The 115,343-nt window shown below is 59.1% G+C and carries 105 protein-coding genes and 1 tRNA gene (1 of these 106 running past the window's edge); 70 read left to right on the top strand and 36 right to left on the bottom strand.

Going from position 1 to position 115,343, the window contains the following annotated elements; genetic code table 11:
- The 18 genes from QP965_RS04375 to QP965_RS04290 all read left to right on the top strand — a co-directional run.
- Window positions 1–3,865, top strand: the 3' portion of a protein-coding gene (locus QP965_RS04375) for a DUF5979 domain-containing protein (protein ID WP_284844212.1). Its footprint begins 2,048 nt before the window's first position; 3,865 of the gene's 5,913 nt are visible here — the last part of the coding sequence; the start codon falls outside the window, past its left edge; its stop codon occupies window positions 3,863–3,865.
- A 444-nt stretch (window positions 3,866–4,309) separates the two neighbouring features.
- Window positions 4,310–5,806: a SpaH/EbpB family LPXTG-anchored major pilin gene (locus QP965_RS04370; protein ID WP_284844213.1), complete on the top strand. Its 1,497-nt coding sequence runs from the start codon at window positions 4,310–4,312 to the stop codon at window positions 5,804–5,806.
- 117 nt (window positions 5,807–5,923) lie between these two features.
- The gene (locus QP965_RS04365) at window positions 5,924–7,372 is read left to right on the top strand and encodes a hypothetical protein (RefSeq protein ID WP_284844214.1); all 1,449 of its coding nucleotides are present in this window, start codon (window positions 5,924–5,926) and stop codon (window positions 7,370–7,372) included.
- 2 nt (window positions 7,373–7,374) lie between these two features.
- Window positions 7,375–8,319 (top strand): class C sortase, encoded by a 945-nt coding sequence (locus tag QP965_RS04360; protein ID WP_284844215.1) that lies wholly within the window; start codon window positions 7,375–7,377, stop codon window positions 8,317–8,319.
- Window positions 8,320–8,403: 84 nt separating this feature from the next.
- Window positions 8,404–9,936: a GTPase ObgE gene (gene obgE, locus QP965_RS04355; RefSeq protein WP_284768942.1), complete on the top strand. Its 1,533-nt coding sequence runs from the start codon at window positions 8,404–8,406 to the stop codon at window positions 9,934–9,936.
- A gap of 60 nt (window positions 9,937–9,996) precedes the next feature.
- On the top strand, window positions 9,997–11,229 hold the full coding sequence (gene proB, locus QP965_RS04350) for a glutamate 5-kinase (RefSeq protein WP_284768941.1): 1,233 nt from the start codon (window positions 9,997–9,999) through the stop codon (window positions 11,227–11,229).
- Between the two features lie 33 nt (window positions 11,230–11,262).
- On the top strand, window positions 11,263–12,192 hold the full coding sequence (locus tag QP965_RS04345; RefSeq protein WP_284844216.1) for a D-isomer specific 2-hydroxyacid dehydrogenase family protein: 930 nt from the start codon (window positions 11,263–11,265) through the stop codon (window positions 12,190–12,192).
- A complete protein-coding gene (locus QP965_RS04340) occupies window positions 12,192–13,097 on the top strand; it encodes a D-isomer specific 2-hydroxyacid dehydrogenase family protein (RefSeq protein ID WP_284844217.1) in 906 nt (301 codons plus the stop codon). The genes QP965_RS04345 and QP965_RS04340 overlap by 1 nt, the downstream gene beginning before the upstream one ends.
- Window positions 13,098–13,195: 98 nt before the next feature.
- Window positions 13,196–14,464: a glutamate-5-semialdehyde dehydrogenase gene (locus QP965_RS04335; protein ID WP_284844218.1), complete on the top strand. Its 1,269-nt coding sequence runs from the start codon at window positions 13,196–13,198 to the stop codon at window positions 14,462–14,464.
- Between the two features lie 23 nt (window positions 14,465–14,487).
- Window positions 14,488–15,105 carry a nicotinate-nucleotide adenylyltransferase gene (nadD, locus tag QP965_RS04330; RefSeq protein WP_269953599.1) on the top strand — a complete coding sequence of 206 codons (618 nt, stop codon included), beginning with the start codon at window positions 14,488–14,490 and terminating at the stop codon, window positions 15,103–15,105.
- 146 nt (window positions 15,106–15,251) lie between these two features.
- A complete protein-coding gene (gene rsfS, locus QP965_RS04325) occupies window positions 15,252–15,695 on the top strand; it encodes a ribosome silencing factor (protein WP_198493287.1) in 444 nt (147 codons plus the stop codon).
- 6 nt (window positions 15,696–15,701) lie between these two features.
- Window positions 15,702–16,400 carry a histidine phosphatase family protein gene (locus tag QP965_RS04320; protein ID WP_284844219.1) on the top strand — a complete coding sequence of 233 codons (699 nt, stop codon included), beginning with the start codon at window positions 15,702–15,704 and terminating at the stop codon, window positions 16,398–16,400.
- Window positions 16,400–17,275, top strand: a complete 876-nt coding sequence (locus tag QP965_RS04315; protein WP_284844220.1) for a DegV family protein — start codon at window positions 16,400–16,402, stop codon at window positions 17,273–17,275. Before QP965_RS04320 ends, QP965_RS04315 begins: the two co-directional genes overlap by 1 nt.
- Window positions 17,276–17,374: 99 nt before the next feature.
- Window positions 17,375–18,067: a ComEA family DNA-binding protein gene (locus QP965_RS04310; RefSeq protein ID WP_284844221.1), complete on the top strand. Its 693-nt coding sequence runs from the start codon at window positions 17,375–17,377 to the stop codon at window positions 18,065–18,067.
- Window positions 18,068–18,085: 18 nt separating this feature from the next.
- Window positions 18,086–19,498: a ComEC/Rec2 family competence protein gene (locus QP965_RS04305; RefSeq protein ID WP_284844222.1), complete on the top strand. Its 1,413-nt coding sequence runs from the start codon at window positions 18,086–18,088 to the stop codon at window positions 19,496–19,498.
- 1 nt (window position 19,499) lies between these two features.
- A complete protein-coding gene (gene holA, locus QP965_RS04300) occupies window positions 19,500–20,477 on the top strand; it encodes a DNA polymerase III subunit delta (RefSeq protein WP_239273947.1) in 978 nt (325 codons plus the stop codon).
- 10 nt (window positions 20,478–20,487) lie between these two features.
- A complete protein-coding gene (locus QP965_RS04295) occupies window positions 20,488–20,877 on the top strand; it encodes an ankyrin repeat domain-containing protein (RefSeq protein WP_284844223.1) in 390 nt (129 codons plus the stop codon).
- Complete coding sequence (locus tag QP965_RS04290) at window positions 20,874–21,521, top strand: LysE family translocator (RefSeq protein ID WP_239273945.1); 648 nt, start codon at window positions 20,874–20,876, stop codon at window positions 21,519–21,521. The genes QP965_RS04295 and QP965_RS04290 overlap by 4 nt, the downstream gene beginning before the upstream one ends.
- On the opposite strand, the gene QP965_RS04285 is transcribed toward QP965_RS04290, so the two are convergent.
- Complete coding sequence (locus QP965_RS04285) at window positions 21,518–22,849, bottom strand: type II restriction enzyme (protein WP_239278302.1); 1,332 nt, start codon at window positions 22,847–22,849, stop codon at window positions 21,518–21,520. The genes QP965_RS04290 and QP965_RS04285 overlap by 4 nt on opposite strands.
- On the bottom strand, window positions 22,842–23,684 hold the full coding sequence (locus QP965_RS04280; protein ID WP_239278301.1) for a DNA adenine methylase: 843 nt from the start codon (window positions 23,682–23,684) through the stop codon (window positions 22,842–22,844). Before QP965_RS04280 ends, QP965_RS04285 begins: the two co-directional genes overlap by 8 nt.
- 333 nt (window positions 23,685–24,017) lie before the next feature.
- Between QP965_RS04280 and QP965_RS04275 the strand changes: the two genes are divergently transcribed.
- The gene (locus QP965_RS04275; RefSeq protein ID WP_225746569.1) at window positions 24,018–24,596 is read left to right on the top strand and encodes a TetR/AcrR family transcriptional regulator; all 579 of its coding nucleotides are present in this window, start codon (window positions 24,018–24,020) and stop codon (window positions 24,594–24,596) included.
- Between the two features lie 118 nt (window positions 24,597–24,714).
- Here QP965_RS04275 and rpsT read toward each other — a convergent pair whose 3' ends face one another.
- Both rpsT and QP965_RS04265 read right to left on the bottom strand, forming a co-directional pair.
- A complete protein-coding gene (gene rpsT, locus QP965_RS04270) occupies window positions 24,715–24,978 on the bottom strand; it encodes a 30S ribosomal protein S20 (protein ID WP_005324114.1) in 264 nt (87 codons plus the stop codon).
- A gap of 226 nt (window positions 24,979–25,204) precedes the next feature.
- Window positions 25,205–25,741 carry a type II toxin-antitoxin system PemK/MazF family toxin gene (locus tag QP965_RS04265; RefSeq protein WP_049378502.1) on the bottom strand — a complete coding sequence of 179 codons (537 nt, stop codon included), beginning with the start codon at window positions 25,739–25,741 and terminating at the stop codon, window positions 25,205–25,207.
- Window positions 25,742–25,759: 18 nt separating this feature from the next.
- On the opposite strand from QP965_RS04265, the gene lepA reads away from it, so the two are divergent.
- Window positions 25,760–27,610, top strand: coding sequence for a translation elongation factor 4 (lepA, locus tag QP965_RS04260; RefSeq protein WP_005329262.1), 1,851 nt, complete (start codon window positions 25,760–25,762; stop codon window positions 27,608–27,610).
- Window positions 27,611–27,742: 132 nt separating this feature from the next.
- On the opposite strand, the gene QP965_RS04255 is transcribed toward lepA, so the two are convergent.
- Window positions 27,743–28,732 carry an HNH endonuclease signature motif containing protein gene (locus QP965_RS04255; RefSeq protein WP_284844224.1) on the bottom strand — a complete coding sequence of 330 codons (990 nt, stop codon included), beginning with the start codon at window positions 28,730–28,732 and terminating at the stop codon, window positions 27,743–27,745.
- Between the two features lie 156 nt (window positions 28,733–28,888).
- Between QP965_RS04255 and QP965_RS04250 the strand changes: the two genes are divergently transcribed.
- The 6 genes from QP965_RS04250 to QP965_RS04225 all read left to right on the top strand — a co-directional run bounded on the left by QP965_RS04250 (window position 28,889) and on the right by QP965_RS04225 (window position 34,754).
- On the top strand, window positions 28,889–30,265 hold the full coding sequence (locus QP965_RS04250) for a M20 metallopeptidase family protein (RefSeq protein WP_005326385.1): 1,377 nt from the start codon (window positions 28,889–28,891) through the stop codon (window positions 30,263–30,265).
- 42 nt (window positions 30,266–30,307) lie between these two features.
- On the top strand, window positions 30,308–31,555 hold the full coding sequence (locus QP965_RS04245; protein WP_284844225.1) for a sensor histidine kinase: 1,248 nt from the start codon (window positions 30,308–30,310) through the stop codon (window positions 31,553–31,555).
- Window positions 31,552–32,163 (top strand): hypothetical protein, encoded by a 612-nt coding sequence (locus tag QP965_RS04240; protein ID WP_284844226.1) that lies wholly within the window; start codon window positions 31,552–31,554, stop codon window positions 32,161–32,163. Before QP965_RS04245 ends, QP965_RS04240 begins: the two co-directional genes overlap by 4 nt.
- On the top strand, window positions 32,160–32,825 hold the full coding sequence (locus tag QP965_RS04235; RefSeq protein WP_284844227.1) for a response regulator: 666 nt from the start codon (window positions 32,160–32,162) through the stop codon (window positions 32,823–32,825). Before QP965_RS04240 ends, QP965_RS04235 begins: the two co-directional genes overlap by 4 nt.
- Before the next feature lie 67 nt (window positions 32,826–32,892).
- Window positions 32,893–34,104, top strand: coding sequence for a sensor histidine kinase (locus QP965_RS04230; protein WP_284844228.1), 1,212 nt, complete (start codon window positions 32,893–32,895; stop codon window positions 34,102–34,104).
- On the top strand, window positions 34,101–34,754 hold the full coding sequence (locus QP965_RS04225; RefSeq protein WP_284844229.1) for a response regulator: 654 nt from the start codon (window positions 34,101–34,103) through the stop codon (window positions 34,752–34,754). Before QP965_RS04230 ends, QP965_RS04225 begins: the two co-directional genes overlap by 4 nt.
- A 19-nt stretch (window positions 34,755–34,773) precedes the next feature.
- On the opposite strand, the gene QP965_RS04220 is transcribed toward QP965_RS04225, so the two are convergent.
- On the bottom strand, window positions 34,774–35,154 hold the full coding sequence (locus QP965_RS04220; RefSeq protein WP_284844230.1) for a hypothetical protein: 381 nt from the start codon (window positions 35,152–35,154) through the stop codon (window positions 34,774–34,776).
- A complete protein-coding gene (locus tag QP965_RS04215) occupies window positions 35,154–36,986 on the bottom strand; it encodes a BCCT family transporter (protein WP_284844286.1) in 1,833 nt (610 codons plus the stop codon). Before QP965_RS04215 ends, QP965_RS04220 begins: the two co-directional genes overlap by 1 nt.
- Window positions 36,987–37,261: 275 nt before the next feature.
- On the opposite strand from QP965_RS04215, the gene QP965_RS04210 reads away from it, so the two are divergent.
- The 3 genes from QP965_RS04210 to thpR all read left to right on the top strand — a co-directional run bounded on the left by QP965_RS04210 (window position 37,262) and on the right by thpR (window position 39,398).
- Window positions 37,262–38,644 (top strand): YeeE/YedE thiosulfate transporter family protein, encoded by a 1,383-nt coding sequence (locus QP965_RS04210; protein WP_284844231.1) that lies wholly within the window; start codon window positions 37,262–37,264, stop codon window positions 38,642–38,644.
- Between the two features lie 85 nt (window positions 38,645–38,729).
- Window positions 38,730–38,852 (top strand): hypothetical protein, encoded by a 123-nt coding sequence (locus QP965_RS04205; protein ID WP_255342548.1) that lies wholly within the window; start codon window positions 38,730–38,732, stop codon window positions 38,850–38,852.
- A gap of 3 nt (window positions 38,853–38,855) precedes the next feature.
- Entirely contained in the window at window positions 38,856–39,398 is a 543-nt protein-coding gene (gene thpR, locus QP965_RS04200; RefSeq protein ID WP_239192453.1) for an RNA 2',3'-cyclic phosphodiesterase, read from the top strand.
- Here thpR and QP965_RS04195 read toward each other — a convergent pair.
- The 6 genes from QP965_RS04195 to QP965_RS04170 form a co-directional block, all read right to left on the bottom strand.
- The gene (locus tag QP965_RS04195; RefSeq protein WP_284844232.1) at window positions 39,395–41,086 is read right to left on the bottom strand and encodes an FUSC family protein; all 1,692 of its coding nucleotides are present in this window, start codon (window positions 41,084–41,086) and stop codon (window positions 39,395–39,397) included. The two genes, thpR and QP965_RS04195, sit on opposite strands and share 4 nt — an antisense overlap.
- A gap of 67 nt (window positions 41,087–41,153) precedes the next feature.
- Window positions 41,154–42,611, bottom strand: coding sequence for an ATP-binding cassette domain-containing protein (locus tag QP965_RS04190; RefSeq protein ID WP_284844233.1), 1,458 nt, complete (start codon window positions 42,609–42,611; stop codon window positions 41,154–41,156).
- Window positions 42,608–43,429: an ABC transporter permease gene (locus tag QP965_RS04185; protein WP_284844234.1), complete on the bottom strand. Its 822-nt coding sequence runs from the start codon at window positions 43,427–43,429 to the stop codon at window positions 42,608–42,610. Before QP965_RS04185 ends, QP965_RS04190 begins: the two co-directional genes overlap by 4 nt.
- Window positions 43,429–44,397 (bottom strand): ABC transporter permease, encoded by a 969-nt coding sequence (locus tag QP965_RS04180; protein ID WP_284844235.1) that lies wholly within the window; start codon window positions 44,395–44,397, stop codon window positions 43,429–43,431. The genes QP965_RS04185 and QP965_RS04180 overlap by 1 nt, the downstream gene beginning before the upstream one ends.
- Window positions 44,394–45,974, bottom strand: coding sequence for an ABC transporter substrate-binding protein (locus QP965_RS04175; protein WP_284844236.1), 1,581 nt, complete (start codon window positions 45,972–45,974; stop codon window positions 44,394–44,396). Before QP965_RS04175 ends, QP965_RS04180 begins: the two co-directional genes overlap by 4 nt.
- A gap of 39 nt (window positions 45,975–46,013) precedes the next feature.
- Window positions 46,014–46,778, bottom strand: coding sequence for a GntR family transcriptional regulator (locus tag QP965_RS04170; RefSeq protein ID WP_284844237.1), 765 nt, complete (start codon window positions 46,776–46,778; stop codon window positions 46,014–46,016).
- A 203-nt stretch (window positions 46,779–46,981) separates the two neighbouring features.
- Here QP965_RS04170 and QP965_RS04165 point away from each other — a divergent pair, with 203 nt between their 5' ends.
- Window positions 46,982–47,518: a hypothetical protein gene (locus QP965_RS04165; protein WP_284844238.1), complete on the top strand. Its 537-nt coding sequence runs from the start codon at window positions 46,982–46,984 to the stop codon at window positions 47,516–47,518.
- Here QP965_RS04165 and QP965_RS04160 read toward each other — a convergent pair.
- From QP965_RS04160 to QP965_RS04145, 4 genes are all read right to left on the bottom strand, one after another.
- Window positions 47,515–48,534: an LLM class flavin-dependent oxidoreductase gene (locus tag QP965_RS04160; protein WP_284844239.1), complete on the bottom strand. Its 1,020-nt coding sequence runs from the start codon at window positions 48,532–48,534 to the stop codon at window positions 47,515–47,517. The genes QP965_RS04165 and QP965_RS04160 overlap by 4 nt on opposite strands.
- Before the next feature lie 198 nt (window positions 48,535–48,732).
- Window positions 48,733–50,133, bottom strand: coding sequence for a branched-chain amino acid transport system II carrier protein (gene brnQ / locus QP965_RS04155; RefSeq protein ID WP_284844240.1), 1,401 nt, complete (start codon window positions 50,131–50,133; stop codon window positions 48,733–48,735).
- A gap of 202 nt (window positions 50,134–50,335) precedes the next feature.
- Window positions 50,336–51,466 (bottom strand): MalY/PatB family protein, encoded by a 1,131-nt coding sequence (locus tag QP965_RS04150; RefSeq protein WP_284844241.1) that lies wholly within the window; start codon window positions 51,464–51,466, stop codon window positions 50,336–50,338.
- Between the two features lie 52 nt (window positions 51,467–51,518).
- Window positions 51,519–53,432, bottom strand: a complete 1,914-nt coding sequence (locus QP965_RS04145) for an ABC transporter ATP-binding protein (RefSeq protein ID WP_284844242.1) — start codon at window positions 53,430–53,432, stop codon at window positions 51,519–51,521.
- 190 nt (window positions 53,433–53,622) lie between these two features.
- Between QP965_RS04145 and QP965_RS04140 the strand changes: the two genes are divergently transcribed.
- Together QP965_RS04140 and idi are read left to right on the top strand one after the other, a co-directional pair.
- Window positions 53,623–54,171, top strand: coding sequence for a hypothetical protein (locus QP965_RS04140; protein WP_284768905.1), 549 nt, complete (start codon window positions 53,623–53,625; stop codon window positions 54,169–54,171).
- Window positions 54,168–54,704, top strand: a complete 537-nt coding sequence (gene idi, locus QP965_RS04135) for an isopentenyl-diphosphate Delta-isomerase (RefSeq protein WP_284844243.1) — start codon at window positions 54,168–54,170, stop codon at window positions 54,702–54,704. Before QP965_RS04140 ends, idi begins: the two co-directional genes overlap by 4 nt.
- Before the next feature lie 12 nt (window positions 54,705–54,716).
- Here idi and QP965_RS04130 read toward each other — a convergent pair whose 3' ends face one another.
- Window positions 54,717–56,021, bottom strand: a complete 1,305-nt coding sequence (locus tag QP965_RS04130) for a carboxylesterase family protein (protein WP_284844244.1) — start codon at window positions 56,019–56,021, stop codon at window positions 54,717–54,719.
- Between the two features lie 38 nt (window positions 56,022–56,059).
- On the opposite strand from QP965_RS04130, the gene QP965_RS04125 reads away from it, so the two are divergent.
- Window positions 56,060–56,275: a hypothetical protein gene (locus tag QP965_RS04125; protein ID WP_284844245.1), complete on the top strand. Its 216-nt coding sequence runs from the start codon at window positions 56,060–56,062 to the stop codon at window positions 56,273–56,275.
- Entirely contained in the window at window positions 56,268–56,507 is a 240-nt protein-coding gene (locus tag QP965_RS04120) for a hypothetical protein (protein ID WP_284844246.1), read from the top strand. The genes QP965_RS04125 and QP965_RS04120 overlap by 8 nt, the downstream gene beginning before the upstream one ends.
- A 34-nt stretch (window positions 56,508–56,541) precedes the next feature.
- On the opposite strand, the gene malQ is transcribed toward QP965_RS04120, so the two are convergent.
- Window positions 56,542–58,665: a 4-alpha-glucanotransferase gene (gene malQ, locus QP965_RS04115; RefSeq protein ID WP_284844247.1), complete on the bottom strand. Its 2,124-nt coding sequence runs from the start codon at window positions 58,663–58,665 to the stop codon at window positions 56,542–56,544.
- Between the two features lie 94 nt (window positions 58,666–58,759).
- Here malQ and QP965_RS04110 point away from each other — a divergent pair, with 94 nt between their 5' ends.
- Together QP965_RS04110 and QP965_RS04105 are read left to right on the top strand one after the other, a co-directional pair.
- A complete protein-coding gene (locus QP965_RS04110; protein ID WP_284844248.1) occupies window positions 58,760–60,592 on the top strand; it encodes an AMP-dependent synthetase/ligase in 1,833 nt (610 codons plus the stop codon).
- Between the two features lie 252 nt (window positions 60,593–60,844).
- A complete protein-coding gene (locus tag QP965_RS04105; protein WP_005324183.1) occupies window positions 60,845–61,525 on the top strand; it encodes a hypothetical protein in 681 nt (226 codons plus the stop codon).
- 85 nt (window positions 61,526–61,610) lie between these two features.
- On the opposite strand, the gene QP965_RS04100 is transcribed toward QP965_RS04105, so the two are convergent.
- Genes QP965_RS04100 through QP965_RS11525 form a run of 3 tightly spaced genes read right to left on the bottom strand, consistent with a single transcriptional unit; the run spans window position 61,611 to window position 63,850 of the window.
- The gene (locus QP965_RS04100) at window positions 61,611–62,600 is read right to left on the bottom strand and encodes an IS481-like element IS5564 family transposase (RefSeq protein ID WP_011113072.1); all 990 of its coding nucleotides are present in this window, start codon (window positions 62,598–62,600) and stop codon (window positions 61,611–61,613) included.
- A complete protein-coding gene (gene cmx, locus QP965_RS04095; protein ID WP_284844249.1) occupies window positions 62,600–63,775 on the bottom strand; it encodes a chloramphenicol efflux MFS transporter Cmx in 1,176 nt (391 codons plus the stop codon). Before cmx ends, QP965_RS04100 begins: the two co-directional genes overlap by 1 nt.
- A gap of 21 nt (window positions 63,776–63,796) precedes the next feature.
- Window positions 63,797–63,850: a chloramphenicol resistance leader peptide gene (locus QP965_RS11525; protein ID WP_011113070.1), complete on the bottom strand. Its 54-nt coding sequence runs from the start codon at window positions 63,848–63,850 to the stop codon at window positions 63,797–63,799.
- Window positions 63,851–64,319: 469 nt separating this feature from the next.
- Between QP965_RS11525 and QP965_RS04090 the strand changes: the two genes are divergently transcribed.
- Window positions 64,320–66,074, top strand: a complete 1,755-nt coding sequence (locus QP965_RS04090) for an ICP22 family protein (protein WP_284844250.1) — start codon at window positions 64,320–64,322, stop codon at window positions 66,072–66,074.
- Between the two features lie 225 nt (window positions 66,075–66,299).
- On the opposite strand, the gene QP965_RS04085 is transcribed toward QP965_RS04090, so the two are convergent.
- The 3 genes from QP965_RS04085 to QP965_RS04075 form a co-directional block, all read right to left on the bottom strand.
- Window positions 66,300–67,172: a hypothetical protein gene (locus tag QP965_RS04085; RefSeq protein ID WP_284844251.1), complete on the bottom strand. Its 873-nt coding sequence runs from the start codon at window positions 67,170–67,172 to the stop codon at window positions 66,300–66,302.
- Window positions 67,173–67,399: 227 nt separating this feature from the next.
- Window positions 67,400–68,458 (bottom strand): CNNM domain-containing protein, encoded by a 1,059-nt coding sequence (locus QP965_RS04080; protein WP_284844252.1) that lies wholly within the window; start codon window positions 68,456–68,458, stop codon window positions 67,400–67,402.
- Window positions 68,458–69,855, bottom strand: a complete 1,398-nt coding sequence (locus tag QP965_RS04075; RefSeq protein ID WP_284844253.1) for a hemolysin family protein — start codon at window positions 69,853–69,855, stop codon at window positions 68,458–68,460. The genes QP965_RS04080 and QP965_RS04075 overlap by 1 nt, the downstream gene beginning before the upstream one ends.
- Window positions 69,856–70,002: 147 nt before the next feature.
- Between QP965_RS04075 and hemW the strand changes: the two genes are divergently transcribed.
- From hemW to pdxY, 8 genes are all read left to right on the top strand, one after another.
- The gene (gene hemW, locus QP965_RS04070; protein WP_284844254.1) at window positions 70,003–71,142 is read left to right on the top strand and encodes a radical SAM family heme chaperone HemW; all 1,140 of its coding nucleotides are present in this window, start codon (window positions 70,003–70,005) and stop codon (window positions 71,140–71,142) included.
- Window positions 71,143–71,251: 109 nt separating this feature from the next.
- A complete protein-coding gene (locus QP965_RS04065; protein ID WP_086589206.1) occupies window positions 71,252–72,424 on the top strand; it encodes an ATP-binding protein in 1,173 nt (390 codons plus the stop codon).
- Window positions 72,425–72,434: 10 nt separating this feature from the next.
- Window positions 72,435–73,484, top strand: a complete 1,050-nt coding sequence (gene hrcA / locus QP965_RS04060; protein ID WP_005324198.1) for a heat-inducible transcriptional repressor HrcA — start codon at window positions 72,435–72,437, stop codon at window positions 73,482–73,484.
- A gap of 69 nt (window positions 73,485–73,553) precedes the next feature.
- Window positions 73,554–74,705, top strand: a complete 1,152-nt coding sequence (gene dnaJ / locus QP965_RS04055) for a molecular chaperone DnaJ (RefSeq protein WP_284844255.1) — start codon at window positions 73,554–73,556, stop codon at window positions 74,703–74,705.
- A complete protein-coding gene (locus QP965_RS04050; RefSeq protein ID WP_284844256.1) occupies window positions 74,705–75,463 on the top strand; it encodes a 16S rRNA (uracil(1498)-N(3))-methyltransferase in 759 nt (252 codons plus the stop codon). The genes dnaJ and QP965_RS04050 overlap by 1 nt, the downstream gene beginning before the upstream one ends.
- 23 nt (window positions 75,464–75,486) lie before the next feature.
- Window positions 75,487–76,467, top strand: a complete 981-nt coding sequence (locus QP965_RS04045; RefSeq protein ID WP_269953559.1) for a PhoH family protein — start codon at window positions 75,487–75,489, stop codon at window positions 76,465–76,467.
- Window positions 76,464–77,081: an rRNA maturation RNase YbeY gene (gene ybeY / locus QP965_RS04040; protein WP_005326445.1), complete on the top strand. Its 618-nt coding sequence runs from the start codon at window positions 76,464–76,466 to the stop codon at window positions 77,079–77,081. Before QP965_RS04045 ends, ybeY begins: the two co-directional genes overlap by 4 nt.
- Before the next feature lie 52 nt (window positions 77,082–77,133).
- Window positions 77,134–77,982 carry a pyridoxal kinase PdxY gene (pdxY, locus tag QP965_RS04035; RefSeq protein WP_005324206.1) on the top strand — a complete coding sequence of 283 codons (849 nt, stop codon included), beginning with the start codon at window positions 77,134–77,136 and terminating at the stop codon, window positions 77,980–77,982.
- Window positions 77,983–78,210: 228 nt separating this feature from the next.
- Here the strand turns inward: pdxY and QP965_RS04030 are convergent, their stop codons facing one another.
- Window positions 78,211–80,031: a zinc-ribbon domain-containing protein gene (locus tag QP965_RS04030; RefSeq protein ID WP_284844257.1), complete on the bottom strand. Its 1,821-nt coding sequence runs from the start codon at window positions 80,029–80,031 to the stop codon at window positions 78,211–78,213.
- A 509-nt stretch (window positions 80,032–80,540) separates the two neighbouring features.
- On the opposite strand from QP965_RS04030, the gene era reads away from it, so the two are divergent.
- The 3 genes from era to QP965_RS04015 are packed head-to-tail and all read left to right on the top strand — an operon-like array spanning window position 80,541 to window position 83,067.
- On the top strand, window positions 80,541–81,578 hold the full coding sequence (gene era, locus QP965_RS04025) for a GTPase Era (protein WP_284844258.1): 1,038 nt from the start codon (window positions 80,541–80,543) through the stop codon (window positions 81,576–81,578).
- Window positions 81,579–81,584: 6 nt separating this feature from the next.
- On the top strand, window positions 81,585–82,301 hold the full coding sequence (gene recO, locus QP965_RS04020) for a DNA repair protein RecO (RefSeq protein WP_248099611.1): 717 nt from the start codon (window positions 81,585–81,587) through the stop codon (window positions 82,299–82,301).
- Window positions 82,302–82,311: 10 nt separating this feature from the next.
- Window positions 82,312–83,067, top strand: coding sequence for an isoprenyl transferase (locus tag QP965_RS04015; RefSeq protein ID WP_200288787.1), 756 nt, complete (start codon window positions 82,312–82,314; stop codon window positions 83,065–83,067).
- Between the two features lie 74 nt (window positions 83,068–83,141).
- On the opposite strand, the gene QP965_RS04010 is transcribed toward QP965_RS04015, so the two are convergent.
- Both QP965_RS04010 and QP965_RS04005 read right to left on the bottom strand, forming a co-directional pair.
- Window positions 83,142–83,561, bottom strand: coding sequence for a Fur family transcriptional regulator (locus QP965_RS04010; RefSeq protein ID WP_284844259.1), 420 nt, complete (start codon window positions 83,559–83,561; stop codon window positions 83,142–83,144).
- A gap of 70 nt (window positions 83,562–83,631) precedes the next feature.
- On the bottom strand, window positions 83,632–83,922 hold the full coding sequence (locus QP965_RS04005) for an ArsR/SmtB family transcription factor (RefSeq protein ID WP_005324221.1): 291 nt from the start codon (window positions 83,920–83,922) through the stop codon (window positions 83,632–83,634).
- 184 nt (window positions 83,923–84,106) lie between these two features.
- Here QP965_RS04005 and QP965_RS04000 point away from each other — a divergent pair, with 184 nt between their 5' ends.
- The 3 genes from QP965_RS04000 to QP965_RS03990 are packed head-to-tail and all read left to right on the top strand — an operon-like array spanning window position 84,107 to window position 86,438.
- Entirely contained in the window at window positions 84,107–85,486 is a 1,380-nt protein-coding gene (locus QP965_RS04000; protein ID WP_239278674.1) for a glycine--tRNA ligase, read from the top strand.
- 2 nt (window positions 85,487–85,488) lie between these two features.
- A complete protein-coding gene (locus tag QP965_RS03995; RefSeq protein ID WP_284844260.1) occupies window positions 85,489–85,998 on the top strand; it encodes a hypothetical protein in 510 nt (169 codons plus the stop codon).
- Window positions 85,998–86,438 carry a hypothetical protein gene (locus tag QP965_RS03990; RefSeq protein WP_284844261.1) on the top strand — a complete coding sequence of 147 codons (441 nt, stop codon included), beginning with the start codon at window positions 85,998–86,000 and terminating at the stop codon, window positions 86,436–86,438. Before QP965_RS03995 ends, QP965_RS03990 begins: the two co-directional genes overlap by 1 nt.
- A gap of 91 nt (window positions 86,439–86,529) precedes the next feature.
- Here the strand turns inward: QP965_RS03990 and QP965_RS03985 are convergent, their stop codons facing one another.
- The gene (locus QP965_RS03985) at window positions 86,530–88,536 is read right to left on the bottom strand and encodes a TPM domain-containing protein (RefSeq protein WP_284844262.1); all 2,007 of its coding nucleotides are present in this window, start codon (window positions 88,534–88,536) and stop codon (window positions 86,530–86,532) included.
- Between the two features lie 54 nt (window positions 88,537–88,590).
- Here QP965_RS03985 and QP965_RS03980 point away from each other — a divergent pair, with 54 nt between their 5' ends.
- From QP965_RS03980 to QP965_RS03965, 4 genes are all read left to right on the top strand, one after another.
- Window positions 88,591–89,166: a YdcF family protein gene (locus QP965_RS03980; protein WP_284844263.1), complete on the top strand. Its 576-nt coding sequence runs from the start codon at window positions 88,591–88,593 to the stop codon at window positions 89,164–89,166.
- Between the two features lie 48 nt (window positions 89,167–89,214).
- On the top strand, window positions 89,215–90,507 hold the full coding sequence (locus QP965_RS03975) for a deoxyguanosinetriphosphate triphosphohydrolase (protein ID WP_284844264.1): 1,293 nt from the start codon (window positions 89,215–89,217) through the stop codon (window positions 90,505–90,507).
- A 107-nt stretch (window positions 90,508–90,614) separates the two neighbouring features.
- Window positions 90,615–90,851, top strand: a complete 237-nt coding sequence (locus tag QP965_RS03970; protein ID WP_284844265.1) for a hypothetical protein — start codon at window positions 90,615–90,617, stop codon at window positions 90,849–90,851.
- A 62-nt stretch (window positions 90,852–90,913) separates the two neighbouring features.
- Window positions 90,914–91,249, top strand: a complete 336-nt coding sequence (locus QP965_RS03965; protein ID WP_284844266.1) for a hypothetical protein — start codon at window positions 90,914–90,916, stop codon at window positions 91,247–91,249.
- On the opposite strand, the gene QP965_RS03960 is transcribed toward QP965_RS03965, so the two are convergent.
- Window positions 91,246–91,479 carry a barstar family protein gene (locus QP965_RS03960; RefSeq protein WP_284844267.1) on the bottom strand — a complete coding sequence of 78 codons (234 nt, stop codon included), beginning with the start codon at window positions 91,477–91,479 and terminating at the stop codon, window positions 91,246–91,248. The two genes, QP965_RS03965 and QP965_RS03960, sit on opposite strands and share 4 nt — an antisense overlap.
- A gap of 2 nt (window positions 91,480–91,481) precedes the next feature.
- The gene (locus QP965_RS03955; protein ID WP_284844268.1) at window positions 91,482–91,943 is read right to left on the bottom strand and encodes a guanyl-specific ribonuclease; all 462 of its coding nucleotides are present in this window, start codon (window positions 91,941–91,943) and stop codon (window positions 91,482–91,484) included.
- Between the two features lie 211 nt (window positions 91,944–92,154).
- Here QP965_RS03955 and dnaG point away from each other — a divergent pair, with 211 nt between their 5' ends.
- On the top strand, window positions 92,155–94,077 hold the full coding sequence (gene dnaG, locus QP965_RS03950; protein ID WP_284844269.1) for a DNA primase: 1,923 nt from the start codon (window positions 92,155–92,157) through the stop codon (window positions 94,075–94,077).
- A gap of 80 nt (window positions 94,078–94,157) precedes the next feature.
- Here the strand turns inward: dnaG and QP965_RS03945 are convergent, their stop codons facing one another.
- A complete protein-coding gene (locus QP965_RS03945; RefSeq protein WP_005324241.1) occupies window positions 94,158–94,439 on the bottom strand; it encodes a hypothetical protein in 282 nt (93 codons plus the stop codon).
- A 156-nt stretch (window positions 94,440–94,595) separates the two neighbouring features.
- Here QP965_RS03945 and QP965_RS03940 point away from each other — a divergent pair, with 156 nt between their 5' ends.
- The 4 genes from QP965_RS03940 to QP965_RS03925 all read left to right on the top strand — a co-directional run bounded on the left by QP965_RS03940 (window position 94,596) and on the right by QP965_RS03925 (window position 98,123).
- The gene (locus tag QP965_RS03940; RefSeq protein WP_284815474.1) at window positions 94,596–94,745 is read left to right on the top strand and encodes a hypothetical protein; all 150 of its coding nucleotides are present in this window, start codon (window positions 94,596–94,598) and stop codon (window positions 94,743–94,745) included.
- A 163-nt stretch (window positions 94,746–94,908) separates the two neighbouring features.
- A complete protein-coding gene (locus tag QP965_RS03935) occupies window positions 94,909–96,150 on the top strand; it encodes an acid phosphatase (protein ID WP_502869243.1) in 1,242 nt (413 codons plus the stop codon).
- An 87-nt stretch (window positions 96,151–96,237) separates the two neighbouring features.
- Window positions 96,238–97,419, top strand: a complete 1,182-nt coding sequence (wecB, locus tag QP965_RS03930; RefSeq protein ID WP_284844271.1) for a non-hydrolyzing UDP-N-acetylglucosamine 2-epimerase — start codon at window positions 96,238–96,240, stop codon at window positions 97,417–97,419.
- 38 nt (window positions 97,420–97,457) lie between these two features.
- Window positions 97,458–98,123 (top strand): DUF1707 SHOCT-like domain-containing protein, encoded by a 666-nt coding sequence (locus QP965_RS03925; RefSeq protein ID WP_284844272.1) that lies wholly within the window; start codon window positions 97,458–97,460, stop codon window positions 98,121–98,123.
- 458 nt (window positions 98,124–98,581) lie between these two features.
- Here QP965_RS03925 and QP965_RS03920 read toward each other — a convergent pair.
- A tRNA-Asn gene (locus QP965_RS03920) sits at window positions 98,582–98,654 on the bottom strand.
- Between the two features lie 217 nt (window positions 98,655–98,871).
- On the opposite strand from QP965_RS03920, the gene wecC reads away from it, so the two are divergent.
- The 4 genes from wecC to QP965_RS03900 all read left to right on the top strand — a co-directional run bounded on the left by wecC (window position 98,872) and on the right by QP965_RS03900 (window position 104,950).
- Window positions 98,872–100,137: a UDP-N-acetyl-D-mannosamine dehydrogenase gene (gene wecC, locus QP965_RS03915; RefSeq protein WP_284844273.1), complete on the top strand. Its 1,266-nt coding sequence runs from the start codon at window positions 98,872–98,874 to the stop codon at window positions 100,135–100,137.
- A gap of 192 nt (window positions 100,138–100,329) precedes the next feature.
- On the top strand, window positions 100,330–101,625 hold the full coding sequence (locus tag QP965_RS03910) for a glycosyltransferase family 4 protein (RefSeq protein ID WP_284844274.1): 1,296 nt from the start codon (window positions 100,330–100,332) through the stop codon (window positions 101,623–101,625).
- 1 nt (window position 101,626) lies between these two features.
- Window positions 101,627–103,054 (top strand): glycosyltransferase family 4 protein, encoded by a 1,428-nt coding sequence (locus QP965_RS03905; protein WP_284844275.1) that lies wholly within the window; start codon window positions 101,627–101,629, stop codon window positions 103,052–103,054.
- Between the two features lie 216 nt (window positions 103,055–103,270).
- On the top strand, window positions 103,271–104,950 hold the full coding sequence (locus tag QP965_RS03900; protein ID WP_284844276.1) for a glycosyltransferase family protein: 1,680 nt from the start codon (window positions 103,271–103,273) through the stop codon (window positions 104,948–104,950).
- On the opposite strand, the gene QP965_RS03895 is transcribed toward QP965_RS03900, so the two are convergent.
- A complete protein-coding gene (locus QP965_RS03895) occupies window positions 104,935–105,783 on the bottom strand; it encodes an ABC transporter ATP-binding protein (protein WP_284844277.1) in 849 nt (282 codons plus the stop codon). The two genes, QP965_RS03900 and QP965_RS03895, sit on opposite strands and share 16 nt — an antisense overlap.
- A complete protein-coding gene (locus QP965_RS03890; protein WP_284844278.1) occupies window positions 105,773–106,720 on the bottom strand; it encodes an ABC transporter permease in 948 nt (315 codons plus the stop codon). Before QP965_RS03890 ends, QP965_RS03895 begins: the two co-directional genes overlap by 11 nt.
- A gap of 515 nt (window positions 106,721–107,235) precedes the next feature.
- On the opposite strand from QP965_RS03890, the gene QP965_RS11520 reads away from it, so the two are divergent.
- The 5 genes from QP965_RS11520 to QP965_RS03875 all read left to right on the top strand — a co-directional run bounded on the left by QP965_RS11520 (window position 107,236) and on the right by QP965_RS03875 (window position 113,044).
- Window positions 107,236–107,487 carry a helix-turn-helix domain-containing protein gene (locus QP965_RS11520; protein ID WP_350309475.1) on the top strand — a complete coding sequence of 84 codons (252 nt, stop codon included), beginning with the start codon at window positions 107,236–107,238 and terminating at the stop codon, window positions 107,485–107,487.
- 2 nt (window positions 107,488–107,489) lie between these two features.
- Complete coding sequence (locus QP965_RS11515; RefSeq protein ID WP_350309233.1) at window positions 107,490–108,083, top strand: IS3 family transposase; 594 nt, start codon at window positions 107,490–107,492, stop codon at window positions 108,081–108,083.
- A gap of 151 nt (window positions 108,084–108,234) precedes the next feature.
- Entirely contained in the window at window positions 108,235–109,005 is a 771-nt protein-coding gene (locus QP965_RS03885; RefSeq protein WP_284844279.1) for a DUF6270 domain-containing protein, read from the top strand.
- 267 nt (window positions 109,006–109,272) lie between these two features.
- Window positions 109,273–111,474, top strand: coding sequence for a glycosyltransferase family protein (locus tag QP965_RS03880; protein ID WP_284844280.1), 2,202 nt, complete (start codon window positions 109,273–109,275; stop codon window positions 111,472–111,474).
- A gap of 67 nt (window positions 111,475–111,541) precedes the next feature.
- Window positions 111,542–113,044 carry a hypothetical protein gene (locus tag QP965_RS03875; RefSeq protein ID WP_284852684.1) on the top strand — a complete coding sequence of 501 codons (1,503 nt, stop codon included), beginning with the start codon at window positions 111,542–111,544 and terminating at the stop codon, window positions 113,042–113,044.
- A gap of 347 nt (window positions 113,045–113,391) precedes the next feature.
- Here the strand turns inward: QP965_RS03875 and QP965_RS03870 are convergent, their stop codons facing one another.
- Window positions 113,392–113,550, bottom strand: coding sequence for a hypothetical protein (locus tag QP965_RS03870; RefSeq protein WP_284844282.1), 159 nt, complete (start codon window positions 113,548–113,550; stop codon window positions 113,392–113,394).
- A gap of 337 nt (window positions 113,551–113,887) precedes the next feature.
- Between QP965_RS03870 and QP965_RS03865 the strand changes: the two genes are divergently transcribed.
- A complete protein-coding gene (locus QP965_RS03865) occupies window positions 113,888–114,313 on the top strand; it encodes a hypothetical protein (RefSeq protein WP_284844283.1) in 426 nt (141 codons plus the stop codon).
- Window positions 114,314–115,343: the final 1,030 nt, after the last annotated feature.

Genomic DNA, 115,343 nt, shown 5'->3' with positions numbered 1-115,343 from the left:
CTATTCCTATTTAACTTCGCCTCTAGTTATCCGCAAAGAGATAACAGGTTTGGCCGCGGGTAACGACGAGCTAAAGGCATTAAATTTTGATATTAATTATCGTTGCTCTTCTGAGGGACAAACCGTAAGTGAGGGTAGAACTACAATCACCGCGGCGGACGGCGAAAAGAGCGTCGGCGAAGTACGAATCGGTGCAGATTGTTTAGTCTGGGAAAATGAACCAGGAGATACCACCACTACGCACTTTCAAGGTGCTAAGGTTCGCGCCTCGGATGCTAGCGACAAGGTAACGGAACTGGATAATTCCGACGCAAAATCTCAAAAAATAACCACTATTCGCAAGGCTTCTGGCACAGACCGCAACCTTGTGACGGTTTCAAACATCTACGATCCAAAACTGGGAACCGTCGACCTGCATAAGGTTGTAGATTCACAAGTCGAGGGTGTGCTACCCGATTCCTATATTTTCACGTATCGATGTGGAACCCGAAACATTGCGGGAGATAACGGTAAGGTTCTGCCTGTTGAGCTAAGCGGTAAAGTAGTCGTGCCAGGTGATGGAACGATGCGGTTGGTATCTGATGATCCCGACCTTGCCTCGAAGCTAAATAGCCAAGATGGAAAGTTGGGTGTTCCCTATGGCAATGACTGCACCTTCACTGAAGAGACACCAAATGTTGCTGGTGGAATTATTTTCAGCACAGATGTTGATAGCGCAAAGACAACGGTCAACGCCGAGAACAATACCGCAACGGTAACCAATACATTCACTCCTGCCGGAAAAGGCCTTACGGTTTCCTTGCGTACAGGCGGGCGGAGTACTCTTGCACCTGAATCGTTGTCGTATTCATTGCGGTGTGACAATGGCTATACCACCAATTTTGACCTTAAATCCGGCGATCAGGTAGTTATTCCTGCCCAGAAAATCCCGAAGGGTACTAATTGCTCCCTAAAAGAGTCTGGAGACTCAAAGAAGCGGACCTCTGAAAGCGGCAACGAATATCCAATTCGCAATGATTCAGAATACTTGTACGCTGCGGACGATACTGAAGGCAACGATATTGGCGATGGGGCACAGTTCACTATTGGTGACCAATCAACCATGGACGTGCATCATCACTATGACTTCATTCAATCTTCGGTTGAGGACTCCAAGCAGGTGGAGTTTAATGACCCTGATTCCTTGATTTCTGATGCACGCCGCAAGATTAAGTCGGAGCGTATCTTCCCTGTCGAACTGAAATGTACTAACCCAGATGGTTCCGCAGGCATTGACGTGACAACGACCGTTCAACAAGGACGGCCAAGCGAACCTATCCAGGTCAACGTGGGCTCTGACTGTACTGCCTCCGAGGGAGACACAACCACAGCGGTGGGCATCACCCTGAACAAGTCGATTAATGTCAACGGAACCCCTACCGAGGGAGGAAGGGCGAAGTTTACCGTAGGCAATTCCGACAGTGTCAACGTAACTTTCGTAAATACCTATTCCCGTCGAACCACGTATATTGAGCTCAGCAAACAGGCAGTTTTGCCGAGCGAAAGCATTCGTGATCAGTACAAGAATGCCAATAAGGATCTGCAGGATGCGCTTTATGATCACCATTTTGATCTAGTCTGCCGTGATCCGGAAACGGGAGACGAGGCAGTACTACAGAGCCAAAGCGGATCCATTAAGGGCGAAGGCAAGACTACCTTTACCGGTGTCCCGGTGGGTGCGGATTGCCAGATTACTGGTGACCACTTTGGCTCCCTAAAACTGACCATGAACGATGGCAGCGATGACCTAAATGCGTACTTACGGCCCGCGTATGTTGACTGGGTGGTGGATAGGCAAGGTGGAAACGCTTACCCAGATCAGAAGCTGGATAATGAAAAGACAACCTCGCCAGAGTTCCTTACCGTGGATGAACCGAATGACAATAAGATTCGTCTCGACAACCACTATGAGTACGAAACCTCAAAGGTAAAGATCCGTAAGGATCTAGTGGGTAAAGATGGCAACCTAAAGGAAATTCCGGGGAATTATCCTTTCAATTTCACTATGCAGTGCAAGGCCATTGGCTACCAGACAAATAATGTTGGCGAGACCTCTTTTATTCCAGAGAAGCTGCGTCCGCAGTCGAGCTATATCTTGCCGTCGACGTTGAAGAAATCGGAATTTAACGCCACAAGTTCAAACGGTGATGAGTCCATCTTGTCCTTAGCTTCGGACGAAGCTATCGTCCCTGCTGGTTCTTACTGCAGGTTCGCTGAAGAAGAGAGCTCTAGCACTCCGCAGACTTTGCGGATTACACCAGACGAGCGAACCGTGACTGCGTATGCGCCAGCCCCAGACGCAAGTGACGCTCAGGACCTGCATTTTGTAAATCGCGTTGAGCGACGGACTGCTCCTGTGAAACTAGTCTTGAGTAACTTTGGTTACCTGGTGGGCGCTGATTCCCAAGGATATGAAGCTAAAGTCGTGTGCAAGGCCCCCGCTGACTCGGCGGCCTCTCTACAATTCCCACTAGCTTCTGTTGCTGCTACAGAGCTTTCCCAATCGGACCAAGCCCCAGCAAATGGCCAAACTATGGATCTGCCAGTGGGTGTTGACTGTGAACTGGAGCTCAGCGGTCCAGCACTACAGCCCCGCGGCGAACTTGAGGTGACGAACGGCCAACGAACCCCGTTGACTCAGTACACCAAATGGTCACAAGGCGAGCGTGATGGTGCACGAGGATTGCTTTCGGATATTCCTACCGAAGACGTATCTGCCGAAAAAAAGAACCTCAAGTACTCTTTCGCTACGGCTGGAAATCTTCCTTCGGATAGGACGGAGCTAGTAATCGGTGCGGATATTTACCACCCTAGGGCTCATTATGATGCCACCTTTGCCAAGACTGCAGATGGGGCAGTTGGCAAGGATGCTACTTTCGGGTTCGAGCACTCGTGTAGCGATCCAGCGTTGAGCGATTCTTCGCAGAGCAATGCGTTCACGCTTAAGGCAGGACAAAGTTATACGATTAAAAACATTCCGGTGAACAGTCCTTGCACCGTTAATGAAGTAGATGACGGTGTGAAGAACAATGACTCGATTTTCCGTATTTCTCAGCATGGCGATTTGGTAGAAGCAGATACTGAACACTCTGCGGCTATCCCTAGCACCCCCAAGGAAAATGGTTCTGAGCCGATTCGACCGGTATCGTTCACGGTTCGGCCGGTGACAGACGGGAAAGATACCTCCCGTTCTGGTGACCGTTGGACGCTGACCGCCGATAACAAATTCGCGGGTATAAGCGTCACGAAGTCGATTGAGGGCACGCCTTTGGGTAACCTAACCGGCGATCTCTTTGGAACCACCTTGTTGCCTGCAAAAGCCGAGAAGATGCGTATGTCTTATGAGGTAGCCAATGATGGCGCGTATGATCTGTCCGACTTCCGGATCGAAGATGCTTCTCTTGCCGGACTAACCTTGGTTAAGGACGGCACATCGGTACAAGTAGGTGAAGATGGAGTCGTTCCGTCGAGCGTATGTGCACCGCCACAGTCCCTGGCTAAGGGAGAATCTTTCGCTTGCTCCTTCGACGTTGTAATCCCAGGAGATAAGGACGAGACCTATCGCTATCCGGATTCAGGCCAGCCTGAAGTAAAGGTGACCGCGCAGGCCTCTGAGGGCGGGCACCAGTTCACTACCTCCGCTAGTGATTCTCACGGAGCGCTTCGACCTTCTGGGCTCATCGGAGGTCTATTGCCAGAAACCGGAATGCAGACCTTGGTGTGGGTACTGGTACTTGGGTTGATCCTCTTAGGCTTCGGCTTGTGGCGCTATCTGCGTCGTCCAGATGAAGATGACGAAGAAGATTGTCCAACCGGTCAAGATTAAAGCGCCGCGCACTGTTTCTGCTCCTTGAAATAAAGGGGCGGGAACAGTGGGGCAGTGTCCTCAAAGAATGCGCAGCGCTTTCAGGTCTATGAACGGCTGGAGCGCGTGTTTTATGGCCGCGAGATTTCGCGGCGATTAGGGCCGAATTTCGGTTAAAGCAGTCCTATTAAAGGAGGACTAGTTTGCAAGAAAACTAAAATATGACCCAAAACTTTGCCTGCGGAAGGAGCTTCGCAATAAGTATCTCCATGGGTGAAAACGCCCGTGCGAGGATCTGGAATCAGTATTCGTTAGATACTATTTTGCGATGCTTAGATTTAATGGTTCTTCCGCTTGTGCTGGGGTTATGTAGTCACATATACTCTGTTCAGAATTTCCTTCACTCAACTCTGTCGGCTCATTTGGAAAAGTCGAAATGGGTATTAACGAGAGGACAACCCTTATATGTCTCGTATTGTTTCCAAGACTTTCGCTATTGCACTCGCCGCCGGATTGGCCGCTGCTAGCCCTGCGGCATTTGCTGCGCCTGGCGACACCACAACCGCTGCCGCTCCTTCTGCTTCGGCCCGCCAAACCATTGATGCCAAAGCAACGGGTTCCCTTACGATTGACAAGCGTAGTGGTGAAGTAGGCTCCGAGAACAAACTCGAGGGCATGAAGTTCAAGATCGAGAAAGTTCAAATGGACAATACTCTCGACACCGCTGCAGGCTGGAAGGAAGCCGGAGATAAAGTCGCTGCAGGTCCCGACGCCGCAACGATTGACTCTGGTTTTGAGGCTAAAGAGCTGACCACCGATGCAAGCGGCACTGCCAAGTTTGATGGTCTTCCAGTAGGCCTGTACAAGGTTACTGAGCTTCCAGTGCAAGGCTCCAAGTACACTGTTGGTTCGCCGTTCCTGGTCACTATTCCTATGACCCAAGAAGACGGGTCTATTAACTACAATCCGACTGTATCGCCAAAGAACCAGCTCATTCAGCCAAAGAAGACTTCCACTAATAACAATGCCAACGTCGGAGATAATATTGGCTACACCATCACCGCACCGGTTCCCGCTGGCGACGTCGATAAGAGTGGTGCGCGTACCCTGCCAAAGCTGCAGGTGACGGATGATCTGTCCGAATACCTTGATTATGCAAGCACTCCAGACCAAGTTTCCGTTGCAGCCAAGGGCGTCGATCTTGTTCGTGGCGAAGACTACACCGTACAGATTTCTGGTAAGAACCTGACCGTCGATTTCACGGATTCGGGACTTCAAAAACTGGCGCAGGCGCGAGCTGATCACCCAGATTTGGCAGTGGAAATTAAGTTCGATGCAAAAGTTGTGAAGATTCCGGCCAACGGTCAGATCACCAACACCGCTGTTGAACATATCAACGGAAATGACATCAACACCTCGCCGACAGATAAAACAGACGGTCCGACGGTCACCCACTACAACGATGTTTCCATTACTAAGAACCTGAATGGTAATCCCACCGAGGACGATAAAAATGGTGAGGGTGCTGAATTCCAGGTCTTTGAATGTACCGAACAAAGTGGAAAGTGGACGGTAGCTGATGGTGCTGCCCCGATTAAGGGTGCCAACGCTGAAGGTACAGCTGCTGCGGACGCCACCCTTAAGGCTGTAGGTGCCGATAAGACCAAGGCAGCGGTAGCAGACGGCTACTTCCTGCAATTTGATCCGGAGAAGGATTACTGTGCGGTTGAGACTAAGGCACCGGCAGGCTATTTGGTAAACCCAGACCCACAGCACCTGACGGCTTCGCAGGACAAACGTGATGAGCGTGTCATCTTTACCGCCACTGTGGATGACGTGAAGGATAATATCTGGGGCAAGCTCCCGGCCACCGGTATGCGCACTATGTTGATTATCTTGGGCCTTGGCGCCCTGCTGTTCATCGGTGGTGCTGCTTATCAGCTGAAGCGTCGTAACGCTTAGCCTGCGATTATTGCCTATTCCGGCGCGGCCTAGAGTCGGCGTCGGAATAGTTTTTGAGCAGCAAGGGCTCGTGGCTAGGCGTGCCCTTGGACGCCCTGTCGAAGGAAGGTCTTGAAGGTGGGTGAAGGACAACGACGGCCGCGCATGTTTCGCGCGGGAGTTGTTGCGGCTAGCCTCTTAACGGGCTTGGCGGCACAACCATTGGTAGTGCCATCTTTCGGTACAGGAGAAACCGCGGTAGCAGCTGCTCAAACGTTGAACGGTCGGGCCAGCGACGTGCACGTCGATCTCACTGAGTCAGTGGGGGCCGAGTGGTTTGGGAAAATTGGAGATAGAAAACTGGTGCTCTCGCGCATCAACGGCGTGGGCACTAAGGATCTTCCGGCCCTTGATGTTCCCCGGCTGCTCAAAGACAGCCCAGAGGACTTCGTCCGCATAGATGAGGCTTTGACTGCCGATGGCAAAGCCACCTTCCGCGGTGTTAAGCCTGGGATCTATTTGATTGACATCGCAGACAACCCAGGTTCCCAAGATCCGAGCGTGTCTTATGCTCCCTTTGTCATAGCTATTACTGGTGATGGTGAAGAACATCGGGTGGAGTTGAAAGCACAAGTCCTCAACGTCAGTATTGTTCCGCGGACGTCGTGCTTAGTTCCTAGTGAGCATTATGCGGTCGCCCCTGGCGGTGTGGTGAAATACGAGATTTCTGCTGCTACCCCGAATACGAGCACGGATGGGTCGATTGGCCATTATCGGCTCACCACAGAGTTATCGGACATGCATGAAGCACAGGATGGTGGCACGGACTCGGTTCAGTCAGAGTCAGCTACCTACGTTGAAGTCGAGTCCGTACGTCTTGTTGGTGCAGGGGAAGTTCTCGAGCTAGATGCGAAGAGCTACACCGTGGAAAAGAAAAAAGGCAGCGTCACTATTGAACTTAAAAAGGAAGCTCTAGATAAGCTGGCGCAGCTTCGTGAATTAGACCCCAATACCGCAGTTAAGGTCACGCTTCGTTCACGGGCTAGGCAAGATGCTACGGGAGAGCTGCGTGCAACAACTACATTAGCCACGGATGGCATGGATGCACAGCGCAGTGAGGTGGAGGCGTCGGCAAGCACCAACGTTCCTATCTATAAATTTGAATCGTGTTTTCCGCCCTCTGAGTCAAGAACCACCACTTCAAAACCCACTCCGGCGGTAACGCAGCATACGGAGCCGGAGCCTTCCGCCTCGGCACCTTCCACATCGCGACCCTCCGCTGAACCTGAGGAGCCAGGCTCCTCTCAGCCGCGCCCGGATAGGCCAAGTGATATTCCAGGTTTTCCCACGCCCCCAGATGAAGATGGGCACACAGGGCCGTTGACGCCCCAAGAAGGCGATCCCGAAACTAGCGATGAACCTCGAGAACACGGCGGTATTGTAGGCAGCCTCGCTTCCACGGGTGCTTCCGTTATTGGCGTGACAGTTTTAGCGGTGCTGTTGATCCTCGTAGGTATCATTTTGTTGATCCGGCGCCGAGATGACGAGGAAGATTCAGCCACAGCAGCCGAAAAGGACGAGGGTTAATTGTGACAACAAGCGCGAAAGATAGGCCGGCCTCGACGCAAAAGAAGCGCAAGAAGGGCAATGCAGTGTCTATCATCGCGCTGCTTCTGGGGGCTTTGCTGTTGCTGTACCCAGTGGTATCAACACTGGCAAACCATAATAAGCTGATGCGACAAACAGAAGCCTATAGTGGAAAGGTCGCTGATTTAAGCCAAGACGAAAAGGAGCGGCAGCTACAACGGGCCCACGAATACAATGACCGCCTTTTGGCAGAGGGTCCACACGCGCGGCCACCGGTGAACACGGATCCCGGGATGGAAGACTATATGTCGCAGTTGAATGTGGATGGGCCCCAGGGAATGATTGCCCGCATTCGTATTCCGTCGATTGATGTGGATTTGCCGGTGTTCCATACCACCGCGCCAAAGGTGTTGTATCAGGGGGCTGGTCACATGTTTGGGTCAACCTTGCCGGTGGGTGGGGATGGTACCAATGCGGTGCTGTCGGCGCATACCGGCATGGTCAATGCATCTATGTTTGACCGTTTGCCTACCCTTAAAGAAGGCGACGATATCTTCATCGACGTAATGGGGGAGCGTTTGCGGTACAAAATGACCAGCCGGGAAGTAGTTAAACCCGATGATTATGAAGCCGTTACCTATGAACCAGGGCACGATAAAATTACGCTCATTACGTGTACCCCATATGGGCTTAATACCGATAGGTTATTGGTTCATGCGGAGCGCTATCCGTTGGATCCCGGGAATCCGGAGCCATCGCCCGCTGGGTTCGGTTGGTCATGGTGGATGATTGCCGTCGTCCTCATCGTTTTGCTTACTGTGTTGCTCATTTTGTGGAAAAACCGACGCCGACGAAAGAAGCGAAAAGAGCGGGAAGAACAAGAAGCCGCACAGGAGCACCAGTCTGCGGTTGGAGATGCTGAAGGTGGATCGGGGGCTGGGCGCTAAACCTCGCTGGCCGTTGGTTTAGTTTGAATTCAGAAGGTAACTGATAGACTTCAGATCCCACGATAATTCGAGGAGAAGGCGAACATGGCACGTTTTATTGACCGCGTCGTCCTGCACCTGCAAGCAGGCGACGGTGGACACGGCTGTGTGTCTGTCCACCGCGAGAAGTTTAAGCCTTTGGGCGGACCTGATGGCGGCAATGGCGGCCACGGCGGTGACATCATCCTCGAGGTCTCTGAACAAATCCATACTCTTATGGATTTCCACTACCGCCCGCATATTAAGGCGCAACGCGGCGGCAACGGTGCCGGCGATATGCGCAATGGTGCTCGCGGTGAAGACCTGATTTTGGAGGTCCCGGCGGGCACGGTGGTCCGCACTGAAAAGGGCGAAACCCTTGCGGACCTTACCGTTCCGGGAACGCGGTTCGTGGCCGCAGAAGGCGGCTTTGGCGGTTTGGGTAATGCCGCATTGGCCTCAAAGAACCGCAAGGCACCGGGGTTTGCTCTACAAGGTGAGCCGGGCCAGGCCCATGATCTGATCCTCGAGCTGAAGTCCATGGCGGATGTAGGGCTGGTGGGGTTTCCATCGGCAGGTAAGTCCTCGCTCATTTCGGTGTTGTCGGCCGCGAAGCCAAAGATCGGTGATTATCCCTTTACCACGCTGCAGCCGAACCTGGGCGTGGTGGATATGGGAGATAGCTCCTTTACTATCGCGGACGTGCCGGGGCTTATCCCGGGCGCGGCCGATGGCAAGGGGCTCGGCCTAGACTTTTTGCGCCATATTGAACGCACGGCGGTGCTTGCCCATGTGGTGGATACCGCCACTATTGAGCCCGGCCGTGATCCGGTCTCTGATATTGAGGCGATGGAAAATGAGTTGGCAAAGTACCAGGAGGCTTTGCAGGAAGATACTGGTTTGGGGGATCTGCGTGAGCGCCCCCGCGTCATCATCTTGAATAAGGCAGATGTGCCTGAGGCCGAAGAGCTGGCGGAATTTGTCAAGGATGATCTGGAAGAGAAGTTTGGCTGGCCTGTCTTTATTATTTCGGCAGTAGCTCGCAAGGGTCTGGACCCGCTGAAGTTCCGGCTCATGGATATGGTGACCGAGCACCGCAAGGCCCAGCCGTTGCCGAAAAAGGATAAGAACCACACCGTTATCCATCCCAAGGCGCAGGGGCATAAGAAACATACCGGCGCGTTTGCTGATTTCACCGTGAAGCCTGATCCTGAGGTCGAGGGTGGCTTCATTGTTGAGGGCAAGAAGATTGATCGCTGGATTACCCAGACTGACTTTGAAAATGATGAGGCAGTGGGCTTCTTGGCTGACCGCTTGGCCAAGGCTGGTGTGGAAGATGAGCTGCGCGAGCAGGGCGCAGTGGAGGGCTGCCCGGTAACCATCGGTGGCATCACCTTCGAGTGGGAGCCGATGACTGGTGGCGATCCAACGATGGCAAGCCGTGGCGAGGACGCCCGCCTGAAGGGCACCGGCCGCGTTTCCGCCGCCGAACGCAAGCGCGCCTCGCAGGCGCGCCGTGGTCTTGTCGATGAATACGATTACGGCACCGATGAAGAGGTCACTCGCGAGGGCGCTAACCGCGATAGGTGGCAGGGCTAGTTTCCAGAACCCCCTATTCTTGGGGTGTGCTGGAGGATGGGCTTTGTAAACTCGGTTGGTATGTCTTCTGATCAACAGAAAGAACCCATCCTTCCGCTTCCGGTAGAGCCATTTGACGGTCCTACCGCTGATACCCCTTTCCCGGAACCGCTCGATGAAAATCCGGTGGCGTCCGGTTTTGAATCGGATCTCCGCCGCGACATCGCGCAGGCAAAGCGCGTAGTGGTCAAGATTGGTTCCTCTTCCCTCACGGATGAAAATTTCCGCGTTTCCCAAGAAAAGATCGATCACATCGTCGATGCTGTCCATGCGCGCATGGGCCGCTCCGATGTCATCATCGTCTCCTCCGGTGCGGTTGCCGCCGGTATGGGCCCGCTCGGCCTGCACCAGCGTCCCACCGATTTGGCTACCAAGCAGGCCTCTGCGTCCGTAGGCCAGGTGCACTTGGCCTCTGTGTGGGGCCAGTCCTTTGCGCGCTATAAGCGCACCATCGGCCAGGTCCTGCTGACCGCCTCCGATACCGGCCACCGCGACCGTGCCCGCAATGCGCAGCGCACCATTGATCGCCTGCGCCAGCTGCGCACCATCCCGATCGTGAACGAGAACGATGCGGTGGCGACGTCCGAGATGCACTTTGGTGATAACGACCGCCTTTCGGCGCTGGTGGCCAACCTGGTGGGCGCGGACGCGCTCTTCCTTTTCTCCGACGTGGATGGCCTCTACGATAAGAATCCGGCCGAGCCGGATGCCAAGTTCATCGATGAGGTGCGCACCGGCAAGGACTTGAAGGGCGTTGTTGCTGGCGATGGCGGCAAGGTCGGCACCGGCGGAATGGCCACCAAGGTCTCCGCGGCACGCCTGGCTACCCGCGGTGGCATTCCAGTGCTGCTGACCTCTACGGACAATATTGGGCCCGCGCTTGCCGACGCCTCCGTGGGCACCGTCTTCCACACCCGCGAGGAACGCCAGCTGTCTGCCTGGAAGTTCTGGGCGCTCTACTGCGCCGATACCGGTGGAGCCGTCCGCCTCGATGAAGGCGCCAAGGAGGCCGTCACCAAGGGCGGCACCTCGCTGCTCGCCGTTGGTATTACCGATGTGCAAGGCGAGTTCAACAAGGGAGAAATCATCGACATCCTGGGCCCGAATGGTGAGGTCATCGGCCGCGGTGAAGTGCGCTTCGATTCCGAGGAGCTGCACGCCATTAAGGGCAAGAAGATGGAAGAGCTTCCTGAGGAGCAGCGCCGTTCCGTCGTCCATGCGGATTACCTCTCCAACTTCGCTTCCCGCATCTAAACCCGAGTCCGAGATTCCCCGTATGGTTGGGGCATGAAGTATTTCATGGGACCGGAAACCTGGCAGCCGATGGTAGAAGACATCGAGGCTGCCGGGCACCAACGCGTAAGCAGCATCGAGGACGCCGAGGTCTATATCAATAATGCGCCCAACCCGCGCCGCATCCCGGAGATGCCGGAGAATATCGGTTGGGTGCAGCACTGTTTTACCGGCGTCAATCAGCTCATTGATGCAGGCATCATTACCTCAGACGGCGTGCCATGGTGCAACTCCGCCGGCGCCTTTGCCCAGCCAGTGGCCGAGTCCGCACTCGGGTTGGCCCTTTCCCAGGCGCACCACCACAAGGCCTTCGCCCAAGCTGCTACGTGGTCGGTGGCCAAGGAGCTGGATGAATCCCAGGCCTGGCTCTATAACCAGCAAGGGCCGAAGAGGGTAGCGATCTTTGGCGCTGGGGGCATCGGCAAGCAGCTCATTAAGCTCCTGCAGCCCTTTGGCGTGCACATTACCGCGATCAATCGCTCCGGCCGCGCGGTGGAAGGCGCCGATGAGGTCGTGCCCATGGACCAAGCCCAGCACGTTTGGGGCGAGGCGGATTTCATCTTCTGCATCCTCCCGGCCACCAAGGACACCGAGGGGCTTATCGATGCCGCCACTTTCCGCGCCATGAAGCCCTCCGCCATCTTCATCAACGTCGGCCGCGGCAGCACCGTAGTAACCGATGACCTCGTGGAAGCCTTGCGCAGCGGCGACATCGCCGGCGCCGGCTTAGAGGTTATGGATCCCGAGCCGCTGCCCGATGGCCATCCCCTTTATGATCTGCCTAATTGCACCATGACGCCCCACATGGCCGCCTCTGCGCACGTAGCTCAATATCACCTAGGCGCCATCTTCAACGCCAATGCTGCGGCGTGGAAGAGGGGAGAGGCCATGCCCACCCGCGTCGATGTGGAGGCCGGATACTAATGAAGTACGCGATGCTGCCCACCCCGTGGGAGGAAACCCTGCAGGCCCTCGATGCCGCCGGGCACGAACGCGCCCCACTGGAGGAGGCCGAGGCCCTCATCTTCAACGGTGGCCCGGATGATTTCCCGCAGCCGCTGCCGCCAAGCGTAGGCCTAGTCCAAGTCCCGTTTGCTGGTGTGGACCACCTGCTCGACGTCATGCGAAATACCTCCGCCCGCTGGTCGAACGCGGCAGGGCTATATGATGCCACCGTGGCCGAGTCCACCATTGCGCTCCTGCTCGCCCAATTGCATGCGCACAAGCGCGTGGGAACGAGCTGGGATAACCGCGATGAGGTCGAGGCCCACACCAGCTTCCTTTTTGAGGATAAGACGGTGGCGGTGGTGGGTGCCGGGGGCATCGGAAAGCGGCTCATCCGCATGCTAGAAGGCTTCGGCCCACGCATTATTGCGGTCAATCGCTCCGGTAACCCGGTTGAAGGCGCCGATGAAACCTATGCCACCTCCGATATCGAGCGCGTGTGGCCGACCGCCGATTATTTCGTGGCGCTCGCTCCGCTCACGGAACAAACCCGCCAGCTTTTCGGTGCCTCTGCTTTCCGCGCCATGCCGAACCACGCCGTGGTCATTAACGTTGGGCGCGGCCCGTTGGTGGATACCGATGCGCTGGTCGAGGCCCTGCGCGCCGGCCAGATCGCCGGCGCCGGCCTGGACGTCACCGACCCCGAGCCGCTGCCCGATGGGCACCCGCTGTGGGACATGCCCAACGTGGTCATTACCCCGCACCTTGCCAATCCGCCGTATTCGGTGCGCCGCCGCATCGGCGCGCATGCAGCAAAGGTCATGGAGCGCTTTGCCGCTGGTGAGGCAATCCCCACGGAAGTAGATACTGAAGCCGGCTACTGATGGATAGGCCCCGGTAACCGCGCTGACGATGGCCAGCTTAACCCCACCGCGGCTGAGGTCGCTGAAAAGCGCGTGGCCTTTCGTTAGGCTGGTATGGCATGAGCAACACTGAACGCGAAGAAGTTCTGTCCAAAGCCCGTGCTGCCAAGGATGTTGCGCCCGTCGTGGCGCAGCTATCCACGCCGCGCAAGAACGAAATCTTGCAGCGCGCAGCCGAAAACCTCATTGCCCACACCGAGGATATCCTCGCCGCTAATAAGCAAGATATCGAAGCTGGCCGCGAGCGCGGCATGTCCGAGTCCCTCATTGACCGCCTATCCCTCGACGCCGCCCGCGTGGAGGGCATCGCTGGCGGCCTGCGCCAGGTTGCCGGCCTCCAGGACCCGGTAGGGGAGATCCTGCAGGGCCGCACCATGGACAACGGCATCCAGATGAAGCAGGTGCGCGTCCCGCTCGGCGTGATGGGCATGGTCTATGAGGCCCGCCCGAACGTCACCGTGGACGCCTTTGGTTTGGCCATCAAGTCCGGCAACGTGCCGCTGCTGCGCGGTTCCAAGTCTGCCCGCAACTCCAATGCCAAGCTGGTAGAAATCCTGCAGGATACCCTCGCCGAGTTCGATCTACCGCGTGAGGCCGTGCAGCTCCTGCCGTGCGAGACCCACGATTCCGTCCAGGACCTCATCACCGCTCGTGGCCTGGTGGACCTGGTCATTCCGCGTGGTGGCGCCAAGCTTATTGAAGCCGTGGTCACCGGCGCCACCGTCCCGGCCATTGAGACCGGCACCGGCAACTGTCACTTCTACGTGGATGTCTCTGCGGACCTGGACAAGGCTATCGACATGGTCATCAACGGCAAGACCCGCCGCACCTCCGTATGCAACTCCACGGAGTGCGTGCTTATCGACGCCGCCTTGGACGACTCCGCCAAGCTGCGCATCATCACCGCGCTGCAGGAGGCGGGCGTGACCATCCACGGCGATGTCGCTGAGCTCGAGGCCTTCGGCGTCAAGGATGCCGTGCAGGCCACCGAGGAGGACTGGCGCGAGGAGTCGCTGTCCATGGATATCTGCGCCAAGGTGGTCGACGGCGTCGACGGTGCCATTGCCCACATCGCCGAATTCACCACTGGCCACACCGAGGCCATCGCCGCGCAAGACGCCGACGTCCTAATGAAGTTCGGCAACGAGGTGGATGCCGCTGCGGTCATGCTCAACGCCTCTACCGCCTTCACTGACGGCGAGGTCTACGGCATGGGTGCGGAAATCGGCATTTCCACCCAGAAGCTGCATGCCCGCGGCCCGATGGCACTTCCGGAGCTGACCTCTACCAAGTGGATCCTGCAGGGTACCGGTCAGACCCGCCCCTAGTAGTGCGACTATAATCATCACCCATGACTAGCCCACAGCGCATCGGCATCATGGGTGGCACTTTTGATCCCATCCACAACGGCCACTTGGTAGCGGCCAGCGAGGCTGCACACCGGTTTGCCCTCGATACCGTCGTCTTTGTTCCCACCGGCCAGCCGTGGCAAAAGTCCCACCGCGACGTCACGGCGGCCGAGCACCGCTACTTGATGACGATGGTGGCCACGGCCTCTAATCCGCGCTTTACCGTATCGCGCGTAGACATTGACCGCGAGGGGCCCACCTATACCATCGATACGCTGCGCGACCTGCGCGAACTCTTCCCGGAGGCGGAGTTTTATTTCATTACCGGTGCCGATTCGCTGGCATCCATCATGAGCTGGCATAACTGGGAAGAGATGCTGGAGATGGCGCACTTTGTGGGCGTTACCCGCCCCGGCTATGAGCTAAGCGCAGATATGCTGCCCGCCGATGCGCAGGAGGATATCGATCTTATCGACATTCCCGCGATGGCTATCTCTTCTACCGCTTGCCGCGAACGCGCCGCTCAAGGCCAGCCCGTGTGGTACCTAGTTCCGGATGGGGTGGTGCAGTACATCACCAAGAACAATCTCTACGGGCCTAACCCAGATAAGCCCCTGTAGAAACTTCCGCAGCCTTCCCCAGATTTTGGGCACGGGCCTGCTAAACGTGCAAGAATAGACTCTCAATAGAGATAGTTCATACCGAATATATTCAGACGCGAAAAGGGAATTTTTACACATTGTCTACTTCTGATCTCGCCCGCCGCATGGCAGAAACCGCGGCCCACGCCGCGCAAGAAAAACTGGCCACCAATATCGCGGCCATTGATGTCTCCGATGTCCTCGCCATTACCGAGGTCTTCGTACTCGCTTCTGCAGACAACGAGCGCCAAGTGGCCTCCATCGTGGATGAAGTCGAAGACGAAATGACTAAGCAAGGCTTCGAGCCGCAGCGCCGCGAAGGCAACCGCGAGAACCGTTGGGTGCTGCTGGACTATGGCAATATCGTCGTCCACGTTCAGCGCAATGACCAGCGCGAGTTCTACGGCCTAGACCGCCTGTACCACGATTGCCCGGCACTGGAGATCGAGGGCATCGAGGCCCCAGAGCGTCCGGGCGAATGGACCAATGGCGTTAACCCGCGTGAAGTTGATTCCATCGACGAGCTCCCCTTGGCCGATAAGGTCCCTGGTGAGGACGAGGAGCTTTAAACCCGCATGAGCCGCCGCCTGATCCTGATCCGCCACGGACAAACTACCTATAACGCCACCGGCCGCATGCAGGGCCACTTGGATACCGAGCTGTCCGAGCTGGGCTATGAGCAGGCCCGCGCCGCCGCGCGCCTGCTGCAGGATCAGTGCGTGTCTAAAATCGTCGCCTCCGATCTCCTCCGCGCGCGCGAAACTGCGCGCGTGGTCGCCGAGGCCCTCGGCATGGATTTCACCACGGATGCCCGCCTGCGCGAGACGCACCTAGGCCAGTGGCAGGGCAGAACTTCCGCCGAGGTAGATACCGAGTTCCCCGGCGCGCGCGCCATCTGGCGCCACGACCCCACTTGGGCCCCGCCGCAGGGCGAATCCCGCGTGGACGTGGCCGAGCGTGCCCGGCCTGTCGTCGATGAGCTCATGGCAGACTTCGCTGGCTGGGACCAAGGCCCCGTCCTCATCGTGGCCCATGGCGGCGCTATCTCGGCGCTGACCTGCCACCTGCTGGGCCTTGACCATGCGCAGTACGGGATCCTTTCCGGATTGAAAAATACCCACTGGTCGCAACTGACCGCCCGCCCGGACTTTAACCCGGACACGCCGCTGTCTTCGCTGGAGTTCACTCCAGATAATGTGGGCAGCGCCCAGTGGTATTTCGACGGCTGGAATATGGGCGGCGAGGTCACCGGGGACGGCGGGGCGGATATCTAGTGACGGTTCGCGTCATTACGGATTCCTCCGCGGGCCTGCCGCCGGAGCTGGCGGAGCAGCTATCCATCACGGTCGTTGACCTCCACCTCATGGAAAGCCACGGCAAAGATGGCCTGGAGCGTTCCACCTCGGGCTTGAGCGCGCTGGAGCTGGCCGCCGCCTACGGCCGCGAAATGGAGCGCGCCCAAGATGAGGGAGTGGTGGCCATTCACCTGTCCAAAGAGCTATCTTCCACTTATTCCGCCGCGGTATCGGCCTCCGGCGTCTTTCCGCACACGGTGCGGGTGATTGACTCCGGTTCGGCCGGCATGGTCATGGGTGCGGCCGCGATGTCCGCGGCTAAGTTGGCCTCCCGTGGCGCCAGTTTGGACGAGTGCTACGCAGCGGCCATCGATACCCTCAAACGCGCGGCTACCTGGGTTTACCTGCATTCCACGGAGGATCTGCGCCGCTCTGGCCGCCTTTCCCCGGCCACGGCCGTGCTTTCTACGGCGCTTTTGGCCACCAAGCCGATTATGTCGATTACCCGCGGCAAGCTGGAGCTGGTGGGTAAGACCCGCACCCAGACCAAGGCTTTTACCAAGCTGGTGGACCTCATCGCCTCCCGCGCGGACGGTGAGCCGGCCTTCGTCGCCATTCAGCACAACCACGCCGAAGATGCGGCTGCCAAGCTGGAGGCGCTCCTTGAAGCGGCGCTGCCGCAAGGTTCGTCCTTTATCTGCACTCCGCTTAACGACGTCCTCGCTGTCCACGCCGGACCCTCCGCCATTGGCGTCTCCGCCGTGTTTAGCTCCGAGCCGCCCGCGGAACCTGTGCAGTCTCACACACGTGGTCGACCTCGCGCCTTCCCGCCGCGCCGATCTGTGGATAACTAGACCCATCGCGCCGGGTTAGTTGACGCCCACAACAAGTTATCCACAGCCCGCCTTCGCCTGGCATACCGCTTAATTGCGCTCGGGCTTAGGCTCAGCGCCATGGCGGCACCCAAGATCAGCGAACGACTCCGCGAATTTACCCAACCCACCGGCGAGGAAGAGCTCCTCGCCGTCGATTACCCGCGCCCGCGACTGCGCATCAGCTCCTGGCAAGCCTGCGCCATGGTTGTCCTCCTTGTCATCGGCGTGGTGGTCTGGCTCGGCATCAATGCACGCTCGGACGAATCCTCCGGCATGCCCGAGCCCGCGGCATTAAGCGATGCCCCTAGCGAGGAGCCCAGCGAAATCATCGTCTCGGTCATCGGCGAAGTTGCAGAGCCCGGGCTGAAAACACTCGAGCCCGGCGCGCGTGTGGCCGATGCCCTCGACGCCGCCCAGCCGCTACCAGGCGCCGAGACTATGGCTCTCAACCATGCGCAGCGGCTTTCCGACGGCCAACAGCTCCACATCCTGCCCTCCGGCGCCGCTCCACCTCCCGCACCCGGCGAACCTGCCCCAGCCAGCGACAACTCCAGCAGCCCCGGCGGCAGCGCTAGCGGCAGCGGCGTGAGTCTCAATAGCGCCACCGCCGAGGAGCTCACCGAACTCAAGGGGGTCGGCGAGGTAACCGCGCAAGCCATCGTGGCCTACCGCGAAGAGCACGGCGGTTTCAAGGACGTGGAAGAACTCCTCGAGGTCTCCGGCATCGGGCCGGCGAAGCTGGCGCAGCTTAAAGACCAGGTCCAGCTCTAACCCGTACTCGAGCGTGCGATGCGAGAACTGCGGCTCGTCCCCGGCGCGGCCACCGCCTGGCTGTCCGTCATCGCCGTGCTGCTCGCCGGCCGCGTCTGGGCTATCGCACTCATCGCAGTCGTTGTCGCGCTGTGCCTCATTGCCCGTCAGTGGGGCCAAGCGCTCTTCTGCGGGGCGGTCGCTGGGGGTGCGGCGTTCGTCGCCGCGGTGCGCCAGGCTCGTGCTGCCGCCTTCGACCTCGGCACCGAAGTCACCGGGCGCCTTGTCACTGCACCGACGCAGACGAGTACGGGTGGCTGGCTGCTCAAGCTCAAGGTTCCGGGATACCCCACCCAGCTGCCGGTCTTTAGCCCGGAACCAGTCCCGGCGGCTGCTGGCGCCGAACTTACGGTCGGGGTGAGGGTAGGGGAGTCGGATAGGCCGGGCGTCGGAAAGCTCAGCGCCAATGCCACCGAGGTGCAGGTGACCGCCGAGCCCGAAGGCCTGGACGGCTGGGCGGCCAGCGTGGCCGAGAATTTCCGCGCGCTGGTCCTTGATACCGTCGGGCCCTCCAGCCAAGGCCTGATTCCCGGCATGGTGCTCGGCGATACCGCGCTGCAAGATACCGCCGAACGCGACTTGTATATTGCCACCGGGCTCTCGCACTTGAGCGCTGTATCTGGCGCCAATGTGGCCATCGTCTGCTCCGCCGCGGCCGTGGTGTGCGCCGCCTTCGCGCTCGGGCCCCGCGCCCGCGTGGCCGCCTCCCTGTGCGCCCTTGCCACCTATGTTCTGCTTGTGGGCTTCGAGCCCTCCGTCCAACGCGCGGCCGTCGCCGGGGTAGTAGGCCTGCTTGCCGTGCTCAATTCCACGCGCATGGAGCCCATCCATGCGCTCAGCCTGGGCATCATCGCGCTGCTCTTTGTGGATTCCGACCTCGCCGTGCACTTTGGTTTTGCCCTATCGTGCGCCGCGACGCTCGGCATCGTGACGCTGAGCCCGCTCATCTATAAGCATTTGGCCGTGACCGGCTGGCCCGCCATCTTTCTGCGCGCGGTCGCCGTGGCCATCGCCGCCGATATCGTCACCCTCCCGCTGGTCGCGCTCATGTCCGGCGAGGTCTCCGTCGTTTCCGTGCTGGCCAATATCCTCGTCGAGCCTGCCACCGTGCCGATTACCATCGTGGGGCTCATCGCCACCATCTTTGCCCAGCTCGGCCCGCTGGACGTGCTGGGCGCCGGCTTGCTCCGCCTGATTGAGCCCTTCTCGTGGTGGATTAATACCATCGCCCACGGCGTGGCCGACCTGCCCGTGGTCACCATCCCCGCCACCCCGCTTTTTACGCTGCTTGCCTACGCCTGGATCATTGCCGGCCTCCTCTATCACCGCCCGTGGCTCACCCTGGTGCTGACGCTGGCGGGCATCGCCTGGCTCGGCCTGGCCGCAGGCTAGAATGGCGGGCATGCCTCCAGTACACCTCATCCTCGGCGACGATGAATTCCTCACCGAACGCGCCCGCCTGCACATCCAGCGCGCCGCGGCCGAGGAGAGCGGACCCACCGGTGCCCGCCCCGAGCTGACGAAGCTAAAAGCCTCCGAGGTCTCTGAGGGCGAAATCCTGGAGGCCACCAGCCCGTCGCTGTTTGGCGATAACCGCGTCATCGTCATCAGCGACTGCGAGCGCGCTGGCAAAGAAGTAGTCGATATCATCCTGCGCGCCTGCGCCAATCCCGCGCCGGGCATGACCATGGTCATCATCTACTCCGTGACGGCCAAGACGCTGAAGAAAAAGAAGAAACAGCCCGAGCTCGTGGCCAAGCTGCGCAAGATTGCGGAGGTCCACGAGGTCTTTTCGCTCTACCCCAATGAGCTGGGCCAATGGGCCACCCGCGAATTTTCCAGCCACGGCGTGCGCCCCACCCCGGACGTTATCCACGCCGTGCTCGAGGGAGTGGGCTCTGACCTGCGCGAGCTGGCCTCGGCCATCTCCCAGCTGGTCTCCGATACCGGCGGCAATGTCACCCGCGAGGCGGTGCAAAACTACTACGTCGGCGTGGCCGAGGTGGCCAACTGGGACATTGCCGACGCCGCCGTCGCCGGCCGCGTCGAAGCCGCCGTATCCACCTGCCGCCGCGCCCTCCAACTGGGCGCGAGCCCCGTAGCGATTGCAGCCGCGCTGGCCAATAAGGTCGGCGCCGTCGCCCGCCTCTACTCCGCGCGCGGGGACCAGTACTCGCTGGCGAGCCAAACCGGCCTAGCACCCTACGTGGTCAAAATGACCCAGCCGGTGGCCCGCCGCTGGTCCGCCGATAATGTCACCAAGGCTGTCATCCTCGTCTCAGAGCTCGATGCCGCCGTCAAAGGCCAAGGCGGTGAGCCCGAATTCGCCATAGAAGCGGCCGTCAAACGCGTCGCGGAACTGGCGCGATAAGCTAGAAACCATGTCTGAGACGCAAGTGCAAGAATTCGCCGGTCGGCTCTTTGACATGGCGCGCGAGGGCAACCTGGACCTCCTCGCCTATATCGACCACGGCGTGAATATCGACCTCGTCAACCACGAAGGCCAGTCCTTTATCATGCTCGCCGCCTATCATGGCCACGCCGAGCTAGTTGCCGCACTTGCCCGCGCCGGCGCGGACGTCAACCTGCTCAATGATCGCGGCCAGTCCCCACTGGCCGGTGCCATCTTTAAGAAGGAGGACGCGGTTATCGGCGCCCTCCTTTCCGCCCACGCCGACCCCACCGCCGGCCAGCCTTCCGCGCTGGATTCCGCCCGCCTGTTCGGCCGCGAGGACCTCATCCCGCGCCTCGAAAGCGAGGCGGGGGAGTGACCTGGACATCCTTTTTCACCCTCTTGTTGATGAACCTGGTGGGCGTCGCCTCGCCGGGACCGGACATCATTTTGGTGACCCGCTACGCCACCCGCTCGCGCCGCCATGCCATTGCGGCGGCCGCCGGCATTCAGATCGGCGTGCTCTTTTGGTGCGCCGCCACCGTTTTCGGCGCCGCCGCGCTGCTGACGGCCTTCCCGGAAATCCTCGGCGCGGTCCAAGCCGTCGGCGGCTGCTTCCTGGTATTTATGGGTTCGCGCGCGCTGCGCAGCGGCATCGCCCAGCGCGCCAACCCGCCCGTGGACTTAGAAGACGCCGCCGCCCAGCTCGGCCGCCTGCGCACCGCCTTCAAGGTGGGGCTAGCCACGAATATGTCCAACCCGAAAATCGTGCTCTTCCTCGCCGCGATGATCGCCCCGCTGCTTCCCGCCAGCCCACCCGCATGGTTGGCCATCGCGCTCACGCTCTCGTTATCGCTGTCGGCCTTCCTCTTCTTCCTCGTCGTCGCCACGGTGATTTCCACCAACGCGGTTCGCCGCAAGCTCATCGCCGCCGGCCCGTGGATCGACATCGGCTCTGGCCTCTTCTTCATCATCGCCGGCATCGTCCTTATCATCTCCGGCGGGCAGAACCTGCTGGCTTAAAACAGGCGCGGCGTGCCCTCGGCCACCGTGTCCAGCACCCACTGGGTCCAGCGGGCGACGGTGGAGGCACGCCGCCGGGACGTCGCCAAGCTCAGCCCCAGCCCCTCCATGGCCGCACAAATCTCCGCGGTGCTGGCCACCGCGCCGCGGGCCAAGCTGAGCTCTAGGACTTCGCGGAAAACCCGCCGCGCCGCCAGCGCCCGTATGAGCGCTGCATTCCGGGCGTCGCGCTGCGGCTGCTCGATAACCCGCCGCCCGTGCTCCGTCGGCTCCCACATGTCCTCCACCGGCTCCGCCAGGCCCAGGTAGCGCGCGGCGTTGGCATAATAATCCGCCTGCCGCGGATCGAAGTCATAGCGGTGGGTAATCTCCGCCTTGCTTAGCGGCTGCAGCGCCATGAGCTCGAGCAGGTTGACCACCCGCTCGAAGCTATTAGCCTGTGGGAAGGGCACGGCCGGCTCGGGTTCGGGCTCTACCGCCCGCACAATGTCGAGCGCCGCCTGGGGGTCCAGATGCGAGGCGGACAGCGCGTAGCGGGCGCTATCCACCAGCGCAATGCTGCGAAAATCCGCCGGGTCCCGAAACTCATAGCGGTACAGGTGGAAAATACCATTGGAATACACCAGGTAGACCGGCACGACATCCTTGGCCAGGCGCTGCTGGAAGCGCCGGTAGGGAAAATATAGCTGCCGGATATTGAAATCATCCGAAAGGTGATTCTTCGCCTCCACCAGCACCAGGTGCTCGAGCGATTCAAAGCCGCCGTCGATTTCCATCTGCGCGCGGTCCACTGCCACATCTACACCCAAGTCCGGCAGCCGCACCTTAAGCCCGCGCGTGGACATACGACCCGCCACCGTCGCCTGCAACGGCCCGCACCCCAGGAAATCCTCTAGCATCCCGCTTGCCGACGCCCCATTTAACGCCACCGCCTCCGAGCTCACCCCCTCCAACGAAAGAGTGTCCAGACCCGCCGGCAGCTCCAGCGTGCGTACCTCGCCGCGCTGCGTTTGTGGAAACTGCTCGTACAGGTTGAATCGCCCCACCAGATATTCGCTGCGGCTGACCGGTAAGATTCCCAGTTGGAGACGCTGAAAAATCCACGGCCGCGACGTAGAAAAATCATGCTTGGCCATCAGCCGCGGCTGCCGGCCCGAGAGCCGTTCTAGCTCCCGCGCGCCGATATAGAAATACCCGCGCCGCTCCAGCTCCGCGTCGTATCCCGCCGCCAGGATGCGCAGCCACCCCCAGTCATTGACGCCGAGCTTCACCGACTCCGGCACACCAAAGCGCGCCCGCAGCTCCGGCGCTTCCGGCCCGCTAGTCACCGCGGACCTCGTAATTGCGCACCAGGACCTCGTCGACTTTGCCGCGTTTCGAACCAACGGAGTTAATCGCCCGCGTTGCCCCCACGATTCCTACTTCATAGTCCGCATAAAGCTCGCGGATGAACTCGGTGGCCGAATTAGACAACAGGAACTTCACCCCGCGCCTATCCAAGTCATCGCAGACCTCTTTGAGGCGCTGTTGTTCCGCACGGTCAAAGCCGCCCTTTTGGTAGCCGGTAAACGAGCTTGTCACGTTCACCGGGTCATAAGGAGGGTCGAAGTACACGAAGTCCCCTTCGCGCGCCTCTACTACCGCCGCGGCGAAATCACCCTGCGAGAAGGCCACATCATTATCCGCAAAATAGCGGTGCACCGCGCGCAGCGTGTCTTCATCGCAGATGGTGGGATTCTTATAACGCCCAAACGGGGCATTAAATTGGCCGGCCGCGTTCACGCGATACAGGCCGTTATAGCAGGTGCGGTTGAGATAAAGCGTCCGCGCGGCGCGCTCAACGGGGGAGAGGGCGGCAAACTCGTGGGCATCCCGGTCCACTGCGCGAAGCGCATAGAAAAACTCTGCCTCATTGGGGTAGCCCGCGAGTTCCTCTATGAGCTCATCGACGCCGCCGCGCACCACCTCATAGAGGTTAATGAGCTCACTATTGAGATCGTTGACCCGTGCGCTGGCCGGTTCGAGAGAGAAAAGCACCGCGCCGCCACCGATGAAGGGTTCATAATAACGCCGCGGGTTCTCCGCCGGCAGGGCGGCGTGGATATGCGGCAAGAGCTGGCGCTTCCCGCCCGCCCATTTCACCAGTGGCTTAACGTTTTTCATCGTTGACTCATCTTAGCCGCCCTACCGGACACAAGCACCATCGGGCTTTCGAACGTGCGAGCGGATAAGTCGGGTGCGCGGCCGGGCGGGGCTTGGCGCCCTGGTTGTCCAACGTCACAGTTTTCCCGAAAAGTGCCATGACGGGCGCAAACGCGCAGCCGTGCCGGCGGGAGATCCTCATGGCGTGTATGGCGGTTTCCCTGACCGAATATAAGGTAATAAAATCGCCCCAAAACCCTTAGTTTGTAGACAAAATAGAATTTCCTCACATTTTCTTAGGGAGAAAGAAAAGTTACTGAAGCTTGAAGAGCGTCGGGACAGAAAGGGGCATTTATGCCGCGTATATCAAAAATCCGAGTCGCTGCGCTCAACCTCGTCATCGAGAACGGTTATGACGGGTTCACCATGGAGGAGCTCGCTCACGAAGTGGGCGTTTCCCGCCGTACGCTTTTTAATTACATAAAAGACAAAGAATCGGCAGTTTTAGGCCCCGAAATGTCGGAGGAAGTGGAGAACCAATTCCAAAATTTCGCCGCAGGATTGCCCACCGGAAGCCTGCGCGAAGATTCCAAAATCATGGCTATGACCGTATTCAATCGTGCCGTAGGCGATGAGTTCTTCCCCGAAATCTCCCAGCTCACGGCCCAGGCGTTGGCTAAGGATACGAAGCTGCGCGCTCTGTACTGCCAGCGCAATAGCCGCATCATTCAGCGCGTCCGCCAGGCGGTGCAGGCCCGCGAAGGTTGGAAGTCCTCCGACCCGCGTCTCACGCCGACCGTCAATATCATCCACACCCAGTTCCTGACCGCCTTCGAGACCTTCGTGGAAACCCGTGGCGGAACTTCGCTTGCCGACGCCTTCCGTAGCGCCGGCGCCATCTTCGAAGACTACTTCAACGACGACCTGGCCTAAGCGCCCCGCCTAAGTCTCACCGGCCCTGCCTGCCGGTTCCGCCGCCCAAAATGAGCTAAGAAAATCCCCCGGTCGCGCTCCGTAGAGCGCGACCGGGGGATGATCTGTGCAATGGCTCTTAGTCCATCTTGTTGAACGCGGAAGCCATGCCGGACTTCTTGTTGGCTGCGGTGTTGCGGTGGAAGACACCCTTGGACACGGACTTGTCCAGGGCACGGGATGCCACGCGCAGCTGCTTCTCAGCAGCAGCCTTGTCGCCAGCGGCAACGGTCTCGCGGAACTTGCGGATCTCGGTACGGACGGCGGAGCGAACGGACTTGTTGCGCTGACGTGCCTTCTCGTTGGTGATAACGCGCTTCTGCTTGGACTTGATATTTGCCATGAAAAATACCTCTTAGTAATCGAAAGTGATTGACGTAGAAACCGACCTACTCGGACTACTCCCGCGGCCAGCAATTACTGGCGCGCTCGGCGCTGGTATTCGAAGAGCGAACCCAAGGTCCTGCCCGCCCCGACCAGCGCGCCCGGCAAGTAAGTAACCAACACACAATAGCAGTACCGAACCCGACCTGCCAAAACCCTCCCCGCGGCCGCGGCCTTCACTCCGGCTAGGCCCAGTGGTAGCGCGCCCGCAACCTATTCGCGATTCGTTCGAACCTGCGTTCCGGAAAAAGCGTGCCTTGCCGGCGCACCTGCTCCTCGGATACCTCGAGCAGGCGGTCGAGGCGCACCCAGCAATCGCAGCCGGACTCGTCCCACTCGCCGGAGCCGATTTCCAGCCAGGCGTCGTCAAGCGCGTGCTTTGGGTTGGGGGAGATAAGCAAACCCAACACCGTGGTGCGGGTGCGGCCGACGACCAAAATGGCGCGCTCGCGCGGTGGCGCCTGCTTGCCTTCGGCCGGTACCCACACCCAGACCACCTCGCCGGAATCGGCCTGGCCGTCCATATCGGGGGTGAAAAATATGGACCGGGGGTGGGAGGCAGTGGCTTCTACCTGGATATCGGCGGCCTTTCGCGGCTCGTGGAACTCATCCGACCTATCCAGCCCCAACCGGGAATTAATGCGGCTCAGGCCGGTGTCTATTGGCTCGCGCTCGCTGATTCCCAGCGCTTGGCGCAGACGGGTGAGCATGCCACTTTTCATGTCGACTATTGTAGACGTATGTCTGAAAACTTTGCGGCCACGACGTTTACGGATCCCGCCCGAATCCGAAACTTCTGCATTATTGCTCACATCGACCACGGCAAGTCGACGCTGGCGGACCGCATCCTGCAGCTATCCAAGGTGGTTGCGGAGCGCGATATGCGTGATCAGTTCCTCGATAATATGGACATCGAGCGCGAGCGCGGCATCACCATTAAGGCGCAGAACGTGCGCCTGCCGTGGGTGCCCCAGTCCGGCACCGCGCAGGGGGAGCAGATTGTCATGCAGATGATCGACACCCCCGGCCACGTGGACTTTACCTACGAGGTCTCCCGCGCGCTCGAGGCATGTGAGGGCGCCATCTTGCTTGTCGACGCCGCCCAGGGCATCGAAGCCCAAACCCTCGCCAACCTCTACCTGGCGATGGAAAACGACCTGGAAATCATCCCGGTCCTCAATAAAATCGACCTGCCAGCCGCCGACCCGGAAAAATACGCGCTGGAAATCGCCAATATCATCGGCTGCGAGCCGGAAGAGGTGCTGCGCGTGTCGGGCAAGACCGGCGAGGGCGTGGTCGAGCTGCTGGACAAGGTCTGCGAGCTAGTTCCGCCGCCGTCTTCTGAATTCGACGCCGATGCACCGGCCCGCGCCATGATTTTTGACTCCGTCTATGACACCTACCGCGGCGTGGTGACCTATATCCGCATGGTGGACGGCAAGCTCACCCCGCGCCAGAAGGTCACCATGATGTCGACCAACGCCAACCACGAGCTGCTGGAAATCGGCATTGTGTCGCCCACGATGCAAAAGTGCGAGGGCTTAGGGCCCGGCGAGGTGGGCTACCTTATTACCGGCGTAAAGGACGTCCGTGAGACCAAGGTGGGCGATACCGTCACCTGGTCCAACGGCGGCGCCGAGACCCCACTCAAGGGCTACAAGGATCCGGACCCGATGGTCTACTCCGGCCTTTTCCCCATTTCCCAGGCCGACTTCCCGGACCTGCGCGATGCTTTGGAAAAGCTGCAGCTTAACGACGCCTCCCTTACCTTCGAGCCCGAAACCTCCGTCGCCCTTGGCTTTGGTTTCCGCTGCGGCTTCTTGGGACTTTTGCACATGGAAATCACCCGCGACCGCTTGGAGCGCGAGTTCGGCCTCGACCTGATTTCCACCGCGCCTTCCGTGACCTACCGAGTGGTGGCTGAAGACGGCGAGGAAAAGTGGGTCCATAACCCGTCTGACTGGCCGGAAGGAAAACTTACCGAGGTCTATGAACCAGTGGTGAAGATGACCGTCATCGTGCCCGAGCAGTTCGTCGGCCCCACCATGGAGCTGTGCCAGTCTAAGCGCGGCCAGATGGGCGGCATGGACTACCTTTCCGAGGACCGCGTTGAGCTGCGCTACACCATGCCGCTCGGCGAAATCATCTTTGACTTCTTCGATATGCTCAAGTCCCGCACCAAGGGCTACGCCTCGCTGAACTATGAGGAGGCCGGCGAGCAGCTCGCGGACCTAGTTAAGGTCGACATCCTGCTCAACGGCGACCCGGTCGACGCCTTTTCCGCCATCGTCCACCGCGATTCCGCCCAGTGGTATGGCAATAAGATGACCAAGAAGCTCAAGGAGCTCATCCCGCGCCAGCAGTTCGAGGTGCCCGTCCAGGCGGCCATCGGCTCGAAGATCATCGCCCGCGAAAACATCCGCGCCATGCGCAAGGACGTGCTGGCGAAGTGCTACGGCGGCGATATCTCCCGTAAGCGCAAGCTGCTGGAGAAGCAGAAGGCCGGTAAGAAGCGCATGAAGACGCTGGGCTCCGTCTCGGTGCCGCAGGAGGCCTTCGTGGCCGCGCTGTCTACCGACGCCGACGATTAATCCACCCCAAGCATGCCGAACTCACCTCGCAGCCACGCCGTGGTTGCGAGGTTGTCAGCTGCCGGATTCCACGGCAGGCTTGAGCGCCCCGGTCCGCGCAGGAGGGTTGGGCCTGGGGCTTCAGGCGAGTAGTTAGGTTGAATCGGCCCAGGGTGGGACCCAGACTATTCGACCCTGGCGCCGCTCGAGGCGGCCGCGCACCGGCGGAGCGTGCGGATCGTCGTCGTTGACGCCGTTGTGATACGGGCACGCCACGCTGAGATTCGCCATATTGGTCTCGCCGCCGTGCTTCCACGCCTGCAGGTGGTGGATCTGGCACTTATCCGCCGGATAGTTGCACTCGGCCCACGGGCAGGTGGGGTTTTCCGCGCCCGCCATGAGGCGCTGCTTATCCGAGGCATGCCGCGAGGTGCGATACAGGTTCACCGCTCCCTCATAAGGATGGACGAGGGTGACAAGCCCGCATTCGGCCAAGCGCTTTTCTACCAGCTTCGCGCCGCTGATTTCAGCGCCATTGGTCAGGCGCAGCGTGATTTCCTCGCCTCCACCGCTTAAGATTTCATCCAATTCATCGAGCTGGATGATGATATTCGTCGTCGCGGCAGGCCGCGCCGCAGCCCCGCCGCGGAAGAAGATATTCTCTACGGAATCGAGCGGCTTCTCCTCGTTGATGCTGGCGTGCAGGTCAGCAATGAAATCGGAATCGCCGGTAATCGATAGCGTCGACGGGCCGCCCTTGCGCCGCGTCATCCGCACGCCTTTCTCCGGCTGCCGCGGCGGATACAGCTCCTTCAACCGCGTGCGCGCGAGCTGCTCCACGTCCTGGTTGGTCGCGCACAATTCAGCGCGCAGCGCCCACGCATCCCGCTTGGATTTCGTGCGTGAGACGTACTTTTCGATAATCTTCAACGTCGCCAAGCAATGCTTGGTTGCCCGGCACGAGCGCTGCCGGCGGGTGAAGGGGGTGGGGCCAAAGTAGACGTCGGCAAGCGCAAGCAGGCTCCGTGCCTCCTGCCGGGGAAGCCCCAGCCGGCGCAGGTCGGCCTCGCGCGCGCCAGAGACCTCGCCGAGAAGCTCCATCGGCGAGGCAAGTTGGCGGGCGTAGTCCTGCAAGCGGGTCATGCCGGCGAGCCTAAGACACCCCGCAAGCCCGCGGTAGCCCACCCGCGCCCGCCTGTGGATAACTCGCCCCACCCGTCACACCAACCCCGAACCCGCCGGGCGCCCTGTGGATAATCTGCGGTACCCTCGAATAGGAAAGCGAGAAAGGAGCTCCCCATGACTGACCCGACCAAGCGGATTCGCCCCACCAACCCCGGACGCCTGGCCGCCCCGCGCCAGGCCCAGCAGCTGCCGCCCCTGCCGGTGACGCGGGCGCGCATTGGTGAGCGGGTGGCCACCGAGGTTTTCCAGGAAATGGGCGAGGGCATGCTCGAGGAGCTGCAGAACTTCCGCCGTGACCTGCACCGCAACCCGGAAATCGGCCTGGACCTGCCGCGCACGCAGAAGAAGGTCCTAGAAGCGCTGGAGGGCCTGCCGCTGGAGATTCACGTGGGCCAGGATCTGAGCTCAGTGGTGGCCGTGCTGCGCGGCGGCCAGCGCGGCGAGCGGCCGGTGTCGGTGCTTTTGCGCGCGGACATGGATGCCCTCGAAGTGCGCGAGCAGACCGGCAGCCCGTTCGCGTCGACGAATGGGTATATGCACGCCTGCGGCCACGATCTGCACACCGCTGGTCTGGTGGGCGCGGCGCGGATTCTGTGCGAGCACCGCGAGGAGCTGCACGGCGATGTCACCTTTATGTTCCAGCCCGGCGAGGAAGGCCCGGGCGGCGCGCTGCCGATGATTGAGGAGGGCGTGCTCGACGCCGCTGGCCGACGCCCCATTGCTGCCTACGGCCTGCACGTCGGCCCTCAAGACCGCGGCACCTTCCACTATGTGCCAGGCCCGATGATGGCCAGCTCCTCCAACCTGACCATTACTGTGCTGGGCAAGGGCGGGCACGGCTCCCGCCCGCACGATGCCATCGACCCGGTGGCGGCGCTGGCGGAGATTCAGATGTCGCTGCAGACCGCGCTGACCCGCCGTTTTGATGCGCTGGAGCCCATCGTGATTACCGTGACCAACCTGTGGGCGGGCGACGGCGCATATAACGCCATCCCGGAGCGCGCGGCTTTGGGCGCGACGGTGCGCGTGCTGCGCGATGAGAAAATCGACGCCGTGCGGCAGATGATTACGGAGGTCTCCAGCTCCGTCGCTGCCTCGCACCGCTGCACCGCGCAGGTGGATTTCGAGATTTTGTACCCCACCACCAAGACCAATGCGCGCGAGAACCAGTTCGCCGCCACCTTGTGGGGCCAGATGTTTGGCGCCGAGAACGTCCAGCCTTTCGACGCCCCGATGATGGCCTCCGAGGACTTCGGCTACGTCCTCTCTCAGGTCCCGGGCACGTTTATGTGGATGGGCACGGCCAATCCGGAAAAGCCCGAAAATCAGCGCGAGTGGAATCACTCGCCGATGATGCGCTTTGATGATTCCGTACTCGGCATGCAGGCCGCCGCGCTGGCGGCCGTGGCGTTTGAGCGCTTGGCTACCGAGAACGAGCATCCGTCCGCGCAGACGAAGGCCATGCGCGATGCGGCCGGGGTGCAGAAATAAATCATCCCTAGGGACTATGGCCGCGGGCTTAAGCTTGGGGCCATGGTCAGAACGAAGTGGAGTACGGCGGGCATTGTTGCCGCCTGCGCGGTGGCGAATTGGCTCGTCGGCGTGGTGCTGATGAACCTCGATATTGAGGAGTATTCGCCGACTTTTGAGGAGTACGGGCCCTACATCTGCACCGGGTTTGCGGTAGGCGTGCTGGGCATTATCGCCCTGCCCTTTGCGTTGGAGCACCAACCGCGCGAGCTTTCCGACGTCGACTATTCCGGCTCCACCCGCAGCTTCATCGCCGGTTGCATCGTACTGCTGGGGTCTAGTTCCTATTTCGGCGCGGTCAGCGGAGTCGTGGCCTTTATCTCTATGGTTTCACGCCGCTCGACTACGCGCTCGGTGGCCGCGGTGGCATGCTTTGTAGTGGCGTTTGCGATAGATGCGAGCTTCAACCCGTACCTAAGCTGGGACGAGATTGGGTGGGTTGGTGCCATCTTCGTCGTGGTTGTGATGGTCGCGGGCTTGCTGGTAGGCCAAAAACGCGGCAATCAGCGCGAAAAGCGGTGGCGGGTGGAGCAGCAAGCCCGGATGAACCGCGAAGAGATGCGCGCCAAGGTGGAACATGCACGGCGAGAGGAGCGCGAGAGCATCGCGCGCGACATGCACGATTCGCTCTCTCATCGGCTGAGCCTTGTGGCTATTCATGCGGGTGCGCTGAGCTACCCGCGCGAGGGCGTGCCGGAGGAGTTTACCGACGCAGCCCGCACCATCCGCGCCGAAGCCCAAAACGCGGTAGAAGATTTGCGCACCGTCTTAAGCGCCTTGCGCGAAGACCTTTCCCAGGACCCGCGCACTGGTCTAGAGGAGCTGGTCGCGAGCGCACGGGAGGCCGGCGCAGAGGTAACGGTGGCCTACGCGGACGGTGCCAGCCCGGACGTTTTTGACGGACTGTCCACGATGGCGCAGCATGCCGTGCATCGTGCAGTACAAGAGGGCCTGACGAACGCCCGCAAGCACGCGCCCAGTCAGCCGGTAAGCATCACGGTGCGCGAGGCGGCCGGCGCGGTGGACATCGAGATGGGCAACCCAGTCCCGCGCGGGAAGGCAGGAGCCGATACGGACGGTGTCGAGGGAGGCGCAGGTGGCTACGGTCTAGTGGGACTGCGCGAGCGCGTGGAGCTTTCCGGCGGGCGCATGAGCATCGCGGCTAACCAGGAAAGCCCAGGAGGAAAGGGAGGCGAGGAATTCGGATGGAGTATCCAGCTACCGCTAGCGCACAAGGAGGCCACACGATGAGCGAGATGAGCTGGCAACTGCGCCATCCCGAATACGGGCTCATGCGCATCGACCTAGAAGAAACCACGGCCCGCGAGGGGTGGACGGGAAAATGCTTAGACTTTAAGCGCAGTCTTTTTACCTCCACCGTTGACGGAACTTCGCGCAAGCTCAGCTATACCGATACCGATGACTCGGCCTATAGCGTGGAATTCCTGCGCGGGCACAGCGACGATAATGCGCCCGAAGACGCCGACCGCATCGAGCTGGTGGAGCGCTGCGGTTACGTCGTGCCGGAGTTTCGCGGGCAAGGCGCGAGGGTGCTGTTTGCGGCGGTGGGGAAGCCGGACATCGATAAGCAGCTGCACCGGATAAGTCTGTGGACGTTGCTCCTGCAGACTGCGCTGACATTCATTGCGGCCACGCTAGTCATCGAATTTTTCCCCAAATTCTTCGAAAAGCTAAACGATATTCTCGTGCCCTCGTTCCTCAACGGCGTAGTGGCGGGCCACGTGGGAATCGTGCCGATAGCGCTCGCGGCAGTGGTGGCGGTTACTGTGGCGTATACGCCCGTCGCATCGCAGTTGTGGCGCGCGCGGTGGAATCAACCAGTAGGAAAGGGAGCATGATGGCCGATGCCCTGCGAGTAGTGCTCGTTGATGACGAGGAACTTGTCCGCAGCGGCCTGCGCCTGCTGCTATCCAACGCGCCCGATATCGAGGTCGTGGCCGAGGCGAGCAATGGCCGGGACGCGGTGGCTACGGTGCTCGACGCGCAGCCCGATGTGGTGCTGATGGATATTCGCATGCCGGTCATGGATGGCATCGCGGCCGTGGAGAAGATTCTGTCCGTCCACGCAGTGCCGATCATTATGCTCACGGCCTTTGATACCGATTCCTTCATCCTGCGGGCTCTGCGCGCCGGGGCGGCTGGGTTCTTGCTGAAGTCGACGCCACCGGAATCGCTCATGGCGGCCGTGCGTGCGGCCGCGGCGGGGCAGCCGCTGTTGAGCCGGCAGGTCGTCGACAAGCTGGTAAGCATGCAGGAGCCCGCGCTTGACGACGCCCATTCGCACCACACCCGCACCGCCCGCAACCGCCTAGGGAGGCTTAGTTCTCGCGAGCGCGAAATCGCCGAGCTAGTAGCCCAGGGCTTGAATAACCAGGAAATTGCCGACCGGCTCGTGGTGTCCATGGCCACGGTAAAGTCCCATATGCAGCACATTTTGAAAAAGATCGGCGGAACGAGCCGCGTGCATATTGCGATCATGGTTTTGGAAGCCCGCGGATAGGGCGCAGAGAATCCTCCCTCCGGGGGATACCGCGCGGGTGGCGGGTCGGCTTAGACTGGTGCGCGTTATGAAGTTATTCCGAAAATCCGACGCGATGCTGCAGCGTCCGCTGTGGCAAAAGCTCGTCATCGCCGCGGTGGCAGTGATAGGTGATTTTTTGGTCCTCTCCGTCCACCTAAGTTCTTCCGAAGCCCTAGAAGATCGGGGAGTGCTCTTTTTCGCGGCGACGATTGGCACCTGGATCCTATTGCCCTTTGCTCTCCGGCATGCTGCGCGGGAGCGCGACCCGCGTAGCACCCAGCCGGGTCCGCGCAGCGCGTTGGTAGCGGCGACGATCATTTCTGCGACGGTCTCGATAGCCGAGTTCCGGCCGTCGGTATTTATGGCGGCATTTTCTGCTGCTTCGCGCCGCAGCCGGCTGTGGATGGCGGCGGTATGCGTGGCCATGCTGGCCTCGGAGTTGGTCACTCTCGATTTATCTCGAAGCGAAGGGGTCAGTGCTCCCGGGAAGCTGGGATTTTTCTCTGCCTTCATCCTCCCAGCAGTAGTGGTTTTAGCCGTCGGGTTGGTTCGCTCGAACCAGAAGGAGCGCACGATTGCGCTTCAAGCGCAGGCGGAGCTCACGCATGAGGAAATGGCCACGCGGGAAAACTTTGCGCGGCAGGAGGAGCGCGACCGGATTGCGCGGGATATGCACGATACGCTCTCGCATCGGCTGAGCATGATTGCGGTCTATGCCGGCGGGCTGGCCTATCGCCAGGACTTGGATCCGGAGGAGACACGGAAATCTGCGCGCACGATTCGCGATGAAGCCGAGGCCGCTGTGGGCGATCTGCGCGAGGCGTTGCACTCGCTGCGCAGCGAGGGGCGCATCGATCCGCGCGAGGGCGTGGAATCGCTGGTGGAGCGCTCCCGCCGGGCAGGCATGTACGTGGAGGTGCGCTACCAGCAGGGAGCGGGGCCGCAGTCGCTGGCGGAGCTTAGCACCATGGCCGGCCACGCGGTCAATCGCGCGGTTCAGGAGGGCTTGACCAACGCCCGCAAGCACGCGCCGGGCGAGCCGGTGACCATCACCATCGCCGCGCTTGCCGACGCCCTTTTAATCACCATGTCCAACCCCGTCGCCCCAGCCGAGAAGAAGAGGAGTGGGAACAGTGGCGGGTACGGGATCGTCGGCATGCGCGAGCGCGCTAGTGTGGTGGGCGGATCGCTGCAGGTAAAGGACGAGGAAGAAAGCTTCTCGTGGACTCTGCGCCTGCCCAGGAAGGAAGTACAGTGAGTGATATTCGTGTGGTGCTCGTCGATGATGAGCCGCTGCTGCGCCACGGCCTGCGCATGATCTTGGAAGGCGCGCCGGGCATCAGCGTCATCGGCGAGGCCGGAAACGGCAAGGAGGGAGTCGAGCTCATCCTGGCCGAGGAGCCGGACGTGGTGCTGATGGATATTCGCATGCCGGTCATGGACGGCATCGAGGCGACGGCGCAGCTGCATTCGCTGGCCGGCGCGCGCGATATCCCGGTGGTGATGCTCACCGCCTTTGATACCGACGAATTCATCCTGCACGCCTTGCGCGCTGGGGCGGTGGGCTTTTTGTTGAAGACGACGGCGCCGGAGGCGCTGGTGGCGTCGGTAAGAGCGGCGTCCCAAGGCCAGCAACAGCTCAGCCCAAAGGTGCTAGAAAACCTGGTGGGGCTGGCGGCCACGCCGCCGCAGCCGGAGCAGGAAATGATTCAGCCTAGCGGGCTGGCCGAGCTGAGCGAGCGCGAAAATGAAATCGCCCAGCTGGTGGCCCAGGGGCTAAGCAACGCCGAGATTGCCGAGCAGCTGTTCATCTCCCTGACCACGGTCAAGACGCACATGAAGCACATCCTGGCCAAAATCGATGGCACCAATCGGGTGCACATCGCGATTGCGGTGCTCGGCGGTTAGGCGTGGCTGGGCGGGGCCGCTAGGGCCGGCGGAAAATGGCGGAGGCTAGGCCTACCAGCGCGATGACACCGACGATGATGGAGGCTACCGGCCAGTACTGCGGGAAGTACTTGAGCGTGTAGCCGAATACTTGGCTGTCATCGAAGTGATGCCACAGCGCGAAGGGCATCCACCACAGCTTGCTCAGCGCCAGGAACGCGCCCACCAGGCCGGCTGCTACCCGCGCGCCCCTGCGCAGGAAGAAGCTCGCCGCAACCAGCAGGACGCCCGCAATAGTCAGGGCGAAGAGGAGGGGAGTTTCGGTGCCCAGCGGAGAGCCGCGCAGCAGGAACTCGTGGTCGATTGCGTGTTGCTCGATGAGCGTATAACCATCGAGGACGACGTCGTCTGGAATGCCCATTACTTCTCCTTCTTTTCACCCTCAAAGTCAGGGTGGTTCTTATCGTGCTTGGGGTCGTAGCCGTCGGACCAGACTCCGGTATCGAAGTCGTAGTCGACGTTCTCGCCTTCCTCATCAGTGCGCTGGTACCACTCGGTATAGCGCTCGGCGGAGGAATCGAAATCGTGGCCGGCGCCGCGGTCGCCCTCGGCGTGCTGAACGGTGAACTCGAAGTCATCGCCATGCTCTTCGATGCCGCGCATGATCGCGTTATCCATCGCCGTGCGGGCGTAGGTGCGGCGGATAAACATCGGGTCCGAGCGCAGGTCGCGAATGAAAGCCACCATCATGGCTAAAAGGACCACACAGAAGGGGAGGGCGGCGAGGATGGTGAGGTTTTGCAGGCCGGTCAATACGTCTTCGCCGCCGGTCAGCAGCATGACAATGGCGATGCCCATCATGCACACGCCCCAGAAGATAACCACGAGTTTATTCGGGGTGGGATCACCCTTGGAAGACATCGTTCCCATCACCACAGAGGCCGAATCCGCCGAGGTGACGAAGAAGACGGCCAGCACCACCAGCAGGATATAGGGCGTGATGGAACCTAAAGGCAGGTCCTGGAACATGGCGAAGAGCACCTGCTCATTAGAGGATTCGCCGTCGAAGCCGGCGATGCCTTCGCGGTTAAAAGAAATCGCGGTGCCGCCAAAGATGGTAAAGGCGAGAATAAGAATGATGGTAGGCGCGAAGACGGTCACGGCTGTGAACTCCCGGATGGTGCGACCGCGGGAGATGCGGGCGACGAAGAGGCCGACGAACGGCGTCCAGGCGATCCACCAGGCCCAGTAGAAGGCGGTCCAGTAGGACTGGAACTCGATGGTCTCATCGCCCCAGGACAATCCCTTGGCCATCATCGGCAGAAGCTGATCGATGTAGGTAACAATGCCGGCCGGGATGAGGTTGAGTAGGAGCAGGGTGGGGCCGACAAGGAAGACGAAGACCACCAGCCCCAGCGTCAGCGAGATATTGATATTGGATAGGTAGCGCACGCCGCGCGCCACGCCGGAGACCGCAGAAAGGATAAACGCGCAGCCGAGCACGGCGATAATGATGATGAGCGCGGTATTGGTCATGGGGCCCGCACCACGGATGATGGTGACGCCTTCGCCGATCTGGATGGCGGATAGGCCCAGGGTGGCGGCGGTGCCGAAGAGGGTGGCGATGAGCGCGAGGACGTCGATAAGCTTGCCCACCGGCCCATCCGTATCGCGGGAGCCGAAAAGCGGCTTGAAGATGGAAGAGACCAAAGGCACGCGCCCGCGGCGATAGGAGGAATAGGCAATCGCCGCGCCGACCAGCGCGTAGGCCGCCCACGGGGATATGCCCCAGTGGTAGTGGGCCTGGGCCATGGCTTGGTGCAGGGCTTCGACGGTATTGCCCTCCACCGTGTGCGGCGGCGGGGTGAGGTAGTGCGATAGCGGCTCGGACGGTCCATAGAAGAAGATGCCCACGCCGATGCCGGCGCCGAACATCATGGCCACCCAGCTGAAGTAGCTGAACTCGGGCTCCTCGTCATCGGTGCCGAGCTTGATGCGACCCAACCGGGAGCAGCCGATATAGGCCATGGTGACAATGGCCAGCATCATGGTGATATTGAGCAGCCAGCCAGCGTTGGTAATAGCCCAGCCAAAGGCGGAGGAGGAGGCGCTGGCCACGCTATCGGGCAGGACAACGCCCCAGATGATGAAGGCAATGATGAGGATGGCGGTGATGAAAAACAGCGGCTTATCCAGGCCAAACTTATTGCGCTGGTCTTCGACGCTGATGCCGGGCACAAGCCCTGGGTGCATGTTATGGGGGTACAGGCCCACGGCGCTGCCCTTGTCACTTGGTTCAAGGGAGCGCTCATACGCGCGGGCGGATCGAGAGGAGTTCACGAGTTCCTTACACGGCAGAGGTTTGTCCCTGCCTTACTAGACGGTTCTCTTATTGTCCTGCACTGCCGCAAAAACCGCAAATGTAGTGCATAAATGACACACTATGAAACAGGGTTGTGCAGTAGAGATAGACAATTCTGTCTTAGGTGTCGTAGGCTGAAGCCCTTAACTCGATACAAGGAGAAATAGTGATTATTACCGGACTTCTCACCGGCATCGTCTTCGGTGCCGTGCTGCAGCGCGGGCGCTTCTGCGTGACCGGCATGCTGCGCGATATTTTCCTCAATAAGACGTGGCGCGGCTTTACCGCCCTGCTTATATTGATTTCGGTGCATGCCTTTGGCCTGACGCTGTTGACTGGCACGGGCGTGCTTTCGCCGGAATTTAGCGATTTCAAGCCGGTAGCCGTCATCGTGGGCGGCTTCATCTTTGGCCTCGGCATCATCTTGTCCGGCGGTTGCGCCTCCGGCACGTGGTACCGCTCGGCCGAGGGCCTAGTCGGCTCATGGATTGCGCTGGTGTTTTATGGGCTTTCGGCCGCGGCCATGAAGTCCGGCCCGCTGTCTGGTGCCAATGACTGGTTCAAGCAGTGGAGCCTCCCGGTCACCACCATCCATGGCGCGCTGCATATCTCGCCGTGGATCTTGGTTGCAGTCCTGTGGGTCGTGACCTTCCTGCTGTGGCGCCACTACCGCGCCAAGGACGCCGGCCGCCCGAAGGTGGATTTGGGCCAGCCGTGGTACGCCAAGCCACTGAACATGAACATCGCGGCCGTTGCTGTGGGCATCATCGGCACGGTGGGCTTTGTGCTTTCGGCCAACGCTGGCCGCAACGGCGGCCTCGGCATCACCACGCCGACCGCGGACATCGTCCGCTGGACCGCCACCGGCGATTCCGCGCGCATGAACTGGGGCACCCTGTTGGTTATTGGCCTGCTAGTGGGCGCTTTTATCGCCGCCAAGTCCGCCGGTGAGTTCCGCGTGCGCGTGCCCGATGCGCAGACTGCGACCCGCGCTATTTGGGGCGGCATCATGATGGGCGTGGGTGCGTCGCTGGCCGGCGGTTGCACCGTGGGCAATGGCATGGTGGAGACCTCCCTGTTTAGCTTCCAGGGCTGGGTAGCGCTGTTCTTTATGGCCCTGGGCGTAGGTGCGGGCGCGCGCCTGTGGCTGAAACCCAAGAGTGAGCCGCAGCAGCCGCAGACCTACTCCACCGAGGAATCCGTGGATAACAAGGTGGTCTCCGCCGAGGATAAGGTGCTGCCGAGCTTTGCCACTGCCACCGGGGCAGTAGTGCTCAAGACTAGGCCGCAGGCCAAGGACAAGGCCCGTGCGCTGGGCGGCGGGCGCTATGCGCTCGATACCCTCGGCGCGGTGTGCCCGTTCCCGTTGATCGAGGCCAAGCAGGTCATGGCGGAGCTGGAGACTGGCGAGGCGCTGGTTATTGACTTTGACTGCACCCAGGCCACCGAATCCATTCCGCAGTGGGCGGCCGATGAGGGCCATGAGATTCGTGATTTCCATCGCTCGGGGGATGCTGGTTGGCAGGCTACGGTGGTCAAGGGCGGCTAATTACATCTTTGTCAGCTACTATGTGGAGGCAGAAGAATCGAGCGTGATTCTTGTGCCTCCTTTGTGGTTTGAAAGAAGTTATCGCATGCCCGAGTTTGATGATAATTCCACCGCTGTTGCGGATATTTTGCATGCCTTCGCCGTCTTTGAGCGCGAGGAAGAACACCTGCTGGACGCGGAACTGCGCCTCAACGTCTATGCCAGCTAGGCCATGATCCGCGTCTTTGCTGCGCTATTGCCCTCGGCAGCCGCGCGTGAGCATTTGGTGCATACGCTGCGGCCCATCCACGCGGCAACTACTAATGAGCTGCGTTGGACGGATCCGGATAATTGGCATGTGACCATGGCGTTTTATGGCGAGCAGCCCAATGATGCCGCGGCGGTGCGCGAGCACCTAGCCCACGCGGTGGCAGGGCGCGCGGCGTTGGATGTGCACTTGAGCGGGGCGGGGAGCTTTGAGCAGCGCACGTTGTGGGTGGGCGTCGGCGGGCAGGCGCGCGGTGTGCGGGAGTTGATGGCGGAGTGCCAGCTTGCCGACGTCCCCTTTAGCCACCACCGCCCCCACCTCACCGTCGCGCGTGCCGGCCGGCGGACCCGCGAGCCGTGGGCGCTGGCGGACTATGTGCGCGCGTTATCGGTGTATCGGGGACCGGATTTTCGCGCCGACCGCCTGTGCTTGATGCAATCCCACCTCGGTGAGGGCCGTGGTGGGGGACCACGCTACGAGGTGATGGAGGAGTATCCGCTGTTTTAGGCGGCGCGGGCCGCACGGACTTCGTGCACCAGGGAATCGAGCTCCGCGCGGGTGGCGGTGCGATCCGGGTGGGTGGTGCAGAAATCTAGCAGGAAGTAACCGGCGTGTTGTAGGGCAATGTGCCGGGCCCAAAATTGGCGCACGGCATCGGGCTTATCCACGGCGAGGGATTGGATGGCGCGGCGCTCCGAGAGTAGCTCGTATTGCAGGTCGCGGCGCGCGGACAGTACGGCATCTGGGGTATTGACAAAGAGCAAGCCGAGCAGGGTGGCCATGGACTCCATCGCGCGGACCTGCAAGCGGGCCTGATTGCGCACGGGGGCGCTGCGCTGCCACAGCCACAGCACCGCGGTGGCGATGAGGATGGATAGGACGATCTCGCCGCAGCGGGCCTGGATGGTCGGCCACAGGGGACGGGTGGCGGAATTGCCCATGAGAAGGGCGAGCGGAGTGGAGAAGATAACGCAGATGGCGTAGTTCTTGGCTACGAAGATTTCGGCGCAGAATTGGCACGCGGCCAGTGCAAGCAGGAGCGTCCAACCACTGATGCCGAAGTAGTGGAGGATAGAAAACAGCAGCACGCCGACGACAGAGCCGAGCATGCGGTGGATGCCGCGGACGGTGCCCGGCACATGATCGGGTCCCCATTGCAGCATGAGGAAGGCAGAGACCACGCCCCAGTCCGGGCGGTCAAAGCCGAGGGTAAGGCCTACGAGCACGGTAATGACCGCGGAAAGGACAACCTTTTGGGTGGTGACCATGGCGTGCGAATCGCGGACCGCGGCGCGGTACAGGCGGTAGCGGCCGGTGGGGCGGGTGTGCGGGATGGCGGTGCGATCCGGATCGACGTCGGTGACATTATCGGTGAGCTGATCCGAATCGGCGCCCAAATCCAAGGCGCGATTATGCGCCACGATGGTGTGCTGCGCCGCGAGGGTACGCTCTACTAGGTGGGCTCCCTGGGAGTCGATGATGCGGCCGCCGCGGATAATGCGGGCGTCGGAAAGCGCCTGCCAGGCAGCAAAGAGTGCGGTCTGCGCCTGGTGGTGGCGCGCCAAGGAATCGTCTCGGTCATCCTGGAATGCGGCCGCGGCCTTTTCCAGTGCGGCGACCGCGCGGCGCTCGGGACCGTGGGCGTCAATAAGGGCTGGCGCCATGCCGAGCACGAGGCTGGCTATCATGCCGGTCAGCGCCCAAAAGAGCAGCTGGCCCACGGTGACGTCGGTGCGCGCGAGCATCACCGAACCGCCGCCGACCATGACCAAGAAGAAGGTGCCCGGCGGCGGTAAGCGCAGGGCATTTTGGGCGAAGCCGCACGCGGCGGCCAGAGTTGTGGTGTACAGGCCTGCTAGCAACAGCCACCAATGGCCGTGGCCAGGCGCAAAAATGAGGTGGCCTACCAGCACGCCCACGGCCGCGACCGTAATGAGTGCGGTGCCGGCGGTGAACATGACGCGCGGGCGGGTGCGATAAGGATGGCCCTCGCCAAAGATGACGGTGAACGCGCCGGTGGAAATGAGCAGGATGGCGTAGTCGTGGCCGGTCAGCAGCGCGATGGCGCCGGGAATGAGAATCGCCAAGCCCGCGCGCAGGGCACCGGGCCAGCGCACCGAGGCGCTATTGAACGCGGTGAGCAACTGGGTGGTGCTGGGGCGCTGCGGGATGGGATAGTCAAGCTGGGTGGCCACGGAGCAGCAGGATCCTTTCTCGGCGGAGTTATCTGACCCGACTACCTTACGCCCGAAGCCACCCGCTTTACATGTCGGCGGCCGCGATGAGCCGGCGCGTGTAGTCCGTGCTGGGCGAGGACCATACGGAGTCGGTCGCTCCGTGCTCGATGAGCCGGCCGCGGTCCAGGACCGCGACGCTATCGCATAGGTGGCGCACCACCGCGAGATCGTGGGTGACAAAGAGCAGGGTCAGCTTGCGCTTGGCGATGACCCCCGCCAATAGCTCCAGCACCTGGGCGCGCACCGACATATCGAGGGCAGAGACAGCTTCATCGGCCAGCAAGATATCCGGCTCGCCGCACAGTGCGCGGGCGATGGAAATGCGTTGGCGCTGGCCACCGGAGAACTCGTGCGGGAAGCGATCGAGGCTCTCGGCCGGCAGGCCGACCTCCTCAAGCGCGGCCGCGGCGCGAGCGCGCTTGTCGGCCTTGCTGGGACTGCCGGGGATGGCCTCTGCGATGGATTTCCAGACTTTCAGCCGCGGGTTAAGCGAGCCCTGCGGGTCTTGGAAGACCATCTGCACGCGGCCGCGGACGTCGATGTCACCGCTCGTGGGCTGGTCGAGCCTAGCGATGAGCTTGAGCAGGCTGGTCTTGCCCGAGCCGGAGCCGCCCACGATGCCGAGGCGCTCGCCGTGGTGCACGCGCAGGTCGATGCCATCCAGTGCGGTATGTGCGGCGTGGACCTTGCTGACCCCGCGTAGCGTCACCAGCGCATCCTCCTCCGCCGTGGCAGGAGAAAGGCTCAGCTCCGGCGGCCGCGAGGAAGCGATGAGCGTGCGGGTATAGGGATGCTCGGGTTGGGCAAGCACGCGCTCGGTGGGGCCGGATTCCACCACCGCGCCCTGGTGCATGACGAGGACATTGGGGCACATGCGGCGAATGACGCCCAGGTCATGGGTGATAAAGATCAGAGCAGTGCCGTGGGCCTTGGTCACCCGCTCGATAACGCGCAGCACGCCGTCCTGGGTGGTGGCATCCAGCGCAGTGGTTGGTTCATCGCAGATGAGGAGGTCGGGGCGCCCGGCCATGGCCATGGCGACGAGCACGCGCTGGCGCTGCCCGCCGGAGAGCTGATGCGGAAAGCGGGAGGCGACATCGGCGGCTAGGTCCACCTCGTCGAGCGCGGCCGCGCAATCGCGCACCCCGGCCTGGGAGAGCTGGGTGCCTATGCGCATGAGCGGATCCAGCGCGCTCATCGGCTCTTGGAAGACCATCGCCATGGTGGACCCGCGCAAGGGGCGAATGCGGGCATCGCGCGCGCCGATCACCTCGGTCCCATCCACGGTCACGGAGCCGCTCGCCCGCACCCCATCGGGCAGAAGGCCCATGATAGATAGCGCCGTGAGGGACTTGCCGGAGCCGGATTCACCAATGATGCCGAGCTTCTCGCCGGCCGCGAGCTCAATATTGATGGGGCCTAGCAGGGCAGTGGTGGACCCGGTGGCGGTAACCGTCAGGTCATCTACGTGGAGCAGGCTCATCGCGCGGATCCTTTCAGGCGGGGATCGAGGAGGTCACGGAGGGCGTCGCCAAGCAGGTTAAAGCCCAGCACTGTGGCAGCAATGGCCAGCCCCGGCCAGAAGGCCTGCAGGGGAGCGGTGCCCAGCAGCGACTGGGAATCTTGCAGCATCCGGCCCCAAGAGGCCGCCGGCGGGGCAGTGCCCAGGCCGAGGTAAGAAAGGCCGGCCTCGGCCAGGATGGCAAGGGCGAAGTAGACGGAGGCCTGCACGATGAGCAGCCCGGTGAGGTTGGGAAGGATATGGCGCAGCGCCACCTTCCAACCCGGCACCGCGGAAATGCGCGCGGAGGAAATAAAGTCCTGCGTGATAACCTGCAGCGTGCCCGAACGCGCCACGCGGGCGAAGGAGGGAATGCCGGCGATGCCGATGGCAACCATGGCAGTCAGCGTCGAAGGGCCCCACACCGCGCCGGCAATAATCGCCAACAACAGCGCGGGGAAGGCCAGCAACAGATCCGCGCCGCGCATCACCAGGGCATCTACCCATGTGCCGCGGCGCATGCCGGCCAGGATGCCCAAGGGCACGCCCACGAGGGCGGCGATGCCCACCGCAATAAGCCCGACAAAGACCGTAATCTGGGCGCCCGCCATGATGCGGGAGGCGGTATCGCGCCCAAAGCGGTCCGTGCCTAGGAGATGCTCGGCGCTGGGACCGGCAAGGCGCACATCCGGGTGCGCGAGCGTCGGGTCATACGGCGTCCACACCAGCGAAACCAGAGCCACCAGCACCGTGGCAACGACGAGGAAGGCACCCAGCCAGCCAGAAAAACGCAGCTTCATTATTTCTCACCTGCCGTGATGCGCGGATCGATGAATCGGTAGGCCACATCCGTTAAGGCATTGACCACCAAGGCGAAGGCAACGAGGAGCATGACCAGGGTTTGCACCGTAGTCAGATCGCGCACCGATACCGCATCCAACAGCATGGAACCAATACCGGGGATGACAAAGACGGATTCGATCACCACCGCACCCACCACCATCGTGGTCAGCTGCACGCCCGCCACGGTGAGCACCGGCAGCGCCGCATTGCGCAGGCCATGGCGCTTGAGCGCCTCCCACGGTGACTGGCCGAGTGCACGGGCGGTGCGGATATAGTCCTGATGCAGCACATCAAGCACCGCCGAGCGCACGTAGCGCGTCAGCATTGCGCCCTGCACCACGGCCAGCGCAATGACCGGCAAAATAAGGTGGCGGATAAACTCGCCCGCCCCCTGGTTCGGCGGCACCCACCCATTGGCCGGCAGCCAGCCCAGATGGACGGCAAAGATGGCCACAAGGATGATGCCGAGGAGGAAGCTTGGCACCGCAATGCCCAGCTGCGTGCCGGCCGACACCACATCCGCGCCGCGGCTACGGTTGCGCAGCGCCAGCCACATGCCCACCGGGATAGCCCCGGCCAGTGCAAGCAGCATCGCCAGGCCAATGAGGATGAGCGTGACCTGGGCGCGGTCCAATACCAGCGGCGTAATATCCTGCTGCGAGGACAAAGACTGCCCAAAATTGCCGGTAAATAGGCCCTTTACCCACTCCCAATACTGCGTAAGCAGCGGGCGGTCCAGCCCCAGATCGGAGCTCAGCTTGCCGACGGCCTCTTCGGTCGCATTCACCCCCAGCGCCACCCGCGCCGGGTTGCCCGGCACCGCGCGCATGAGCGCAAAAATGATGATGGAGGCTATAAAGAGCGTCAACGCGAAGCGCAGCAGCGGGCGCGCGATGGCGCGCCCTGTGGTGTGAAGGGAACTCATCGGGCCTCCTTTTCGGTGTTATCTGCGGCGGTGGTTTTAGCGTCCACGTCCGCAGCGGCAGAGGTCAGGTCGCGCAGGATGAGCGCGTCGGTGACTTGATCTGGGTGAAGCCCGCGCACGCCGGCGCGGGTGAGCACGATATTGGGCATATTCATGAGCGTCAGCGCGCCCGCATCAGCCATGATCTGGTCCACGGCCTGCGCCATGAGCTTGGGATAATCCTTCTCAGGTGCGGAATCGGCCTGGGCCAAAAGCACACGGGTGCGCGGGGAATCGTAGTTGAGGTAATAATCCGGATCGCCGAACAAGGTGGGCACATCGCGCGGCTCCACGTGGGAGATGAGCGACATCTGATAGTCCTTGGCTCCCATCACCTGGCCTAGCCACACGGCCGGGAACTCGGCGGATTCCAGCGTCACCTTAAAACCAACCTCAGTAAGCTGCGAGTACAGCAGCTCGGCGACGGTCTGGGCGTAGGGCAGCGTCGGTGTAGTCAGCGTAATTTCGGCGCCTTCCGCGCCGGCCTCCGCGAGCAGCTGGCGGGCCTTATCTGGGTCGTAGTCGTAGTAGTGCTTGTCCTCGAACCACGGATCCGTAGGCGGGATCGGTGCGCCGCCGGTGTCCTTGGCCATCCCATTCCACAAAATGTCATTGGCCGCCGAGCGGTCTACGGCATAGGCCACCGCTTGGCGCACCCGCGGATCGTCAAAAGGCGCGCGGGCATTATTCATGGACAACAGCACCTCACCATTGGTGGTGCCGACCTTGGTAGCGATGCCGTCTTTGACGTCGTCAAGAAGCTCCGGGTTCTGCACGCCCCAGACCACGTCCACGCCGCCGGCCTGCAGCGCATTGACCGAGGAGATGGTATCCGGGAAATAGCGCACCGTGACATCCTGTGCGGCGGGCTTTCCCCAATAACCGTCGCGAACGTGCAGCTCTACGAATTCCGAGGGGGCAAAGCGGGAAACCTCATAGGGGCCGGTTCCCACCGGCTGGGCGGCGAGGTTATCCATGCCGTGTGGCGTCATCATCGCGCCGGTGGCCGTCCCCATGGACCACAGCCAGCCATTGGACGGCTGCTTGAGGCGCACCTTGAGCGTGTGATCGTCTACTGCCGTGGCCGTGTCTACCGGATCCATGGCGGCGGCGATGCCGTTAGTCCACTTCTCGCGCACGTAGTTAATGGAAAAGGCGGCGGTCTCAGCGTTAAAGGCATCGCCATTGGAAAAGATAACGCCCTTGCGCAGGTGGAAAGTATAGGTGCGGGCATCATCGCTGATATCCCACGAAGTGGCAAGCCCTGGGGTAATGGAGCCGTCCTCATCGATGCGCACGAGGGTCTCGTACACGTTGTCCATAAGCACGGCGGGGATGGCGGCGCCACCGGTGGTGGTGAAATCCAGCGAGGTGGCCGCAGAAGTGGAAGCCACGGTGAGGGCAGAAGGTGCGGCGTCGCTGCCTGCCTGGGTGGTATCGACCACCGCGGTATGGCCCGCGGAACACGCCGAGAGGGTTCCTACAGCGGCCGCCATGGCGAGGCTGCCCAGCGCCCTACTGGCGCGAAAACTTCTCATAGAAAGCAGGGTAGCCGGTGGGTATAGCTGCCGTGAAACTTATGCAAAATTTCCCGGAGTGGGGATAACTTCTAGGGGTGAAACGCCCCCGCGCACGCTATTCATCGCCAGCTTCATGCGGTCCGCGCGGTAGAGGTAGACCGCCAATTCCACCGGCTCGCCGGAGTGGTTGGAAATCTCCATCTGCAGCCGCCACAGCGGGGTACCCGTAGCCACGCCAAGCGCTTCAGCGTCCTCCGCATTGGCTTCTTCCAACGTGAGTTCGCGGCGCACATTATCAAAGTCCACGCCGCAATCGCGCAGGTGCGCATGAATGGATCCGGCATCTGCATCGAAGTCCAGGATGTGCTTTCCCACCACCATGGGGAAATACATGCGCTCGATGGCAATGGGGTGGTCTTCGGTATAGCGTACGCGGTGGACAAAGACGACATTTTGTTCTGGGTCTACGCGCAGAAAGCGGGTGATGTCTCGCGGCGCGCGGCGGCGAGCCAGCCACAGGGTGTGCTGCTGCGGATCCACGTCATATTCGCTCAGCCAGCTGGAAATGGAGTAAATCGATTCAAAAAGCTCTGCCTGGGTGGAGGCCAAAACAGTGGAGCGGCGCCCGCGACCTGAGGACACTAGCCCTTCGGCCCGCAAAGCCGCAACGGCTTGGCGCACGGGGCCGCGGGAGGAAGAAAACTTCTCGCACAAGTCTGCTTCACTAGGCAGGAAATCGCCTGGTTGCAGCACGCCGGAGCTGATCTGTTCTCGCAGGTAATCAGCGATCTTCTTATGCTGCTGTTTATCGCGTGGGCTCATTCAACCTTTGTCCTTAGTTTCTCCGGGGCCTTTCCCAGCGGAGCGAAACACAGTAATGTTATTCCATTTTGCAAAGGCGCGCTAATGCAACAAAGCTACCGAGCATGTGCTCCCCCGCCCGGCCAAGGGGAAGGCAAAGGAAAAGGCCACGCGCCGTCCGACCAGCACCGAGATGCTAAGCGAGCACGCTAGGCTAAGTGTCCGTGGACGAGAGCACCGAAACGATTGAAATACGCGCGGCCAGCGGCAGCGCGCGCCTAGGCAGGGCGGTAGCGGTGGCGGTCCTTATTGCCGTCGCGCTGCTAGTAATCGGTGGGGTGCTTATCTACTCGGCGTTGCAAGAACCGGCCGATTCGCGCCTGCACTCCGTTTATCTCATTGCCGCGCTCATGCCCCTAGGCGGGGCGATGTGCGCCATGCTGGCGGTGGTGGCCTCCGTGCGGCGCCGGGCGCGTCCGGTGCTGCGGATCGGCGAGGAGATTTCCTTGCCCCACCAGCGGACCAGTTTCGCCGCCTCTGAGCTAGAGCGCGTGCAGTTCTATTCGCTCGGGCCGGATCAGAATTTCCTTGCCCTGATTCCAGGCGGGGTGCGCGTTTCTACCTTGGACGAGGCCCAACGGTATTCGGCCCGCCTGCCGGAGCAGGCGAACCTGGGCCCGCGGGAACTTGAGGGGAAGCTCCGGGAACGGTTTCCCGGCGTTCCCATTGACCACCTAGGTCAGGTGCGGGCCGAAGACTAGCTCGGGGTGCCAGCTACGCGTGCCGGATTGAGCTGCCAGCCCTGCGCGAGCAGCTGCATATTCTTGAGTACCTCTTCGTGCGAGCTGGACTGCAGCGACACCATGAGCTCATCAGCCTGGGCGTGCTCTTGGAAGGTCTCGAGGTAGTTGGCCACCTCATCGGCGGTGCCGACAGCGGAGTACTTCAGCATGTCTAGGATCTGCTGGCCCTGGTAGGAGCCGATGATCTGCTCTACCTGCTCATCGGTGAGGTGCTTGCCGCGGCCGGCGAAGGCCTTGACGCGGTTGAAGCACACGCGCTCGTATTCTTCCTGTGCCTCTTGGGTGGTATCGGCGGCGGTGACGTTGACGCCGGCGATGACATAGGGCTTGCTAAAGCGCTCGGAGGGCTGGAAGTGCTCGCGGTAGTAGGTGGTGGCCTGCTCGAGGTGCTGCGGGGCGAAGTGGGAGGCAAAGGCATAAGGCAGGCCGAGCTTGGCGGCCAGCGAGGCGCCGAACATGGACGAGCCCAAAATATAGATAGGCACGTGGGTATTCGCGCCTGGAATGGCACTGACTCCTGGGATATAGGACTTGCCCTCGAGGTAGGAGTTGAGCTCCTTGACGTCCTCGGGGAAGCGCTCGGCAGAGTGGGCGTCACGGCGCAGCGCGCGGCCCAGGGTATTCATGTCCGTACCGGGGGCGCGGCCCACGCCCAAGTCAATGCGCTCGGGGTACATCTCCTCCAAGGTGCCGAATTGCTCGGCGATGACATAAGGGGAGTGGTTGGGCAGCATCACGCCGCCGGAGCCCAAGCGGATGCGCTCGGTCTTCGCACCGATGTGGGCGATGAGCACGGCCGGGGAAGAGGACATGATGGACTTCATATTGTGGTGCTCGGTGTACCACATGCGGGAGTAGCCCAGTTTCTCTGCTTCCTGTGCCAATTGCACGGAGCGGGCGATGGACTGTGCTGGAGTTTCGCCCTCATAGATGGTGCAGAAGTCCAAGACGGAAAGATGCGCGCGTTCGGTCACGGTGGAGGGCCTTCCTTTGCTTCGGTAAATGCTCTATAAGTTCTCTCCTTCCAACGGTACGCGCCACCCGACTATTCCGGTCGGGGGCGATACGGCAGTGTGGAGTGGAGAACGGTAGGCACATAGAAATCTCCCCTCCGCCTCGGCGCTGCGGTGCAGTGCGGAGAGGGAGGGGAGTGTGGAGGAAGCGGAGGGCGACTAGGCCTCTGCGAGGGCCTCTGCCTCGGCCGTTTCTTCCGTCGGTGGGTTGGCGGCGGCGTGCTTCTCGCCGGCCTTGGTGGCGATATCGACAACGAGGCCGATGACTGCCGCGATAGCGGTAGGAACAATCCAGCCCAAGTCCACGGACTGGCCGGGCGCCAGGCTCAAGAGGGGATCGAGTGCGTCGGCGCCCCAACCCTGGGCGGCGATGACGGACAGGGCCGACCACAGCACCGATACCCACAGCGCCAGGCGGTAGGTCCAGTAGAAGACGACGGACTTTTTCACCATCGGCTGGATCAGGGTGAGAGCGATAAGGGAGATGGCCGGTGGGTACAAGAAGGTGATGAACGGAACCGCGATAGACAGCACCGTATCCAGGCCCTGGAAGGCAAAGAGGATGGACAGCGTGGTAAACAGGCACGCCCATACGTGGTACTTGACCTTGGGCATGAGCATCTCGAAGAAGGCCGACGTGGAGGTGATAAGGCCCACCGCGGTGGTCATGCAGGCCAGGATGACGATGGCAGAGAAGACTGCCTGGCCGATGGTGCCCATGGTGAGATTGGCGGCGTCGGCAAGCAGGGGCGCTCCCGACTCATAGGACTGGCCGTTCGGCAGGGTCTGGCCCACCCAGGCCAAGCCCAGGTAGATTGCGCCCAGCAAAAAGCCCGCAATGAGCGCGGCGGTGATAGTGCCGTTAACCAAGGACTTTTTGGTCTTAAACCCCTTGGAGCGCAAAGAGCCAACAATCACGATGGAAAAGGCCAAGCCCGCAATGGCATCCATGGTGTTATAGCCCTCAAAAAGGCCGGTGACCATGGGGGAAGAAGCATAGTCCGTGGTAGGGGCCTGGGGATCGCGGGGATTGTTGAAAGCTGCCAAGGCAATGAGGATAACCAACAGCGCTACCAAAGCCGGGGTGAGGAATTTACCCAAGGTATCGATAATGGAATTCGGCTTCCAGGACAGCGCTAGGGCGATGAGGAAAAAGACCACATTGAAGATGCCATTGGCCATGGTTCCTTCCCAGCCCAGCAGTGGGGTGATGGCGGTTTCCATAGAAACGGCGCCGGTGCGCGGCAGGGCGTAAAAGGCGCCGATGGCAAGGTAGGCCATCACAGAAAAAACGAGGCCGAAAAGTGCGCCGCCGTTGGAGCTCAGGTCGCGCACGGAGCGGCCAGAAATGGAGACGGCGACAATGGCTAGGACCGGAAGGAGCACGCCGGCGGCGAGGAAGCCGAGGACAGCGGGCCAAAAATTGGTGCCGGCCGAAACGCCCACCATGGGTGGGAAGATAAGGTTGCCGGCGCCGAAGAACATCGAAAACAGCATCAACGACGCAATTACGATGGTGGCGCCGGGCTTAGAGGTGCGTGACGCAACTGGGGTAGCCATGGTGGCTCCTTAATTTTCCATGTACAGCTAGTATGCGATGAGGCTCCCGTTCCGCCGAGGGGTGGTGGCGGGGTGGGGATCGTCCTCGCGGTCCGAGGTGGCGGGTCGCGCCTGTTCGTGTAATGAGACATTACTGCCCACATGGTGAGAAATCAAAGTGTGGGGGTGATGCAGGCTACATGGTTGCCCCAGCCGCGCCAGATTAATCGAGAGCCGCGAAGGCACGCTCCATGCGGTCGAGTGCCTCTTCTAAGATCTCGCGTGAGGTAGAGAAATTCAACCGCGCATGGCCCGGGCCGCCGGTGCCAAAGGTATCGCCCTCATTAAGCGCTACCTTCGCATTCTCCCGCAACCACTTGGCCGGCTGCGGGTTGCCGCCGATAGCGGTATCGGCAAAATCCAACCACAGCAGGTAGGTGGCATCCGGTTTGCTGGTCTTGAGGCCGGGGATGCGCTTGGGCAGCTCCTCCACCAACCAATCGCGAGTCTCGCGCAGGTAGGCCACCTCCTCATCGAGGAAGTCGCCGCACTCGCGGTAGGCGGTCTCCGCGGCCAACACGCCCAAGGTGCCCGTGCCATCCTTGGCCACGCCAGAAAGGCAGTTCCAGGTCTGAACATCGGCCGCGTTGGAGAAAATCATCTGCGCGCACTTGAGCCCGGCGGTATTAAAGGCCTTAGACGTCGCGGTTACCGTGATGGTGCGCTCCGCGGCCGCCGCGCCGAGCGAGGCTACCGGGATATGCCGGCCCTCATAAACCAGCGGGGCGTGGATTTCATCGGCCAAGATGCGCGCGTCATACTTTTCAGCCAGTTCGACCAGGCCGGTGAGGTAGTCCTCATCCAACACGCGGCCGAGCGGATTATAAGGATTGGCCAGCAAAATAGAGCCCGCGCCCGCTTGGAAGGCGCGCTCAATATCGTCGAGCTCCAAGCTGGTCTCGATCTTCTCGCGGCCCGCGGTGCGTGGCAGCTCCAAAAGCGGTGGGTAGGAAGGAACCGGCACGATCACAGGGGAGTCCTCGCGGGTGAAGTACTGCACGCCGAGCAAGAGGCCGCGCACTACATCGCCGATCCAGAAAATATGGTCGGAGTTGGGGCGCCAGCCGTAGCGTGTGTCATAGAAATTGGCCACCGCTTCGCGCAGCCCCGAGGCCTTGGGCGATGGGGTATAGCCAAAGGTTTCCTTATCCACCATGTCTTCCAGCGCCTTCTTTACGGCGGGCGCGGTGGGGAAATCGGACTCCGCGATCCACAGCGGCAGGACGTCTTCCTCAAAGACGGTCCACTTGCGGGTTCCGCGGGCTTGCAACTCTTCTAGGCTAGGAAACTCCATGGCCATAACCATAACGCGAAGCCCGCGGCCACCCCAGCGCTTTTATGCGCTTTTATTCATCTGCGTTGTCGGCCCAGCGGGAGTCCTCTTCCGCGTCTTCGGACTCGTCGGAGGCAGAGCCGGAGACAAAGCCATACTTCTTCAACCGGCGGCGGTCTGCGGCCGAGGTGGATTGGGTGAGCTTGAGTAGCTCGGCATAAATGCCACCGGATTGTGCCAGCTCGGCCGGCGAGCCCATCTCATCAATGCGGCCGCGATCCAGGGTGATGATGGTATCGACATCCGCAATGGTGGATAGGCGGTGGGCAATTATCAGCGTGGTGCGGTCTTTCATCAGCTCATCGAGGCCGGCCTGCACGGCGCGCTCGGACTTGGTATCCAGCGCCGAGGTGGCCTCATCCAGGACCAGGATGGGCGCATCCTTGAGCATGGCGCGCGCCACGGAGACGCGCTGCTTCTGCCCGCCGGAAAGCTTCAGACCGCGCTCACCAATGACCGTGTCATAGCCGTCCGGGAAGGCTTGGATGAACTCATGGGCATTGGCCCGCTTGGCGACGTCCACGATTTCCTCCTCCGTGGCACCCGGCTTGCCATAAGCGATGTTCTCGCGAATGGTGCCAGAAAAGAGGTAGGACTCCTGGAAGACCACACCCACCGAGGCGCGCAGGCGCGAGGCGGTGAGATCGTCGACCCGATGGCCCAGTACATCCAGGTGCCCGGCCGAGGGATGGTAAAGGCCTAGCAAGAGGTTGACCAACGTGGACTTACCGCCGCCGGACTCGCCCACGAGCGCCACCTTGTGGCCCTCAGAGGCGGCGAAGGAAATATCTTCCACCACGGGCTTGCCTTCCTCGTAGGCGAAGGAGACGTGATCAAAGGAGAAGACCGGCGCGCCGGGCGTGGGCTCCAGCGGGCTGACCGGGGTGAGGTCGAGCTGCGGAGTATGTGAACCGGTGGTGGCCGCAACCAGCTCGCGCGGTGCGGTGGGCTCCAACTCTTCTTCCATGACCTTGAAGTAGTCCTTGGAACCGGCGATGGCGCGCTGGGCGGTATCGACAATCCAGCTCATCATAAAGACCGGCTGCTTCGCGCTGGAAACCATCTGCAGCAGCATGACCATATCGCCTAAGGAGAAATGTCCCTCGAGCGTGCGCCAGAAAATTACGCCGTAAATTCCCAGGAAGATAACGGCCATGGCTAGGCCACGGAAGGTATCCATCATGTGCCACCAGCGGGACTGCGGCTTGGTGGTATCGACCACGGTGCGGTAACGCTTGGCAAAGTGGGAGAGCTCGCGGGTTTCGCTCACGAAGGACTTGGTCACCTTGACCTGGCCGATGACCTCCGCGAAGCGGCCGTTGGCGACGTCAATATTCTCGTTTTTGACCGCCTCAAACTTCTGCCAGCGCTTCGAAGTCAGCGCGGTAAGCCACATATAGACCGGAAAGAGCAGGGCGAGCAGGATAGCCAGCGGCCAGTAATACCACGCGGTAATGGCCAGCACCGCGAGGGTCTGGATGATCATCGTGAAGAAGTTATTGGCAAAGGACTGCACGAACTGCGTGATATTGGCAATCGAGCGGTCCAGCCGGGCGATGATCGTGCCGGTGACCTGGTTATCGTAATAGCCCTGCGGGAGAGCCAGCAGCTTGGCGAAGTAGCGCGTGGACAAAATCTCGCGCAGGCGCGAGACCATGACATCGCCGATGTAGCCGCCGATATTGCGGAAGAGGGCATTGGCGGCGTCGGCAAGGAAAAGCGCCACTGCCAGTAACAGCACCGTGCGCAGCGCATCGCCCAGTGGGGCGTCGTTCCGCAGGGCGCCCACGATGGTATCGGTGGCCTCGCGCGTCAAAAACGGTGAGACAAGTGCAACGACCGCAGTGATCGTGGCAGCCAGCAGCACGCCTAGGTAAAAGGGCCACAGGGCGGAGGCACTGCGGGTAATGCGCAAAATGGAATTCATAAGTAGACCACACTCACTTCGAAACGGCGGTTAGTGCGCGGAATTAGGGAAGAAGACGGAGAGATTTAAGCGACTGCCCAGTATGCCACATGCGGCGTTTACGAGCGTAAATACTTAAGTTCAGGGAGGTTTAGGCTAAGGTACTTGTGCAGAAATACAACAATCTTCGCGTGCAAAGGATCCATCCACGGTGAAAATTTCCCACACACTCGGCGCGGGCGTAGTCAGCGTACTTGCCGTGACCCTGACCGGATGTAGCGTTCTCCAGCCGGAAGAAACCGGGCTGGGGGACCATATCACCGTCTCCAGCTCCGAAGAGGCCCCGTACGAGGCCAAGGACACTGACGATAAGGAAGTTACCTCCAACCTGGCCGAGCCGGTAGAGGATAAGGGCCTTGGTGTGAGCTGGGAGTTGCAGGGCGTGTATACCGATAGCAACTCCGGTGGCACCGTGGTGACCATCCTGCTCAAGAACGACAATGACGTGCCCCTGCCTGTCGACGCCTTCGATGACCCCACCCTGGAGCGCGCCGATGGCAATGGCGGCTGGGCCAAGATCAATTCCTTGCCCTATGACAAGGAGTCCGCCCCGGGCGTAGAACCCCCGGGACTCGATCATCCGCTGGGCGCGGGCGCTTCGGTCAACCTGCAGTACCGCTATGACGTGACGCCTGGCAACCTGTGGAATGCGCGTTTGCACATTGGCAACGTGACCTGGGTAGGAGACCTTAATCTATGACAGAACTTGTAGTCTTGGCCTCTGCCGCAGGTGAAGCCATCGGCACCGCTCCCAAGGCCGAAGTTCATACCACCGATACTCCGCTGCACTTTGCCTTCTCTGCCTGGCTGACCTGCGGCGGCAAGGTGCTGGTCACCCGCCGTGCGCTGAGCAAGCGCACCTGGCCCGGCGTGTGGACCAATGCCTTTTGTGGCCACCCCGCACCCGGCGAAGAGACCACGGACGCGGTGCTGCGTCGCGCTACCTTTGAGCTCGGCATTGCGCCGACAGATCTATCTGCACCGCGGCTTATCCTGCCGGACTTTTCCTATCGCGCGGTGGATTCCTCGGGCACGGTAGAAAATGAAATCTGCCCGGTATATACCGTCGAGCTTGCTGCCGACGCCGCCTGGGAGCCCAATCCCGACGAGGTCGATTCTTTCCAATGGGTTGAGCCAGAAAACCTCTTTGCCGCCGCCGATGCTATGCCCGGTGTCTTTAGCCCGTGGATGATTGACGAGCTCGCGGACAGCACGCTGCGCGCCGCGTTGTAATTTCGGCGCCCGCTACACCCCAAGCTCGTCGTCGTTATAGAAGGCCGCGGCCACATAGTCCAAGGTGGCATAGGCTAGGCGGCGCTCGCCCGTATCCAGGTCAAATTCCAGCACCTGGTGGTCATCGCCGTAGCGGGGGAATCCGGGCTCACCTGTGGTGGCATAGTGGCGCAACCACTCGTTGAGCTCGCCGGCCGGCGTAGTCTTCGCCTCCTCGTCTCCGCTGCCGCCAAAGAGCGGGTCCAACTCGGCGCAGTGCACCGCGGGCGAATCGGAGCGGGTAAATTCCATCATCCAGGTCGGTCCCGGAGCGTGCTCGGCTACCTGGGCGGTCCAGCGGCGCACTGCGGCATCACCGATGAGGCGGCCCATCGGCCGCTGCGGATCGACGTAGTGCGCCAGTTGCCGCCACTGTTTGAAACGATCGTGCGACATCCCAAACTTGGGCGAGAGGTAGCTGGTAATAAAGCCGGCCAGCGCCATTTTGTCTATGCGCTGGGCCGCGGGCATGGTGTAGAACTCATCGCGGGTGGAGGTCACCACGATGGGAATATCCGCTAGTTCTTCGGCGCGCAGTGGCGCGGGGCCCAAGGCGACGTCGAAGCGGTACTTCTTGCGGAATTTGGCATAGCCCTTGGCCAGCGATTCCGGGTCCATCTTTTCCAGGGCATGACGCGTGACCGGTACGCCTAGGGTCCGGCGCAGGTCGGTGACGCGGTGTTCAAAACGGTCGCGCGGGAATGCCGGCGAGAGTGCCAGCACGCGGCGGAAACCGCCCCGGAAGTGATCGCGGCGCGCCAGCCACAGGCTTATCGCCGCCCCGGCGGATTGGCCCACCAAGGTGATATTGGTCTTATCGCCGCCAAAGGCTTCGATATTGTCCTGGAGCCACTCCAAGGCCAAGAGACAATCATCGATGCCGCGGTAGCGGTCCGCCTCGTCGCCGTCGAAGCGCGCAAAGCCGGCCAAGCCCACCCGGTAACCCACGTTGACCTGGATTACCCCGTGGTGGGCATTCTTCGTTCCCGTTAGCCGTGAATCCTCGTGCGAGCCGTGCTCAAAGCGGCCGCCGTGAATATAGACCACGACGGGGCACTCGGCGGCATCGGCAGGCGCGGTAATGCTCAGCGCAATATCTGCTGGGTGCGGCTCGCGGGCATCCTGGTCGCGGGTGCCTTCGAGCGGCTCGGCAGGCGAGTAGGGGCTGGGGATGGTGCTATAGCGCACCGAGTGGAAATAGTGCAGGCCATCGCGGCGCACGCCGGTGATCCGGCCGGAAGCGGTGGCGACGGTAACGGGAATCTGGGCGCTCGACATGACAGCCAGATTACCGCGAGCAAGTAGGATAAGTGGCCATGGAGTGGTTGACGAGCTTGGGCAGCACACTATCGCAATTGTTGGTGCAGGCGCCCGTGTGGATTCAAATGGTCATCGTGGTGGCCATCGCCGTACCACTCATGGTGGTCATAGCGTGGTGCCTGATGTGGGCAGTTGACCGCGTGGCCAATCGAGCCGCCGGAGTGATTTCCCAGCAGCGCAGCCGCAGCACTAAGATAGACCACCATGGCTGAGGAAAATAACGAGCGCGCGCGGCAGGAGCGCGCCGAGCTGCGCGCCAACCCCCGCGAGGGCCTTTGGGACCCCGAAGCCAAGCGCGCCGGCCAGCCTTCCGCCCTGGCAGCCACACCTGGCGCCCAGCCGGCAAAGCGCAAGCGCGCCCTGCCCAAATCCCGCGTCTCTCTCACACTGTGGACGATGATCGCGCTGGTCATCGTCGTTGCCCTCATCGGCCTGTGGACCTAGGCGCGCCCACCGCCTGCCGAGGCCGGGGCCAGCGCTAGTCCTTCCGGCTGGTGGCTGCTAAGCGCTGGAAGAATTCCACCTCAGCAAGATCCTCGATAAGCAGGGCAGTGCCGTTGGTATCGCACAGCGGCACGCACCAATTGGGATAAAGCTCGTGCGTGGTGCCCGGCTGATTTTGCGCACGCACATCGCCCACCATGTCCACCAAGCTGGTGCAGGCAAGCGCCGAAGGCGTGCCCGCAATATAGCGGTGCAGCGCCACAGAGATGTCTTCCTCCTCGCCGCGGGAGGCGCGCTCGGCCGGATCCACCAGGTAATCGCGCTGCGGCAAGAGGCCTCGGTCCGCCACCGCGCCCAATACGCGGGCCTGCCATTCGATGTCATCGCGCTGCTCATCATCCACCGAGCGGGTCAGCACGCCTAAGCGCGCGCGGAGCGAAATATGATCGCCGCGCAGGTACGCCAAGGTTGGCGGCAGATCGTGCGTATTGACCGAGGACAGCGCCAGCTGGCGGTACTTCTCTTGCGGCAGCGGGGAGTAGTCATCATCGTCGCGTTCAAACCACACGATGGAGGTACCCAGCACCGCCTTCTGCGCGAGCACGTCTTGTACCCACGGCTCGACGGTGCCCAGGTCCTCACCGATGACCACCGCACCGGCGCGCTGCGCCTCCAAGGCCAAGATGCCCACCATGGCCTCAAAGTCATAGGAGACATAGGTGCCCGTCAGCGGGCTGGCCATGCGCGGGATCCAATACAGGCGGAAAAGACCCAAGATGTGGTCCACGCGCACGCCGCCGGCATGGCGCAGCACGGTGGAGAGCATCTCGCGCCACGGGGCATAGCCCGCGGCGGCCAAGCGCTGCGGGTGCCATGGCGGCTGCGACCAATCCTGGCCCTGCTGGTTATAGTCATCCGGCGGGGCACCTACCGAACATTGCGGCGCCAAGTATTCGGTGAGGTTTACAGCATCGGCGCCGCCTGGGTGCACGCCCACTGCCAGGTCGGTGACTAATCCGAGGCGCATGCCGGCATCGAGTGCGCGCTGCTGCGCGGCGGCCAGCTGCTCATCGCACAGGAACTGCAGCCAGGAATAAAAGCGCGTGAGCGTGTCCATGTCCAGGCCTTCGGCATGGCGCTGGCCCGACTGTGCCGCGGCGTCTTGCTGCGCGCACCAATACGCAAAATCGCGCAGGCCACGGCCCTCCTCGCGGGCGTAGCGCACGAAGGCCTCTTCGCGCTCCGGGGAGGGCTGGTAGTTAAAGAGCTCGCGCAGCACCTGCAGCTTGGCCTCAAAAATGGTGTCGCGGTCAATCTCCTCGGCGCTGCGATTGCGCTGGCGAAACTCCTCGGCCAGCTCGCGCACGTCATCCTGCAGGTCCTCCGGCAGGAGCTTGAGCTCCGGGATGGATTCGATGTGCAGGTAGAGCGGGTTGATAAAGCGCCGCGTGGTGGGCAGGTACGGCGAGTCCTCCACCGGCGGAAGCGGCTCGGCCGCATGCAGCGGGTTGACCAGCAAGAAATCCGCGTGCGGGGCCAACGTTTCTGCCAACTGCCCCAAAACCTGGAAATCGCCGATGCCCCAGGAGGATTCCGAGCGCACCGAATACAGCTGCGCCATCACGCCACTGATTGGGCGCTCCACAAACTCATCGGCCGTGGAAAGCCGCGCCGGGGTGATAATCAGCGGGCAGGCATGCTTGCCGATGCCCCCGGACTCCAACACCAGCTCGTGGTACCCCATGGGCAGATCGCCGGGGATGTGGAAGCTCGCCTCGCCCCACAGGGTGCCATCAACGTCAGCATCCGGGGCGTCATTGGGGTCTTGGTAGACCTCGCGGGTGCCTCCTTCCTCCAGCTCAATGTGTACGTTGGCGGCATCGCCCGCGTGCACGTGGACCACGAACCCGCGCTCTTGGCCCTGGGGTGCGACAACGCAGTGGGGTAGGGGCTGGGAGGAGCGGTCCAGGTAGTCGTCGTAAAGCAGCTGCGTGAGCGCCGCATCGTCCGGATTGTCATCGATGGCCACGCCCAAGGCGCGCAGGGTATAGGCAATAGTGTCTTCAGCGACGTGGACGGGGAAACCAGACTGGGAGGTATAGCTGGTGGCCACGCCGTGGCGCTGAGCGAGTTCTTCAAGCAAGTCGCGGGTAGTCACAGGCCACATTGTGCCACGGGGACAACGCACCTGCTGGGGAACAGATTGGTACAGTAGGCGAAGATTAATAATTAGCTGTTCGAAAGGACACCGCGTGACCCTGCAAGAAGTGCATACCCCGGCGCAATTTACTATCGAGCCGGGCGAAACCTGCCTGACCGCCCTCATGGACACCGCGAAGAAGCGCCCTCACGGCGTCATGTTCACCCGCCCGGCTAACTACGAGTGGGTCAACGTCACGGGTAAAGAATTCATCGATGAGGTCTTTGAAGTAGCCCAGGGACTTATCGCCCTAGGCGTGCAGCAGGGGGATCGTGTCGCCCTTATCTCTGCCACCCGCTATGAGTGGTCCCTGTTGGACTTTGCCATTTGGGCCGCCGGTGCCGCCTCCGTACCGGTCTACCCGTCCTCGTCCGCCTCCCAGGTGCGTTGGATCATTGAGGACTCCGGCGCCGTGCTCGCCATCACGGAAACCCGCGAGCACTCCGAGCTGGTAGAAAACCTGGTGCTGCAAGAAGACGGCGAACCCAACCTCAAGGGCTCCCCATCGCAGCTGCGTCGCGTGCTGGAAATTAACTCCTCTGCCATCGATACCTTGAAGTTCGAGGGCCGCGGCGTGGCGGCCGACGAGGTCTACGCCCGCATCAAGGCCACCTCCACCGATGACCTGGCCTCCCTGGTGTATACCTCGGGCACCACCGGTCGCCCCAAGGGCTGCATCCTGACCCACCGTAATTGGCTGGCCCAGACCCGTGGCCTGTGCACCAACCCCATCGGCATCTTCGCTGTGCCGGGCAGCCACACCCTGACCTTCCTGCCGCTGGCCCACGTCTTTGCCCGCGCGGTATCCATTGCGGTGGCCATGCGCGGCGCCTCCCAGAATCACTGGTCGGACTTTTCCACCATCTCTATCGAGTTCGCCCGCTCCCGCCCGAACGTCATCTTGGGCGTGCCGCGCGTCTTTGAAAAGGTGCGCAACTCTGCCGCCGCTAAGGCGGCCGATTCCGATATCAAGTCCCTGCTTTTTGAGCAGTCCGAGAAGGTAGCCATCGAGTACTCCAAGGCCCTGGATAAGCCGGAGGGCCCGGACCGCCTGCTGAAGGCCAAGCACAAGGTCTTTGACAAGCTGGTGTACTCCACCATCCGCAATGGCGTGGGCGGCAACGTGAACTACTGCATTACCGGTGGCTCGGCCATGGGCCATGACCTGCTGCACTGGTACCGCGGCATCGGCATCCCGGTCTATGAGGGCTATGGCCTGACCGAGGTCGCCGCCGCGGCCGCAGTGGACTTTGTGGATCAGTCCATCGGCACCGTTGGACCGCCGATGGGTGGCGTGACCTTCCGCATCAACGAGGAAGGCGAAATCTGCATCAAGGGCGATATCGTCTTCCACGGTTACTGGAATAATCCGGAAGCCACGGCCGAGGCCCTCGAGGATGGCTGGTACAACACCGGCGACCTGGGCGAGATTGATGAGGACGGCAAGCTCGTTATCACCGGCCGCAAGAAGGACCTCATTGTCACGGCCGGCGGCAAGAATGTCTCGCCCGGCCCGATGGAGGATATCTTGCGCGGGCACCCGCTTATCTCTCAGGCCATGGTGGTAGGCGATGGCAAGCCCTTCGTCGGCGTGCTGCTGACCTTGGATCCGGATATTTTGAAGCGCTGGAAGCTGGACCACAACATTCCGGAGAATCGCTCCATGCGCGAGCTGGCCACCGACCCGACCCTGCGCGCGGAGCTGCAGGATGCCATCAACCAGGTCAATGCCACCGTCTCCCATGCGGAGGGAATCAAGAAGTTCTACATCCTCGAATCTGACCTTACCGAGGAAGAAAACGAGCTGACCCCCACCATGAAGGTCAAGCGCAACGTGGTTTCGCAGCGCTATGCCGCGGCCATCGAGCACCTGTACAAGCGCTAGGCTGCGCGACGGGTACACCCGGGGGAATTCCCTCGGGTGTTTCTTTTTGCCCTGCTTGCCGACGCCCCCTTCTGCAGCTCACCCCACCATCCTCACCCCAGCGCGGGCGAACCTGCCATAAACCTGTGAATGGCTTCGGAGTGTCGCGCGCTCGCGGCGGCGGATCTCGCATAAAGTCGTGAGGCGTTACAGCAAACCTCAACCTCTACTAGAGGTTAGAAATGGGACCGTGGAAGGAGTGGCTCGAAGCCAATGCACAAAATCGCCGCCGAGCTGCGCCACCGCGAGCTTACGCAAGAGATTTACAATATCGGCGACGAAGTCGCAGAATATCTCGAGCACCTCATTGAAGCCATCGAGGATTGGGACGAAGAGCTGTGCATGGATTGCCTAGCTGAGCTTGGCGATATCGTCGAAGACGCCCGCGTTGACTCCGGCCGTTGTGTAGGCGAGCTGATGGGCCTGCGTCAGGCTTTGGTCTCCGGCGTGCGCTCCGGCACCATTTCCGCCGCTTCTTCCGGCGTGAATGACGTGGAAGAGCCGGAACAACTTACCCCGCGCCTATTGGATGAGCGATTCCCCATCTCCAAGCCCATCGTGGTGCACGAGCTGGCCGAGTCCCTGCGCTCTCGCACCCAGGCTGTGGCGGATTACCTCCGCGAGGTAGTCGAGTACGTGCTCGCGCAAACCGACGCCGTAGCCCGCAACCTCGACATGGTCTCGCTGCCACACCTGTACAAGCGCACCGGCGAGTCCGCCCTCATTGCGGTCCAAGCGTGGAAGCACACGGTGCTTGATACCCACCCGGCCTATGTCCGCACGATGCGCGGGCATAACCCACCGCAGTTCTTAGAAGAGCGCGCCCGCGTTGCCGCAGTGGTGGAAAAGGTCCGCGCTAAGCGCGAGGCGGCCCGCCGGGCTACAACTGCATAAACCCCATAGACTTCCTTGTTTCACGCAAGGGGATGTTCACGGCCACCGAGATTCCCTCTCTCGGTGGCCGTTGAAGTTTTCTGCGCTAGGTGTGATGTCCAGGGACGTTGTTGAGTCGGTCGAAGGGTACGCCGCCAATCGCAGAGTGGTGTCGGTGGTGGTTGTAGAAGTGGAGCCAGCCGGGCAGCGCCAGGCGTCGTTCGGCCTCTGAACCGTAAAACCTGGCATAGGCCCAGCCGTCCCCGAGCGTGCGGTGGAATCGCTCGATCTTCCCGTTCGTCTGCGGCCGGTAGGGGCGTGTCCGCTTGTGTCGGATGCCGAGCCGAGCGCAGAAGTCCCTCCATGCGTGGGATCTGTATGCCGACCCGTTGTCGGATAGGACTCGCTCGACGGTCACGCCTCGTTCGGCGAACCAGGCCACGGCGCGTTCGAGAACTCCCACCGCTGTGCTCGCCTGCTCATCCGACCAGATTTCTGCGTATGCGACGCGGGAGTGGTCATCGATGACTGTGTGAACGAACGCCGTCCCGGTGCGCGGCTTGTGATCTTTTCCTCGTGGTAATCCCGGAGTCGCGAGCTTGTTCCGTGCGCCTTGCTGCCGACCTACGTAACGATGTCCACCGCCGTCGGGGATGTTGCCGAACTTCGTGACATCGACATGAATCAACGATCCCGGATGAGGATGCTCATATCGCCGCAATGGCTCGCCAGTGACACGATCGATATGCGAGAGGCGGTTCACGCGGCAACGGACGAGGACCGCGTGAACAGTCGACGTCGAGAGACCAAGTCGCGCAGCGATCTGGGCTGGCCCCAGTCGAAGCCGCCAGCGCAGGTTGATGATCTTCTTCTTGACATGCTCGGGCGTCCTGCCTGGGATCCGGTGCGGCTTGCTGGAGCGATCCTGCATCCCAAACTCACCCTCTTCCCGGTAGCGGCCTGCCCATTTCCGGGCAGTGATCGGGGAGACCATGAACATCTTTGCGGCGATCGTGGCCGGATAGCCGTCTTCGACAATCAGCCGAGCTAACCGGAGACGGGCACGAGGAGTGAGAAGAGCGTTCGGATGGGTCATCAATTGGCCTCCGCCGCGGTCTTCGTAAGCGCGCGTCTGGTGAGAAGCATGATGACGAGAGCGATCGCTGTCAGCACCGAAGCGACCCAAACCGGCGCGAGCAGCCCCAGCCCGGTCGCGAGCCCGAGCGCACCAAGCACGGGCCCCGCTGCAGCTCCGATATTCAATGCTGCGGTTGCGTACGAACCGCCCATCGTTGGCGCACCCGATGCTGCATACAGCACACGCGTGATCAGAGTACTGCCGACGCCGAACGACAGGAATCCCTGAACGAGGACGAGGACGATAAGCGCAACGGGATGAGATGCGACCACTGCCAACACGATCCAGCCTGTCAGCAATAGCGGTCCGCCGACTGCGAGCACGAGGCCAGGTCGTTGATCTGATAGTCGTCCTGCGATCGTGACGCCAAGGAACGATCCGATGCCGAACATCACCAGCGCGACGGACACCCACGCTTCGGCCAAGCCCGCGGTCTCGGTCACGATGGGTGCCAGGAAGGTGAATGCCGCAAAGGTCCCTCCGTTGATCAGCGCTCCGAGTGCCATGGCCAGGATGAGCCGCGGCGTCGCCAACTGGCTGAGCTCGACACGGAGCCTTGGTGAGGTCGCGCTAGTCTCGCTCCGACCAACATTGTTCGTGACGCCACGAATGACTCCAACGGCCGCGGGAATACAGAGGATGGCGATCGCCCAGAACGTCGTTCGCCAGCCCAGCGCTGTGCCGAGCAGTGCCCCGGCGGGGACGCCCACGACGGTTGCGATCGTCGTGCCGGAGAGCAGGATCGACAGTGCACGCCCCTTCTGGTTCGCTGGCACGAGGGTAGTGGCCGTGCTCAGTGCTACGGCGAGGAATCCTGCGTTTGCGAGAGCGCTGAGCACCCGGGTGATGAGCAGGAGAGAGAACACTGGTGTCATCGCTCCGATGACGTGGCTTCCCGCGAACACGAGAAGGCAAACGATCAATGTGAGCCGCGGTGGCCAACGGCGAGCGAATGCCGCCCTCACTGGCGCGCCGACGACCGTACCGACTGCGAATGCGGAGGTCAGCAGGCCCGCAGTGCCGACCGAGACGTCAAGTTCGGTCGCGATCGCGGGGAGCAATCCCGCGAGCATGAATTCTGAAGTGCCCATGACGAAGACCGCCAGGGCAAGCATGTAAAGGGCAAAAGGCATCGAGTACTCCGAGGTGTGAGATCAAGAAATGGTTCTTCTTGTCACCACGGCCAGCGCCCCGGGTACGCCAGACATACGCCCACACAGATCGTGGGCGTCGTAACTAGTGGTTCAAGGGGCTGGCGGTGTGACCGACAACCCCTGACCTGTCTGATTCGGGACTCGACATGCCCCAAACTCTAACATGCCTTCAATGGCAAGGGCAAGCGGTCTGGACAGATACTTCTTGAATCGGCACGGTGTCATTACGGGCGGGGGCCAGAACAACGTCCCTGGACATCACAGCTAGGGCGCCCCGATTCGGGGAAGCAGTTAGGGAAATTTTAGGTTAACAGCCGTTCCATATAATTTCTGTTATGCCTGTTCAGTGGGTTGGGTTGTGTATCCAGCGGTATTGTTGCTGGATCAACCTTAAAATCTAAGTAGAAAATACTCTCAACGCGCTGTAGGGTAATTCCCGTCCAAGCGAACGCCGTGACCTAGCAGCATCCACACGCGGCGCGCGCAATCACATTCTTTAACCACATCTACAGGGAGTTAAACCATGGGCGCACGCCGAACTTCTCGCCTCATTGCCAGCGCAGTGGCCGTAGCCACCTTCTCTTCCATCACTGTTGTGCCTAACGCCGTCGCCGCCGACGACACCACCTTTGTCGAGGAAAAGACCACCGACGATACCGTTAGCCTCAACGGGATCGAATTCGATGAGAACGGCAAGCTGCTCGAGGAAAACAACGCCGGCGATAAGGCGATGGAAGAACTCGACGCAGAAGAAGACGCCGCCGAGTCCATCACCCCGTACGCAGTAGACGGCGCGGAGGAGACCGCCGAGGCTCCGGCTTCCGAGGAGTCTGCAAAGCCAACCACCCTCGAGGAACTCGCACAGACTGAGGCCTCCAACGGCGACGTCAACGTCAAGGTGGTCAAGGATGAGCAGAAGGACAAGCTTGTTTGTGAGGTCACTGATGCCCCTGACAAGGAAGGCAACATGCTCGACCTCAAGCTTGCGCTGGCTAAGGCCTTCTACGATGGCGGCGAAAAGATCCTCAAGACCGTCTGGGAGATCATCCCGGTTGTCGGCGACCTCGTTCCGGCTGATTTCATCGATAAGATTTCCGGTAAGACCTGGGACGGCATTGCCAAGCTGGTCAAGGAAGGCGAGAAGGACAAGACCGTTACCTGGGATCTCTCCCGCGCCCAGGGCATGGCCATCGGCCGTATCGATAACGCCGATGCCGACGTTGATATGAACAACCCGGATGGTGCTAAGAAGACCGTCTCCGGCCTGCTTAAGTTCGCCGACGGCGCCTTTGGCAAGGGCACCAAGGTTATCTTGAAGCTCTTTAATGCAGCCGTTACCATCGCCGGCCTGGTTCCAGGTGCGAGCGTCGCCGGCGACCTGAAGCTGAGCAAGGACCAGCAGAAGAGCATCGAAGACTCCCTGAACAACATCTCCACCGCAGCTTCCGATCTCGCGGCTGTGAACGCCCCAGCCGGCCAGCTGTGCTCCGATATGCTCAACGGCAAGAAGACCAAGGACCAGCCTGCCGAGGAGAACCCTTCCGAGGAGCCTTCCTCCGAGGAAACCACTTCCGAGGCTCCGGCTTCTGAGGATGCTACCTCTGAGGAGACCACCCCGTCTGAGTCCGCAGAAGAGACCTCCACCGAGGAGACCTCCGCTGGAGAAACGGCCACCGAAGAGCCGACCTCCGCTGAAGAAACGGCCACCGAAGAGCCGACCTCCGCTGAAGAAACGGCCACCGAAGAGCCGACCTCCGCAGAAGAAACTTCCGCTGAAGAGCCGACCTCTGAGGAATCCACCGAACCTTCCACTACCGAAGCTGCGGTTGTTCCGGGCAAAGACGGCCAGGACGGTAAGGACGGCCAGGATGGCGTAGACGGTAAGGATGGCCAGGATGGCCGCGACGGTCGCGATGGCCGTGACGGTCGTGACGGTAAGGATGGCGAGAACGGCCGCGATGGACGCGATGGTCGCGACGGCCGCGACGGCGAAGATGGCCAAGACGGTAAGGACGGCCGCGACGGCGAAGATGGCCAGGATGGTCGCGATGGCCGCGATGGCCGAGACGGACGTGATGGCCGAGACGGTCGCGACGGACGTGACGGCCGCGATGGCATCAACGGCAAGGACGCAGACATGTCTTCCGTCGCAGGGTTCTCCTTCCTGGCTGCGCTCGTAGGCGGCGGCACGGTGCTGGGCATCCTGTCCACCATTGACTACCTCTACACCCACGGCATGCTGCCGAAGAACAGCGTCCCCTGGCGCATCAACCAGTAAGACCTTCCTGTTGAGGCATTAGCTGGAAGTAGTAGAGCCTCCGCGAGCATGCGCTCGCGGAGGCTTTTTCTTATTGCGGGCGAAGTCTCGGTGGGTTCTCTTGCAAGGCATTCGCCATTACCCGCCCTTCGCGCTCACCGGCGCAGCCGACTCCGCGGCGAAAGCACCGCTGGTGAGCGCGAAGGGCGGCGGGGTAGAGGATGGCGGGAGGCAGGAAGCGTGGACTTAGGCAGAACGGGCGGCCTCTTGTCTGGCGGAGATGGTGGAAATGAGGTCGGTCAGGAAGCGAGTGGGGTGGTCGATGAGCTGTCGCGGGGTATAGCAGAGGACGGTGAAGCCGGCCTCGCGCAGACGTCGGTGGCGCTCACGCTGATGGGCAAGCGCCTTCGCGGGGATGATGTCGATGAGGTAGGCGCTGTTGATGCATAGAGCGGTCGTGATGCCAGGCAGCGCGGTGAACGGCGCCTCGAAGAACATGGGCCAGGGGAAATCGGCCTCAATGATAAGGGCGCGGGCGAAAGACTCGTAGGGAGAGCGGGAAAGAGCAGAGGCGTGGTGGATCACGGCGCGGACGATGCGGCTATTGCGCACCCGGCCCATGCGGGCGAACTCTTCCTTGAGGTCTTCTCGGCTGAGGCCGGAGCGCAAAGCGGAATCGGCGGCGATGAGGCCGTCGGTGAAGCCGTGGTAGCGGGCGACGTCGATAACCGCGCGGGCCTTGGAAACGCATCGGGTGCCGTCCACGAGGACGGGCTCGGGAAGGGAAGCCTTGCGGTAGATGCGCTCGGGATGGCGGCGGTCCTTGTGGGGAAGCGTATTGGTGGGAAGGGACATTTCAATCTTTTCCTCGGCCGTGGCGATGACCCACAGTCCGTGCACGCGGGCGGCGGACTTGGAGATGAGCACCGCGGTATAGGCGCTGCGGGCGGCGGCGATGGCGCGCAGGCGCAGCTGGGAGGGGAAGTCGAGGCAATGGTAGTGATCGCGCTGGACTGCGATGCGTGGTGCGAGTTTGAGGTACGTGCCGTTTTTCAGGTCGGTCCAAAAGGTGGGGTGGTTGGTGCGGATGGAGTCGATATTGGTCAGTGGTGGTGTCATGACTCCTAGGAAAGGGCACGCTGTCGGCTGGTGCGAGGAGGTGGCGGCCGGGCCTGTGGATAACAAGGCCGCAGGGAAAGGAGAGTGAGCGAAGTGGCGGCTGGGAAAGTTACGGCCACAGTTATCCACAGGCCGGGAAATAGCCCTTGCGCGCGGGCGCGAAAACGGCAAAGCCCGCGCCGGCCACAATGAAGCGGGCACAGGCGCGGGCGAGGACGCGGCGGGAACTAGACGGCCGGGGGAGGGGTGACCTTATCTAGCTGCTCGGTAATCTGCGGCCATAGCTGGCCCATGATGTCGTCCCAGGTGAGGATCCACACGGCGTTGTCCTTATCGGCCTTGCCCACCATGACAAGCTGCTCGTTGCGAGCGCGCATGTGGTCCAGAGTCTTTTGCACGGTAGTGGAAGAAGACACGGACAGGGCAGGGCGGGAGAACTCGAGAACCGGGGTCTCTGGTTCTGCCAGCAAGGTATCGCGCACGTGGACCACGCGGGGGACGCGGGAGTCCTTAGGGAAGACCAGCACGCGCATGATGTTCTTGCGCACAACGAGGTCTTGGAGGTCGTCCACGGTGGCGTCGGAAGGCAGGGGCACTACCTCAGAGCCGTGCTCGCGAGCCATGGCGCCAACGGTGGAGTTTTCCAACTCGATGACATCAGAAATCTGGTTGGCAGACTCATCATCCAAAGCGCCGGTCTCGCGGGAGTGCTCGACCAAGGTGCGCAGGGTTTCGGCGTCGTAGCCGGCTGCGCCGGCGCGGTCGACGGGCTCTTCGCCGGCCATGGAGACCATTTTGTTGGCCATGACGTTGATCCACTTCAGCAGCGGGCGGAAGATCCACACGAAGCCACGTGCGGGGACCGCGATGAACTGCAGGGCGGTCTCCGGGTGAGTAATAGCCCAAGACTTCGGTGCCATCTCACCCAGCACGAGGTGGAGGAAGGTGACGATGAAGAGGGCGAGGAGGAAGCTGACGACGTCGGCAATGCCTAGCGGCAGGCCCGCGGCCTCCAGCGGTGCCATGAGCAGGTGGTGCACCCAGGGCTTGGTTACAGCACCGAGCACGAAGGTGGCGGCGGTAATGCCCAGCTGCGCGCCGGCGAGCATGATGGTCAGCTCATTGAGCGAGCGCAGGCTGGCGCGAGCGGTGCGGGAATTTTCTGCATCCTCTTCCAAGCGGTTGCGGCGAGCGCCCATCAAGGAGAACTCGATAATCACAAAGAAGCCGGAAGCGGCGATGATAAGCAGGGTCACGAGGAGGTTAAACCACCAAGATTCGGTCATTATGCGTCCTCCTTCTTAGCGGCATCATCATCGGAGTGGTCGGAGTAATCCTCCACCAGCTCGATGGCAAGCACGGACGGCACGTGGCGGTCCACCTCTTGCACGCGCAGGCGGATGGAGCGAACGGGGGCCTCATCGTGGTCCACCCAGTCTTCGGGCTCGGCCTCGAGCTGGATGGTGTGTTCCTCGCCTACCTCAGGCAGCGCACCGGAGTGGGCAATGACGAGGCCGGCGACGGTCTCAAAGTCGCCCTCGGGCAGGTCGTGGCCGATGGCGCGCTCGATCTCATCAATCGGCGTATCGCCGTCGACCAACCAGTGGGAATCGTCCTGCTCGGTGATTTCCTCGGTTTCTTCGATATCGTGCTCATCGGTGACATCGCCCAAGATCTCCTCGGCCAAGTCCTCCATGGTCACGATGCCCACAAAGCCGCCGTATTCATCGATAACGCACGCCATCTTCTGGTCGCTATCGCGCAGCTCTTCCACCACATCCGGCAGCGGCATCAGCTCAGGGACCACGACGGCCTCCTGCATGATGCTGGTGGCCTTGGTGGCGGCGGGCAGGTCGCTTCCCAGGACGTCGATAAGATGCACCACGCCGATTGGATTGTGTTCATCGTCGATGACGGGGTAGCGCGTGTGGTCGGTAGACATCATCTCGCGGACCTCACCAAGGGTGGTGTCCGGATCAATGACGTCCACACGGGAGCGTGGAATCATGGCGTGTTCAACGTCGTGCTCTGGGAAGTCCAGCAGGCGGTCTAGCACCATGTAGGTATTCTCATCCAGATCGCCGGCCTCGTGGGAGGAATCCACGATGGATTCCAGGTCATCGGCGGTGGCAGAGGAATCGACGTCTTCTACCGGTTCGATGCCAAAGAGCTTGAGGATGGCATTGGAAGAGTACTCAAAGAAGTGGATGAGCCAGCCAAAAAGTCGCAGGTAAAGCTGTGTGGAGGCGGCCAGCCAGCGCGCCGTCTTCATCGGTGCGGCGATGGTGTAGTTCTTGGGGAAGAGCTCCGCAAACAGCATCGTCGCAATCGTGGAGATGAAAAGTGCCGCGATGGTACCAACGGTGACTGACACCGCGGAGGGAACGCCGACGCCGCCCAGCAACGTACCCAGTCCTTGGCCCACGAGCGGCTCGGCCACATAGCCGATGAGCAGGCCGGTAATCGTAATTCCGAGCTGCGCGCCGGAGAGCATAAAGGAGGTCTGCTGAGTAATAGCCAGCGCGCGTTGTGCTGTCTTATCCCCCTCAGCAGCCTGGGTCCGCAGCTGCGTGCGGTCCACGGACATATAGGAAAATTCTTGAGCCACGAAGTATGCGTTCGCGACGATGATGAGGCCGATGACTACGAAGCCGGCCAGAATCATCAAAATAGCCGATAACATGATTTACTCCCCACCGCCTAAAAGGAGGTAGGGACATCGACTCGGAGGTTCCACTGAGGGTGCCTTTCTACTTGGGAAGATGGAAACATACTACATGCTTAACCCCGCTTTCGGCCATTTTGTTCCCGGCCTATTAGGGTTTTATCCATGACTGAACCCTTCGGGCTGTATATCCACGTTCCTTTCTGTGCCACTCGTTGCGGGTACTGCGATTTCAATACCTATACCCCGGGCGAGCTTGGCAGCCCGCGCGATCTCACTGGGCCCTACCTGGATGCCTTGGACCGCGAGCTGGAGTTGGCGGCCGCGCGCGTGGGCCGCCCGGCCGAGACCGTCTTCATTGGCGGCGGCACGCCCTCGCTGCTGGGAGGGCAGGGCCTGAGCCGCATCCTGAACACCGTCCGTTCCACCTTTGGCCTGAAACCTGGGGCGGAGGTCACCACCGAATCCAATCCGGAGTCCACCTCACCGGAGTATTTTGCCCAGCTTGCCGACGCCGGCTATACCCGCATCAGCCTCGGCATGCAGTCCGCATCCCCGGGCGTCCTCCAAGTCCTCGAGCGCGCCCATACCCCCGGCCGCGCCTTTGCCGCCGCCCGCGAGGCCCGAGCCGCTGGCTTCGAGCACGTCAACCTCGACATGATCTATGGCACGCCCACCGAAACCGATGACAACGTGCGCGAGACGCTCGACCGAGTGCTGGAAACCGGCGTAGACCACGTCAGTGCTTATTCGCTCATCGTAGAAGACGGCACCCGCATGGCGCGCAAGGTCAATAAAGGTATCCTGCCCGCCCCCGATGAGGACGTGCTGGCACGACGCTATGAGATGATTTCCTCCACCCTCGAGGCAGAAGGCTTCGAGTGGTACGAGGTCTCCAACTGGTCCAAGCCCGGCGGCGAGTGCGAGCACAACCGCATCTACTGGGTAGACGGCAATTGGTGGGGTGCAGGCCCAGGCGCCCACTCGCATTTGGGCAACGAGCGCTTCTTTAACGTCAAGCACCCCTCGCGTTATATCGATGCCCTCGGCCGCGACGAGCTGCCCATCAAAGAAACCGAGACGCTTACCGACGCCGACCGCCACATGGAGAAAATCATGCTCGGCCTGCGCCTGCGCGAGGGCATCCCGGAGGCCTGGCTCGATGCCCACGCTGCCCCCACCCTCGAGCGCTTCATCGGCCGCGGTCTGCTCGAGCGCGCCGGCAATCGCGTACGCATCACCAAGCCCGGCCGCCTGCTGGCCGATGGCATCATCACCGCTCTCCTCGTCGCCGAAGAAACCTAATCCTCGTTCCCAGATCTTTAGACTTAGTCCAGTAGAAACCAAACCAGTTAGTTTTGACTCAGTCGATGAGAAACCTGTTATTCCGCTATTTTCTTGTTAGTCTTTTGATATGGACGATGCACTAAATCCGTATACGCCCGGTTCGGGACTTGCCCCTACAGTCCTCACTGGGCGCGACAGGGATCTACAAGCTTTTGACAACTTGATTAAGCGTGCAGAAAACAATTTGCTTGGCCGCCCGATGCTGCTCATTGGCCTTCGTGGAGTCGGCAAGACGGTCCTTTTGAACCAATTGAAATCACGGGCCGATAAGTGTGACTGGCTCACGGTAAAAGTTGAAGCTTCGCAAGGAGTGCGCGGGGCAGAGAGCGTACGGCGGGCAATTGCCAACGGGCTAGGAAAAGCTTCGCTGCGCTACCGTGCGAAGGCGTTGGTGAAAGAGAGTGCTTTGGCACTGTCGCGGGCGGTTGCATCATTTCACCTTTCCTTGGGGGACGGAGCAATGAACCTAGGAGTGGAGACTAAGGATTTAGCTCCTGTTACCGGAAACCTAGAGCTCGACCTGCAGGATGTCACCTCTGCTGTAGCGGAAACCCTAAAAAGGGATCGAAAGGCCCTTGCTTTCTTTATCGATGAAATGCAAGACCTAGATGAGGAAATGATGGAGGCGTTAATTTCAGCCCAGCATGAAGCAGGCCAAAACCGTCTACCCTTTTATATAATCGGCGCTGGTCTTCCGAGTCTGCCTGGCAAAGTTGCACGGTCCCGCTCCTATGCGGAGCGAATGTTCGAGGTACACACCATTGACCGCCTTGGCTTGCATTCGGCGCGCAAAGCTCTATCTGCACCCGCTGAGCGCCAAGACGTGGAATTCGAAGATGACGCTCTGGATTTTCTTGCGGAGGCAAGTGGACAGTATCCGTACTTTTTACAGGAGTTTGGATCCCAAATTTGGAAGGTAGGCGAAATCTCACCGTTTACCATTGCGGATGCAAGGCAGGCCGCTCGCTTGGGAACAAAGCAACTAGACGCAGGCTTCTTCCAAGCTCGCTGGGATCGAGCTACGCCAGCTGAAAGAGACTATCTCAGTGCCATGGCAGCCTTAGGCGATGGTTCAGCGGAAACGAAAGAAATCGGTGAACGTCTGGGGAAGGATAATAAAGCTCTTGGTCCGGTGCGGGCTAAGCTCATAAACAAAGGTCTCATTTATTCCCCTGAGCACGGTAAAGTCAGGTACACCGTCCCGAACTTTAAAGAATTTATCATTCGCCGAAGCGAATAGGAGCGCCATAGTGTCTACCTCAACCGATGCCCGCCGCAAGGAAGTCCTGCGCGCCATCGTGGCGGACTATATTGCCTCCCAGGAGCCGGTCGGCTCTAAGTCGCTGCTAGAGCGCTACCAGTTGGGAGTTTCCTCGGCCACCATCCGCAATGACATGGCCGTGCTCGAATCCCAGGGCCTTATCTCCCAGCAGCACGCCAGCTCCGGCCGCGTGCCCACCCAACAGGGCTACCGCCACTTTGTGGACTCCCTCCACGAGGTTAAGCCGCTTTCGGCCCCGGAGCGCCGCGCGATGCTCAACTTCTTGGAAGGCGGCGTCGACTTGGAGGATGTGCTGCGTCGCTCGGTGCAGTTATTGGCGCAGGTGACGAAGCAGGCGGCCGTCGTCCAGCTGCCCAATCTCAAGGTCTCGCGCGTAAAGCACTGCGAGGTCGTAGCGCTGTCCCCGGTGCGCCTGCTGCTGGTGCTCATCACCGATAACGGCCGCGTGGACCAGCGCAATGTGGAGCTCGATGAAATCATCGACCAGGACCAGACCTTCCGCCTGCGCGACATCGTTAATAGCGCGCTGGTGGGCAAGACGCTTACCGACGCCTCCGTGGAGCTCGCCCACCTTGTCGACGACGCCCCCTTGGACATCCGCCACCACGTGCTCAAGGTGGCCACCACGCTCATCGAGACCCTAGTGGAACAGCCCTCCGACCGGCTGATTATGGCCGGCGCCTCCAACCTCACGCGCGTGGCGCGCGAGTTTCCGGAAGGTTTGCCCAAGATTATTGAGGCGCTAGAGGAGCAGGTCGTCGTCCTCAAGCTACTCGCCCGCGTGCCCGATCTGGGCAACGTCTCCGTGGTTATCGGTGAGGAAAACGAGGAAGACCAGCTGCGCCAAGCCTCTGTAGTGGCCACGGGCTACGGCCTGGGCACGGGCGATGAGGTGGCTACACTGGGCGGCCTTGGCGTGGTGGGGCCTACCTTTATGGATTACTCGGGAACAATTTCTAAGGTCTCTGCCGTTGCACGGTATGTGAGCGAAATTTTGGCCGGCGAGCAGTGCGAGTAAACTGGCTGGCCGCGCATTATTTTTTCAAGTTAACCCCAACAAGACGAATTAGAAGGAATATCTCTTACAGTGGCTCGTGACTATTACGGCATCCTCGGTGTTGATAAAAACGCAACTGACCAGGAGATTAAGAAGGCCTACCGCAAAATGGCCCGCAAGTATCACCCGGATCTGAACCCGGATGATGACGCTGCCGCGGAAAAGTTCCGCGATGCCGCGCTGGCCCAGGAGGTCCTGCTGGATCCGCAAAAGCGCCAGATCGTGGACATGGGCGGCGACCCCATGGAGCAGGGTGGCGGCGGTGCCGGCGCCGGTGGCTTTGGCGGCTTCGGTGGCGGCGGCCTGGGCGATATCTTCGCCGAATTCTTTGGCGGCGGTGCCGGCGGTTCCCGCGGCCCGAAGTCCCGCGTCCAGCCGGGCAACGATGCCCTGCTGCGCACCCGCATCACTTTGGAGGAGGCCTACACCGGCCTGAAGAAGAAGGCCACCGTGGATACCGCGGTGCTGTGCGATAGCTGTGGCGGTACCGGTTCCGAGTCCAAGGCCAAGCCGGTTACCTGTGATAACTGCAATGGCATGGGTGAAATCCAGGAGATGCAGCGCAGCTTCTTGGGCAACGTCATGACCACCCGCCCGTGCCCGAAGTGCCAGGGCTTCGGCGAGGTCATTACTGATCCGTGCAACCACTGCGCCGGCGATGGCCGCGTGAAGAAGCGCCGCGATCTCACCGTGAATATCCCGGCCGGCATCAATGATGGCATGCGCATTCGTATGGCCTCCCAGGGCGAGGTCGGCCACGGTGGTGGTCCGGCCGGCGACCTCTACGTCGAGGTCCACACGGAGGAGCACCCCGTCTTCCAGCGCAACGCCGATGACCTGAACCTCACCGTGCGCGTGCCGATGATTGACGCAGCCTTGGGCACCAACTTCACCATCGACCAGCTCAATGGCGAAGAGCTCACCATCGACATCGAGCCGGGCACCCAGCCGGGCGAGTCCATCAAGGTCGATGGTGCCGGCATGCCGCGCCTGCGCACCGATGGCTATGGCAACCTCTTTGCCCACGTGGACGTCGTTGTGCCGAAGGACCTGGACCGCAAGACCCGCGAGTCCCTAGAGAAGATCCGCAACTCCCGCGACGAGGGCGCGCGCGTGCGCACCACCGGCGACGGCCAAGAGGAATCCTTCTTCAGCCGCATCCGCGATAAGTTCCGCCGCTAATGTCGCTGCCCGTCTTCATCCACCCGGATCTCTCCGCCGCGCGCACCGGCGAGGCCTTCAGCTTTTCCGGCCCGGAGGCCCGCCACGCCGTGACGGTCAAGCGCATGGGGGAGGGCGAGCGCCTCGAGCTTATCGACGGCACCGGTACCCGCCTTGCCCTCACCATCACCGCTACCTCGGGCAAGGACTCCTTGGAAGGCACGGTCGACTCCATCGACACCGCGCCCGATCCCACCCCGCGGGTGAGCGTGGTACAGGCCATCCCGAAGTCCGAGCGTGCCGAGCTCGCCGTGGATCTTGCCACCCAGGCCGGCGCGGATGAGATTATCGCTTGGCAGGCGGATCGCTGCGTGGCTAAATGGGACGGTAAGAAGGCACCGAAGGCGGTGGCCAAGTGGCAGGCGGCTGCCGATTCCGCGGCCAAGCAATCCCGTCGCGCCCGCATCCCGCGGGTGCGCGGCCCGCTGACCACCCCGCAGCTCGTTCAAGAGCTCACCGGTGGCCGCGACGGCGCTTCCTCCGACGCACCCACCGTGCTCGTATTGCACGAGGAAGCAACCGTCTCCATCAAGGACGTGCCGCTGGCGGACGACGTCGTCCTGCTCGTCGGCCCCGAGGGCGGCATTGGCGAGGCCGAGCTCGATCGCCTCAAAGAAGCCGGTGCCACACCCATCAAGCTCGGCCCGGAAGTGCTGCGCACGGCGAGTGCGGCAATGGTGGCGCTGGCGGCAATCGGCATGCGCACCGAGCGTTGGTAGGCGGCGCTGGTAGCCTAAAGCACGTGCCTATCATCACGAAGAAATGTGAGCTAGATTCCGCCTACGTCAGCAGCGTGCTGGGTAGTGCGGACGATAACCTGCGCGTGCTCAATAACCGCCTGGATGCGGACCTTTTTGCCCGCGGCAATGTCGTCACCGTCACCGGTCCGGATTATGAGGTAGCCCGCGCCGCCAAGATCCTCGATGAGCTCGAGGCCATCGCCCGCCGCGGCCACGCCGTATCCACCGATACGGTAAAGCACACCATGGACATGGTGGCCGTGGAGGCGCCGCAGTCGGTATCGGCGGCGCTGGCGGCGGACATCGTTAAGCGCCGCGGCAAGGCCGTCCGCCCGAAGACGGTGGGGCAGTCTGAATACGTGCAGGCCATCGACGATAATACGGTGGTCTTTGGTATCGGCCCGGCCGGTTCCGGCAAGACCTATCTGGCGGTGGCCAAGGCCGTGCAGGCGCTGCAGACCAAGCAGGTCTCGCGCATTATTCTCACCCGCCCGGCCGTGGAGGCAGGGGAGAAGCTCGGCTTTTTGCCGGGCACGCTCAATGACAAGATTGACCCGTACCTGCGCCCGCTGTATGACGCCCTGCGGGACATGCTCGACCCAGAAATGATTCCTAAGCTCATGGAAGCCGGCATCATCGAGGTCGCCCCGCTGGCCTATATGCGCGGCCGCACTTTGAATGATGCCTTCGTCATCCTTGACGAGGCCCAAAACACCACGCCGGCGCAGATGAAGATGTTCCTCACCCGTCTGGGCTTTGGTTCCAAGATTGTGGTCACCGGCGATGTCTCCCAGGTGGACCTCCCGCACGGCCAGGTCTCGGGCCTGCGCATCGTGCGCCGCATCCTGCGCAACGTGGATGATATCCACTTCGCGGACCTGGGCTCCAAGGACGTGGTGCGCCACCAGCTGGTCGGGCGCATCGTCAATGCGTATGAGACCTTTGATAATAAGAAAGCCGCTGAATACGAGGGAATGGAATGAGTATCGAGTTTCTCAATGAATCCGGCTTCGAAGGCGTCAACGAGGAGATGCTGATTGACGTCGCCTCTTATGCCTTCGGCGCCATGGACATCAACCCCGATGCCGAGTGCACCATCACCTGCGTGGATCTGAAGACCATCGAGGATCTCCACGTGCGCTGGATGGATCTGGAAGGCCCCACCGATGTCATGAGCTTTCCCATGGATGAGCTCACCCCTGGTGCCATCGCCGGTGGCGGCCGCCCCGATGCCGCCGACCCGGGCCCGGCCATGCTGGGCGATATCGTCCTGTGCCCCGAGTTTGCCCTGCGCCAGGCGGAGGCCGCCGGTCACTCCCTAGGCCACGAGCTGGCCCTGCTTACCGTCCATGGTTGCCTGCACCTGCTGGGCTATGACCACTCCACTCCGGCTGAAGAGAAGGAAATGTTCGGCCGGCAAAACGAGCTGCTCGCGGATTGGTACGACGATGCAGCCGAGCGCGGCGTTTCCTATCAGCCCAAGCCTTCCGGTCCGAAGGCTTTTCCCGACGCCGCCGAGCGCGCCAACCTAGACAAGCAGGTTCCCGGCGGCGGAATCCCAGCGGTGGGGGAGCCGCAGGACCGCCCGGAGGAATAATTTTTCCTTTTTCTTTTGTGGGCGCATACGACGCGTAGCACAATGGGTAGCTATGACTATCCTTTCCATCCAGTCCCACGTCACCTACGGCCACGTTGGCAACTCCGCGGCCGTCTTTCCCCTGCAGCGCGCCGGCCACGAGGTATGGCCGGTCCACACGGTGAATTTCTCCAACCACACCGGCTACGGTGACTGGGGCGGACCGATGATTCCAGCCAGCGACGTCACCTCCATCATCGACGGCATTGAAAAGCGCGGCGCCTTCCCGCAGATCGACGCCATCCTTTCCGGTTACCAGGGCGGCGCCGACATTGCCGACGCCATCGTGGAAACCGTCCGCCGCATCAAGGCCGCCAACCCCAAGGCCCTCTACGCCTGCGATCCGGTGATGGGTAATGCCAAGTCCGGCTGCTTCGTCTCCGATGAGATCCCGCCGCTGTTGCGCGACCGCGTCGTGCCCGTTGCCGATATCATCACCCCCAACCAGTTTGAGTTGGGCTACCTCACCGATTCCGAGGTAGGCACCCTTGATCAAACCCTCGCCGCGGTAAAGAAGGCGCAGGAAATCGGCCCGAAGACCGTGCTGGTTACCTCCGTCAAACGCCCCGAGACTGCCGACGACCAGATTGAGATGCTTGCCGTCGACGGCGACCGCGCCTTCCTCGTGTCCACGCCGCTGCTGCCGTTCAAGCGCAACGGCTCCGGCGATGTTACCGCCGCCTTGTTTACCGGCCACTACACCGAGACCAGCGACGTCAAGGAATCCCTGCGTCGCACCGCCTCCTCCGTGTATGACCTGCTGGAAAACACCTACGAGGCCGAGACCTCCGAACTCCAGCTCATCCAGTCCCAGGACGTCTTTGCACACCCGCGCATGCAATTCAGCGCCGAGGAGCTTTAGATTTTCTTCGCTCAGTGGGCTTGTTTCAGAATGAGCCCACTGTCATTGAATCGCTAAATTCAAAACGCATGCAGTGGGAGAAGGAAGCCCCAGAAACAGTGTCCTTCTGGCCACGACTTCCCATAGATCCTGAAGCATATGGATGCTGCCATCCGAATGCGCTCTCTTGAACGGGACTTTCCTGCAAAGGGATTCGATGGGAAAGCCCAAAGGCTGTTGTTTCTCACTCTACGAACGAAACATACGCATCCAGCAAGGCGGTGTAGCTCCTTCAACGATCTTTATGAGTTCGCTCTTTACTTCCTCTTGGCGATTCCTCCAGTCATCTTCCCAAACCACTGCCAGGCGGACGCCGGCTTGCTCGCATAGCCGCTGTTTGCGTAGGTGGCGTTCTCGGATGGAAGGATCGCGCGATTCGTCGTGCCAGTAATTCCCGTTGAATTCAATTCCCAGATGTATTTCTTCTAAAAAGATATCGAGTTCAAGTAATCCCAAAAAGTCACCGCGAAAGTTTTCTCTTAGTTGAAGAGTTGGAAATTCGCTTTCAATAAATTTCACAATCTGCTTTTCAGCTAAAGACCAAGGTTTCCAACACACCACACAGCCGTGACCGCGCGAGCGCTGGTTTACTCGTTGCTGCCAAACATGCCCGCAATCTTGCCCTTTCCACCAAACAGAAAGCTTTGAACCTGGGCTAACGAATTGGGGTTTCAGGCTACCGTTTAATGTTGGGTGCCATTCCGCGGCTAATTCGGGTCTGCGAGTGCCGAGATCATTAAATCCAGGCAATACTTTGGCGCCTGAGCAGTAGGGGCAGCCTGCGTGAAGGCGAGTTCTATTGGCTAAAATTGCACTCCATTCATGCCCGCACAGACCCTTCCACCAAAACTTCTTGTTGTTGCCAGCTGAAACTGCTTTCGGGGTTAAATTGCCGTTCTTTGAGGGGTGCCATTCGTTGGCAATCTCAGGGTGAGTGGTGGAGAGGTCGTTAATTCCTGGAACTACGATGTCGTTCCCGCAAATTGGGCAGCCTCTTCCTCGGGCTCTCTGCCCAATAGAAGCCTGCCACTCGTGGCCGCATGGACCAAGCCACCATACCTTTCTATCGCTTCCAGCGGTCACCTTTTGAGGCGTCAAATTGCCATTTTTTGCTTTATGCCACTCGTGCGATAACTGCTCGTTTGTCGTCTCGAGATCGTTTTGGCCTATAGCTATTGCCTGGCCTTCGCAAACTGGACATCCGTGTCCACTCGATCTGGACCCACAACTTGCGCTCCATTCATGGCCTAACCTGCATATCCACCAAATTTTCTTACCACTTCCATGAGAAACTGAATTTGGTGTCAGGTCTAGGTTTTTCGTGGGATGCCATTCATTGGCAAGACTGCTATGAGTCGTAGCAAGGTCGTTGAAGCCTGGGAGAACTTTCTTGCCGGAACAATAGGGGCACCCTTGCTTGATTCTGTTATTAGGAGAAGATTTCCAGGCATGGCCTAAATCGCACTGCCACCAGACGAGATTGATAGATCCTTTGCCAACGTCTGATGGCGTTAGTTCCCCATTCAGAGTCGGATGCCATGTTGAAGCGATTTCTGGATGGGTATGGAAGAGGTCGTTGAAGCCTTTTAGCCTTTTCTGGCCGACGCACACTGGGCATCCTCTACCAAGATTTGTGCGGTTGTTGACGGTGGATTGCCACTCGTGTTCAGGATCAACGGAGCATTGCCACCAGACTTTTTTGGTAGAGCCTTTGCTAACTTGAGAAGGCTCAAGTGAACCATTTTTCGAAGCGTGCCATTCTTCAGCTAACTCAGGGTGAGTGGTCTTGAGATCGTTGAATCCGGCCATCACTTTCCTGCCAATGCAAACCGGGCATTTTCCGCTTCGAACTTGCCTGCATACTGGCCGATCCCAAACATGTCCTTTAGGGCATTTCCACCGTACGATTTTGTGTGAGCCGGGCGTGATTTCTTCTGCAGTTAGACCTTCATTTAGCTCAGGATGAAGACTTGCGGCTAGCTCTGGGTATTTCTCTTTAAAGCTAAACATTTATTTTTGGCTGTACGAGTGTCCGGGGATTGTAATCTTAGACTAGCTCTAAACGAGTGCATGTAGCGGAGAGCTGAAAACAAATGAATTCTCGCTCAGACGCTTCGAGGGCATAGTGACCGCGAGACTATATTCCCCAGCACACTGCATAGTAGAAATGCTGCTGTTCTGAACTCTCTTGCCTCTGAATTGGTTAGCGTAACCCACCTTCAGCTGAGAAACTGGAATCGTAGCCGGTCTTTAGGTTCCTTCGAAATGAGGAATAGCCTCGAGAATTTGGCGATCCGGTGACAAATACGGTCGTACTCGCAGGTTAGAAAGTGTCAGCTACGCTAACTTGCGATTGCTCGTCCATATCACCGGCTTTGTCGACATTTGCACCAATTCGCTCGGTGCATCGATGGAATCATTTGAACGGGGTATACACCGTGCTACCGGTACCAATATTTGCGGATAAGTCATCTGCTATTTATCGGAGATCTTGACTCCGTGGGCTATTATTGCGGGTAATGAGTTCTGATTTTGATGCACAGTTTGATGCGGCATTCGAGGGCTTGCCAGAAGACCCCGATGATGCCGTGCCGGAAGGCGCCGAGAATACGGCAGCCCCGCTTGATTATTCGCAGTACACCGATACCCCGGAGGGATTCCGTTCGGGCTTCGTATCCTTTGTGGGGCGTCCGAATACCGGCAAGTCCACGCTGACTAATGCCCTGGTAGGGCAGAAGATTGCGATTACCGCGGACCAGCCGGAGACCACCCGCCACACCATTCGCGGTTTGGTTCACCGTGATGATGCCCAAATCATCGTGGTGGATACGCCGGGCCTGCACCGCCCACGCACCCTATTGGGCGAGCGCCTCAACGAGGTAGTCAAAGACACCTATGCCGATGTGGATGTAATCGGCCTGACCATCCCGGCTGATGAAAAGATTGGCCCGGGTGACCGTTGGATCCTGGAAAACGTGCGCAGCATCGCGCCAAAGACCCCGATCATCGGCATCGTCACCAAGCTGGATAAGGCCAGCAAGGACCAGGTAGGCGCGCAGCTGCTGGCTCTGCACGAGCTGCTCTCCCAGGATGACCCGAATGCGGTAGTCATCCCTGTTTCCTCCAAGGAGGGTGTGCAACTGGATGAGCTGGTGCAGGTCATCGTGGACCACCTGCCGGAAGGCCCGAAGTTCTACCCGGATGATCACATCACCGATGAGGGCCAGGAAAAGCGCATCGAGGAACTCATTCGTGAAGCCGCCCTGTCCGGCTTGAAGGCGGAGCTGCCGCACTCAGTGGCGGTGCAGGTGGATGAGATGCTGCCATCGCGCACCCGCGAGGGCGTGCTGGATATCCATGCCATTTTGTACCTAGAGCGCCCCGGCCAAAAGCGCATTATTGAGGGCAAGGATGGCCTGCGCTTCCGCCGCATTGTGGGCAATGCCCGCAAGGAGATCATCGAGCTGCTCGGCCACAACGTGTATCTGGATCTGCGCATCAAGGTGTTGAAGAACTGGCAGTCTGACCCGAAGTCGCTGGGCAGGCTCGGGTTTTAAACCACTATGCGCGAGAACTATCGTGACCGCGCAGTGGTCATCCGCACCTATGACTTTGGCGAGGCCGACCGCGTCATCGTCCTCCTCACCCGCGATCATGGCCTCGTGCGCGCGGTGGCCAAGGGGGTGCGCCGCGCCAAGTCCCGCTTTGGCTCGCGCCTGCAGCTTTTCGTCAACCTCGATGTTCAGCTGTATGTGGGCAAGAACCTGGCCACTATTTCCCAGGCGGATACCGTCGACTACTTTGGCGCGCGCCTCATTGAGGACTATGAGCGCTACACGGCCGCGTGCGCAGTGCTGGAATCGGCCGAGCGCCTTGCGTTTGCCGACGCCGCCCATGATCCCTACCTCTACGAATCCGTCACCGCGACCTTGGAGCAGCTCCAGACCGCAGACCCGACCATGGCGCTGGATGCCTTCTTGCTGCAGGCGATGGCGCATGCCGGTTGGGCGCCGAGCCTTTTCAACTGCGCCCAGTGCAACCGGCCGGGCCCGCACCACGCCTTCCACCCTGCGGTAGGCGGCGCGGCGTGTCACGAATGCCGTCCGCCAGGTGCTGCGGAGGTAGACCCGGAAACCCTGCATCACCTATGGCTTTTGGCGCATAACCACCCGACCAATCCGACGAATGCGCAAAAGCAGGAGGGGCATCGCCTAGCGCGGGCGCACCTGCAGTGGCACATGGAGCGCAATGTTTCCGCATTGCAGGTTATGGAGCAGTAGAATATAGCCCGTGATTACGCCAGACCCGAACCGCACTTTGACCCCGCCGAATATCCCGGACGAGTTCATGCCGCGCCATATTGCGCTGGTCATGGACGGCAACGGCCGCTGGGCCCAGGAAAAAGGCATGAAGCGCACCGAGGGGCATAGGCGCGGAGAAGCCGTGCTTCTCGACGTCGTCGATGCTTGCCTCGCCGCCGGCGTTCCCTACCTTTCGGCCTATGCCTTCTCCACGGAGAATTGGCGCCGCAGCCCCGAGGAGGTCCGCTTCCTCATGGGCTTTAACCGCGACGTGTTGCGCCGCCAGCGCGAATGGCTCAATGAGCGCGGCGTGCGCGTGGTGTGGGCCGGTCGCCGCCCGCGCCTGTGGCGCTCAGTTATTAAGGAGCTCGAGGCCGCTCAGGAGCTGACCAAGGACAATACCAAGATGACCTTGGCCATGTGCGTGAACTACGGCGGTAGGGCAGAGCTGGTGGATGGCTTTAGGGACATCGCCAAGCAGGTTGCCGCTGGCGAGCTCAACCCGCGCGATATTAAAGAAGAGACCATCGCGCAGCATCTTTATGACCCAGGCATGCCGGATGTGGATCTCTTCCTTCGCCCGTCCGGTGAGAAGCGCACCTCTAACTTCCTGCTCTGGCAGTCCGCGTACGCGGAGATGATTTACCAGGACAAACTCTTCCCGGACTTCACTCCGGAGGATCTCTTCGCTGCCATCGAGGAGTACGCGCGGCGCGACCGCCGCTTCGGTGGCGTGAAGAAGTAGCGCAAAAGAAAAACCTCAGCCGCCGGAAACTGGAGGCTGAGGTTAGGGGGCTTCACGGAGAAGCGCGAGCGCCTTTAAGCGGAAGCGGCGCACTCGCTGCAGATGCCAAAGACCTCGGCATCGTGGCCGGTGAGCTCGAAGCCGTATTCCTTGGCCACGGAGGTAGCCCACTTTTCAATGGGGCCGCCATCGATTTCCTCGGTGCGGCCGCACTTGGTGCATACCAAGTGGTGGTGGTGAGCATCGGTATCGCAATGGCGGTACAGGGTTTCGCCATTGGGCATGTGGAGGGCGTCCACTGCATCGATATCGGTCAAGGACTGCAGGGTGCGGTACACGGTGGTCAGGCCCACCTTTTCCTCACGCTCTTGGAGCTCGTGGTAGATCTCCTTGGCGGAGGCGAATTTCTCCATTTCCCGCAGTACCTCAACGACTGCGGTGCGCTGCTTGGTATTGCGCGCGCCTAGTTTGGGAATACTGTCGTGTAAAGCCATGACCACAATATTATCAATAGTTTTTCAATAACCGCACAGTCAGGCGGCTTTTTATGCAGGCGGGGAGGGGTTAGGAGGCGATCTTGGCGGCGTCGGCAAGCAGGTCCAAAACCCGTGGCGCAATGAGCGAGTAGGTTACCTCGCGGCCGCTACGCTCGGAGTCTACGATGCCCGCCTGCTTGAGCACGCGCAGGTGCTGGCTGATAAGGGGTTGGGACTTGCCGGTGGCCTTGACCAGCTCGTGGACAAAGTGATCGCGCTCGGCCAAGCGGGAGATGATTGCGATGCGTAGGGGCGAATCGAGGGCAGCGATCACGCCGGCAGCCGCAGAAGTATTAGGGGCCTTGTAAGTGGTCGTCATAGGGAATGTCACCTTCAATTAAATACCTATTACCTGTCGGTCACTCTTATATTACCCGATACGTGCAATACATTGTATTTATTTCAGATTAAATTCACGCCCCAATCCCACCGCTGGGAAGTGCTTCGCGTTAGACTGAACGAGATCGTCAAGACTGTCCCCTACCAGAGGAGTCCGAAAACTAATGGCATCCGTCATCGATACCGTTGTAAACCTGTGTAAGCGCCGCGGCTTGGTCTACCAGGCAGGTGAAATTTACGGCGGTTCCCGCTCCGCGTGGGATTACGGCCCTCTTGGTGTAGAGCTCAAGGAAAACATCAAGCGCCAGTGGTGGCGCCACATGGTGCAGTCCCGCGCAGACGTCGTGGGCGTGGACACCTCCGTCATCCAGCCGCGCCAGGTCTGGGTATCGTCCGGCCACGTCGAGGTTTTCTCTGACCCGCTGGTGGAATCTCGCCACACCGGCAAGCGCTACCGCGCCGACGACCTGATTGAGGCCTACGAAGAAAAGCACGGCCACGAGCCGGAAAACGGCCTGGCAGACATCAATGATCCAGAGACCGGCCAGCCGGGCGACTGGACCGAGCCGAAGGCCTTCTCCGGCCTGCTCAAGACCTTCCTGGGCCCGGTAGACGACGAGCAGGGCCTGCACTACCTGCGCCCGGAGACCGCACAGGGCATCTTCGTCAACTTCAAGAACGTGATGACCTCTTCGCGCATGAAGCCGCCGTTTGGTATCGCGAACATTGGTAAGTCCTTCCGTAACGAAATTACCCCGGGCAACTTCATCTTCCGCACCCGCGAGTTCGAGCAGATGGAGATGGAGTTCTTCGTCAAGCCGGGTGAGGACGAAGAGTGGCACCAGTACTGGATTGATGACCGCTACAACTGGTACGTGGACCTGGGCATCAAGGAAGAAAACCTGCGCCTGTACGAGCACCCGAAGGAAAAGCTCTCCCACTACTCCAAGCGCACCGTGGACGTGGAGTACGCCTTTGGTTTCAAGGGCTCCAAGTGGGGCGAGCTGGAAGGCGTGGCCAACCGCACGGACTATGACCTGTCCGTTCACGCCAAGGGCTCGGGCGAGGATCTGTCCTACTATGACCAGGCCAACGAGGAGCGCTGGATCCCGTACGTTATCGAGCCGGCCGCCGGCCTGGGCCGTTCCATGATGGCCTTCCTGGTGGATGCCTACGACGAGGAAGAGGCTCCCAATGCCAAGGGCGGCACCGATAAGCGCGTGGTCCTGCGCCTGGACCGCCGCCTGGCACCGATCAAGGTGGCCGTCCTGCCGCTGTCCAAGAAGGAAGAGCTTTCCGAGCCGGCCCGCAAGCTGGCCGATAAGCTGCGCGCCCACTGGAACGTGGACTTTGACGTCTCCGGCGCCATCGGCCGCCGCTACCGCCGCCAGGATGAGATCGGCACCCCGTTCTGCGTCACCTTTGACTTCGACACCCTCGAGGACGATGCCGTGACCGTGCGCGAGCGCGACACCATGGAGCAGGAGCGCGTGAAGCTCGATGACCTCGAGGCTTACCTCGCTGCCCGCCTGATTGGGTGCTAGTAATGCATTACACCAGCTGGGATCGCTCCGACCGCGCAAAGCCCGTGCTCTTGGCCGAGGAAGGCCCAGAGCAGCTGGGCGTCTTCTCGGAGCATTCCGCGGAGGTGGACGGCCACTTCTGGCGCACCGAGGTCAGTGATCTCGGTGCTTCTGCCACGCTTGCCGACGGCTCCATTTACCGCCTCGCCGGTCGCCTCGGCCGCGATAAGCGCCTGGAGGCATCGCTCAACGGCCGTACCTTCACCTTCATCAACGAAAACAGCGGCGACTGGATCATCGATGACGTCGATGATGAAAAGGTAGGCCAGTTCTCTGCCCGCAATTCTGGCGTGCGCAAGGCCATCCTGGAATTCGAGCATGATGCCGAGGGCCTGACCACCGCGGAAATCGCCGGTCTTAGCTGGTTTACCCGCGTCATCTTGGATGCCACCACCCAAGGCAAAGCCTGGGCGTGGATCATCACCTTGGTCCTAGCGTCCATCGTTGCCCTCGCTGCGCTATTTATCTTCTAATGACTGCGCAGTGGACCTGGCGCGCGAGCGCGCTTACTGACGCCGACGGCAACGATCTCGCCTCCGTGCGCGACGGAGTGCTGGCCACCGCGGCAGGCGAGCGCCTCTTTGTGGAATCCTCGCTGGATTCCTCCTCCCCGCGGTTCTTCCTGCGCGCGCAGACCGCAGCGGGCGAGGATTTCTCGGTCACTCAGGCCGGGATTACCGTCACCCGTCTGCGCGCGACCTGCGGGGACCGCGAGTACCTGCTGGAGCGCCGCAATTCCTTCCGCCGCGAGCGCCGCATCGTGGCCCGCGGCACGGGCGCCGAGGTTGCCAGCACCGCACCGGTCGGCGATGGCCTGCGCGTGAGCGTGGGCGAGCTGCCCGAGCTCGACGCCATCTTTTTGAGCTACGCCTGCGCGCTTATCGACGCCACCCCGCGTACCCTCCGCACCTAGCCCAGCGGCCGGGGAGCCGAGCTATCAGCGTGAGCCTAGAGCAGGACTGGAGGGCCGCCGGGCTTCCGGGCCGCGGAGCGGGCTGGGAGGGCTAGAAGGAGCCGCCGCGGAAGCCGCCTCCGCCGCCACCGCCGCCGAAGCTTCCTCCACCGAAGCCGCCGCCTCCGAAACCTCCGCCGAAGCCGCGGCCACCGCCGAGCATCTGGCCGATGACCACGCCGGTAACGATGTTATTGGCGGCATTGCCCATCTGCTGGCGCTGCTGCCGGCGGCGGTGCTCGTCCATGTCATCCTTGGCGCGCTGCAACGCCGCTTGGGCCGCGGCCACCGCCTCGCGGGAGGACTGCAGCGCGGCGCGGATATCGCTGCGCTCGGTGTGGAGGGCTTGGGCGTGGAGACGTTTGGCGTCGGCAAGCGCGGTGCGCGCACCCGAGCCGATGATGCGACCGCGGGAGGAAATGAGGTCCTCTGCGGCCTGGATATTGGATTCCGCTACGGAAATCTGCTGGCGGAAGAGGTCTAGCTGGCGCGCGTGCGTGGAGGTCTTTTCGCGCACGCGGTCAAGCGCCTCATCCAGCTCGGTATCGATGGAGGTCAGCGCGGTGTGCTGGCCCAACGGATCCTGGTGGCCGTGGGCCTTGGCCTCGTCGACAGCGGTGCCGGCGCGGCCGAGCAGATCCTCGAGCTTGTCCCAATCCGCGGCGGTTCCCTGGGCCTTGCCTTGGCGCTCGAGCTCGCGGGCCTCGTCGATCTCGCCCTCGACCTCGGCAATGAGGGCCTCGAGGTTGCCGCGGGCGGTGGCGATATTCTCCTCGGCGTTTTCCACGCCGGAAATGAGGCGATCCGTCATCTCACAGGCGTGCTCGATATCGCGAATAAGTCCCACCAGCGGCCCCTGCTGGCCGGCCGGCTGGGCCTGGACCCCGCGGGCCTTGTCGAGCAGCTTCTCGGCCTCATCGAGGGAAGCGGCGGCAAGCTCGGGGTTATCGGCAATGGAGGACAGCACGTGCTCGTCATAGTTGGACTTCAGGCCGGCCAGCGTGGACTCGGCTTCCGGCAGGCGGGCGCGCAGGCCCACGGTGCGCTGGGTGAGCTCATCCAGCTTTTCATCGGAATGGATGAGCAAGTCGCGCATCTTGGCAAACTCTTCAGCCTGCGCATCGAGGGCGTCATCGGCCTGGCCGCAGGAGGAGACAATTTCCACCAGCATTTGGCGGCGCTCGGCCGGGGATTCCGGCACAGCATCATCCAGACGCTGGCGCAGGTGGAAGGCCTTTTGCAGGGTAGAGGTGGAGTGGTTCATCGCCTTGGTAAACGGGCGCACGCGCTCGGGGCCGAACTCAGAGAGCGCGATATTGAGCTCCTCCTTACCGCGGCGGATGGACTCATCGGTAGAGACCAACTCCTCTTGGGCCAGCTGGTCCAAAGTCTCCAGCGGCAGGCGACTCAACTGGTCGGTGTCACCCGGGGAAATCTCGCGGGCGGACTCCAGCGTCTGCGCATTATTCTTCTTGGTACTGCGGCGCGAGTAGTACATGATTCCGCCGCCGGCGGCGACAATGGCGGCCGCGCCACCGCCTAGCCACGCTAGGCCGGAGGAATCGGAGGCGGAGTTGCTGGAGGAGTTGCCCAGGGCGGCGTCGGCAAGCGCGACGGCCGAAGCACCGTATTCATCGCTGGCCAGCTTGTCATAGGCGGCGTCATACATCTGGTCCAGCCGGCCCTTGGGCCATGCATCGCCGGTCTGTACGCCCATCTTGCGGTCATTGATGGATAGCGCATAGACCGCGGAATTCGGCCCCTTGTCCTTGACCGCCGCTGCAGCAAAGGTTTCTGGATCCGTGCCCAGCTCATCGGTGATATAAACAAAAAGGGTTCGGTGCTCGTCTTTTTGCAGCTGGGTAATCTTCTCCTCCAGCTGGCTCTTTTCCTCCGCGCTGAGTGCGCCGGCCTCATCGGTGACCTTGTCCTGGAGGGTGGCAGTGCCCTGTGCCACCGTGGTGGTCTCGGCGGCGAAGGCAGACCCCGCACCGATGGAGGTGCAGCCCAAAATGAAAGCGGCAATGGCCGCGCGGCCCAAACGTGCACTCAAATTCATGCCCACCACTTTACCGGCTTAACTTAGCCCTCCGGCAGGTAGTGTGGTGGGGCAGTGAAGTACGCAATTGTTTTAGGAACCGCCCAATACGATGGCCGCCCCTCCCGCATCCTGGCCGGCCGCTTGCGCCACGCCGGTGAGCTCGCCACGGCCGAGGGGTTGGAGGTCATCACCGTGGGCGGCAGGCTGCCCGGGGATAGGTTTACTGAGGCCGGCGTCGGCCGCACCTACCTGCGCGAGCACTTCCCGCACCTGACCGTGCACGCGGTAGAGGAGGGCATGGATACCCGCAGCTCCCTCAGCACGGTCAAGGAAGCCTTCGCGCTTTCCGACGCCACCATCATCACCGATCCCCTCCACCGCCTGCGCACCGTCCTCATCGCCCGCCAAGAGGGCATCACGGCCACCGTCTCCGGCACGCCGTACTACCCGGCCGCGCGCTTTTCCACGCCCTGGTGGCGCTACCTTGCCCACGAAACCGGTGGCGTAGCCTACGCGCTGGTGGCCGGCCTGCTTCCCGCTCGCGGTGCCGCGGCACTGCGCAATGGTTTCTACCGCGTGGAGCAGGTGCTGCGCCCCAATCAGAAGCTGCGGCATCAGACGATTCAGCAGGAAGACGACCGAGATTAGGCCACGTTGCTCACCCAAAAGGCCTGTTCGCGGAATAAACTTTAGGCCGTGTCCTATTCTTATTCCGCCGCCGACTTTGCCCGCCTGGCCGATGAAAAGCCGAAGGGCTCAGCCTTCCACCCCGTGGAGGAGCACCGCGGGGTCTTTGCCCGCGATCGTGCCCGCGTGCTGCACTCGGCGGCGCTGCGCCGGCTAGCGGATAAAACGCAGGTCGTCGGCCCGCGCGACGGCGATACCCCGCGCACCCGGCTGACCCACTCCCTGGAAGTCGGCCAAATCGCGCGCAGCATCGGCTCCGGGCTCGGCCTCGATCCAGATCTCTGCGATATGGCCGGCCTGACCCATGACATCGGCCACCCGCCCTATGGCCACAACGGCGAGAATGCGCTCAATGAGGTGGCTCTCAACGGCTTCGAGGGCAACGCCCAAACCCTGCGCATCCTCAGCCGCTTGGAGCCCAAAGTCATCGTGGACGATGCCCGCGGCGAACCCCAAAGCTTTGGCCTCAACCTCACCCGCGCGGCCCTCGACGGCGCCTGCAAATATCCGTGGACCAAGACCAACCCGGATGGCACCACCAACCGCAAGTACGGCGCTTATGACGAGGATGCGCACCTGTTGGACTGGCTGCGCGAGGGCCATGCCGATAACCGCAAGTGCATTGAGGCCCAGGTCATGGACTGGTCCGATGACATCGCCTACTCCGTGCACGACGTGGAAGATGGCATCATCTCCCGGCGAATCTCTTTGAACGTGCTCTGGGACTTGGTGGAGCTGGCCCAACTAGCAGAAAAGGGCGCCAAGGCCTTCGGCGGCACCGCTGACGAGCTCCTAGAAGCGGCCGATAGCCTGCGCAACTTAAGCGTCATCAACGCCATCGGTGACTTTGACTATTCCCTGCGCGACTACGCCAACCTGAAGAAGATGACCTCGGAGCTCGTCGGCCGCTACGTCGGCGCAACAGTCGGCGCCACCAGCGAGGCCAATGCCGATCTCATCGCCTCCAATGGACTTGGCCGCATGCATGGCGATCTCGTTGTACCCAAGCAAGCCGAAGCCGAGGTCAAGCTGCTCAAAACCATCGCCGTCCTCTACGTCATGGACGAGCCAGCCCACCTCGCACGCCAAGACCGCCAGCGCGAGCGCATCTACCGCGTCTACGACTACCTCGTCGCCGGCGCCCCCGGCTCCCTCGATGCCACCTTCCGCCTGTGGTGGGAGCAGGCCGATACCGACGCCGCCCGCGACCGCGCCATCATCGACCAAATTGCGTCCATGACCGAGTCCCGTCTCGAGCGGCTTGCCCGCCGGAGCGCGGAGCTGTCTGGATTTTTGAGTTAGCTGGCGAGTGAGTTTTACCTGTTTTCTAAATCAATTCGGCCATCTGTCTAGGGCTAGGACTGTGAGAGTACTCTTTTAAGATAGGACTCTGTATATAATTCGGGGCCATGGGTGCTGAAGAGTTTAGGGTTGTGCTGGCTGCGATAGTCCCCTTTCTGGTGTTCTTTTTGAAACAAACAACACTGTCTCAGCAGATGGAAAAGCTGGAAAAACTCATCGATCTTTTCCATATTTATCGAGCTATCGAGGGGCCGAGGGGAGAAAACCTTCAAAAATCGCATCCGAAAAAGTTGGGAACGATAAGAGCGCGGGGACTTCTGTCGCAATTTCTGAGCAGCTTTTGAATACCTATATCATTGCTACTCTCGGATTATGGACCTTAGCGGTTATGCTGGTTTCCTCCCTAATGGGACTGGTCATCATAATCAGTTTGGTCCGATTTCGCCTGTTCGTGCATGTAGACAAGCTTTCCTTTCTAGATAGCCTTTGGGGCGATCTCGTAGCCATCATTGTTGCTGAATTGGTTGTTGTCGGTGCGAACGTTGGCTACATAACACTTAGGAAAAGGAAAACTAAGGTGCGGGTAGAGAAGATCGATCAGAAGATCGTGCAGTACCTAGAAAATCGTAGCTATTCGGTGCACAGTCAACCGAACCCGAGCACATCTAGCGAGCAGCACCAATATTGTGCCAAAAAGCTAAGAAGGCAAAAGAAAGCGCTTAACAACAACCGTCTGACTTAACGCACCAACTTCACGCCCTGATCCTCTAAAACGGTGGCAATAGCGTCCAAGCCTTCGCCGTCCATATCCATATCGGATGCGACGATGACGCTGGTGCGCTGCTCGCGTAGGAAATCTGCTAGGTCATCGAGGTTGCGTGGCCCGCAGTCTTCGCAGCCGCGGGTGCGACCGAGTGCGTTGAAAAAGTCCGCGCGGGTGCGGATGTGTTCAGTAATGAGGATGCGTCGCATGATTACTCCTCTGCGTCCGGGATAGAACAGAAGCTTTCATAGTGGTCATCGGTGTAGTACCAGACGTCTGGGTCGGTCTCGCTGCCACCGCCAGTGATAATGCGGCGGGCACCGCGGTTGTGGCTGCCGGGGGTTTCTACCGTGTATTCGCGGTAGTAGTTTTTGTCCTGCTGGGGCAGCCGGCCCTCGTAGTTGCCAAAGCGTGCGTTGTCATTATCCGGATAGTCGTAGGGGCCACCGGCCAAGATATCGTCCGCGGTGTCCTTGGCCTCGGCGGGTAGGGAAGACATCGCGCAGGTATCGGCGTCGCCAGTCGCGGCCGCTTGTGCCGACTCAGAAGTGGAGGAAGCAGCGGAATCGCCATCGCCGCCGAGGTCGAAACCGAAGTAGCTTGCTACGACGACAAGCGCAAGGCCACCGAGGGCAATGGGAAGCGATTTCTTGGACGCTTTGGACTTGGGCATATCTTTATTGTTGCAGGTGTGGCACTAAAAGTATAAATCGTCCCGAGTCAATAACGAGGCCAAAAATTGCCCCGTCACGGGGGTGGGTAACAGCGTGTGAAAAGTACCCCAACAGGGGGTAATTTGCGCCCAAACTGTGAACCCTGGCAAAGAGCACCTTCGTGCCCTAGGCAGTTAAGCGTTCCTACCGCACGCGGGGTAGTCTGTACGCATGGCAAAAGGCAGAATTCCGGACAGCGACATTCAAGCTATCCGTGAACGCGCGCCTTTAGAAGAAATCGTGGGCGAGTACGTCCAGCTCAAGCCCGCCGGACACGATTCGCTCAAGGGCCTGAGCCCCTTCAAGGATGAAAAGACCCCGTCCTTTCACGTGCGCCCGCAGCGCGGTTACTATCACTGCTTTTCCACCGGCAAGGGCGGCGATGTCTTTAGTTTCCTGATGGAAATGGAGCAGGTCTCCTTCCCAGAGGCAGTGGAAGCGGTAGCGCAAAAGATCGGCTACCACATTAACTACCAGGGCGGTTCCACGGGCGCACGCAATGAGAAGCCCGGTACGCGCCAGCGTCTCATCGCTGCGAATAAGGCCGCGCACGAGTTCTACCGCCAGCAATTGGAGACCCCGCAGGCGGCCACCGCGCGCGATTTCCTGTTGGATCGCGGCTTTTCCCGCGAGGTCATTTATGACTTTGAGTGCGGTTATGCACCGGAGGGCTGGGATACCGCCACCAAGCACCTGCTGCGTCTAGGCTTTTCCTTCGAGGAACTGGAGGCGGCCGGCATTTCCAAGATGGGCAAGCGTGGTCCCATTGACCGCTTTCACCGCCGCCTGTTGTGGCCCATCAAGGACCTTTCCGGCAACGTGATTGGCTTTGGCGCTCGCAAGCTTTTCGATGACGACAAGCTCGGCAAGTACATGAACACCCCCGAGACCATGCTCTATCACAAGTCCAAGGTGCTCTTCGGCCTCGATTTGGCCAAGCGCAATATTGCCGATAACCACCAGGCAGTGGTGGTAGAGGGCTATACGGATGTCATGGCCATGTATGCGGCCGGTGTGAAAACCGCAGTGGCATCGTGTGGTACCGCCTTTGGTGGCGAGCACCTTCAGGTCCTGCGCCGGCTGATGCTGGATGATTCCTACTTCAACGGCGAGCTCATCTATACCTTCGACGGTGATGAGGCAGGGCAGAAGGCCGCCATGCGCGCCTTCGACGGTGAGCAGAAATTCACCGGACAGTCCTTTGTCTCCGTGGCGCCAGACGGCATGGACCCGTGCGATCTGCGCCTGCAGAAAGGCGACGCCGCCGTGCGCGAGCTCATCGCGGACCGCATTCCCATGTTCGAGTTCGTTATCCAATCCGTCATCGCGGAGTACCGCATCGATACCGCGGAGGGCCGACTGCAGGCCCTGCGCCGCGCAGTCCCCGTGGTGGCGCAGATCCGCGATCAGCCCCTGCAGCGCGAGTATGCCCGCCGCCTTGCCGGTTGGGTGGGTTGGGCCAATCCGGAGGAGGTCCTCCAGCAGGTCCGCGCGGAGGCACGCAAACCAAAGAAGGCAGAAAAGCCCACCATTCGCCGCTTCGAGAATGCGAAGCCGCAGCCGGCACAACAAGACGTGCCGATGATCCACCCGCCGAGCCCGAAAGAGACCCACCTGTGGCCCCAGCGCGAGGCCCTCAAGCTGGCCTTGCAGATGCCGCAGGTAGCAGGCTCGTACTTTGATGGCATTACTGCCGACGCCTATACCAACGACGTCTACCGCCTCGTCCGCCAGGCAATTTCCACCGCCGGCGGCGCCGCCCAGGGCGCGTCCATGTCGGCCGTGGAATGGATTGCCGCAGTAGCCGGAGAGATGCAGGATCTCACCGGTCGCAACTTTGTCTCCGAGCTCGCCGTAGAAGCAATCCTGCCCACCGACGTCGGCCCCGAAAAATACGCCGACTCCGTCCTCTCCCGCTTGCAGGAAACCGTGGTGGGCGATCAGATAGCCCAGCTCAAGGCCCGCCTCGGCCGCATGCGTCCCTCCGATGATGAGGCCAGCTATAACTCGCTCTTCGCTGACCTTGTCGCCCTCGAGCAGGCCCGCCGCGAGCTTAATGACCGCGCCTTCCGCGGCACGCCTCCCCAAGCATAAAAATCTCCCCTCGGCACGAACCCAGTTTAGGTGCGCGCCGAGGGGAGGGGAGGAGGCTTACAGGCTAACCTGCAACCGACCTAGTCCTCATCGGGCTCATAAATGCGGTCCGCATTATCCACCTGCGATCCGCGCAGCCGGCCCTTGCCCTTGCGCTTGGAGGACAAATCGCGAACCTCGCGCATGCGCGGTTCTGGGTCCAGGCGATTAGCCACCGCCTTGCGTGCCGAAGTAACAGCGGACTTAGTCACGGGGGAGTTGACGGCCTTTTCGTAGGCGCCCTTGATCTGGTGGTAGCGCTTGCGGCCAGCCTTAGTGCCAAAAACGTATCCTGCTGCGGCGCCGAAGACGAATTGGATCATTATCTAGCGTGTCCCCTTATTCCTGTGCGAGTAAAAGTTCCCCACCAGCCTACCGCGAAGCCTTGCCGCGCGCCGCCAACCACGAGTGAGGGATAGCGCTAGCCCCGCAGTGGACTAGCACTTTTCATGGCGCGGAATACGCGCTAGTTTAAGTGTGTGGAAAATAACAAGCGCAGGGATTCGGCGGCGGCCTCAGCAGTGGCGCTGGCCGCGCTTTTTACCGCGAGCATTTCTGCGGAATCCTCCGGCCACCAACCGGAGGCCGCCGCGGCGCACCAAGGCCCCAATTGGCCTGAAGAGTGCTGAGCGGTGACCGCAAAGGTCTACCTAGCAATCCATAATTGTGCATGCGAGTTTAGCGTCGCGTTCACTTCCCCTTAACTTTAGCTGGATATTATTCGTAGGAATTTGATGCTAGTTAAAGGTTTCTACGTTGAACTATCGGAATAAACTGCGACCCGCAGCCCGCGTGTTCGCCCTCTGCGCGGCCACTGGGCTGACTGTATCCCTCGCACCGGCGGCTGCCGCTCTTCCCGTAACCGTACCCCAGCTGCGTGAGCCCGTCACCCAGCACACCACTGGCGCAGCCCCAGTCCAGCACCCCGGCGCCCCGGTTCCAGAGCCGTTTAGCGCGGACTATATTGCGGGCTTTGAATCCGATGTCTCGTCTTATCAATTTGGCAACTACTGGCAGGTAATCCAGCTTTTTGACCACATCAAGACCCAGCCAGAAATCCGCCAGGAAAATATGGACAAGGCCGTGGCCATCAATAACGCCGCAGCCGGTGACCCCGCATTGGTTCGCCGCGCGCAGGCCGATGCCAAGGCCAGCTCGACCAGCGTGCTCAACGCCGTCTCTGATTCCATGGGCAAGAATCTCGGCGGCGCCTTCCGCGCCGCCTTGGCCGAGCACCGCCTGCCCAAGACTGAATACCTGCTAGGTAATGGCTATGCGGCCCGCGCAGGCGGGCTGGCCAATTCCACGATGTCTGAGAAGTACTACTTCAACTATCAGCGCCCGTACCAACGCGCGCCGCAGGCGATTAACCGCTACGACGATGGCTCAAAGGACCTCTATCCCACCTCGCCAGCTTTCCCCTCGGGCCATACCAATCAGGCAACGTGGATTACCACCTTGATGTCCTTCATGCTACCCGAGGTAGGCCCACAGCTCATGCTGCGCGGTGCGGAGGCCGGCAACCACCGGGTAGTCCTGGGCGTGCATTACCCGCTGGATGTCATTGGCGGGCGCATGACTGGCCAGGCTGCCGCGGCCGATCGCTTAAATGACAAGCGCATGCGCAACGCCCTGTGGCAAGCCTCGATGGAGGTGCGCAAAGAGATCAAGGGGCGCACCGGCAAAACAGTGGAAGAATTAGTGGCCCAGGATAGGGAAGAGGGTACTGACTACCGCTCCACCCAGGATGCAGTCGCCGAATATTCAAAGTTCATGGACTACGAGTTCGCCCCGCGCTACCGCACCGACGCCCCGATGGTCGTCCCACAGGCCGCCCCGGTGCTGCTCGCCGCATCCCATCCAGAGCTTAGCTGGGGCCAGCGCGCCGAGGTGCTGCGCCAGACCGCGCGCCCAGCCGGCAACCCGCTGGACTGGCAGGCAGAAGGCGGTTCCTGGCAGCGCCTCGACCTAGCCCGCGCCATGGCTGCCACGGTGACCATCACCCCAGACGGCGGCGTGAGGGTCAGCGGTTAGCTATTCCAACAATTCGCGCGGGGGTGCAGTGCTCCCGCACATGGTTCAATAAAGAAGTATCCCCATCAAGCAAAAAGGAAAAGTAAGTTGACTAAGCCCAAGGTTATGACCATCTACGGCACCCGCCCGGAGGCCATTAAGGTCGCCCCTGTGATCAAAGCATTGGATAATGATGAGCGCTTTGACTCTATTCCGGTTTCCACCGGTCAGCACAAGGAAATGCTGGAGCAGGTCAATTCCATGTTCGGCATCACCCCGAAGCACGATCTGGGCCTGATGAAGCCGGGCCAGGGGCTCAATGAAATAGTCTCCCGCGCGATTGCGGGTCTGGATTCCATCATTGAGGAAGAACAGCCGGATGTCATTATCTCCCAGGGTGACACTTCTACCGCCATGGCCGCAGCACTCGCTGGCTTCCACCGCGGCGTAAAAATTGTGCACCTGGAAGCGGGCCTGCGTACCGGCGATATCCACTCGCCCTTCCCAGAAGAGGCTAACCGTAAGCTCATCGGCCAGGTAGCCGAGCTGCACTTGGCTCCTACCGCTGGATCGATGGAAAACCTGCGTCGCGAGAATGTGCGCTCCAAGGACATTGTGGTCACCGGCAACACAGTGATCGATGCCTTGTTGGAAGCAGCATCCTGGGACACCAAGTTCGAGGATCCCGCTCTGCAGGAGGCCGCAGATTCCGACAAGCGCCTCGTTGTTGTGACCACCCACCGTCGCGAAAACCTGGAAGCTATGAAGGAGATCGGCGGCGCAGTCAAGGATCTGGCTGAGGCCTACCCAGAGATTAACTTCGCTCTGCCTTTGCACCTGAATCCTAAGGTGCGCGAAGCGGTTCTCCCAGAGGTTGAGCACCTACCGAATATCATCATTACCGATCCACTGCCTTATGACCAGTTCACCCAGCTGCAAAACCGCGCGACCATCATCCTTACCGATTCCGGCGGAGTCCAGGAAGAGGCTCCCGCTCTGGGCAAGCCGGTTCTGGTTATGCGCCAAAACACCGAGCGCCCCGAGGCCGTTGTCGCCGGCACCGTGAAGCTGGTGGGTACCAACCGTGAGCTCATCGTGGCCGAGGCTAAGCTTTTGCTTTCCGACGACGCCGCTTTCCAAGCCATGGCCAACGCCGTTAACCCCTACGGCGATGGCAAGGGCGCGCAGCGCGCCGTTGCCGCCATCGCGGAGCTGACTGGAGTAGGCGAGCGCGTAGACGACTTCCTGCCCGAGGTTGATTCCTCCGAGGCCGCCCAGAATAAGAAATAACCTGCGCACGAGGGAGAAATAGCGGATATCATAGTGGTATGAAACCCCTGGATATCCGCTGTAACCACCAAGACCGCATGAAGGCCGCCGACATCCTCGGAGATGCGCTGTCGGCCGGTCAAATCAACCTCGATGAATTTGAGTCACGGTCAGCCGATTGTGAGGATGCCACAACCCGTCGCGAGCTCATCGAACCCTTAGCGGACCTTGTAGAGGATCCAGAGTTACTTCTCTTTGGTGATCGCAGCGAGGTCACCAGCATCTATTCTGGCAACCAAGAATCCAACGCCATTGCCAAGGTGCAGCAGGCCATAAAGCAGATTCAGCCTTCGGTCGGCCAGCCCCAGTCCCTAGCACTGGGAATCTTCGGCGGCTCTACGGTCAATGGTGGGGCAGTGGCAAGCACATTAACCGCTGTAGGAGCCTTTGGCGGCGTGGACATCGACCTCACTGGAGTTGCTTTGCGCAACCGTACAACCACCATCAATGCCGTAGGAATCTTCGGCGGGGCGGATGTCTACATCCCCGAAGGTTTCCGAGTCCGCGTCGGCGGTTTCGGGCTCTTTGGCGGCCACGATCTCAAGGTTGAGCACGGCGCCATCCACCCGAATGACCTTCCGGTAGACGCGCCCGAGATTATCGTGAATTGTTTCAGCCTATTTGGTGGAGTGGATGTGCATGTGGGGCGCCGTTACGGTGCGTAGAAAATACTATTTTCGATGAGTAGAAGACGATGTGGTCTTCAGTGAGAGTGCGACAATCTTGGGCTGCCGAGTTCTTTCGGGGACACTCTTGTCGCATTCTTAAGTCGTTTTAGGGGTGTGTACAACTAGTAGATCGCTAGTCTATTCCTCGTTGGCTCTAGTGCTCTGGTCGTCCACTGCGAATTGGCCGGTGAAGTGTTGGATGACAGCGGATGCATCAGCAAAGGAGTTGAGAGCAGAGAAGCAAAGGAGTTGAGAGCAGAGAAATTTCAATGATTCACTCTCAACAAGGGGGATGATTTGTGGACATCTTTTCGGTAGGTGCGAAACCCAGTTGACGCTCGTTTAGTCATCTTAAACTTCTAATTGACTGTGTAGGGTGGGTGTATTACTAGTAGGCACCTGGGCGGAGATAGCTAAAAACACCGCCAAGCGTTTTACTCGGCGGTGTCTGTTTGCTCCTCCAACTGGGCTCGAACCAGTGACCCTTCGATTAACAGTCGAATGCTCTGCCAACTGAGCTATGGAGGAATATGCGTAAGCTGTACATCGAACTCACTGTTCTCTGTGCAACGAGAATTAACTATATAGGGAATGAAGGGTTAGACACAAATCGCCTGTAAGAAGCTAAAAACAGGGCCATGCGAAGGAGGTATGGTTCTCACTGAAAGGGCAGTAGGATATCCCGCTGATCGAGGTTTAGATCCCGTGTAGGGTATGGGTTTGAAAGTATTCGAGAAAGGTATTCATGCATCCTGAAGAGTCTCCTCAGACATTTGAAAAAGTTTGTGTGGTTGGATTGGGCTACATCGGATTGCCCACCGCTGCGTTCATTGCTTCCAAGGGAGTTCATGTCACCGGCGTTGATGTGAATTCTAAGTTTGTAGAGTCAATCAACAAAGGGGAAGTACCTTTCTTTGAGCCAGGGTTCGATGTTCTTCTAAAACGAGTTGTAGATGAAGGGTACTTGGTAGCCCAGACCGAACAAGTTGAAGCGGATGCGTATATCGTTTGCGTTCCTACTCCTTTCAAGGAAGACCACAAGGTTGATACCAAGTTCATCAATTCCGCGGTTGAGGCTATGGTCCCGCACCTGCGTCCTGGTGCATTGGTTGTCCTGGAGTCTACTTCTCCTCCAGGAACTACCGAAGATATGGCGAATTACATCCTTGAACTTCGCCCTGACCTGTCTCTTGATGAAGACGACGAAAATGCAATTTTCGTAGCGCACTGTCCGGAGCGAGTGCTGCCGGGGCAGATTATGGAAGAGATGGAAAACAACGACCGCGTTATCGGTGGTTTGACCCCACGGGGTACACAGCTTGCTGTTGATTTGTATGGCACCTTCTGTACTGCTGAGTTACTGCAGACCAATGCCACGACAGCTGAGATGGCCAAGCTCACCGAGAATTCCTTTAGGGACGTGAATATCGCATTCGCTAATGAGTTGTCGCTGATCAGTGACCGCTTGGGAATCGACGTGTGGGAGCTTATCGAACTGGCTAACCATCATCCACGAGTAAATATCCTGCAACCGGGCCCTGGAGTTGGCGGCCATTGCATCGCAGTTGACCCTTGGTTCATCGTCTCCTCCGTTCCTGAAGAAGCGAAGATCATCAAGATGGCTCGAGACGTTAATGATGGAAAGCCAGCTTGGGTAATTAAGCAAGTTAAGGCTGCGCTTGAAGGCAAGGAGAGCTCCACGGTTGCGGCGCTTGGTATTGCCTTCAAGAACGATATCGACGATCTTCGAGAGTCCCCCTCGCTGAGTATTGTGAAAACGCTTGGTGAGGAGAATCCAGATCTAGATATCCGAGTAGTCGAACCGAATGTTGCGGAATTGCCTGATTCGCTCTCCTCGGTACCTAACTTGAAAAAGCAGGAACTAGAAACTGCCGTACATGATGCAGATGTGGTTCTACTTTTGGTTAACCACAAGGAGTTCCTCCAGATGGACACCGCCTTGCTTGAGGGAAAGTCAGTTATCGACACTAAGGGCATCTGGCGCTCTTAATAGTGATTCGTGGGAGGCGCCAAACTAATTCGGTGCCTCCCAGGCTCTCTACAGAGTTGAAGTACTCCCTAAGCCACGTTCCGTTGAGACCGTGGCTTATAATGTTCTAATAGGCGCAAATTGGTCTTTGAGTAGACAATTTTGGTTAGGATATTAGTTCCCTTTTGGTCTGAGCGAAGGTGGGAGCCTTTCTTGAAAATTCTGGTGATATCGCAGTATTGGTATCCGGAAAATGGCGTACCTCAACGGCGTTGGACTTGGCTTTCAGATCTGCTTAGGGACGAATTTGCGCTTGAAGTCATCGCTCCACCTCCGCACTATCGTAGGAATCTGAAGCTTTTAGCTTGGGTGAGACAGGTTATTGGACGTGGCTGGAAAGAATTAGAGCTTGGTCCCTCAGGTGAAAGAATTCATCGAACCTTTTTCATTCCAAGTGGAAATTCATTAACGCAGAAGGCGCTGAATCAGCTTACGGTTGCTATAGGCATGATGCTAAAACTGTCCGTTTTGAGTATTCGCCGTTCTTCTAGAAAACCAGACGTAATCATCGGCACCGTGCCTGCATTGCCTACTGCTGTAGTTACTTATTTTGCGTCGAAGGTAATGCGTACTCCGTACGTAATTGATTTGCGCGACGCTTGGCCAGATCTTCTGTCTCAATCTGACCAGTGGAATAACAGTGTCGGCTCCCGCTCGTTTCGAGAATTGCTCCTTTCGCATGGACCACTACAGGGTGCTTCATGGTTGACGGATCGATCGGTTAACTGGGTTCTTGAACATTCGAGCGGAGTGATGGTGACCTCGAGCCATTTGGAGGAAAACCTAAGGGGTAGATTTTCCAAAAGCGGCCGTGAAATACCCCTAGTAACTATCCGGAATGTGTTTCCCTCGCGGACTGATTTTGTACACCATTACGTGAGTGAAGATGGCAAGCGGGCATTGAATGTCCTATATGCAGGGACCATCGGTAGAGCTCAAAACCTTGCCAATGCCGTTGAAGCGGCGAGGATAGCCGCTACTGCGGGTGTTGATGTTCATTTGAGATTTGTGGGTGCCGGGGCTGCGAAAGAAGCTTTGAGCGAAATGGCTGAGGAACTCAAGGTTCGTGCCGAATTCTATTTTCGCCGGCCAGCTGATGCGCTCGATGAGCATTACGAATGGGCCGATACTGCGTTGGTGCATCTAACCGATTGGGAGCCTCTAGAGCGAGCCGTTCCTTCAAAAACTTATGAGTTAATGTCATCCGGCCTGCACATTTCCGGTGTAGTGGCGGGAGAAGCCGCGGAGATCATTGAAAGCTGCAATGCAGGTGAAGTTGTTCCTCCTGAAAAGCCCGAAGAGCTTGCTGCCCTGTGGGTACGGTTAGCAAAAAATCCTAGTCAACTCCGTGTAGGAAGTCTCGGCAGAGAATGGGTCGAAAAAGAAAGGACTAAAATCGCCCCAGAAAAACTTCATTCCTTCATTTATAACGTTCTTGGAGATAAGTAGGATGTGGCTTCGTCCCTACTTATCCCTTCCATCAGTCATCATCAGCCTGTTGTGGGAAAATCCCATCGAATTCTGCCTAAAGGTACAGCAGCGGTTTGGGATTCGCCTTTGCACGGCCTCTAAGAATGAAACTTCTGCGCCTTTTTGGAGTACCAAGGAACCCCGTAACTATGAATTGCCGGGACAAATTCATCGAAGCACGAGGCGCTCGAAAGATGAGCGGAAGGCAGTACTTTATTTTGCTAATAATTCGACGCCCTATACACAATCGGGTTACACCGTACGGACTCATGGGATGCTCAGGGCGCATAACAAAATACACTCAAGAAAGATAATTTGCGTTACTCGTCTTGGCTATCCTGTGGTCGTGGGCCGTATCCCAAAGTCTAGGGAAGATGTACTCGAAGGTGTTATTTATCGTCGGATCATTCCGCGGTTTTTCCTTCCGAGCAGTCGGCTTCGTGCTCGAGAGGAAATTCGAGAACTGACGAAAATTGCTGAGTCAGAGCAGGTCGGAGTCATTCATACAACTACTGACTTTAGAAATGCATACGTAGCATCTCAGGTGGCGAAGCGGCTTTCGATTCCGTGGGTTTATGAAGTGAGGGGAGAGCGGGAGAATACGTGGCTAAGCCAGTTTGAAGCTGCGGAAAGAAAAGCGGCTGCTGCATCCGGATACTATAACTATGCCCACGAAAAAGAAATGGAAGCGGCGAGGAAAGCAGGCAGAGCCATTTTTCTCAGTGAGGTGGCAAAAGAAAATGCTGTTTCAAACGGAATTGACCCACGCTTGGCTTGGGTAATTCCGAATAGTCTGCCTGAAGGCGGTAAAGCCACGGAATGCCATGATTCGGCCCAAAAGCTTGTCTCATCATTGCTCGATAACAACAAGATATATATCGGGACCGTGTCTAGTCTTGTGCATTACGAGGGTTTATCTATCGTTATACGGGCATTGCCCTACCTGCCAGTGGAAGTTAATGCTCTTTTTGTAGGTGATGGAACAGAGCGACGCCGACTTGAAGCACTCGCCAGATCATTGGGAGTACACGACAGGGTAGTTTTCGCTGGGAAGCAACCAACTGAATCGATAGGTGAGTGGTATCGTGCGCTTGACGTTTTTGTTGTACCACGAATTTCTAGCCTAGTTACTGCGAGGGTAACTCCAATCAAACCTCTGGAAGCCCTGCGAGTAGGAATTCCAGTCTTGGCATCAGATCTCCCAGCACTTCATGAAGTCACTGGAGAATTTGCGGTCTATTTTGCACCCGAGCAATTGGAAGATTTTGTAAGAAAGATAAAGATGATTCTTGACGGCAACGTCGAGATAGACCAGGAACGAGTTGACCAGTGGCTGCGAACCAGAACTTGGGAATATAACGTGAAGAAACTAGAAGCGTTGTATAGCGAACTGACTGGAGGTCAGTAGATGAATTTTGAATACTATTTGACCACTGTTCGCAGTGGCCTTACTAAGGCAGTTCGAAATACAAAGGCGAATGGAATTCGCAATACTCGGCAGAAGGCATTCAGGCTATTAAATAACAAACTGGTTTTGAGGAATGCTCACGACCCACTACATGTAAAGCCACTTCCTCCAAGTTTTAAAAGCCAAAGCTTTGGCTCTGTGAAAGTTGGAGTCATCATGGATGATTTTTCCCTCGAGGTATGGAGTGAAGAATTCCATACTATTCCCCTCGACCCAGAAAAATTTGAGTCACAACTGGCTGATAGCAATTCGCCGAAAATTGACCTTCTTTTCGTAGAGTCTTCTTGGAATGGAAACAACGGAAAGTGGAAATATCAACTCGCAGGACAGAACGCTCCCTCTGAAAAGCTGGGAGAGCTCATTAGAGAATGCAAACGTTGGGGGATTCCGACGGCATTCTGGAATAAGGAGGATCCGCCTCATTTCCACGATTTCTTGGGAACAGCAAAGCTTTTCGACGTAGTTTTTACCACCGCCGAGGAAAAAATTCCTGAATATATCGAAGAATTAGGGCATGACAGGATCTATTGTCTGCCTTTTGCAGCCCAGCCAAAGCTGCATAATCCCATCCGGCTCAGCGGCGACGAAAAGCCCGGAGATATTGCTTTTGCGGGTATGTATTTTAAGCACAAGTTCCGAGAACGCAGAGAGCAGATGGACTTACTCCTGGGCGCCGCCGCAGCAGTGTCTCCGCGGATGCAGGCAGGATTGACTATCTATTCGCGATATTCAGGTGGGGATGAGCGTTATCAGTTCCCGGCGCCATTTGATAAGTACGTAGTCGGCGGCTTGCCCTATAAGAAAATGGTGTCGGCATACCGCCAACACAAGGTTTTTCTGAACGTTAACTCGGTTGTGGACAGCACTTCGATGTGTTCTAGGAGAGTCTTTGAAATTTTGGCTTCCGGAACTGTCGTTGTAAGTACCCCCAGCGCAGCGATACATCAATTTTTCAACAAAGAAGAGCTACCAACAGTGAGCGATGGAGTCGAGGCGCAACACCTGCTGCGGGCTCTAGTGAATTCGAAAGAACTGCGTGACCGAATAGTTCATAAAGCGCAGCGGAAAATTTGGGCTCAGCACACTTATGAAAAGCGAGCAAAGTTTGTGCTTGAAAAGACACTTGGTTTCGCTAACGAGCAGACTGAAAAGCCGCGGATTTCAGTTATAAGTTCCACTAACCGGCCCAACCAAATTCGGCATTTGCTTGAACAAGTCGGGCGACAATGTGGTGTGGAAATTGAACTGTGCTTGGCACTTCACGGTTTTGATGAACAAGAAGTCGATCTTCCTCAACTGCAAGCGCAAAGTAATGTTCGAAATCTTAAAGTGGTGGAAGTTTCCTCCGCCGAGAGCCTGGGCAATTGTTTAAATCGCTTGGTTGAGCTTTCCACTGGCGACTACATTGCGAAAATGGATGATGATGATGAATACGGCCGGCATTATCTTCTTGACCAGTACTATTCTCTGAAATTCTCTGGGGCCGATCTTGTTGGCAAGCAGGCTGTGTATGTGTCTTTAGAGGAAAGCTCAATTATTGCGCTAAAAAACTCGGTAAAGGAACATCGTTGGACTGACTTCGTCGTAGGCCCAACCCTATTTGGTCCTCGTTCGACATTTGAAATTCACCGTTTTGAAGATAGAACAAATGGTGAAGATTCTGCCTTCCTTTCTAGCCTTGTAAAGGCAGGAAAGCGCATCTATTCTGCGGATCGCTTTAATTTCCTACAGGTCCGAGGAAAAACAAATCACACTTGGGGTTCTAAAGACCTAGAATTTTTAGCCAATAGCGAGGTAGTACTTTTTAATACCTTTAGAGATCATTTCGATTTCTGAGTGGAGCCCTTATTTAGGGCCCTTTCCGCTTCGTCGTCGAAGATTATCTTTGGCTCTTCGAATCTACTTCGCATCTTTTCGATGATGGCGTCTGCTTCTTCATCCTTCCCAGTCGCGGCGCGGTTACCCCAGACTCGGTAAGATTTAGCAACTTGTTGAGCAGGCCCATCAGCAATCATTTCTCCCTCGTGAAGCCAAATTGCCCGTGAGCAATGTTCCTGAATAGTGGTAGCACCATGGGAGACCAAGAAAACGGTTCCGGCTGTGTCCAAGAAGTCGTTCATTCGCTCCTTGGCCTTTGCAGCGAATGTTGAGTCACCAGTTGATAGTGCCTCATCAATAAGGAGAATCTCCCGTTTGACTGACGTGGCAATCGCAAATTTCAAGCGAGCTGTCATACCCGATGAGTAGGTTTTTAGCGGTCTATCAATGGCGTCTTCAAGATCCGCCCATTCAATTACGCTAGGAATAAGCTCGTTAACTTGATCAGGTTGAAGGCCCATAGCTAGTAGACCTAGCTTCGTATTATCGCGACCCGACATTTGCCGCTGGAGAGCCGCAGAAACACCCAACATAGTCGGTTTGGCGGAGACATATACCTCTCCTCGAGAGGGGGATTCCGACCCGGCCATTAAGCGAATAAGGGTTGATTTTCCCGAGCCATTTTTTCCTAGAATGCCAATGGATTCGCCCGAGTGGGCAACAAATGATGCTGACTCCAATGCGCGAACTTCTCTCATTCGGCTTCGGAAAAGGCCTACGTTAGATCCGTTTTTAGAAACGAAATAAGACTTGCCAAGTTTTCTGGCAACAACTGTTGTCTTATTTGACACTCGCGTACCTTTCTTCAGCCTTCCAGAAGAATATAAACCCAATGATAAGGAGCCCAAAACTCCAAGCAATCAAATGGATCCAGGAGGATAGATCAGGAAGCTTATTGTAAATAGTGACGTCCCTGCACGCTTGTAGGAAGATGTACCCTGGGTTGTTCTCCATTATCTTTTGCGCCGTAGGACTACCGCTGAATCTTTCGATGGAGAAAAATACGCCTGAGGTGAAAAACAGTGCGCGACTGAGAATACCAACCAGCGCTTTTAGGTCTGGGATGAAGGCTGTTAACCGAGCGACAATGAAGATGACGCCCAAAATTAGTAAGTGGGCCAAAATATAAAGGGGGATAATGAAAAATATCCTCCAAGTGGGGCCTTGAGGCCACTGGAAAACGAAAGATAGGGCAATTGAAATAATTGCAGGGGGAAGGTTATCTATGAACTGCTTAGTAACTAAGGCAATAGGAAGCGCGGCTTTCGGGAAAGAAAATGAGGATATAAGGCCGTAACTGCTTTGAATGAGTTTCGTACCGCTATTTAAACCAGTTGTAATGAAGCCGAAGAAAATTACGCCAATCGTTAGGTATCCAAGAAAGTTATCGATTCCTCTTGAAGTCTTGAGGATGACACCGAAAATGAAAGCATAAATCATGACGTCGATAAGCGGCTGAATGATAATCCAGGCTCTACCGAGCAGTAAATCGCGAGACGACTTAAAGGCTTTGCTACGCGCGTCGAAGTAAATAAAGTGACGTAGCTTCCATAATTGGGAAACGTAATCTGAAAAGCGCGGGAGGGCGTTAATGGTCTCAAGGGGTTCGCGAGACACCAAAATTGCTGACTCTTTACTTTTCTCCATTTCATTGCTCAGAACTAAGCTTTGTACATCGACTGAGCTGGAAGATTGGGCGTGTGTGCTCCTAGAACGGCGTCTAATCATGCGGTAACGAACTCCTGGAAAAACGATTTTCCTTACCATAGTACGAGCTAAGGCGACCAGTGCCTAGCAAAGCCGTGCGCTGTGAGGTTACCACTCGTTTGGTGGACACCCTATTTGTGCGGATCCTGTGTCCGTAGGAGAGGATGTTCATTGTGGGGCAACAGAGCAAGAAGTATACACTGGCCTGTCGACGTGAAGCCGCGAGCCTAGTAATCGAGTCAGTACCTCCGATCGCTCATGGGCTAAGGAGATTGGCGTCGCATCGGGCCTTTTAGGCCAGTGGGTAAAAATGAGCGCGAACGCCGAGGAGCTTCAGATGGGATGCGCGGGGCTGATCTTCGTGCTGAGGATACTCGCCCTGAGTTGGCGGAAGCCAAGATGAATAATGAGTTTTGTCAAAAACGACAGCCTCCTTTGCTTTTTGGCAGCGCGAGCAGAAAAGTTCCAATTAATGCGGCAGGAGAAGGCGAACTACAGCATCAAGCGCATGGCACGGCTATTAAAAGTGTCTCGGTCTGGATACTACAAATGGGGCCCATACGCACCAGAAACAACTATTCGGAAAAGATGAGCGTGCAACAATTTACAACGACGTTGACCGCAAGATTCATCAGATTTGGAAAGACTCCGATGAGGTTTGTGGTGCTCCGCGGACCACCGCAGAACTTACCGAGAGCTACCGGATCACATTGAATCGCAAGACTGTAGCTAAGCGGATGCGACCGATGAGAAATGAAGGGATTTCGCCGCGTGCCTTGTTCCAGTGACAATGATCCAAGCCAAGCGTAAATCCACGCTCCCTGACCTGGTTAAACGCATGTTTGATACTGGTGAGCTCAACCGAGTATGGATGTCGGATATTACCTACCTGCGCACTGGTGAATGCTGTTTGTACTTACGCGCAGTCCGCGACGGCCATTCCCGTAGGGTGCTGGGCTGGGCTATGGATAGCGTTCAAGACACAAGATTGGTCGAACGAGCCCTGCGAATGGCACATACGCTGCGCGGTGGCGTTCCTGCTGGGCTGGTGTTCCACACTGATCGTGGAATCCAATTTACCAGCGAGAAGCTCTGGGCGGACTGCCGCAACCCGGGCATTGCCCAGTCTGTGGGGCGAACCGGCGTGTGCTTCGATAACGCGATGGCTGAGTCGTTCAGGGCGACAATTAAAATCGAGTTCTGCGACCGTAAGTGCTGGCCAGCCCGTGATGCCGCACGCAAGGCCGTTGCTTACTGGATTGAAGTACTCTACAACCGGCAACGTCGGCACTCCGCACAAGGGATAGTCAGCCCTTGTCGACTTCGAGAACCACATTGGTCTTACCACCAGCAGAAAAGAAATATCTGCCTAACCACTAGGTAATTCCACTACGTGCCCACGAATTGCGGAAAACCCAACACCAATTCTTGAGTATCGATTTATTAGGGGATTCGAATCTCATTGAATCTTGTTGGGGGTTTATTTCTCGTTTGCTCTCCAAACGATCTAGGTTTGAATGGCCTAGAATCGTGGCATGAGTTTTGAAGATCAGACTGGCCAGTCTTTTTCAGCGGAAAGCGTTAAAACTTTTATATTCGGAGGCTGCGTCAGTCGGGATACTATCGCTTTTGCTAGGCCAAATGCTTTCTCTCTTCAGAGATATGTGGCCCGCCAGTCCTTACTTTCTGTAGGTAGAAGTGCACAGCAAGATATAGAGCGGATTGATTTGGCAAGTCCTTTCCAAAAGAGGATGCTCGAGGGGGACATTATTGGTAACTTGCTGGCAGAGCTTGGTAAATACTCGGATATGGAGCTGCTGATTTGGGACCTGATCGTAGAGCGAAATGGTGTCTGGGAGTTTCCTAGCGGTGGGATAGTCACAAATTCAGCTGAGTTAACAAGGAATAGTGGAGGAAAGCAATCCGTCAAAAGAGCAAGGAAAATTGATTTTGGCACTGAAGAGCATTTTCTTCGTTGGCAAGGAGCCGTTTCCCTTTTCGCTGCGTACCTTAAGCAAGTGAATTTGACCGAGAAGGTTGTGGTGCTAGCTCCTGAGTGGGCGGAGCATTTTCCGGATGGCCGGTCTTTCTCTAGGCGCCGTAGTAAAGATATAGAAAGAAAGAACGAAATCTTTTCCAGATACTACAGTGAGCTTAGAAGGATGAAGTTCCCGGTCATCGGGGTTAGTCATACAGTCGCTGATCCAGATCACCGGTGGGGTGCGGCTCCGTTTCACTTCACCTCATCAGCGTATAAAACCATGGAGTCTAGGCTCTTAGATAAAGTTAAAGAGATACGTCGTTGAGGCCTCGTTGGGAAAGTTCCAGTTTTAATGATTATTTAACTTTTTCGAGTGTCGGACAGGATTTGTGGGAAAAGAATAACTATGGACTCCAAGTGTGCCGGTATATTTTAAAGGGTCGCACCGAGCCTATACCTACCTGTTAGAATGCAATTGTTTGTATTCGATTGGGTGGATGACTTTTGGCTGTCCGCGGATATGAAAGCTCTTATAGTGGACGCCGGAAGTTTGGGAGATGAACTTCTGGCCTAGCAAAGATTGAGAACTGATATGCGAAGATTTGCAAATAAAACCGTATTTAAAAATATATTATTAGTAGTTGCGCTAATTTTTATAGCTGTAGTGCTTAAGTTGGCTTTCCCAGGCGAGTTCCCGTGGATACTTATAGGCTTAGTCGGAATATTGGCGGTGGTCAACCAAGCGTGGTTGGTAGATTTAAAGCGGCACCTAGCTCGAATTGAAAGCAGGGAAAAAAGAAGTGCGGAACTCGGGAATGCAAACCATGAGATTCTCGTGCAACACACTACGAAGCTAGACAGAATTAATCGTAAGGCAGTAAAAAACGAAACCACCATAAACAATATCGCCGGCTCAGTAGGTAGGATGGCTCCCATTGTTAGACAGGTGTCTTCAAATGTGATTGCGCTCTCCAAGGATCAAGACACGGTCACTTCGGTGCCTAAACCGGACAAGCTGATCGAAGACGCAGTTAGTGATCCGGTCTTGGATTCAATTTTGGGCTTCGAGGGATTGAATAGCATACCTAGCGCGAAGCGTGGGATGCCTACTTTCGATGTCACTGCGATGGTGATTGCAGATGAATTTACTGCCGCAGCTTTTAGGCATGAGTGGCACCAAGTTGAGCCCAAGCGGACTAATTTCATGGATCTTTTGGAGACCGAAAAGATTGATCTCTTGTTTGTTGAGAGCGCGTGGGAAGGGAACGGAGGCGATTGGAGGTACCAGCTAGTGGGGTCTATGGCCCCAAGAAACGAGATTGTTACCCTAATCGAAGAATGTAAGAGGCGCGGGATTCCTACTGCATTCTGGAATAAAGAGGATCCGCCACATTTTGAAGATTTCCTAAGAACGGCCAAGCTGTTCGATTATGTCTTCACAACTGAGGAAGACTGCGTACCAAAATATATTGAACAGTTAGGGCACGAACGAGTACATGTACTTCCTTTTGCCGCTCAACCTTACTACCATAACCCCGCAAGAATTTCTTCTATCGAGCGTGCAGGAAAATCGGTTTTTGGTGGGATGTATTTCAGAGAGAAGTATCCCGAAAGGCGAGCACAGATGGATTACTTACTTCCCGCGGCTGCCGAATATGGCTTGGATATTTACTCGCGTAACACAACAGAGGAAAAGTATCGCTTCCCGGAAGAGGTGCAAAAGTTTGTTCGGGGGAGCCTGACCTATGATCAAATGGTAGCCGCGTACCATGCCTACGAAGTAGTTCTGAACGTAAATTCGGTGCCTAACTCTAAATCAATGTGCGCGCGCCGTATTTTCGAAGCGACTGCATGTGGGGCCGCCGTAGTCAGCCCTGATTCGCCATCCCTCAACACGTACTTTAATTCCGGTGAGATTACCTCGGTAAGTGACCAAAGTAACGCTAAACATAAGATTCGTGCACTAGTAAGAAGCGAGGAATTTAGGAAGCAACGCGTGCATCGAGCGCAGAGAAATATTTGGGCTAACCACACCTATGCGCATAGGGTCGAAAAGGTCTTAAACGTGATTGGCATGGGGCGTGGACGGTCCACCGGATACTCAGATAGCATATCCGTGATTATCACTACTAACCGCGAGGTCTCGCTACCGTATCTGGTCGAGAATCTTCGTCGTCAAAGCGACGTGAAATTCGAGGTAGTGCTTATAACCCATGGTTTTGAGCTTCCTGATTGGGCAAGAGTCGAAATTCAAAAAATAAGCCATGTTACGCAGCTCCTCGTCGAAACTGCCCCAGTAGAAGACGTTTTGGGAAAAAATCTCAACCGTTTGGTTTCCATGTCTACCGGATCATTTATCGTCAGAATGGATGACGATGATTGGTATGGCCCAAACTACATTCAGGACTTGGTCTTCGCCGCAAGGTATTCTGGAGCTGACTTGGTTGGTAAGGCAGCTAGCTATATCTACTTTGAAGATCGTGACGCTACGATTCTCACGTACGAATCGCATGAACATCGTTACACAGATTTTGTAAGAGGAGCGACTTTTGCGGGACCGCGTGAAACTTTTGAAAAGTTTCAGTTCCCGGAGCTGGGAAAGTCAGAAGATTCCACCGTTCTCAAAGAGATTCGAGAAGGCGGGGGACTAATCTATTCAGCCGATTCTTTCAATTTTGTGGTGAACAGGTTTGCCAACAAGGAGAGGCACACTTGGACAGCCTCAGACGATCAGCTTTTTGCGACCGGCCGGATGGTTTTCAGAGGCAATGGTCAAGATCAATTAGCAGTCTGACGGATTGATCCTGCTGATGGCTACGAAATGTGAAGGCACCAAAAGATTTTGAACCGAAAGGAAGAACTTGAGCGAGAGAATTCGGCAGCTTGGAGCTGCTTGGAGGGGTTATCAGAAGAAGTACTCGGATTCAATTACCCCAGAAGCTAAATATACTTACGCGAACAGGTTTCATCGCGGATATTTGTTCGGTGATCTGGATGCTGTAGCGGCCGCTCCTGAGGAATGGCCTAGGGAGCGGGTGGGGTCTCTAGCGTTAGCATGTTCACCTGCTTTAGAAAGAGTGTCGGTGAGCGACGAACAAACTGGTTGTAGGGTGCTACTGCTGGGGACCGCTTTTAGCAGCGAAGCTGATTTGGATAACTCTCAGGGCGTTGCCTGCGATGTTTTAAGGACTCTTTCTCGAAAGGGCCTTAACGGTGTTGATAGTCGAATTGAGGAACTTGGCGGACGATTTGTCCTCATTTGTTGGGACGAAGAGAACTGTAGAATCTTCGTCGATCCTATGGCTAGCTTGACCGCTTATTATGCGAAGACCGATAAACGCTTAGCAGTCTCTTCGCACTCGGCCTTGATCGCCGCGGCAGTTGGCGAATATGACAGCGATGAGAAAGCTTGGGTGATGCAGCATCCAGACTATGTTAGCGGTGGTGGCAAGTACCTTCCGGGGTTAGTTTTTCCTCATGATGTGTGTCTTACCGTTTTCGCAAACCACTCCTTGGACATATCGCTTCGAAATTTCAGGAAAAGCCAAAGGAGAGTATATCCGCGGGCAGGTTTACCTAACCTCAGCGTAGATGAGGCCACGGATGTGTTCATCGATGAGACACGATTTCATCTCGAATCGTGGCTTAAACAATCGAAACAATCATATTTGGCACTGACGGCAGGTCGGGACTCTCGCGCATTACTGTCGGTGGGGTTAGATCTTCTGCAAGATTACGACGCTACTTGTATGACCTACCATTTCTTTGAAAAGAACAACACTTCGACCTTTAAAGATTTGCTAAAGGCAAATCAGTTGGCCGAAATGTCTAACCTTGCTTTCAAAATTGTAAGTATTCCTACCGCATTAACTGGGAAAGAAATGGGTAAGCTCTATAACACCACTTTTCCCACTTGGGCTAGATTTCCTACGTTGGCTTCAGCTTTTTATCACCAATTGGTAGCGGATGCCAGCCTCGTTATCGGGATAGGTGGGGGAATCGGTACTGGTTTCTTCAGAAAGAGGGAGAGTAAAGCTATAACCCCTGAGGTCTTGGCAAGGAAATTCTCCAACAGTGATATTCAGTATGACCCCAAATTGTTAAAGCTGATGGCGGATTATGCAGAGTTTACGGAATTTAGTGAAGAAAAGATCAAGGGGTTTAATTTCTATGATCTGTTTCACTGGGAGCATCGCTTGTCGAAATGGGCCAGCATCGGGTATTCGGAATATGACTTGAGCGTCTCTACCGCGCTCCCTATGAATTCTCGGCGGATGATTGAGGCTATGCTGTCAGTGCCTGAAGTACACCAGTTTGATAAATCCATTTACGAAGAAATTCAGAAGCGCTCAACTGTTTATTAATGGTATGCGTGTAGATACTTTGGATTTGGAAAGTTCGGAAGGTCTGAGCTTTCCTGATCGCTGCTGGTGAACGTGTACGACTGAGAAGGTGCGCCGGTTTCTTCGATGGACGTGGAATTGTCTGTAGTCGAACGCTGTCAAGAAGGATTGTTTGCTAAACCACTTCGATTGGGGCTTGCAAAGTAGAGCCATGTCTTTAAATGGTGGGCCTGACCCCGGAAAGTGGACACGTCGGGGGTCAGGCCCCGTTTCAAGGTCATAGGTTGGTCGGGAATGCCTCAGCCAAACTCTAGGACTAGGCCCGTTTTGTAATTCTGAGAGCCCTCTTTGTGCTCTGAGATGTCGTCCTAGTTGAACCCCTCGGCGTGGATTTCTCTGTAGGCAGCACGCAGCATGACGGCAGCCTCATGGAGGTGCGGTGCGCCGGTGCGGATGAAGGGGGTTATGCAGGAAGCAGTGCTAAGCGGCGTGCGGCCGTTCGGCAGGTAGGCCACATCGTGTACCACTGCGCGGGCGAGCGTAGCGCGAACTGGGACTCAAAAGCACTGGGGCGTTGTGGGCGGGGTGGAAAGGGGCGTCGGCAAGCGAGGCTGTAGCAGAGGACTCGATGGTGAGCAGAGTGAAGGCGGGGGCGTTTGCGCGGCGCGGATGCTGCGGAAGTCGGGCACGCTAAAGGCTTTAAGGGCGCAGGACTACAGGCGAGACAAATGTTTGGGCCTGTAGGCTTCTCCGTGGCCGGTGTGCTTTCTGCATACGTATTTTGTTTAGTCTCATGCCTTACTCAGCGGGCGCTGGTAGCGTTTATTGCATACTGCCACCAGCAGCTACAGGAGGCCATATTCTATGGACACGGATATTACCGAGCTGCTCGTATACGTCGGGCTAGTGTTTGTCGCGGTGCTCTTCTGGACCTATTACATCCTGGACGTGCGGAGGAATCCCCGATCGGAAGAGTGGTACGACGAAAGCGCCTGGGAAGGTGCAGCAAGTGATGGCGTCCTCTTCTATTATCCTTACTGCTCGCTAATTATGGGTGTTGGCGGTGCCGTAGGGTTGGTTGAAAGCATGAATCCTCCTGAGCTTGTCGACTCAGTGCTGCGGGTTGTGCTCTTGGCAGCTGTCTTTATCGGAGCTGTCGGGATGACGGGTGGTTTCGGGATCCCGCTTCCGTGGCCTTTTGTTCCGCGTTGGGTCGTCGACATTCGCAAAGCGAAACGTACTCGAAGGCGCGAGCGTAGGGAAGCCAGAAAAAGGGAAAGGGAAGAGTAGGGGTAGCGGGTTTGCTGGGGGCTGAGTTCCGTTAGAAATCTTCGCTATCACGCTGGAGTTCCTTCAGCCCAGTGGCAAAGCAACTGAAGACATTTTGGGATGTCGTGGCACTCGTCCCAGGTTTGGTGATGTACATCAGTACGGAGACGTCCCTTTAGATTAGGACCGCTTGAGCAGTAATCGTCGTAATTACCGGGGTTGAGAATTCAGATGTGTAAACCCAATTTTACCCTGATTTAGGCTCTAATAACGCACCATTGTATCAAGCAAGCCTCTGGGTCAAATGGTTCCGGAAAGATTCATAAAATACCGAAGACCTACACGGAACAGGTTGCGAAAGACTTCGAATGCAGTGTCGGGGTTTGCTCAGTTTAGGGAGATTAGAAAATCTGGAATAGGCCAAGAAGATTTGACCGGGATGTGAAGGATTGGTGGTGAGTCTCGGTGAAGAACACTTTTTGGCAGAAAGGGGATAGAAACAACCAGTAGAAAGGGTTACGTCCGTAGTGGCAGTGATTGTGATACGAAGGGCAGTCTGAGCGACAACTGGGGGCGTTGTAAAGTTGACAGCGAGCTATCGTGGGGGATTAAAAGCTCCTGTTGCATGCTATTGATAATCAATGTGGCTAGGGTAATCGGCACACTGCCGTGGCGCATGTTCAGTAGGTCGCTGACACGCTCGGTTAAGAGGAAGTTGCGCTGCACGATGAGCATGCTGGGGATAACGACGGCAATGGCGGCGTTGTTAAAGGAGGTGCAGCGGGCTAATTCACGAGGCAGAGGATCGGGGAGTGGGCTGCATAGTTTTATTGGCGGTTCCTACACAATTCTGTGGTTAAGGGCGGCGGTCTCGGGTCTTTTTATGACGCCCCATTCAGTAGAGGGTGTCAGGAAGTTTGTGTGTGAGGCTCTGATCTAGAAGGAGTTTCACCGATAATGACTACGGTGTCACTGAAGAAAAGCCATGACCCGGCGAGGGTCAACGAGATCAGCGAGAAGCTGATGGAAAATCCTGAAATCGCCAGCTTGA

Origin of the sequence: Corynebacterium sp. MSK074, assembly GCF_030229735.1 — a bacterium.
GTDB lineage: Bacteria > Actinomycetota > Actinomycetes > Mycobacteriales > Mycobacteriaceae > Corynebacterium.
This window is presented reverse-complemented; position numbering and strand designations above follow the sequence as displayed.

Excerpts from the sequence above, each read along its gene's own strand:
- QP965_RS03905 (WP_284844275.1), top strand. The coding sequence starts at position 101,627 with ATGTGGCTTCGTCCCTACTTATCCCTTCCATCAGTCATCATCAGCCTG.
- QP965_RS04175 (WP_284844236.1), bottom strand. The coding sequence starts at position 45,974 with ATGAGAAGTTTTCGCGCCAGTAGGGCGCTGGGCAGCCTCGCCATGGCG.
- QP965_RS04295 (WP_284844223.1), top strand. The coding sequence starts at position 20,488 with ATGTCTGAGACGCAAGTGCAAGAATTCGCCGGTCGGCTCTTTGACATG.
- QP965_RS04120 (WP_284844246.1), top strand. The coding sequence starts at position 56,268 with ATGGCTGAGGAAAATAACGAGCGCGCGCGGCAGGAGCGCGCCGAGCTG.
- QP965_RS04265 (WP_049378502.1), bottom strand. The coding sequence starts at position 25,741 with ATGAAAAGTGGCATGCTCACCCGTCTGCGCCAAGCGCTGGGAATCAGC.
- dnaG (WP_284844269.1), top strand. The coding sequence starts at position 92,155 with ATGGCAAAAGGCAGAATTCCGGACAGCGACATTCAAGCTATCCGTGAA.
- QP965_RS04000 (WP_239278674.1), top strand. The coding sequence starts at position 84,107 with ATGGCATCCGTCATCGATACCGTTGTAAACCTGTGTAAGCGCCGCGGC.
- idi (WP_284844243.1), top strand. The coding sequence starts at position 54,168 with ATGACAGAACTTGTAGTCTTGGCCTCTGCCGCAGGTGAAGCCATCGGC.
- wecC (WP_284844273.1), top strand. The coding sequence starts at position 98,872 with ATGCATCCTGAAGAGTCTCCTCAGACATTTGAAAAAGTTTGTGTGGTT.
- QP965_RS04050 (WP_284844256.1), top strand. The coding sequence starts at position 74,705 with ATGTCGCTGCCCGTCTTCATCCACCCGGATCTCTCCGCCGCGCGCACC.
- QP965_RS03965 (WP_284844266.1), top strand. The coding sequence starts at position 90,914 with ATGGGACTGGTCATCATAATCAGTTTGGTCCGATTTCGCCTGTTCGTG.
- QP965_RS03990 (WP_284844261.1), top strand. The coding sequence starts at position 85,998 with ATGACTGCGCAGTGGACCTGGCGCGCGAGCGCGCTTACTGACGCCGAC.
- QP965_RS04100 (WP_011113072.1), bottom strand. The coding sequence starts at position 62,600 with ATGACCCATCCGAACGCTCTTCTCACTCCTCGTGCCCGTCTCCGGTTA.
- QP965_RS04150 (WP_284844241.1), bottom strand. The coding sequence starts at position 51,466 with ATGGAGTTTCCTAGCCTAGAAGAGTTGCAAGCCCGCGGAACCCGCAAG.
- QP965_RS03925 (WP_284844272.1), top strand. The coding sequence starts at position 97,458 with ATGAAACCCCTGGATATCCGCTGTAACCACCAAGACCGCATGAAGGCC.
- QP965_RS04105 (WP_005324183.1), top strand. The coding sequence starts at position 60,845 with ATGCACAAAATCGCCGCCGAGCTGCGCCACCGCGAGCTTACGCAAGAG.
- QP965_RS04235 (WP_284844227.1), top strand. The coding sequence starts at position 32,160 with ATGATGGCCGATGCCCTGCGAGTAGTGCTCGTTGATGACGAGGAACTT.
- QP965_RS04340 (WP_284844217.1), top strand. The coding sequence starts at position 12,192 with ATGAAGTACGCGATGCTGCCCACCCCGTGGGAGGAAACCCTGCAGGCC.
- ybeY (WP_005326445.1), top strand. The coding sequence starts at position 76,464 with ATGAGTATCGAGTTTCTCAATGAATCCGGCTTCGAAGGCGTCAACGAG.
- QP965_RS04145 (WP_284844242.1), bottom strand. The coding sequence starts at position 53,432 with ATGAATTCCATTTTGCGCATTACCCGCAGTGCCTCCGCCCTGTGGCCC.
- rsfS (WP_198493287.1), top strand. The coding sequence starts at position 15,252 with ATGGCAGAAACCGCGGCCCACGCCGCGCAAGAAAAACTGGCCACCAAT.
- QP965_RS04275 (WP_225746569.1), top strand. The coding sequence starts at position 24,018 with ATGCCGCGTATATCAAAAATCCGAGTCGCTGCGCTCAACCTCGTCATC.
- QP965_RS03880 (WP_284844280.1), top strand. The coding sequence starts at position 109,273 with ATGCGAAGATTTGCAAATAAAACCGTATTTAAAAATATATTATTAGTA.
- QP965_RS04215 (WP_284844286.1), bottom strand. The coding sequence starts at position 36,986 with ATGCACCCAGGGCTTGTGCCCGGCATCAGCGTCGAAGACCAGCGCAAT.
- QP965_RS04005 (WP_005324221.1), bottom strand. The coding sequence starts at position 83,922 with ATGACGACCACTTACAAGGCCCCTAATACTTCTGCGGCTGCCGGCGTG.
- QP965_RS04255 (WP_284844224.1), bottom strand. The coding sequence starts at position 28,732 with ATGACCCGCTTGCAGGACTACGCCCGCCAACTTGCCTCGCCGATGGAG.
- lepA (WP_005329262.1), top strand. The coding sequence starts at position 25,760 with ATGTCTGAAAACTTTGCGGCCACGACGTTTACGGATCCCGCCCGAATC.
- QP965_RS11515 (WP_350309233.1), top strand. The coding sequence starts at position 107,490 with ATGATCCAAGCCAAGCGTAAATCCACGCTCCCTGACCTGGTTAAACGC.
- QP965_RS04280 (WP_239278301.1), bottom strand. The coding sequence starts at position 23,684 with ATGAAAAACGTTAAGCCACTGGTGAAATGGGCGGGCGGGAAGCGCCAG.
- QP965_RS04085 (WP_284844251.1), bottom strand. The coding sequence starts at position 67,172 with ATGACACCACCACTGACCAATATCGACTCCATCCGCACCAACCACCCC.
- QP965_RS04240 (WP_284844226.1), top strand. The coding sequence starts at position 31,552 with ATGAGCGAGATGAGCTGGCAACTGCGCCATCCCGAATACGGGCTCATG.
- QP965_RS04010 (WP_284844259.1), bottom strand. The coding sequence starts at position 83,561 with ATGGCTTTACACGACAGTATTCCCAAACTAGGCGCGCGCAATACCAAG.
- QP965_RS04310 (WP_284844221.1), top strand. The coding sequence starts at position 17,375 with ATGGCGGCACCCAAGATCAGCGAACGACTCCGCGAATTTACCCAACCC.
- QP965_RS04335 (WP_284844218.1), top strand. The coding sequence starts at position 13,196 with ATGAGCAACACTGAACGCGAAGAAGTTCTGTCCAAAGCCCGTGCTGCC.
- obgE (WP_284768942.1), top strand. The coding sequence starts at position 8,404 with ATGGCACGTTTTATTGACCGCGTCGTCCTGCACCTGCAAGCAGGCGAC.
- rpsT (WP_005324114.1), bottom strand. The coding sequence starts at position 24,978 with ATGGCAAATATCAAGTCCAAGCAGAAGCGCGTTATCACCAACGAGAAG.
- QP965_RS04065 (WP_086589206.1), top strand. The coding sequence starts at position 71,252 with ATGGACGATGCACTAAATCCGTATACGCCCGGTTCGGGACTTGCCCCT.
- QP965_RS04180 (WP_284844235.1), bottom strand. The coding sequence starts at position 44,397 with ATGAGTTCCCTTCACACCACAGGGCGCGCCATCGCGCGCCCGCTGCTG.
- QP965_RS04130 (WP_284844244.1), bottom strand. The coding sequence starts at position 56,021 with ATGTCGAGCGCCCAGATTCCCGTTACCGTCGCCACCGCTTCCGGCCGG.
- QP965_RS03945 (WP_005324241.1), bottom strand. The coding sequence starts at position 94,439 with ATGATCCAATTCGTCTTCGGCGCCGCAGCAGGATACGTTTTTGGCACT.
- QP965_RS03995 (WP_284844260.1), top strand. The coding sequence starts at position 85,489 with ATGCATTACACCAGCTGGGATCGCTCCGACCGCGCAAAGCCCGTGCTC.
- QP965_RS04125 (WP_284844245.1), top strand. The coding sequence starts at position 56,060 with ATGGAGTGGTTGACGAGCTTGGGCAGCACACTATCGCAATTGTTGGTG.
- QP965_RS04320 (WP_284844219.1), top strand. The coding sequence starts at position 15,702 with ATGAGCCGCCGCCTGATCCTGATCCGCCACGGACAAACTACCTATAAC.
- pdxY (WP_005324206.1), top strand. The coding sequence starts at position 77,134 with ATGACTATCCTTTCCATCCAGTCCCACGTCACCTACGGCCACGTTGGC.
- proB (WP_284768941.1), top strand. The coding sequence starts at position 9,997 with ATGTCTTCTGATCAACAGAAAGAACCCATCCTTCCGCTTCCGGTAGAG.
- QP965_RS03960 (WP_284844267.1), bottom strand. The coding sequence starts at position 91,479 with ATGCGACGCATCCTCATTACTGAACACATCCGCACCCGCGCGGACTTT.
- QP965_RS04230 (WP_284844228.1), top strand. The coding sequence starts at position 32,893 with ATGAAGTTATTCCGAAAATCCGACGCGATGCTGCAGCGTCCGCTGTGG.
- QP965_RS03970 (WP_284844265.1), top strand. The coding sequence starts at position 90,615 with ATGGGTGCTGAAGAGTTTAGGGTTGTGCTGGCTGCGATAGTCCCCTTT.
- QP965_RS04205 (WP_255342548.1), top strand. The coding sequence starts at position 38,730 with ATGCCCGAGTTTGATGATAATTCCACCGCTGTTGCGGATATTTTGCAT.
- era (WP_284844258.1), top strand. The coding sequence starts at position 80,541 with ATGAGTTCTGATTTTGATGCACAGTTTGATGCGGCATTCGAGGGCTTG.
- QP965_RS03885 (WP_284844279.1), top strand. The coding sequence starts at position 108,235 with ATGAGTTTTGAAGATCAGACTGGCCAGTCTTTTTCAGCGGAAAGCGTT.
- cmx (WP_284844249.1), bottom strand. The coding sequence starts at position 63,775 with ATGCCTTTTGCCCTTTACATGCTTGCCCTGGCGGTCTTCGTCATGGGC.
- holA (WP_239273947.1), top strand. The coding sequence starts at position 19,500 with ATGGCGGGCATGCCTCCAGTACACCTCATCCTCGGCGACGATGAATTC.
- recO (WP_248099611.1), top strand. The coding sequence starts at position 81,585 with ATGCGCGAGAACTATCGTGACCGCGCAGTGGTCATCCGCACCTATGAC.
- nadD (WP_269953599.1), top strand. The coding sequence starts at position 14,488 with ATGACTAGCCCACAGCGCATCGGCATCATGGGTGGCACTTTTGATCCC.
- brnQ (WP_284844240.1), bottom strand. The coding sequence starts at position 50,133 with ATGGCTACCCCAGTTGCGTCACGCACCTCTAAGCCCGGCGCCACCATC.
- QP965_RS04090 (WP_284844250.1), top strand. The coding sequence starts at position 64,320 with ATGGGCGCACGCCGAACTTCTCGCCTCATTGCCAGCGCAGTGGCCGTA.
- QP965_RS04170 (WP_284844237.1), bottom strand. The coding sequence starts at position 46,778 with ATGAGCCCACGCGATAAACAGCAGCATAAGAAGATCGCTGATTACCTG.
- QP965_RS04080 (WP_284844252.1), bottom strand. The coding sequence starts at position 68,458 with ATGACCGAATCTTGGTGGTTTAACCTCCTCGTGACCCTGCTTATCATC.
- QP965_RS04345 (WP_284844216.1), top strand. The coding sequence starts at position 11,263 with ATGAAGTATTTCATGGGACCGGAAACCTGGCAGCCGATGGTAGAAGAC.
- QP965_RS03900 (WP_284844276.1), top strand. The coding sequence starts at position 103,271 with ATGGATGATTTTTCCCTCGAGGTATGGAGTGAAGAATTCCATACTATT.
- thpR (WP_239192453.1), top strand. The coding sequence starts at position 38,856 with ATGATCCGCGTCTTTGCTGCGCTATTGCCCTCGGCAGCCGCGCGTGAG.
- QP965_RS04185 (WP_284844234.1), bottom strand. The coding sequence starts at position 43,429 with ATGAAGCTGCGTTTTTCTGGCTGGCTGGGTGCCTTCCTCGTCGTTGCC.
- QP965_RS04075 (WP_284844253.1), bottom strand. The coding sequence starts at position 69,855 with ATGTTATCGGCTATTTTGATGATTCTGGCCGGCTTCGTAGTCATCGGC.
- hemW (WP_284844254.1), top strand. The coding sequence starts at position 70,003 with ATGACTGAACCCTTCGGGCTGTATATCCACGTTCCTTTCTGTGCCACT.
- QP965_RS04305 (WP_284844222.1), top strand. The coding sequence starts at position 18,086 with ATGCGAGAACTGCGGCTCGTCCCCGGCGCGGCCACCGCCTGGCTGTCC.
- QP965_RS04245 (WP_284844225.1), top strand. The coding sequence starts at position 30,308 with ATGGTCAGAACGAAGTGGAGTACGGCGGGCATTGTTGCCGCCTGCGCG.
- QP965_RS04250 (WP_005326385.1), top strand. The coding sequence starts at position 28,889 with ATGACTGACCCGACCAAGCGGATTCGCCCCACCAACCCCGGACGCCTG.
- QP965_RS04220 (WP_284844230.1), bottom strand. The coding sequence starts at position 35,154 with ATGGGCATTCCAGACGACGTCGTCCTCGATGGTTATACGCTCATCGAG.
- QP965_RS03955 (WP_284844268.1), bottom strand. The coding sequence starts at position 91,943 with ATGCCCAAGTCCAAAGCGTCCAAGAAATCGCTTCCCATTGCCCTCGGT.
- QP965_RS04190 (WP_284844233.1), bottom strand. The coding sequence starts at position 42,611 with ATGAGCCTGCTCCACGTAGATGACCTGACGGTTACCGCCACCGGGTCC.
- QP965_RS04030 (WP_284844257.1), bottom strand. The coding sequence starts at position 80,031 with ATGTTTAGCTTTAAAGAGAAATACCCAGAGCTAGCCGCAAGTCTTCAT.
- QP965_RS03890 (WP_284844278.1), bottom strand. The coding sequence starts at position 106,720 with ATGATTAGACGCCGTTCTAGGAGCACACACGCCCAATCTTCCAGCTCA.
- QP965_RS03985 (WP_284844262.1), bottom strand. The coding sequence starts at position 88,536 with ATGAATTTGAGTGCACGTTTGGGCCGCGCGGCCATTGCCGCTTTCATT.
- QP965_RS04370 (WP_284844213.1), top strand. The coding sequence starts at position 4,310 with ATGTCTCGTATTGTTTCCAAGACTTTCGCTATTGCACTCGCCGCCGGA.
- QP965_RS03865 (WP_284844283.1), top strand. The coding sequence starts at position 113,888 with ATGGACACGGATATTACCGAGCTGCTCGTATACGTCGGGCTAGTGTTT.